85 protein-coding genes and 1 pseudogene (2 of these 86 only partly in view) are annotated in these 115343 nt (G+C 74.0%); 53 read left to right on the forward strand and 33 right to left on the reverse strand.

The features are described from left to right. Both H1226_RS10870 and H1226_RS10875 read left to right on the forward strand, forming a co-directional pair. A protein-coding gene (locus tag H1226_RS10870) for a DsbA family protein (protein ID WP_258348877.1) crosses the window boundary here: on the forward strand, window positions 1-158 show its final stretch. It extends 574 nt beyond the left edge of the window; only the last 158 of its 732 coding nucleotides appear in the window; its start codon lies beyond the left edge, outside the window; it ends in the stop codon at window positions 156-158. A gap of 5 nt (window positions 159-163) precedes the next feature. Beyond that, window positions 164-970 (forward strand): cytochrome c biogenesis CcdA family protein, encoded by an 807-nt coding sequence (locus H1226_RS10875; protein ID WP_258348878.1) that lies wholly within the window; start codon window positions 164-166, stop codon window positions 968-970. A gap of 123 nt (window positions 971-1093) precedes the next feature. Here the strand turns inward: H1226_RS10875 and H1226_RS10880 are convergent, their stop codons facing one another. Further along, window positions 1094-2515 (reverse strand): L-lactate permease, encoded by a 1422-nt coding sequence (locus H1226_RS10880; protein ID WP_258348879.1) that lies wholly within the window; start codon window positions 2513-2515, stop codon window positions 1094-1096. Window positions 2516-3125: 610 nt separating this feature from the next. Here H1226_RS10880 and H1226_RS10885 point away from each other — a divergent pair. From H1226_RS10885 to H1226_RS10965, 17 genes are all read left to right on the forward strand, one after another. Further along, window positions 3126-4463 (forward strand): salicylate synthase, encoded by a 1338-nt coding sequence (locus H1226_RS10885; protein WP_258348880.1) that lies wholly within the window; start codon window positions 3126-3128, stop codon window positions 4461-4463. Continuing rightward, entirely contained in the window at window positions 4460-5557 is a 1098-nt protein-coding gene (locus H1226_RS10890; protein WP_258348881.1) for a Gfo/Idh/MocA family oxidoreductase, read from the forward strand. Before H1226_RS10885 ends, H1226_RS10890 begins: the two co-directional genes overlap by 4 nt. After that, window positions 5554-6252, forward strand: a complete 699-nt coding sequence (locus tag H1226_RS10895) for a VOC family protein (protein WP_224965846.1) — start codon at window positions 5554-5556, stop codon at window positions 6250-6252. Before H1226_RS10890 ends, H1226_RS10895 begins: the two co-directional genes overlap by 4 nt. A gap of 118 nt (window positions 6253-6370) precedes the next feature. Then, window positions 6371-7918: an ABC transporter substrate-binding protein gene (locus tag H1226_RS10900; RefSeq protein WP_258348882.1), complete on the forward strand. Its 1548-nt coding sequence runs from the start codon at window positions 6371-6373 to the stop codon at window positions 7916-7918. Next, window positions 7918-8961: an ABC transporter permease gene (locus tag H1226_RS10905; RefSeq protein WP_258348883.1), complete on the forward strand. Its 1044-nt coding sequence runs from the start codon at window positions 7918-7920 to the stop codon at window positions 8959-8961. Before H1226_RS10900 ends, H1226_RS10905 begins: the two co-directional genes overlap by 1 nt. Then, entirely contained in the window at window positions 8961-9761 is an 801-nt protein-coding gene (locus tag H1226_RS10910) for an ABC transporter permease (RefSeq protein ID WP_258348884.1), read from the forward strand. The genes H1226_RS10905 and H1226_RS10910 overlap by 1 nt, the downstream gene beginning before the upstream one ends. After that, on the forward strand, window positions 9758-11413 hold the full coding sequence (locus H1226_RS10915; RefSeq protein WP_258348885.1) for an ABC transporter ATP-binding protein: 1656 nt from the start codon (window positions 9758-9760) through the stop codon (window positions 11411-11413). Before H1226_RS10910 ends, H1226_RS10915 begins: the two co-directional genes overlap by 4 nt. Further along, on the forward strand, window positions 11403-16877 hold the full coding sequence (locus H1226_RS10920) for a non-ribosomal peptide synthetase (RefSeq protein ID WP_258348886.1): 5475 nt from the start codon (window positions 11403-11405) through the stop codon (window positions 16875-16877). Before H1226_RS10915 ends, H1226_RS10920 begins: the two co-directional genes overlap by 11 nt. Further along, entirely contained in the window at window positions 16874-18658 is a 1785-nt protein-coding gene (locus H1226_RS10925) for an ABC transporter ATP-binding protein (RefSeq protein ID WP_258348887.1), read from the forward strand. The genes H1226_RS10920 and H1226_RS10925 overlap by 4 nt, the downstream gene beginning before the upstream one ends. Next, window positions 18655-20400 (forward strand): ABC transporter ATP-binding protein, encoded by a 1746-nt coding sequence (locus H1226_RS10930; protein WP_258348888.1) that lies wholly within the window; start codon window positions 18655-18657, stop codon window positions 20398-20400. Before H1226_RS10925 ends, H1226_RS10930 begins: the two co-directional genes overlap by 4 nt. 128 nt (window positions 20401-20528) lie before the next feature. After that, window positions 20529-21428 carry a saccharopine dehydrogenase family protein gene (locus H1226_RS10935; RefSeq protein WP_258348889.1) on the forward strand — a complete coding sequence of 300 codons (900 nt, stop codon included), beginning with the start codon at window positions 20529-20531 and terminating at the stop codon, window positions 21426-21428. Further along, complete coding sequence (locus H1226_RS10940) at window positions 21425-24151, forward strand: class I SAM-dependent methyltransferase (protein WP_258348890.1); 2727 nt, start codon at window positions 21425-21427, stop codon at window positions 24149-24151. Before H1226_RS10935 ends, H1226_RS10940 begins: the two co-directional genes overlap by 4 nt. A gap of 27 nt (window positions 24152-24178) precedes the next feature. After that, the gene (asnB, locus tag H1226_RS10945) at window positions 24179-26020 is read left to right on the forward strand and encodes an asparagine synthase (glutamine-hydrolyzing) (protein ID WP_258348891.1); all 1842 of its coding nucleotides are present in this window, start codon (window positions 24179-24181) and stop codon (window positions 26018-26020) included. Window positions 26021-26046: 26 nt separating this feature from the next. Next, window positions 26047-27264, forward strand: coding sequence for a cytochrome P450 family protein (locus tag H1226_RS10950; protein ID WP_258348892.1), 1218 nt, complete (start codon window positions 26047-26049; stop codon window positions 27262-27264). A 22-nt stretch (window positions 27265-27286) separates the two neighbouring features. Continuing rightward, on the forward strand, window positions 27287-28900 hold the full coding sequence (locus H1226_RS10955) for a (2,3-dihydroxybenzoyl)adenylate synthase (protein ID WP_258348893.1): 1614 nt from the start codon (window positions 27287-27289) through the stop codon (window positions 28898-28900). Then, complete coding sequence (locus tag H1226_RS10960; protein WP_258348894.1) at window positions 28897-30069, forward strand: cytochrome P450; 1173 nt, start codon at window positions 28897-28899, stop codon at window positions 30067-30069. The genes H1226_RS10955 and H1226_RS10960 overlap by 4 nt, the downstream gene beginning before the upstream one ends. 17 nt (window positions 30070-30086) lie before the next feature. After that, window positions 30087-36581 (forward strand): non-ribosomal peptide synthetase, encoded by a 6495-nt coding sequence (locus H1226_RS10965; protein WP_258348895.1) that lies wholly within the window; start codon window positions 30087-30089, stop codon window positions 36579-36581. Between the two features lie 161 nt (window positions 36582-36742). On the opposite strand, the gene H1226_RS10970 is transcribed toward H1226_RS10965, so the two are convergent. After that, window positions 36743-37888, reverse strand: a complete 1146-nt coding sequence (locus tag H1226_RS10970; protein WP_258348896.1) for a threonine synthase — start codon at window positions 37886-37888, stop codon at window positions 36743-36745. Between the two features lie 2 nt (window positions 37889-37890). Continuing rightward, window positions 37891-38508 carry a helix-turn-helix transcriptional regulator gene (locus H1226_RS10975; protein ID WP_258348897.1) on the reverse strand — a complete coding sequence of 206 codons (618 nt, stop codon included), beginning with the start codon at window positions 38506-38508 and terminating at the stop codon, window positions 37891-37893. Window positions 38509-38654: 146 nt separating this feature from the next. On the opposite strand from H1226_RS10975, the gene H1226_RS10980 reads away from it, so the two are divergent. From H1226_RS10980 to H1226_RS11000, 5 genes are all read left to right on the forward strand, one after another. Next, window positions 38655-39641, forward strand: coding sequence for an asparaginase (locus H1226_RS10980; protein WP_258348898.1), 987 nt, complete (start codon window positions 38655-38657; stop codon window positions 39639-39641). 166 nt (window positions 39642-39807) lie between these two features. After that, window positions 39808-40488 (forward strand): Crp/Fnr family transcriptional regulator, encoded by a 681-nt coding sequence (locus H1226_RS10985; protein WP_258348899.1) that lies wholly within the window; start codon window positions 39808-39810, stop codon window positions 40486-40488. Between the two features lie 100 nt (window positions 40489-40588). Then, the gene (locus tag H1226_RS10990) at window positions 40589-41491 is read left to right on the forward strand and encodes a hypothetical protein (RefSeq protein ID WP_258348900.1); all 903 of its coding nucleotides are present in this window, start codon (window positions 40589-40591) and stop codon (window positions 41489-41491) included. A gap of 218 nt (window positions 41492-41709) precedes the next feature. Further along, window positions 41710-43533, forward strand: coding sequence for a hypothetical protein (locus tag H1226_RS10995; RefSeq protein ID WP_258348901.1), 1824 nt, complete (start codon window positions 41710-41712; stop codon window positions 43531-43533). 8 nt (window positions 43534-43541) lie between these two features. Continuing rightward, window positions 43542-44849 (forward strand): hypothetical protein, encoded by a 1308-nt coding sequence (locus H1226_RS11000; protein ID WP_258348902.1) that lies wholly within the window; start codon window positions 43542-43544, stop codon window positions 44847-44849. 95 nt (window positions 44850-44944) lie between these two features. On the opposite strand, the gene H1226_RS11005 is transcribed toward H1226_RS11000, so the two are convergent. Together H1226_RS11005 and H1226_RS11010 are read right to left on the reverse strand one after the other, a co-directional pair. Beyond that, complete coding sequence (locus H1226_RS11005) at window positions 44945-45502, reverse strand: snapalysin family zinc-dependent metalloprotease (protein WP_258348903.1); 558 nt, start codon at window positions 45500-45502, stop codon at window positions 44945-44947. A gap of 181 nt (window positions 45503-45683) precedes the next feature. Beyond that, window positions 45684-46898 carry a molybdopterin molybdotransferase MoeA gene (locus H1226_RS11010; protein ID WP_258348904.1) on the reverse strand — a complete coding sequence of 405 codons (1215 nt, stop codon included), beginning with the start codon at window positions 46896-46898 and terminating at the stop codon, window positions 45684-45686. Window positions 46899-47204: 306 nt separating this feature from the next. On the opposite strand from H1226_RS11010, the gene H1226_RS11015 reads away from it, so the two are divergent. Further along, the gene (locus tag H1226_RS11015; RefSeq protein WP_258348905.1) at window positions 47205-48122 is read left to right on the forward strand and encodes a LysR family transcriptional regulator; all 918 of its coding nucleotides are present in this window, start codon (window positions 47205-47207) and stop codon (window positions 48120-48122) included. A 201-nt stretch (window positions 48123-48323) separates the two neighbouring features. On the opposite strand, the gene H1226_RS11020 is transcribed toward H1226_RS11015, so the two are convergent. The 4 genes from H1226_RS11020 to H1226_RS11035 form a co-directional block, all read right to left on the reverse strand. After that, window positions 48324-49358: a C40 family peptidase gene (locus H1226_RS11020; protein ID WP_258348906.1), complete on the reverse strand. Its 1035-nt coding sequence runs from the start codon at window positions 49356-49358 to the stop codon at window positions 48324-48326. Window positions 49359-49609: 251 nt separating this feature from the next. Continuing rightward, entirely contained in the window at window positions 49610-51310 is a 1701-nt protein-coding gene (locus H1226_RS11025) for a CotH kinase family protein (protein ID WP_258348907.1), read from the reverse strand. A 1-nt stretch (window position 51311) separates the two neighbouring features. Beyond that, entirely contained in the window at window positions 51312-51998 is a 687-nt protein-coding gene (locus H1226_RS11030) for a DUF4956 domain-containing protein (RefSeq protein WP_258348908.1), read from the reverse strand. Next, a complete protein-coding gene (locus tag H1226_RS11035; protein ID WP_258348909.1) occupies window positions 51995-52840 on the reverse strand; it encodes a polyphosphate polymerase domain-containing protein in 846 nt (281 codons plus the stop codon). Before H1226_RS11035 ends, H1226_RS11030 begins: the two co-directional genes overlap by 4 nt. 485 nt (window positions 52841-53325) lie before the next feature. Between H1226_RS11035 and H1226_RS11040 the strand changes: the two genes are divergently transcribed. From H1226_RS11040 to H1226_RS11055, 4 genes are all read left to right on the forward strand, one after another. Beyond that, on the forward strand, window positions 53326-53529 hold the full coding sequence (locus H1226_RS11040) for a cold-shock protein (protein ID WP_224956345.1): 204 nt from the start codon (window positions 53326-53328) through the stop codon (window positions 53527-53529). Window positions 53530-53859: 330 nt separating this feature from the next. Continuing rightward, window positions 53860-54219: an STAS domain-containing protein gene (locus H1226_RS11045; RefSeq protein WP_258348910.1), complete on the forward strand. Its 360-nt coding sequence runs from the start codon at window positions 53860-53862 to the stop codon at window positions 54217-54219. Continuing rightward, complete coding sequence (locus tag H1226_RS11050) at window positions 54219-54389, forward strand: hypothetical protein (protein ID WP_224956348.1); 171 nt, start codon at window positions 54219-54221, stop codon at window positions 54387-54389. Before H1226_RS11045 ends, H1226_RS11050 begins: the two co-directional genes overlap by 1 nt. A 49-nt stretch (window positions 54390-54438) precedes the next feature. Next, window positions 54439-54639 carry a hypothetical protein gene (locus H1226_RS11055; RefSeq protein WP_224965869.1) on the forward strand — a complete coding sequence of 67 codons (201 nt, stop codon included), beginning with the start codon at window positions 54439-54441 and terminating at the stop codon, window positions 54637-54639. A gap of 69 nt (window positions 54640-54708) precedes the next feature. Here H1226_RS11055 and H1226_RS11060 read toward each other — a convergent pair whose 3' ends face one another. Together H1226_RS11060 and gabT are read right to left on the reverse strand one after the other, a co-directional pair. Next, window positions 54709-56139, reverse strand: a complete 1431-nt coding sequence (locus tag H1226_RS11060; protein ID WP_258348911.1) for an NAD-dependent succinate-semialdehyde dehydrogenase — start codon at window positions 56137-56139, stop codon at window positions 54709-54711. A gap of 28 nt (window positions 56140-56167) precedes the next feature. Next, window positions 56168-57529, reverse strand: coding sequence for a 4-aminobutyrate--2-oxoglutarate transaminase (gene gabT / locus H1226_RS11065; protein WP_258348912.1), 1362 nt, complete (start codon window positions 57527-57529; stop codon window positions 56168-56170). 99 nt (window positions 57530-57628) lie between these two features. Here gabT and H1226_RS11070 point away from each other — a divergent pair, with 99 nt between their 5' ends. Further along, the gene (locus H1226_RS11070) at window positions 57629-59086 is read left to right on the forward strand and encodes a PucR family transcriptional regulator (RefSeq protein WP_258348913.1); all 1458 of its coding nucleotides are present in this window, start codon (window positions 57629-57631) and stop codon (window positions 59084-59086) included. A gap of 263 nt (window positions 59087-59349) precedes the next feature. On the opposite strand, the gene H1226_RS11075 is transcribed toward H1226_RS11070, so the two are convergent. The 4 genes from H1226_RS11075 to H1226_RS11090 are packed head-to-tail and all read right to left on the reverse strand — an operon-like array spanning window position 59350 to window position 62382. Continuing rightward, window positions 59350-60393, reverse strand: coding sequence for an NAD-dependent epimerase/dehydratase family protein (locus tag H1226_RS11075; RefSeq protein WP_258348914.1), 1044 nt, complete (start codon window positions 60391-60393; stop codon window positions 59350-59352). A 47-nt stretch (window positions 60394-60440) separates the two neighbouring features. Continuing rightward, window positions 60441-61046 carry a methyltransferase domain-containing protein gene (locus H1226_RS11080; RefSeq protein WP_224957303.1) on the reverse strand — a complete coding sequence of 202 codons (606 nt, stop codon included), beginning with the start codon at window positions 61044-61046 and terminating at the stop codon, window positions 60441-60443. Beyond that, the gene (locus tag H1226_RS11085; protein ID WP_258348915.1) at window positions 61043-61723 is read right to left on the reverse strand and encodes a TIGR04282 family arsenosugar biosynthesis glycosyltransferase; all 681 of its coding nucleotides are present in this window, start codon (window positions 61721-61723) and stop codon (window positions 61043-61045) included. Before H1226_RS11085 ends, H1226_RS11080 begins: the two co-directional genes overlap by 4 nt. After that, window positions 61720-62382: a glycosyltransferase family 2 protein gene (locus H1226_RS11090; RefSeq protein WP_258348916.1), complete on the reverse strand. Its 663-nt coding sequence runs from the start codon at window positions 62380-62382 to the stop codon at window positions 61720-61722. Before H1226_RS11090 ends, H1226_RS11085 begins: the two co-directional genes overlap by 4 nt. Window positions 62383-62591: 209 nt before the next feature. Between H1226_RS11090 and H1226_RS11095 the strand changes: the two genes are divergently transcribed. From H1226_RS11095 to H1226_RS11105, 3 genes are read left to right on the forward strand one after another with little or no spacing between them, the layout of a single operon-like run. Then, on the forward strand, window positions 62592-63839 hold the full coding sequence (locus H1226_RS11095) for a molybdopterin-dependent oxidoreductase (RefSeq protein ID WP_258348917.1): 1248 nt from the start codon (window positions 62592-62594) through the stop codon (window positions 63837-63839). 12 nt (window positions 63840-63851) lie between these two features. After that, window positions 63852-64343 carry a hypothetical protein gene (locus tag H1226_RS11100; protein ID WP_258348918.1) on the forward strand — a complete coding sequence of 164 codons (492 nt, stop codon included), beginning with the start codon at window positions 63852-63854 and terminating at the stop codon, window positions 64341-64343. Then, window positions 64340-67462, forward strand: coding sequence for an arabinosyltransferase domain-containing protein (locus H1226_RS11105; protein ID WP_258348919.1), 3123 nt, complete (start codon window positions 64340-64342; stop codon window positions 67460-67462). The genes H1226_RS11100 and H1226_RS11105 overlap by 4 nt, the downstream gene beginning before the upstream one ends. A gap of 171 nt (window positions 67463-67633) precedes the next feature. Here H1226_RS11105 and H1226_RS11110 read toward each other — a convergent pair whose 3' ends face one another. Beyond that, window positions 67634-69109, reverse strand: coding sequence for a DHA2 family efflux MFS transporter permease subunit (locus tag H1226_RS11110; protein ID WP_258348920.1), 1476 nt, complete (start codon window positions 69107-69109; stop codon window positions 67634-67636). A gap of 336 nt (window positions 69110-69445) precedes the next feature. On the opposite strand from H1226_RS11110, the gene H1226_RS11115 reads away from it, so the two are divergent. The 5 genes from H1226_RS11115 to H1226_RS11135 all read left to right on the forward strand — a co-directional run bounded on the left by H1226_RS11115 (window position 69446) and on the right by H1226_RS11135 (window position 73262). Continuing rightward, the gene (locus H1226_RS11115; RefSeq protein WP_258348921.1) at window positions 69446-69997 is read left to right on the forward strand and encodes a TetR/AcrR family transcriptional regulator; all 552 of its coding nucleotides are present in this window, start codon (window positions 69446-69448) and stop codon (window positions 69995-69997) included. A 28-nt stretch (window positions 69998-70025) separates the two neighbouring features. Continuing rightward, entirely contained in the window at window positions 70026-71129 is a 1104-nt protein-coding gene (locus tag H1226_RS11120; RefSeq protein WP_258348922.1) for a mandelate racemase/muconate lactonizing enzyme family protein, read from the forward strand. 206 nt (window positions 71130-71335) lie between these two features. Beyond that, window positions 71336-72070: an SDR family NAD(P)-dependent oxidoreductase gene (locus tag H1226_RS11125; protein WP_258348923.1), complete on the forward strand. Its 735-nt coding sequence runs from the start codon at window positions 71336-71338 to the stop codon at window positions 72068-72070. Continuing rightward, on the forward strand, window positions 72067-72801 hold the full coding sequence (locus H1226_RS11130) for an SDR family NAD(P)-dependent oxidoreductase (RefSeq protein ID WP_258348924.1): 735 nt from the start codon (window positions 72067-72069) through the stop codon (window positions 72799-72801). Before H1226_RS11125 ends, H1226_RS11130 begins: the two co-directional genes overlap by 4 nt. An 86-nt stretch (window positions 72802-72887) precedes the next feature. Continuing rightward, window positions 72888-73262: an MmcQ/YjbR family DNA-binding protein gene (locus H1226_RS11135; RefSeq protein WP_258348925.1), complete on the forward strand. Its 375-nt coding sequence runs from the start codon at window positions 72888-72890 to the stop codon at window positions 73260-73262. A 66-nt stretch (window positions 73263-73328) separates the two neighbouring features. On the opposite strand, the gene H1226_RS11140 is transcribed toward H1226_RS11135, so the two are convergent. Together H1226_RS11140 and H1226_RS11145 are read right to left on the reverse strand one after the other, a co-directional pair. Beyond that, on the reverse strand, window positions 73329-74558 hold the full coding sequence (locus H1226_RS11140) for a CynX/NimT family MFS transporter (protein WP_258348926.1): 1230 nt from the start codon (window positions 74556-74558) through the stop codon (window positions 73329-73331). Between the two features lie 230 nt (window positions 74559-74788). After that, a complete protein-coding gene (locus tag H1226_RS11145) occupies window positions 74789-75505 on the reverse strand; it encodes a FadR/GntR family transcriptional regulator (RefSeq protein WP_258348927.1) in 717 nt (238 codons plus the stop codon). A gap of 172 nt (window positions 75506-75677) precedes the next feature. Between H1226_RS11145 and H1226_RS11150 the strand changes: the two genes are divergently transcribed. After that, window positions 75678-76967 (forward strand): glycoside hydrolase family 5 protein, encoded by a 1290-nt coding sequence (locus H1226_RS11150; RefSeq protein ID WP_309148803.1) that lies wholly within the window; start codon window positions 75678-75680, stop codon window positions 76965-76967. A 379-nt stretch (window positions 76968-77346) separates the two neighbouring features. Here the strand turns inward: H1226_RS11150 and H1226_RS11155 are convergent, their stop codons facing one another. After that, complete coding sequence (locus H1226_RS11155; RefSeq protein ID WP_258348928.1) at window positions 77347-77916, reverse strand: DUF4232 domain-containing protein; 570 nt, start codon at window positions 77914-77916, stop codon at window positions 77347-77349. Between the two features lie 179 nt (window positions 77917-78095). On the opposite strand from H1226_RS11155, the gene H1226_RS11160 reads away from it, so the two are divergent. After that, window positions 78096-78650 (forward strand): P-loop NTPase family protein, encoded by a 555-nt coding sequence (locus H1226_RS11160; protein WP_258348929.1) that lies wholly within the window; start codon window positions 78096-78098, stop codon window positions 78648-78650. 4 nt (window positions 78651-78654) lie between these two features. Here the strand turns inward: H1226_RS11160 and H1226_RS11165 are convergent, their stop codons facing one another. Next, on the reverse strand, window positions 78655-79386 hold the full coding sequence (locus H1226_RS11165) for a lysophospholipid acyltransferase family protein (RefSeq protein ID WP_258348930.1): 732 nt from the start codon (window positions 79384-79386) through the stop codon (window positions 78655-78657). Between the two features lie 617 nt (window positions 79387-80003). Between H1226_RS11165 and H1226_RS11170 the strand changes: the two genes are divergently transcribed. The 5 genes from H1226_RS11170 to H1226_RS11190 are packed head-to-tail and all read left to right on the forward strand — an operon-like array spanning window position 80004 to window position 92783. Next, window positions 80004-89249, forward strand: a complete 9246-nt coding sequence (locus H1226_RS11170) for a non-ribosomal peptide synthetase/type I polyketide synthase (RefSeq protein WP_258348931.1) — start codon at window positions 80004-80006, stop codon at window positions 89247-89249. Continuing rightward, entirely contained in the window at window positions 89239-89679 is a 441-nt protein-coding gene (locus H1226_RS11175; RefSeq protein ID WP_258348932.1) for a hypothetical protein, read from the forward strand. Before H1226_RS11170 ends, H1226_RS11175 begins: the two co-directional genes overlap by 11 nt. Beyond that, on the forward strand, window positions 89676-91379 hold the full coding sequence (locus H1226_RS11180) for a phytoene desaturase family protein (RefSeq protein ID WP_258348933.1): 1704 nt from the start codon (window positions 89676-89678) through the stop codon (window positions 91377-91379). Before H1226_RS11175 ends, H1226_RS11180 begins: the two co-directional genes overlap by 4 nt. Window position 91380: 1 nt before the next feature. Next, complete coding sequence (locus tag H1226_RS11185) at window positions 91381-91542, forward strand: hypothetical protein (protein WP_258348934.1); 162 nt, start codon at window positions 91381-91383, stop codon at window positions 91540-91542. After that, window positions 91539-92783, forward strand: coding sequence for a cytochrome P450 (locus tag H1226_RS11190; RefSeq protein ID WP_258348935.1), 1245 nt, complete (start codon window positions 91539-91541; stop codon window positions 92781-92783). Before H1226_RS11185 ends, H1226_RS11190 begins: the two co-directional genes overlap by 4 nt. 34 nt (window positions 92784-92817) lie before the next feature. Here the strand turns inward: H1226_RS11190 and H1226_RS11195 are convergent, their stop codons facing one another. After that, window positions 92818-93996 (reverse strand): cytochrome P450, encoded by a 1179-nt coding sequence (locus tag H1226_RS11195; RefSeq protein WP_258348936.1) that lies wholly within the window; start codon window positions 93994-93996, stop codon window positions 92818-92820. Window positions 93997-94259: 263 nt separating this feature from the next. On the opposite strand from H1226_RS11195, the gene H1226_RS11200 reads away from it, so the two are divergent. Further along, window positions 94260-94403: a hypothetical protein gene (locus H1226_RS11200; RefSeq protein WP_373690038.1), complete on the forward strand. Its 144-nt coding sequence runs from the start codon at window positions 94260-94262 to the stop codon at window positions 94401-94403. Between the two features lie 65 nt (window positions 94404-94468). Here the strand turns inward: H1226_RS11200 and H1226_RS11205 are convergent, their stop codons facing one another. After that, window positions 94469-94882, reverse strand: a complete 414-nt coding sequence (locus tag H1226_RS11205; protein WP_258348937.1) for an STAS domain-containing protein — start codon at window positions 94880-94882, stop codon at window positions 94469-94471. Window positions 94883-95194: 312 nt separating this feature from the next. After that, entirely contained in the window at window positions 95195-96694 is a 1500-nt protein-coding gene (locus tag H1226_RS11210) for a long-chain-fatty-acid--CoA ligase (protein ID WP_258348938.1), read from the reverse strand. Window positions 96695-96831: 137 nt separating this feature from the next. On the opposite strand from H1226_RS11210, the gene H1226_RS11215 reads away from it, so the two are divergent. After that, window positions 96832-98115: a PucR family transcriptional regulator gene (locus tag H1226_RS11215; protein ID WP_258348939.1), complete on the forward strand. Its 1284-nt coding sequence runs from the start codon at window positions 96832-96834 to the stop codon at window positions 98113-98115. Here H1226_RS11215 and H1226_RS11220 read toward each other — a convergent pair. From H1226_RS11220 to H1226_RS11235, 4 genes are all read right to left on the reverse strand, one after another. Next, complete coding sequence (locus H1226_RS11220; protein ID WP_258348940.1) at window positions 98085-99593, reverse strand: aldehyde dehydrogenase family protein; 1509 nt, start codon at window positions 99591-99593, stop codon at window positions 98085-98087. The two genes, H1226_RS11215 and H1226_RS11220, sit on opposite strands and share 31 nt — an antisense overlap. A 28-nt stretch (window positions 99594-99621) precedes the next feature. Further along, on the reverse strand, window positions 99622-101175 hold the full coding sequence (locus H1226_RS11225) for a GMC family oxidoreductase (RefSeq protein ID WP_258348941.1): 1554 nt from the start codon (window positions 101173-101175) through the stop codon (window positions 99622-99624). 278 nt (window positions 101176-101453) lie between these two features. Next, window positions 101454-102476, reverse strand: a complete 1023-nt coding sequence (locus tag H1226_RS11230) for an aldo/keto reductase (RefSeq protein WP_258348942.1) — start codon at window positions 102474-102476, stop codon at window positions 101454-101456. Between the two features lie 81 nt (window positions 102477-102557). Beyond that, entirely contained in the window at window positions 102558-103025 is a 468-nt protein-coding gene (locus H1226_RS11235) for a VOC family protein (protein WP_258348943.1), read from the reverse strand. Between the two features lie 105 nt (window positions 103026-103130). Between H1226_RS11235 and H1226_RS11240 the strand changes: the two genes are divergently transcribed. After that, window positions 103131-104120 (forward strand): helix-turn-helix transcriptional regulator, encoded by a 990-nt coding sequence (locus H1226_RS11240; RefSeq protein ID WP_258348944.1) that lies wholly within the window; start codon window positions 103131-103133, stop codon window positions 104118-104120. A 93-nt stretch (window positions 104121-104213) separates the two neighbouring features. Here the strand turns inward: H1226_RS11240 and H1226_RS11245 are convergent, their stop codons facing one another. Further along, the gene (locus H1226_RS11245; RefSeq protein ID WP_258348945.1) at window positions 104214-105035 is read right to left on the reverse strand and encodes an SAM-dependent methyltransferase; all 822 of its coding nucleotides are present in this window, start codon (window positions 105033-105035) and stop codon (window positions 104214-104216) included. A 304-nt stretch (window positions 105036-105339) separates the two neighbouring features. After that, the gene (locus H1226_RS11250) at window positions 105340-106569 is read right to left on the reverse strand and encodes an FAD-dependent oxidoreductase (protein ID WP_373690039.1); all 1230 of its coding nucleotides are present in this window, start codon (window positions 106567-106569) and stop codon (window positions 105340-105342) included. Between the two features lie 158 nt (window positions 106570-106727). Here H1226_RS11250 and H1226_RS11255 point away from each other — a divergent pair, with 158 nt between their 5' ends. Then, a complete protein-coding gene (locus H1226_RS11255) occupies window positions 106728-107636 on the forward strand; it encodes a LysR family transcriptional regulator (RefSeq protein ID WP_258348947.1) in 909 nt (302 codons plus the stop codon). Between the two features lie 241 nt (window positions 107637-107877). Here the strand turns inward: H1226_RS11255 and H1226_RS11260 are convergent, their stop codons facing one another. Further along, the gene (locus H1226_RS11260; RefSeq protein ID WP_258348948.1) at window positions 107878-108441 is read right to left on the reverse strand and encodes a helix-turn-helix domain-containing protein; all 564 of its coding nucleotides are present in this window, start codon (window positions 108439-108441) and stop codon (window positions 107878-107880) included. A gap of 245 nt (window positions 108442-108686) precedes the next feature. Here H1226_RS11260 and H1226_RS11265 point away from each other — a divergent pair, with 245 nt between their 5' ends. Together H1226_RS11265 and H1226_RS11270 are read left to right on the forward strand one after the other, a co-directional pair. Next, a complete protein-coding gene (locus tag H1226_RS11265) occupies window positions 108687-109175 on the forward strand; it encodes a YbaK/EbsC family protein (RefSeq protein ID WP_258348949.1) in 489 nt (162 codons plus the stop codon). Between the two features lie 422 nt (window positions 109176-109597). Continuing rightward, a complete protein-coding gene (locus H1226_RS11270; protein ID WP_258348950.1) occupies window positions 109598-110572 on the forward strand; it encodes a bile acid:sodium symporter family protein in 975 nt (324 codons plus the stop codon). A 275-nt stretch (window positions 110573-110847) separates the two neighbouring features. On the opposite strand, the gene H1226_RS11275 is transcribed toward H1226_RS11270, so the two are convergent. Continuing rightward, a complete protein-coding gene (locus tag H1226_RS11275) occupies window positions 110848-111795 on the reverse strand; it encodes a nitroreductase family protein (protein WP_258348951.1) in 948 nt (315 codons plus the stop codon). A 282-nt stretch (window positions 111796-112077) separates the two neighbouring features. Here H1226_RS11275 and H1226_RS11280 point away from each other — a divergent pair, with 282 nt between their 5' ends. Next, window positions 112078-112953: a universal stress protein gene (locus H1226_RS11280; protein WP_258348952.1), complete on the forward strand. Its 876-nt coding sequence runs from the start codon at window positions 112078-112080 to the stop codon at window positions 112951-112953. A 29-nt stretch (window positions 112954-112982) separates the two neighbouring features. After that, the gene (locus H1226_RS11285) at window positions 112983-113420 is read left to right on the forward strand and encodes a universal stress protein (protein WP_258348953.1); all 438 of its coding nucleotides are present in this window, start codon (window positions 112983-112985) and stop codon (window positions 113418-113420) included. A gap of 122 nt (window positions 113421-113542) precedes the next feature. Here H1226_RS11285 and H1226_RS11290 read toward each other — a convergent pair whose 3' ends face one another. Both H1226_RS11290 and H1226_RS28305 read right to left on the reverse strand, forming a co-directional pair. Further along, complete coding sequence (locus H1226_RS11290) at window positions 113543-114358, reverse strand: universal stress protein (RefSeq protein WP_258348954.1); 816 nt, start codon at window positions 114356-114358, stop codon at window positions 113543-113545. Between the two features lie 172 nt (window positions 114359-114530). Then, window positions 114531-115343: pseudogene (locus H1226_RS28305) on the reverse strand (universal stress protein) (its annotated part continues 198 nt past the right edge of the window); the annotation flags it as partial.

Below are 115343 nucleotides of genomic sequence, written 5' to 3' on the forward strand. Positions count from 1 at the left end.
GGCTGCTGGAGGCGGTGCGGCAGAGCACCGGTGACGCGCAACGCCTCGGCGTGAACAGCGTCCCGTTCTTCGCCATCGGCAACTCGGCGCTCTCCGGTGCGCAGCCGATCGAGAACTTCCGCGAGTTCGTGGACGCCGCGCTCGCCGGCGGGGAGTAGGGCGCGTGGAACTCGGACTGCTCGGCGCGTTCGTCGGCGGGGTGCTGACCCTGCTGAGCCCGTGCTCGGTGATGCTGCTGCCCGCGTTCTTCTCCTACGCCTTCACCGCGCCCGGCGCGCTGCTCGCGCGCACCGGGGTCTTCTACCTCGGGCTGATCACCACGCTGGTGCCGCTGGGCGTGCTGGCCGGGACGCTCGGCGCGTTCGTGAACGAGTACCGGGACGCCTTCGTCGGCGTGGCGGCCGTCGTGGTGATCGTGCTCGGGGTGCTGATGCTGCTGGACGTGCCGCTGCCGATGCTGAGCAGGACGCAGCGCTCGGCGGGCACCTCGACGGCCTCGGTGTACGCGCTCGGCACGATCTACGGGCTGGCCGGGGTGTGCGCCGGGCCGTTGCTCGGGGCGGTGCTGACGTTCGCCGCGGTGTCCGGGAACGCGCTGCGCGGCGGGGTCGTGCTGCTGGTGTTCGCCGCCGGGATGGCGCTGCCGCTGCTGGTGCTGAGCCTGCTGTGGGACCGGTTGCCGTTCGTGCGCGGCCTGGTGCGCCCGCGGCAGGTGCGGATCGGGCGCTGGGAGAACACCTGGACCGGGGTGGTCGGCGGGGTGCTGACCGCGGCCGTCGGGGTGCTGATGCTGGTCACCCGGGGGACGACGAGCGTGGGTGGCGTGCTCGGCGCCTCCGACCAGGCGCGGCTCGAAGGCCGGGTGCTGGAGCTGTCCGGGGCCGTTCCCGACTGGGCGGTGGTGCTGGTCGTGCTGGCCGTGGCCGGCTCCGCCTGGTTCGTGCTGCACCGCAGGAACCGAGCCGGCTGACCTTCCACTTCTGCCGCGTCGCACTGGGGCGGCGGAACTCACCGCGTGCGCTCCCGGTCGGGTCCGACGGCGGGCGGTGGGGTTCCCGCACCGGGCCGCGGCAGGAGCGGATCGACGGCGTGGTCAGGCGAGGAGGAGGGTGAGGGCTCCGAGCAGCACCGCGGACGTGGCGGCGGCTCCGGCGAGGACGCGGTGCGCCGAACCGGGCAGCCGTTCCCCCGGCGGCAAGGCGACGGCGGCGGCCAGCGCGATCCGCGGCGGGGACGCGATGATCGCGAACGAACCCGCCACGTTCTGCCCCGCCAGCGCGATCAGCGGCGTCGCCCCCAGGCCGGCGGACGCGGTCGCGGTGGCGGCCGAGAACATCGCCGCCGCCCCGGTGTTGGACCCGGTGAGGTAGCCGCCGAACGCCCCGATCGCGGGGATCGCGGCGACGAACCCGTACCCGGCGCGCGCGGCCGAGGCCGCCAGGTGCTCGGCCATGCCGGTGGCGGCCATGACGATGCCGAGCACCATGAACAGCACGGCGCCGCCCGCGATCGGCACCCACCGGCGCACGGCGGAGCCGATCACCCGCCACCGGTCCGCTGCCGGGAGGTCGAGCGCGGCGACGGCGACGGCCGCGGCGATCAGCAGCCACACCGCCGGATTCGCCAGCACCGCGGCCGGACCGCTCGCGCCGAGCAGCGCCACCACCCCGGTGGCGGCGAAGATGCCGCCGACCAGCACGAAGTACGGCAGCAGCGCGAGCGCGAGCGCCCGGTCCACCGCGGGCAGCGGGCCGTTCGCGGCGCGGGTCAGCGCGAGCAGTCCCGCGACCACCACCGCCGAGGCCAGCGCGCCCGCGGGCGGGAACAGCACCAGGTTCACCGCGATCAGCGCCACCCACTCCACGAGCACCACCGCGGCCGCCAGCAGCAGCTGCCGCGGCGCCGGGCGGCCGACGTCGAGGGCGAGCACGGCGCTCGCGGCCACGACCAGGACCGGCAGCGTCAGCAGCGCCGACCACAGGCCGAGCTCCCCGGAGCCGACCCCGCCGAGCTGCGCGGCGACCAGCGTGCCGGGGCCGAGCGAGCCCCACGGCACCAGCACCAGCCCGAGCAGTCCGGAGACCACCGCCTTCACCGGGGGCAGTCCGAGCCGGACCAGCAGGGGAGCGGTGATCACCACGCCGAGGCCGAACCCGGTGACGGATTCCATGAACGGCGTCAGCCCGAACACCAGCAGCAGCAGGGTGACCGTCCGGTCCGCGCCGCGTTCGGCGCCGTCGAGCCAGTCGGCGATCCGGTCCTGCGCTCCGCCGCGCCGCATGGCCTCGGCGAGCCCGACGCCGCCGAGCAGGATCACGGCGACCTCGACGACGGTGGGCGCCATCTCCCGCGCCGAAGCCGCCATCCCGGCCGCGTCGAGGGGGAACGCGAGCGCCGCGGCGAGGACGGCGACGACCAGCCCGGTGGCTCCGGCCCACGGCGACGGGATCCGCACCGCCAGCAGGAGCAGCACGACGAGGATGGGCGCGGCGGCGGCGAGGAGCGGCATCGGCATGGCACGTCCGGGGCGGGTCGGCGGTGGGGCCGGCCGGGCGCGTTCCCGGCGGCCTTCCGGGGGCCGGGTTCCGCTGGGTGCGGAACGGCTCCTCGCGGGAAAACTACCGATGTTCCGCGGTGCGGTGGCATCCGGTGCCGCCGATCTCACCGCTGCGGCGGGGTTCCGCCCGCATCGTCCACAGCGGGCGATCGCGCCGCCGGGCCCGGCCGGTCGAGCCCCTGGTCACTTCGGGTGATCGCTCGGCGTCCGGTCGGGTGGTCGGCGGATCTTCGAGAGCTGCGTCACGCGATCGTTGCGCCCGATGCTCGATCTCCCGCTGCTCCGATCAGTCCATGAGCTCCTGTGCTGCAACACTCAGCGCTAACCGCATTGACAATCATTTTCAACAGCGTCTTAGATGGTGGTCGCGCACGGCGCGGCGATGAGGCGGAGCGCGCTTGCGGGCGCGATCAACTCTAGTTAGCCTAACCTAAGTTAACTGGGATGGTGTGACGGAACGTGATCCGTGCGCCGTGGATTCACTAAGCCGGGTGGCGCCGATCGGTGCCGCCCGCAACTGGGGCCGTGCGCGATCGCGATCAAGCACGGGAAAGTGGGAGACGATCAGATGACCTCCGTTGGCGGTGCGGTGGAACGCCGCATCCAGTTCGACGGCGACGCGCTCGCCGCGACCGCCGGGCTCTGCGCGGAGTCGGCCGACCAGCACGTGCTCTACGAGCACGGCGGTGCGATCCGGTGGGCCGAGGGGCGGCAGGCCGAAGTCCAGGTCCGCGCGACCGGCGCGACCCTCGTGCGCGGTGCGCGGCGCACCGAGTTCCCGCTGCGGACGCACCCGCTCGCCGCGGCGGGCGACGCGCTGCGCTCGCTCGGCGGAGCGGAGGCGCCGGGCGGGCCGCGGGCGTGCGGCTGGGTGAGCTTCGAGCTCTCGCAGGCCCACCGCGACGCGGTCGCCGCCGAGGACGTGCTCGCCTGGTTCCTGGTGCCGGAGCGGGAGGTCGTCGTCGACGGCGGGACCGCGCTGCTGCGCGCCGCCGACGCCGCCGAGCTCGACCGGCTCGAACGGAGGTTGCGGGCGGCGACCGCGGCCGAGCCCGTCTCGGCGGACGCCGACCTGCTGGAGCACGGCGCCGAGGAGTACCGCGCGGGCGTCCGCGACGCGGTCGCCGAGATCCGCGCCGGCCGGCTGGACAAGGTGATCCTGTCCCGCCCGGTCCCGGTGCCCGGCGAGATCGACCTCGCCGCCACCTACCTCGCCGGGCGCCGCGCGAACACCCCGGCGCGCTCGTTCCTGCTCCGCCTCGGCGGCTGGGAGGCGGCCGGGTACAGCCCGGAGATCGTCGCGAAGGTCGGTCCCGGCCGCGTCGTCACCACCCAACCGCTGGCCGGAACCCGCGCGCTGGCAGGAGATTCCGAAGTGGACGGTGCGTTGCGCGCCGAGCTCTACCGGGACGCCAAGGAGGTCTACGAGCACGCGATCTCGGTGCGGCTCGCGGCGCAGGAGCTCGACGGCGTGTGCGCGCCCGGCTCGGTGCGCGTCGCGGAGTTCATGCACGTGGCGGAGCGCGGCAGCGTGCAGCACCTGGCCTCCGAGCTCAGCGGCGTGCTGCGCGCCGACGCCGATGCGTGGGACGCGCTGGCCGCGCTGTTCCCCGCCGTCACGGCCTCCGGCATCCCCAAGGAACCGGCCGGGGCGCTGATCCGGCGGCTGGAGCGCGAGGAGCGCGGCCTCTACAGCGGCGCGGTCGTCGCCGTGGACGGCGACGAGCTGGACGCGGCCCTGGTGCTGCGCAGCGTCTACCGCAAGGACGGCCGCACCTGGCTGCGCGCGGGCGCGGGCGTGGTCGCGGACTCCGACCCGGACCGGGAGCTGGAGGAGACCCGCGAGAAGCTGCGCAGCGTCTGCCGCCACCTGGTGCCCGCCGCGGAACCGGCGGTGACCCCGTGACGGGGGCGCGGCCGCTGCGGATCGTGGTCGCGGGCACCGCGTTCGGGCGGATCTACCTGGACGCGGTGCGCTCGGACCCGGAATCCTTCGAACTGGCCGGAATCCTGTCCCAGGGCAGCGCGTTCTCCCGCGCGCTCGCCGCGGAGCGCGGCGTCCCGTCCTACGCGGACCCGCGCGAGGTCCCCGCGGACGTGGACGTGGTCTGCGTCGTGGTGCGCTCCGGCGCCACCGGCGGCACCGGATCGGAGCTGGCGCGGGAGTTCCTGCGCCGCGGCACCCACGTGCTGCAGGAACACCCGGTGCACGCCGAGGAGATCGCGCAGAACCTGCGGGCCGCCCGGGACGGCGGTGCCGCGTACGCGGTGAACACGCTCTACCACGACATCGAGCCGGTGCGGACCTTCCTGGACGCGGTGGCCCGGCTGCGCGCCGAGCACCCGCTGCGGTTCGTCGACGCCGCCTGCAACAGCCAGGTCCTGCTCCCGCTGCTCGACGTGCTCGGCCGGGTCGCGGGCGCGCTGCGGCCGTGGGCGTTCGGCGACTGCGATCCGGTGCCCGAGCGGCTCGCGGCGCTCGCGGCGGAACCGCAACCGTTCCGCGCGCTGCACGCCGTGGTCGGTGGCCTGCCGGTGACGCTGCGGGTGCAGAACCAGGTGCACCCGGACGACCCGGACAACCACTCGCACCTGCTGCACCGGATCTCGGTCGGCACCGACGCGGGAGTGCTGGAACTGGCCGACACGCACGGACCGGTGCTGTGGAACCCGCGGCTGCACTCGCCGCGCGACGAGACCGGCAGGCTCGTGCTCGCCGGGCCGGGCACCGAACGGCTCGCGGTGCCCAGCACCTCGGTGTTGCAGGAGGCGCCCGGCACCTTCCACGACGTGTTCGCGCGGCTGTGGCCCGGCGCGGTGCGGGCCTCGCTGCTGCGGTTGCGCGCGGACATCGATCGACCCGCCCGCCGCACCGCCGCCGGGCAGTGGGCGCTGTCGGTGGCGACGGCCTGGGCCGACCTCACCGCGAAGCTCGGCATGCCCGAGGTGGTCCGGCCCGGGGAACCGCCCGTCGTCGACCGGCGGGAGCTGGTCCGATGAGCGCCCGGTGCAGTCACGTGCTGCTGCGGGTCGACGACCTCGCGGCCGCGGTCGCGGACTTCCGCGCCGCCGGGTTCCAGGTCGACTTCGCGACCGCCGAGGAGCGGGCGCTGCACGCGCACGTGTGGTTCCCGGACGGCCCGATCGTCGAACTGCTCACCACGCCGCGCGGTGCGCGGTGGTTCCGGCTGCCGCTGGAGCTGTTCTTCGGCCGCGGCGCGGGGAAGCGCATGGTGCGCTGGGCGCGCCAGGCCGAGGGCTTCTGCGACGTCGCCGTGCTGACCCCCCGCGACGGGTTCGCCGGACGCCTCGCCGCGCTCGCCCGAGCCGGGGTGCCCAGCGGGCGCGCCGTGCGCTGGAAGCGGCGGCGCCCGGACGGGGCGCGCACCGAGTTCTCCTTCGCCTACCCGCGCAACGACCGGCTGCCGTTCCTGGTCACCCCGTACGACCCGCCGCAGCACCCGCCCGCCGTGGCGCACCCGAACGGGGCCACCGCGCTGCGCACCGTCGAGGTGGGCGTGCGGGCGCGGGACCTGCCCGCGTTCCGCGCCCTCGTCGGCGACGCCCCCGGTTTCCGGGTGCGGGAAGCACCGGTCACCGGAGTGCTGGCGATCGAGATCGCCGGGCTGGACCACGACGTGGATCCGGCGCTCACGCACGGCGCCGTGCTGCGCGCGGCACCCGCGGACGGCTAGCGCGCACCTCTCCCCGCCCCTTCCGGCGGGACCGCACGTCCGAACCAGTTGAAAACGATCATCGATGTCGATCCGGTGGCGCACCGCGCGCCGGACCGGGAAAAGCAGGAGGCACCCCATGATCCGCTCTCGCCGCGAGCTGTTCCGGCTCGCCGGGATCGCGCTCGGCGCCGCCGGAACCGGTGCGGTGCTCGGGGGCTGCGCGAGCGGTGCCGCCGGGAGCGGCCCGGTCCCGGAGGACGCAGGCCGGGTGCCGCGCCGCGGGGGAGTGCTGCGCGCCGCGTTCGGCGGAGCCGGGGCCGCGGAGAGCCTCGACCCGTTCGCGGGCGGAGCACCGGTCGACCTGGTCCGCAGCGGCGCCGTCTACGACACGCTGTTCGTGCTGCACGACGGCGCGGCCGAACCCGCGCTCGCCCTCGGGCTGGAGGTCGCCGCCGACGCGCGCTCGTTCACCCTCCGGCTGCGCGACGGGGTGCGCTGGCACGACGGGTCGCCGTTCAGCGCCGCCGACGTGGTGCACAGCCTGCGGTACATGACCTCGCCGGACCGGCCGTACCCGAGCGAGCTCGGCACCTACTTCGACGTCGCCGGGGCGGAAGTGCTGGACCGGCTCGCGGTGCGGGTGCCGACCTCGACGCCGATCGGCGACCCGGCGCTGCTGCTGGCCGCGTTCCCCGCGAAGATCGTGCGCGCCGGGGCGTCCTTCGACGAGGCCGTCGGCACCGGCCCGTTCCGCGTCGCCGAGTTCGAACCCGGCAGGCAGACCCGCCTCGTCCGCTTCGACGACCACTGGGACGGACCCGCGCCCGTCGACGAACTGGTGCTGCTGAGCCTGCCGGACCAGCAGGCGAAGGTGAACGCGGTCGCCGCCGGGCAGGCCGACTACGCGGGCGACATCCCGTTCGTGCAAGCCCGCGCCGGGGCGCCGAGCGCCGAACTGGAGATCCGCACCGCCGGGCCGGGGCAGCGCACCGGCTACGCGTTCGTGCTCAACGCGACGAAGGCGCCGTTCGACGACCCCCGGGTGCGCGAAGCGGTCCGCCTCGGCGTCGACCGGCAGGCGCTGGTGGACACCGCGCTGCTCGGCTTCGGCGTGCCCGGCAACGACCTGTTCGGCGCGGGCAGCGCGCACTTCGACGACCGGCCGCCGCTGCCGCGGGACGTGCGGCGGGCGCGCGAGCTGGTGCGGGAAGCGGGCGCGGCGGGCGCGCGGGTCGTGGCCCGCTCCGCCGAGTACGAGAACGGCTACAACGCCGCCACCCAGCTGTTCGTCGAGCAGCTGCGGGAGATCGGCCTCGACGCGCAGGCCCAGCTGGTCGGGCTCGCCGAGTTCTTCGAGAGCTCGGCCATCGCCGAAGCCGACTCGGTGACCTTCGCGCTCGGCACCTACCCGCTGGCCGTGGCCTACGGGCGCCTCGCCGGGATCCCGTCGCTGTCGCTGCCCGACCCGGAGCTCGCGGCGGCGCTGGAGCGCGCGATGGCGAGCACCGCCGAGCAGGACCGCGCCCGCGCCTGGCAGGACGTGCAGGACGTGATGTTCGACCGCGGCAACACCGTGGTGTGGGGGCTGGCCGACGTGCTCGGGATGGCCCGGCGGGAGGTCGCCGGCCTGGAGATCCGGGACCAGGCCAAGTACCCGTACTTCGGGAAGGCGGGGCTGGCCTGATGGGTGGAACCGACCTGGCGGGCAGGCCGGGGCCGATGGGCGGATCCGGCCTCCTCGGCAGGACCGGCCCGGTGGGCCGCGAACTCGGCGCGGGGTGGCGAGCGCTGCCGCGGCGCCTCGCGATCAGCGCGCTGCTGCTGGTGCTGCTGTCGTTCGCCGTGTTCGTCGGCGTGGACCTGCTGCCCGGTGATCCGGTCACCGCGCGGCTGGGCGCCACCTCCGGTCCGGAACGGATCGCGCAGGTGCGCGCGCACCTCGGGCTGGACCGGCCGGTGCAGGCGCGCTACGGCGACTGGCTCGCCGGGCTGGTCCGCGGCGACCTCGGGACGTCGGCGACCGGGCGGCCGGTCGGCGAACTCCTGGCCGACCGGGTGGGGAACTCGGTGCTGCTGGCCGGGCTGGCCTGGGTGCTGCTGGTGCCGTGCTCGCTGCTGCTGGGCGTGCTCGCCGCGTGGCGCCGCGGGCGCGTCGTGGACCGGGCGATCTCCACGGGGGCGCTGCTGCTGGTGTCGGTGCCGGAGTTCGCGGTGACCGGCGGGCTCGTCGTGCTGTTCGCGGTGACGCTGCGCTGGCTGCCCGCCGTATCGCTGGTGCCCGCGGGGACGAATCCGCTGCTGCGGCCGGAGATGCTGGTGCTGCCGGTGCTCGGCCTGCTGCTGGCCGGATTGGCGTACGCGACGCGGGTGATCCGCGGTGCCGCGGTGTCCGCTGTGGACTCACCGCAGGTGGAGTTCCTGCGGTTGAGCGGAGTTCGCGGCTCGGTCGTGCTGCGCCGCGCGGTGGTGCCCGCGGTGCTGCCGGTGGCGGTGCAGGTGTGGCTGATCACCGCCGTCGCGTCCGTCGGCGGTGCGGTGCTGGTGGAGAACATCGTCGGCTACCCGGGGATCGGGCAGCTGCTGGTCTCCTCGGTGCAGACCGGGGACCTGCCGGTGGTGCAGGCGCTGGTGCTGCTGCTGGGCGCGGCGATGCTGCTGGCCCTGGTGCTGGCCGACCTCGCCGTGGTGCTGCTGACACCGCGGCTGCGGACGGGGGCGGTGCGGTGATGCGCGCGCTCTCGATCCGGCTGGGCTGGGTGCTGTTCGCCGCGGTGCTGCTGCTGGTGCTGCTCGGCCCGGAACTCGCCCCGCACTCGCCGAGCAGGCCGGTCGGGCCGCCGTTCGCCGCGCCCGGCGCGGTCGGGCTGCTCGGCACCGACCACCTGGGGCGCGACGTGCTGTCCCGGATGTTGCACGGCGGCAGGCCGCTGCTGCTGACCAGCGCGCTCGCCGCGCTGGTCGGGTCCGCGGTGGGTGCGCTGGCCGGGCTGTTCGCCTCGCTCGTCGCCGGCTCGCGGCGCTGGGCGGCGGCGCTGGTGCTGCGACCGCTGGACGTGCTGGCCGCGGTGCCGCCGATCCTGGTGCTGCTGCTGGTGCTCACCGCGCTGCCCGATCGCACCGGGCTGGTGCTGGCGGTGGTGCTCACCGGCGCCCCGCTGACCGCGCGGGTGGCGCGCGCCGCCGCCGACCAGGTGCTCGGGCGCGGTCACCTGGAGGCCGCGATCGCGCGCGGCGAGGGCTGGGGCTGGCTGCTCGGCCGCGAAGTGCTGCCGCTGGTCGCCGGTCCGCTGCTGGCCGACGCGGTGCTGCGCTTCGTCTCCGCCGTGTACCTGGCCGCCGCGGCCGGGTTCCTCGGGCTGAGCGGGACCGATTCGGACTGGGGACTGCTGATCGTGGAGGCGCTGCCCGGGGTGTCGTTGCAGCCGTGGGCGCTGCTGGCGCCGGTGCTGGGCATCGCGCTGCTGGCGGTCGGCACCCACTTCATCGCCGACGGCGCGGGGCGCCGGGCCAGGAGCGTGATCGCGTGATCGCCGAACTGCGCGGGTTGTTCGTCTCCGCGGGCGGGGCCCCGGTGCTCCGCGGCGTCGATCTGTCCATCATGGACGGTGAGGCCGTCGGGCTGGTCGGGGCCTCCGGTTCCGGGAAGACCACGATGGCGCTGGCGCTGCTGGGCGCGCTGCGGCCCGGACTGCGCCACGACGGTGGCCGCAGCCTCGTCGCTGGGCGGGACGTGCTGCCCGAGCCGGGGCCGGGGGTGCGCGGCGGGCTCGTCGGCTACGTCGGGCAGGACCCGGGTGCCGCGCTGAACCCGTACGCGACGGTCCGCTCCACCCTGCTGACCATCACCGGCCCGGTGCCGCGGCGGCGCCGTGTCGAGCACGTCGCCGGGCTGCTGGACCGGGTCGGCCTGGACGCCGCGCTCGCCGAGCGCTACCCGCACCAGCTCTCCGGCGGCCAGCAGCAGCGGGTCGTGCTGGCGGCCGCCCTCGCGCGGCGGCCGCGCCTGCTGGTGCTGGACGAACCGACCACGGCGCTGGACGTGCTGGCGCGCCGCGAGGTGGCCGCCGAGATCGCGCGCTCCCGGGACGACGGGGTGGCGCTGCTGTGGATCAGCCACGACGTCGCGGCGCTGCGGTCCCAGGTGGACCGGGTCGTGGCGGTCGAGGACGGCGCGGTGGTCCCGGCCCGGGCGGACGCCCGGCCCGGCGGGGCCGGTGCGGTGCCGGCTCGGCCCCGGCGCACCCCGGACCGGGCCGGAGGTGAACCACCGCTCCACCCGCCGGCGTCCGCGGGCGCCGACCTGCTGCGGGTGCGCGGGCTCGCCGCGCACCACGGGTCGCGCGAGGTCTTCGCCGGCGTCGACCTGGACGTGCGCGAATCCGACTGCGTCGCGGTGCTGGGCGTCTCGGGCGCGGGCAAGAGCACCCTGGCCCGCCGGATCGTCGGCCTGCACCCCGCCGGGGCCGGTGCACTGCTCCTGCGCGGCGCACCGCTGCACCCGGACGTGCGGCGACGTGACCGGCGGGGCCGCGCCGGGATCGCCCTGGTGGCGCAGCACCCGGCCGACGCGCTGCACCCGCGCCAGGACGTGCGCACCGCGCTGGACCGGCCGCTGCGGCTGCTGCGCTCGATGCAGGACGCGGGCGAGCGCGCGGCGGAGGTCCGGCGGCTCCTGGACGCGGTCCGGTTGCCCGCCGACCTGGCCGACCGGCTCCCCGGCGAGCTCTCCGGCGGCCAGCGCCAGCGGGTCGCACTGGCCCGCGCCCTGGCGGGCCGCCCGGAGGTGCTGGTCTGCGACGAGGTGACCTCCGCGCTCGACGCGGACACCCGCGACGAGGTGCTCGACCTGCTGGACGAGCTGCGCGAGCGGCTGCGGCTCGGCGTCGTGCTCATCACCCACGACCCGGAGATCGCGGCGCGCCGGTCGGGCCGGGTGCTCGTGCTCGCCGCCGGGGGCACGGCCGCGGCCGGGCCCACCGCCGAACTGCTGGCCCCGGATCCGGAGGCCGCCGCGCTGCGGCTGCTGGACCGGCGGCCGGCACGCCGTCCGCGCGACGCCGATCCGAGCGAACCGGCCGAACCGCCCCTGACCGAACCGCCCCCGACCGAACCCGTCCAGACCGACCCAGCCCCGACCGCCCCCGTGCCCGGCGAGGAGTGCCGCACCCATGAACGCTGACGAGATCATCTCCGAGCTCCAGGACCTGGGCGTCCGGTTGTGGAGCGAGGACGGGCAGATCCGGTTCCGCGCCCCGAAGGGCGTGCTCACCCAGCAGCACCGCGACGCCCTGCGCGCGCGCAAGGACGAGGTGCTCGCGCTGCTGGACCGCGAGCAGGACGCCGGCCAGGTGCGCGCCGACCCGGGCGCCCGCGGCGAACCGTTCCCGCTCACCGACGTGCAGACCGCGTACCTGCTGGGCAGGCGCGATTCCTTCGGCTACGGCGGTGTCGCCTGCCACGGGTACCTGGAGGTCGGCTACCCGAGCCTGGAGCCGGACGCGGTCGTCGCCGCGTGGAACCTGCTGATCGGGCGGCACGACATGCTGCGCGCCACCGTGTCGGCCGACGGCTACCAGCAGGTGCTGCCGGAGGTGCCGCGCTGCGAGGTGGCCTGCACCGACCTGCGCGGTGCCGGGCCGGACGCGGTCGCCGCGCACCTGGCCGCGGTCCGGGAGGAACTGGGGCACCGGCGCTACGACACCGCGGTGTGGCCCCTGTTCGAGCTGCGGCTGACCCGCACCGACGACGGCGACCTGCTGCACTTCTCGCTGGACTCGCTCATCGCGGACTGGGGCAGCGCCGGGGTGCTGCTGGACGAGCTGGACCTGGTGCTGGCGGGCCGCGCGGCCGAGCTGCCCGAGCTGGAGATCACCTTCCGGGACTACCTGCTCGCCGAGCGCGGGCTGCGCGACACGGCCCGGTACCGCCGCGACCGCGAGTACTGGAAGTCCAAGGCGGACGATCTGCCGCCCGCGCCGGAACTGCCGATGCGCACCGGGAGCGGCGCCGGTGAGGTCCGCTTCGACCGGCACCGGTTCCGGCTGTCCGAACAGGACTGGAACGGGTTGCGCACCCAGGCGGGGGCGCGCGGGATCACCGCCGCCAACGCGGTGCTCGCGGCCTACGCCTCGGTGCTGGACCGCTGGAGCGCGCGCCGCCGCTTCACCCTCAACCTCACCCTGCTGAACCGGCTGCCGCTGCACCCGCAGGTGGATCGGCTTGTCGGCGACTTCACCTCGGTGAGCCTGCTGGACGTGGACGGGATGGCCGGGACCTCGCTGGGGGAGCGCGCCGAGCGGCTCGGCGCGCGGCTGTTCACCGACCTGGACCACCGGTTGCACTCCGGGGTGGAGGTGATCCGCGACCTGGCCCGCGCCCGCGGCCAGGAGGCGGCGCTGATGCCGGTGGTGTTCACCAGCGCGCTCGGTCTCGGGCCCAGCGGTGGGTCCGGTGCGGGTCGCGTGCTCGGCGAGGGCATCACCCAGACCCCCCAGGTCTTCCTGGACTGCCAGGTCAACGACGGGTCCGGGGAACTGGTGGTGGACTGGGACGTCCGCCGCGGCATCTTCCCCGACGGGCTCGTCGCGGACATGTTCGCCGCGTTCGAGGAACTGCTGCGCTCGCTGGCCGCGGATCCGGCCGCGTGGGAGCTGCCGGAACCGGTGGGCCTGCCGGAGTGGCAGCGGGCCGAGCGCGCTCGCGCCAACGACACCGCCGGGCCGGTCCCGGACGGTCTGCTGCAGGACGGGGTCCTGGCGCGCGCCGCCCGGGAACCGGACGCGATCGCGGTGCGCCACCCGGGCGGGGCGCTGCGCTACGGCGAGCTCGCCGGGCTCGCGGCCGAGGTGGCGCGGCGGCTCGACGGGATCGAACCGGGGGAGCGCGTCGCCGTGCTGGTCGACCGCGGTCCCGAGCAGGTCGTGGGCGTGCTGGGCGTGCTGCTGGCCGGCGGCTGCTACCTGCCGATCGACGCGAACCAGCCGCGGGTGCGCCGGGACCGGGTGCTCGCCGACGCCGGGGTGCGCCGGGTGCTCGTGCGGTCCCGCACCACCGACCTGCCGGACGAGCTGGTGGTGACCGAGCTGGACCGGCTCGAACCCGCCGCGACCGCGCCGCCGCGGCCCGCGACCGCGCCGGACGACCCGGCCTACGTGATCTACACGTCCGGTTCGACCGGGGCGCCGAAGGGCGTGGTGATCAGCCACCGCGCCGCGCGCAACACCGTGGACGACATCACCGAGCGGTTCGGCGTCACCGAGCGGGACCGGGTGCTGGGCCTGGCGCGGCTCGGCTTCGACCTGTCCGTCTACGACGTGTTCGGGGTGCTCGCCGCCGGCGGGGAGCTGGTGCTGCCCGACCCGGAGCGCGGCGCGGACCCCTCGCACTGGGCGGAACTGGTGGCCGAGCACGGCGTGACGCTGTGGAACTCGGTGCCCGCGCAGCTGCAGATGCTGGTGAACTACCTGGATTCCGAGCCCGCGGTGCTGCCGGGCCTGCGGCTGGGCCTGTTGTCCGGCGACTGGATCCCGGTGACGCTGCCCGATCAGCTGGCCCGGTTCGCCCCGGCCGCCGAGCTGGTCTCGCTGGGCGGTGCGACCGAGGCGTCGATCTGGTCGATCCACCACCCGATCGACCGGGTGGACCCGTCGTGGACGAGCATCCCGTACGGAACACCGCTGCGGAACCAGGGTTTCCGGGTGCTCGACGGGGACTGGCGCGACTGTCCGGTGTGGACTCCCGGCGAGCTGTGCATCACCGGCGCGGGTCTCGCGCTCGGGTACCTCGGGGACGCTGAGCTGACCGCGGACCGGTTCGTCGCGCATCCCGCCGACGGGCAGCGGCTCTACCGCACCGGCGACCTGGGCCGCTACCTGCCCGGCGGGGAGATCGAGTTCCTCGGCAGGCGCGACGACCAGGTGAAGATCCGCGGCCACCGCATCGAACTCGGCGAGGTGGAGGCCGCGCTGCTGGCCCACCCGGAGGTCGGTGCGGCCGCCGCCGTCGTCGTCGCCGATGAGGGCGGGGAGCGAGCGCTGCTCGGCTTCACCGAACCCGCCCGCGTCGCCGAGCCGGACCGCGACGAGCGGGGCCGGGAACGGCTGCGCACCGCCGCGGCGAAGTTCGCCGACCGCCAGGTCGCGGGAATCGCCGCCGAGGACGTCGAGCGGTACCTGCACGACCTGCACCGCGCGGCGCGGCTGTCCATGCTGCACGCGTTGCGCGCCCGCGGCGCCTTCGCCGCCCCGCGCGCCGAGGACGCGGTGGTCGACGCCGCCCAGCCGCACGAGCGGCACCGCTGGCTGGTGCGCCGCTGGCTGCGCTGCCTCCTCGACGGCGGTGAGGTCGCCGAGCAGGACGGGCTGCTGCGGATCGCCGCGGACGTCTCCGGCGAGGACGTGGAACGCGCCTGGCGGCAGGTGGAACGGCACTGCGAGCGCGGTCTGTGCACCCCGGACTTCGTGCGCTACCAGCGCGATCACGTCGGCCGCCTGCACGCGCTGCTCGACGACGAGCAGAACCCGTTCGAGCTGCTGTTCCCGCAGGGCCGCGACGAACCGGCGCGGGCGGTCTACCGCGACGACCCGGCGATGCGCTACGCCAACCACGGCGCCGCCGCCGTGCTGCACCGCATCGCCGCCGGGCACGACGGACCGGAACCGCTGCGCGTGCTGGAACTCGGCGCGGGCACCGGCGCGACCACCTCGGCGGTGCTGCCGCTGCTCGACGGGTTCGAGGTGGACTACCTGTTCACCGACGTCACCCCGTTCTTCCTGCCCGCCGCGCGGGAGGAGTTCGCCGGAGTGCCCGGGCTGCGGTTCGGCCTGCTCGACGTGGACGGCGACCTGCGGGCGCAGGGCGCGACGCCGAACTCCGCGGACGTGGTGCTGTGCGCCGGGATGCTCAACAGCGCCCGGGACGTGGCCGCCGCGCTGCGCACCGCCGTGGAACTGCTCGTCCCCGGCGGCTGGCTGGTGTTCACCGAACCGACCGGCGAGCACCCGCAGATCCTGCTCACCCAGGGCTTCATGATGGATCCGGCGGACGGCGACCGGGAGCGCGGCGCGAGCACCCTGCTGGACCGGGACCGCTGGCGCGCGCTGCTCGCCGAGGCCGGTGCCGAAGAAGTGCTGTGCCTGCCCGGTGACGAACACCCGATGGCCGCGCAGGGGATGCACCTGTTCGCCGCGCGGGTCGGGACCGACCGCGCGGCCCCGCACCCGGCGGCGCTGGAGCGGTTCCTGCGGGAGCGGCTGCCCGCGCACATGGTGCCCGCGCACCTGCAGCTGGTGGACGCGCTGCCGGTCACCCGCAACGGGAAGATCGACCGGGCGGCGCTGGCCGGATGGCGGCCCGCCGAACCCGTCGGCACCGCGGTCGAGTCCGATGTGGACGGCGGGGACGAGCTGGCGGCGCGGCTGTGCGCGCTGTGGTCCTCCGCGCTCGGCGTGCAGCGGATCGGGCCGGACGAGAACTTCTACCACCGCGGCGCGGATTCGCTGATCCTGGCGCGCGTCGCGGGCCGGCTGCGCGAGGAGGTCCCGGAGGCCGCGGACTTCGCCTACGACACGCTGCTGCGCCAGATGCTCAACGAGCCCACCGTGACCGCGCTGCTCGCCGCCTTGCGAGCCGGGCGGGAACCCGAGGTGGCGCCGGTGCGCGCGGCACGGGGCGGCTCGCTGCTGGTGCCGTTCGGGCCGCAGGACGTCGACGGGCCGGTGCGGGTGCTGTTCCACGCGGCGCTCGGCACGATGGACTACTTCCAGCACCTGGGCGCCGCGCTCGCCGAGCAGCGGCTCGGCCCCGTGGTGGGGCTCGCGGTCGCCGATTGGGACGCGTACTGCGCGATCCCCGCCGAGGACCTGATCCCCCGCGTCGCCGACGACTACGCCCGGCGGCTCGTCGACGAGGGCCACACCCGGTTCCAGCTCGTCGGCTACTGCCTCGGCGGGCTGCTGGCCACCGAGGTGGCGCGGCGGCTGGCCGAACGGGGCTTGGAGGTCGTGGACCTGACGCTGGTCGACAGCATCCCGATGTTCATCGAGACCGACGAGGAACTCGCCTTCGAATCGATCTTCGTGCCGAACCTGGGGCTGGACCCGGTCGCCTCCGTCTTCGGGCCCGAAGTGGACGCCGCGGACGTGCACCGCGCCGTGCGGACGCTGATGGAGCAGTGCTCCGGCAAGGTCCCGGCCGGGGCGATCGCCGCGCTGCGCGACGACCCGGGGCTCACCGCGGTCGCCGAGGCGGCCACCCGCCGGGCCCGGATCGACCAGCGGGACCGGCTCGCCGAGTACGCCCGCGCCGCCGCCGAGAACGCCGGCGTCCCGGTCGAACCGGAGATGGTGCCGACCCTGTTCCGGGTGTGCAGGCACAGCATGATCGCCGCTCGCTTCGACCCGGAGCCCTACGCCGGCGACATGCGGTTCCTGCGGGCCGACCAGCAGCAGACCTTCGGCCTCACCGCCGGGGTCGGGCACCTCGCCGCGCCGTTCTGGGAACGCACCTGCCTCGGCGGGTTCGCGGTCTCCGACGTGCCCGGCGACCACTTCAGCGTCATCGAACCCCCACAAGTGCAGATCGTCGCGGACCGGTTGGCCGAACCGCTGCGCGCGGACGTCGAGGAGCAGGGAGCGCACGCATGACCACAGCCGCCGGAGAGAAGGGGACCTCGGCGCTCGCCGAGCTGCGGCGCCCGATCGCGCCGATGACGCGGCTCGGCGTGCTGCTCGGCGGGATCGGGGCGTTGACCACGCTCGCCCCGTTCGTCGGGATCGCCGAGCTGGGGCGCACGTTGCTGGCGCCGGGGCCGCTGGACGCCACCCGGGTCGCCTGGACCGCGGTGGTCATCGCGGTCGGCACGGTGCTGGGCTGGAGCTGCACCGGCGCGGCGCTGTGGATCACGCACCTGGCCGACGGCCGGATGCAGGCCGAGCTGCGCCGCAGGCTGGTCCGCAAGCTCGGCGAGGTCGGGCTCGGCTGGTATTCGGAGACGAACTCGGGCCGGGTGCGCAAGGCCGCGCAGGACGACGTCGACGACCTGCACCACCTGATCGCGCACCACGACGTGGAGCTGGCCGGGGCGGTGGTGCTGCCGCTCGGCGGGCTGGCCTACCTGCTGTGGGTGGACTGGCGGCTGGCGCTGCTGGCGCTGGCGACGCTGCCGATCTACTTCGTGGCCTACGGGTTCATGATGCGCGGGTTCGCCGACAAGATGCGCGAGATGGACTCCGGGTTCGCCCGCGTCAGCGCCGCCATCGCGGAGTTCGTGCACGGCATCGCCGTGGTGAAGTCGTTCGGGCAGACCGGCCGGGCGCACGCCGGTTACCGGCGCGCCGTCGACGAGTTCGGTGAGCGCTACGCCGGGTGGGTCCGCCCGGTGCTGCGGCTGGAGGCGCTGACCTCGATGGCCCTGTCGGTGCCGGTGATCGCGCTGGTCGGCGTGGCGGGCGGCACCTGGTTCGTGCAGCGCGGCTGGGTGACGCCGATCGACGTGCTCGCCGAGGTGCTGGTGGCCGTGGTGCTGCCCTCGACGCTGCTCACCCTCAACCAGGGCTTCACCGCGCAGCGCAAGGCCGTCGCCGCCGCCGAACGGCTGTCCGGACTGCTGTCCGCCCCGGCGCTGCCGGTGGCCGCGGAACCGCGCAGCCCGCAGGGCAACCTCGTCGAGTTCGACGGCGTGGAGTTCGGCTACGCCGCGGACGAACCGGTGCTGCGCGGCGTGGACCTGACCTGCCGCCCCGGCACGGTCACCGCGCTCGTCGGCCCGTCGGGCGCGGGCAAGTCCACGCTGGCGAAGCTGCTGCCGCGGTTCTACGACGTCACCGGTGGGGCGATCCGGCTCGGCGGCGTCGACGTCCGCGAGATCGCTCCCGCCGAGCTGTACCGGCACGTCGGGTTCGTGCTGCAGGACGTGCAGCTGCTGCACGGCACCGTCGCCGACAACCTGCGGCTGGGAAGGCCCGCCGCGACCGAGCGGGAACTGGTCGCCGCCGCCGAAGCCGCCCGCATCCACGAACGCATCACCCGGCTGCCCCGCGGTTACGAGTCGGTGATCGGCGAGGACGCGGTGCTCTCCGGCGGGGAGGCGCAGCGCGTCTCCATCGCCCGCGCGCTGCTCGCCGACACCCCGGTGCTGGTGCTGGACGAGGCCACCGCCTACGCCGACCCGGAGTCCGAAGCCGAGATCCAGGAGGCGCTGTCCGCCGTCGCGCGCGGCCGCACCGTCCTGGTGATCGCGCACCGCCTGTCCACCATCACCGACGTCGACCGGATCGTCGTCGTCGAACGCGGCCGCGTCGCCGAGCAGGGCACGCACGCGGAACTGCTCGCCGCGGACGGCCGCTACGCGCGGATGTGGGCCGAGCACGAGTCGACCACCGACAGCACCGCCGGGGCGCCCGACGGGGGAGGAGCAGCACGATGATCAGGCACCTGGCGACGATCCTGGGTCCGCAGCACCGCGGTGCGCTGCGCTCCTACCTGGCCTGGCTGGTCGGGTACGCGGTGCTGGAAGGGCTGGCGATGGCCTTCCTGGTGCCGGTGCTGGGCGCCGTGCTCAGCGGTGACACCGGTGCCGCCTGGCGCTGGCTGGGCGCGCTGGCGGTCGCCGTGCTGGCGACCTGCGTCGCCCGCTACCAGCAGGCGATGCAGGGCTTCCGGCTGGCGCTGGTCACCCTCGGGACCCTGCACCGCCGCCTCGGCGACCACGTGGCCTCGCTGCCGCTGGGCTGGTTCAGCTCGGAGAAGGTCGGCAGGCTCTCCCGCAGCGCCACCGGCGGCACCTTCATGGTCACCAACGTGTTCGCGCACCTGCTCACCCCGGTGGTGAGCGGTGTCGTCACGCCCGCGACGGTGGCGGTGGCGATGCTGGTGCTCGACTGGCGCCTCGGCCTGGTGATGGTGCTGGCCGCGCCGCTGCTGTACCTGACGCACCGCTGGTCCGCGCACTGGATCGGGCGGTCCGAGCAGCAGCGCGACGCCGCCGACGCGCTCGCCGGGAACCGCGTGGTGGAGTTCGCCCGCAACCAGCAGACGCTGCGGGCGTTCGGCCGCGGCGCCGAGGGCTACGCGCCGCTGGAGGAGGCCATCGACGGCCGCGGGCGCGCCGCGGGCCGGATGCTCACCGAGACGATGCCGCGGCTGCTGGCCTCCGGGCTCGCCGTGCAGCTGTCCTTCGCCGCGCTGGTCGCGGTCGGGGTGGCGCTGGTGCTGGGGTCCGCGATCGAGCCGGTGACGCTGGTGGCGCTGCTGGCGCTGGCCGCGCGGTTCGTCGGCCCGCTCACCGAGGTCGCCGGGCTCAGCGGCATGGTGCGGATGGCCGGCAACGACCTGCGGCGGCTCGCGGAGATCTTCGACGAGGAACCGCTGGCGGAACCGGCCGCGGCCGCCGAGGTCACCCGCCCCGGCGAGATCGAGTTCGACGCGGTCCGCTTCGGCTACGACCCGGCGAACCCGGTGCTGCGGGACGTGACGCTGCGGGTGCCCCCGCGCACCATGACCGCGGTCGTCGGGGCCTCGGGCTCCGGCAAGACCACCATCACCCGGCTGATCATGCGGTTCTTCGACGTGGATTCCGGGGTGGTGCGCGTCGGCGGCGCGGACGTGCGCGAACTGGGCACGGCCGGGCTCGCCGAGCAGGTGTCGCTGGTGATGCAGGACGTGTACCTGTTCGACGACACGCTGGAGGCGAACATCCGCATCGGCAGGCCCGCCGCCACCGACGAGGAGCTGCGCGAGGCGGCGCGGCTGGCGGGCGTGCACGAGATCGTCGAACGGCTCCCGCAGGGCTGGGCCACCCCGGTCGGCGAGGGCGGCGCCTCGCTCTCCGGCGGGGAGCGGCAGCGGGTGTCGGTGGCGCGGGCCGTGCTCAAGGGCGCGCCGATCGTGCTGCTGGACGAGGCGACCGCCGCCCTGGACCCGGAGAACGAGCGCTACGTGCAGGACGCGCTGCGCAGCCTGATGCGCACCTCCACGCTGGTGGTGATCGCGCACAAGCTGCCGACCGTGGTCGCCGCGGACCAGATCCTGGTGCTCGACGACGGCAGCATCGCCGAACGCGGCACGCACGAGGAGCTGCTGGCCGCGGACGGCCGGTACGCGGAGTTCTGGAACCGGCGCACCCGCAGCCGCGGCTGGCGCCTGGTGGCCGCGGAGCAGGACCGGTGACCGCTGTCGTCGGAGTCGTCGGCGGGCGCGGGGACGTCGGTTCGCACGCGGTGCGGGCGTTGCGCGGACGCGGGTGCGCGGTGCGGATCGGCGGGCGCAGCGCGCCTTCCGGGCCGAATGAGCGTGTGGTGGACTTCCGTTCCGAGTCCACTGTGGACGAGTTCTGCGCCGGGCTGGACGTGCTGCTCAACTGCGCGGGGCCGTCGCGGGAGATCGGCGACGTGCTCGCGGTCGCGGCGCACCGCGCGGGCGCGGACTACGTGGACGTGGCGGGGGACGAGGCGCTGCACGCGCTGCTGGACCCCGCCGGCCCCCGCGTCGCGGTCCTCTCGGCCGGGTTGCGGCCGGGCCTGAGCGGGTTGTTCCCGCGCGCGGTCGCCGCCGAGTTCGACCGGGTGGACGCGCTCGAAGTCCACTTCGGACTGCTCGACCGGTTCACCGAGGTCGCCGCGGCGGACTACCTGCAGGGCGTCGCCGACGGGCTCACCCGCCCGTCGGCGGGCTGGCGCGGCGGCGCGCGCCGCACCGGGGAGGCGCGGCGCACTGACGTCGAGCTGCCGCACTTCCCGGGCCGGGCCACCGTGCTCACCCAGCTCAGCACCGAGGACGAGCGCCTCGCCGCCGAGCTGGGCCTGGAGCGCGGCGACTGGCGCACCGTGCTGTGCGGCGAGCACGTGCCCGCCGTGTTCGACCGGGTGCGCGGGACGGACCGGGCCACCGCGATCGCCGACCTGCGCCGGGCGAGCCTGCTCGACCTGGCCGGGCGCTCCCGGTTCGTGACGATGACCGTCCGCGCGGACGGGGAACGCGGTGGTGCGCCCGAGTCCCGCACCGCCGTGCTGCACGGGGCGGGCAACGCCGAGCTCAGCGGGGAAGTGGCGGCCGCCGCCGTCGCCGCGGTGCTCGCCGGGACCGTCCCGGCCGGGCGGCACTACGCCGCGGACGTGCTCGACGCGCGCGCGGTGGTCGCCGAGCTGTCCGCCCGGGTGACCTGGCCCGCGGACGACGACGAGGAAGGTGTGCTGTGAACGTGCCCCTGGACGCGCTGCGGCGCGTCGAGCGGACCAGCCTGGCCGCGATGCTGCGGGTGCTGCGGAACGCGGTGGGTGCCCAGCCCGCGACCGAAGCCCAGCCCGCGACCGAAGCCCAGCCCGCGAGCGAAACCCAGCCCGTCACCGAAACCCAGTCCGTCAGCGAAACCCAGTCCGTCAGCGAAACCCAGCTCCGCCGTGCGCTGCGCGTCGCACCCCGCCACGAGTGGCTGCTGCGGCGCTGGCTCGTCGCGCTCGGCGAGGAAGGTCTGCTCACCGCCGAGCAGGACCGCTACCGGCTCGCCGAACCGTCCGGGATGGACGTCGACGGGCTCGCCGCCGGCTACCGGGAACTCGGTTTCCCCGACGGCATGGCGCGGTTCCACCGCGCCGCGCTGGACCGGCTCCCGGAACTGCTGCGCGACGAGGTGCGCGCGCAGGACCTGCTGTTCGACGGGGACGACGTGCTCGACGCGCTCACCGCCTACCAGCGCAACGCGTTCACCGACCACCTCAACGAGACCTGCGCCGCGCTCGTGGTCGCCGCCGCGTCCCGGCGCGCCCCGCTGCGCGTGGTGGAGCTCGGCGCCGGAGGCGGCGGGACCACCGAGGCCGTGCTGCGCGCGGTGCGGGCCGCCGGGGTGCCGGTCGAGCACCGGTTCACCGACGTCTCCCGGCTGTTCGCGCCCGTCGCGCAGCGGCTCGGGCTGGCGGCGGAACTGCTCGACGTGGACGCCGACTTCGCCGCGCAGGGCTTCGCGGCGGGCAGCGCCGACCTGGTGCTGGCCGGCAACGTGCTGCACAACGCCCGCCACCTCGGCGAGACCCTGGCCCGCGTCCGCGCACTGCTGGCGCCCGGCGGGGAACTCGTCTGCACCGAGTCGGTGCGGGACAACCGCGCGATGCTCACCTCCATGCAGTTCCTGCTGTCCGCGGAGGACGGCCGGGATCGGCACACCGACCGGCGGGCCGCGAGCGGCGAGGTGTTCCTGGACGAGGCCGGATGGCGCGGCGAACTGCGCGCCGCCGGGTTCGAGCTGCGGGACGTGCATCCGGAACCCGGGTCGCCGTGGGCGGCCTCCGGGCAGCTGCTGTTCCACGCGGTGCGCCCCGGCGCGGCGGACGTCGCCGACGTGCTGGCCGAGCTCGGCGACCGCGTCGTGCTGGAGACCGGCACCGCGACCCGGACCGCCGCGCGGCTGCGGGCGGCGCTGGGCGGGGAACCGGAAGCGGACGAGCGGGTGCGCGGCCTCCTCGCCACGCTCGGCGCGGACACCGGACTCGCCGTCGCGCTCGGCCCGGAACCGGGACGCACCGGCGTGCTCACCGGCGACGGGGCGGCCGCGGTGTGGTCGGCGGGCGGAACCGCCGTGCTCGGCGACCCGGCGGCGACGCCCGCCCGGCTGCTGGCCTGGCTGGAGCGTTCCGAGGTGGAGACCGCCGTGCTGCCCGCCGAGCAGGCGCGGGCCCTCCCGGACCTGCCCGCCGCGCTGATGACGGACCTGTCCGCGCTGCGCCGGGTGGTGCTCACCGGCGCCGAGCTCACCGCGGCGGAGGCGGCCGCGTGGGCGGAGCTGGACGTGGAACCGCGCGGCGCCGTCGCGCCCCGACCGGCCGGAGACCTCGCCGCGGACGTGGCGGCCGCCGCCGACGCCGAGATCGCCGGGCTCGACCTGGACGCCGCCCTCGACGCGCTGCGGCTGGTGGACGCGGCGGCGCTGCGCTCCATGCTCGCCGCCCTGGTGCGCGCCGGATGGTCCGCCGCGGCAGGTGGAACCGACTCGGCGGAGCGGATCCTCGACGCCGCCGCGGTCGCCCCGGAGCACCGGGCGCTGGTGCGCCGCTGGCTGGTCGAACTGGCGCGGGAAGGGCTGCTGGCGCACCGCGACGGCGGCTACGCGCCCGTGCCGGAGCACGCGGAACTCCTGCGGATCGACGATCCGTGGCGGGAAGCGCGGGAACGCTGGCTGGCCGCGTTCGGCGCCGCCGAGACCGTGGACTACGCGCGCGGCAGCGCCGAAGCGCTGCCCGAGCTGATCACCGGCCGGGCGCAGGCGGTGCTGCTGCTGTTCCCCGAAGGCCGCACCGACCTGGCCCGCGCGCTGTACCGGGAGAGCATCACCGCCCGCTACCAGCAGCGCGCCGTGGCCGCTCTCGTCGCCGAGTCCGTCCGGCGCGCGGCCCGACCGCTGCGGGTGCTGGAGGTCGGCGCGGGCACCGGCGCCACCACCGAGGTCGTGCTCGACGCGCTCGGCGGCGCCCGGGTGGACTACCTGTTCACCGACGTGTCCCGGTTCTTCCTCGACCAGGCGCGGCAGCGCTTCGGCACCGCGGTGCGCTGCGGGCTGTTCGACCTCGACGCCGAGCCGGACGCGCAGGACTTCGACGGAGGCCCCTTCGACCTCGTCCTCGGCGCGGGGGCGTTGAACGCGGCCACCGACACCGACGCCTCCGTGCGCCGGCTGCGCGGGCTGCTCGCCCCCGGCGGGCTGCTGGTGCTCACCGAACCGACCACCGAGGAGCACTGGGTGATGGCCTCGCAGGGCCTGCTCATGGCCGACGCGCACGACGACCGCGCCGGGTCCGGAGCCACGTTCCTGTCGCTGCCGCAGTGGCGCGCGGTGCTCGACGGCGCCGGGCTGCACCGCGAACTGGAACTCCCGCCGCCCGGGCACGCGCTGGAACCCCTGGGGCACCGCGTGTTCGTCGCGCGCGCCTGAACCTCCCCGCTACGAAAGGAAGAACCCATGTGCGGCATCACCGGCTGGGTGGCGTTCGACGACGACCTGCGGGCCCACCGCGACGTCGTGGAGGCCATGACCCGCACCCTCGCCGACCGCGGACCCGATGACGGCGACGTGTGGCTGGACCGCCCGGTCGCCCTCGGCCACCGCAGGCTCGCCGTCATCGACCTGCCCGGCGGCCGCCAGCCGATGCGGGTGGAGACCGCGAGCGGGCCGGTGGTGCTGGTGTACTCCGGCGAGACCTACGACTTCACCGAGCTGCGCGAGGAGCTGGAAGGCCGCGGCCACCGCTTCGCCACCGCCTCCGACACCGAGGTGGTGCTGCGCGGCTACCTGGAGTGGGGCGAGTCCGTCGCCGAACGGCTCAACGGCATGTACGCCTTCGCCATCTGGGACGGCAGGCACGAGCGGCTGGTGCTGGTGCGCGACCGGATGGGCGTGAAACCGCTGTACTACCACCGCACCCGCGACGGAGTGCTGTTCGGCTCCGAACCGAAGGCGGTGCTGGCGAACCCGGCGTTCCCGCGCCGCGTCGACACCGGCTGCCTGCGCGAGCTCGTCGGGTTCACCAAGGCCCCCGGCTGGTCGCTGTGGAAGGACCTGCACGAGGTCGAACCGGGCACGGTGCTCACCGTCGACCGGGACGGGATGCGGGAACGCACCTACTGGCGGCTGGAGACCGCGCCGCACACCGACGACGCGGAGACCACGGTCGCCCGGGTCCGCGAGCTGCTCGGCGACGTGGTGCCCCGCCAGCTGGTGTCGGACGTGCCGCAGTGCGTGCTGCTGTCCGGCGGCCTCGACTCCAGCGCCATCACCGCGCTCGCCGCCCGGCACCTGGCCGGGCAGGGGCGGGCGGTGCGCTCCTACTCGGTGGACTTCGCCGGCTACGAGGAGAACTTCCGGCCCGACGAGTTCCGCGAGACCCCGGATTCGCCGTTCATCCGCGACGTCAGCGCGCACGTCGGCTCCCGGCACCGGGACGTGGTGCTGGACTCGAAGCTGCTCGGCACGCCCGAGCTGCGGCGGGCGGTGGTGGCGGCGCGGGACATGCCGATCGGGCTCGGCGACATCGACAGCTCGATGTACCTGCTGTTCCAGGCGATCCGCGAGGAATCGACGGTCGCGCTCTCCGGCGAGTTCGCCGACGAGCTGTTCGGCGGCTACGTCTGGTTCCACCACCCGGCCGCGCGCGACGCCGACACCTTCCCGTGGCTGGCGTTCCAGAACACCTACACCGCCGACCGCACCGGGCCGCTGCGGCCGGAACTGCGGCGGGCGCTGGACATCGGCGGCTACGTCGCCGACCAGTACGCGGACGCCGTCGCCCGCGTCGAGCACCTCGACCACGAGGACGCCGCCGAACGCCGGATGCGCACCAGCAGCCACCTGCACATCACCCGCCTGGTGCGGGCGATGCTGGACCGCAAGGACCGGATGTCGATGGCCGTGGGCCTGGAGGTCCGCGTCCCGTTCGCCGACCACCGCCTCGTCGAGTACGTCTACAACGCGCCGTGGGCGCTGAAGACCCACGACGGCCGGGAGAAGGGCCTGCTGCGCGGCGCCGTCGCCGACCTGCTGCCGGAATCCGTGGTGCGGCGAGTGAAGAGCCCCTACCCGTCCACTCAGGACACCCGGTACGCGGAGGAGTTGCAGCGCCAGACCCGCGACGTGCTCGCCGAACGCGACCACGCCGTGTTCGAGGTCTTCGACCGGGACTGGCTGCGCGGCACCGCCGAACGCGATCCGGCCACCGTCACCGGGGAGGTCCGCACCGGACTCGAACGCGCCCTCGACTTCTACCACTGGGCCGACCTGTACCGGCCCGGACTGGAACTCGCATGACCACCACCGAAAGCGGGGGAACCGCCATGACCGACCTCCTGGAACCGCTCGTGCTGGACGAGGACTTCGTGCAGCGCTCGCACGAGGTGACCGCGCGGCTGCGCGAGACGACGCCGGTGCGGTTCGTCGTGCTGCCCGGAGGTTTCCCGGTGTGGCTGGTCACCGGCCACGCCGAGGCCCGCGCCGCGATGACCGATCCGCGGCTGAGCAGCCACCACGTCTACGACCGGCTGGAGCGGATGCGGTTGGCCGCGGCCGGCGCCGGGGAGGACGCGGAGAGCCTGTTCGCCCCGGAGCTCGCGCAGAACCTGCTCAACCTGGACCCGCCGGACCACACCCGGCTGCGCAAGCTCGTCTCCGCGGTGTTCACCACCCGCTCGGTCGCCCCGCTGCGCCCCCGCATCGAGGAGATCACCGACGAGCTGCTGGACGCGATGGCCGCCGCGGGCGAGGCGGAACTGCTCGCCGACTACGCCTACCCGCTGCCGATCCGGGTGATCTGCGAGCTGCTCGGCATCCCGTTCGCCGACCGGGACCGGTTCACCGACTGGTCCCGCACCATGGTCGCCGCGACCACCCCGGAGGAGGTCGGGGCCGCGTCCAAGCTGATGGCCGGCTACCTCGGCGACCTCGTGGCGGCCAAGCGGGCCGACCCCGGCGAGGACCTGCTGTCGCGGCTGGTGCACGTGAGCGAGGACGGCGACCGGCTGTCCCGGGACGAGCTGATCTCCACCGCCGTCGTGCTGCTGACCGGCGGTTTCGAGACCACGGTGAACCTGATCAGCAGCGGGATGCTGGCGCTGCTGCGCCACCCGGACCAGCTGGCGCTGCTGCGCTCCCGGCCGGACCTGCTCGGCGGGGCGGTGGAGGAGTTCCTGCGGTACGAGACGCCGAACAACCTGTCCTCGCCGCGCTACGCCACCGAACCGGTCGAGCTGGGCGGGGTGGAGATCCCCGCCGGGCACTTCGTGATGGCCTCCTGGTTGTCGGCGAACCGCGAACCCCGCTTCGCCGACCCGGACCGGCTCGACATCACCCGCAAGCCGGGCGGTCACCTGGCCTTCGGCCACGGCATCCACTACTGCCTCGGGGCGCCGCTGGCCCGGCTGGAGGGCGAGATCGCCTTCGGCCGGTTGCTGGCGCGCTTCACCGACGTCGAGCTCGCCGTGCCGGAGGAGGAGCTGCGCTGGCGGTTCAGCACCGCCATGCACGGCCTGGAAACCCTGCCGCTGCGGCTGCGCTGACCCCCTGGAGGAACGAGACATCATGGCTCCGCTCGAAGGAACCACCGGCTGGCCCGCCGACTTGGCCGCCCGCTACCGCGAAGCCGGGTACTGGGCCGGGCGCACGCTCGGCGGCCTGCTGCGCGACTCGGCGCGGCGCGCACCGGAGCGCACCGCGCTCGTGGACGGCGACCGCCGATGGGACTACCGGGAGCTCGACGACGCCGCCGACCGGGTCGCCGCCGGGCTCCGCGCGCACGGCATCGCGCCGGGCGACCGCGTCCTGGTGCACCTGCCGAACGTCGCCGAGTTCGCGGCGCTGCTGTTCGGCTGCGCCCGCGCCGGTGCGGTGCCGGTGCTCGCGCTGCCGCCGCACCGGGAGACCGAACTGGTGCACCTGGCCGAGCTCGCCGGTGCCGTCGCCTACGCGATCCCCGCCGAGCACGGCGGGTTCGACCACCTCCCGCTCGCCGAGGCCGTCACCGCGGGCGCCCCGTCGGTGCGGCACGTGTTCGTCGTCGGCGGCGATCCGGGCCGGTTCACCCCGTTCGACGCGCTCACCGCCGCCGAACCCGGGGATCGCGCCGATGACGCCGCGCCGGAGGACGTCGCGGTGCTGCTGCTGTCCGGCGGCACCACGGGACTGCCGAAGCTGATCCCGCGCACCCACGACGACTACGCCTACAACGCCCTTGCCAGCGCCGAGGTCTCCGGGCTGGACGCGGCATCGGTGTACCTGGCGGCGCTGCCCGCGGCGCACAACTTCGCGCTCGCCTGCCCCGGTCTGCTGGGCGCGTTCGCGGTCGGTGCGACGGTCGTGCTCAGCCCCGGCGGTGACCCGGAGACCGCGTTCCCGCTGATCGAGCGGGAACGGGTCACGGTGGTCGCGCTGGTGCCGCCGCTGGTGCTGGTGTGGCTGGACGCCGCCGAGCTGTTCCGGCCGGACCTGTCCAGCCTGCGGTTGCTGCAGGCCGGTGGGTCGCGGCTCAAGGACGATCCCGCCCGCCGGGTGCGGTCGGTGCTGGGCTGCGCGTTGCAACAGGTGTACGGGATGGCCGAGGGCCTGCTCAACTTCACCCGCCTCGACGACCCGGACGAGCTGGTCATCGGCACCCAGGGCCGGCCGCTGTCCGCCGATGACGAGGTGCTGGTGTGCGACCAGGACGGCGACCCGGTTCCCGACGGCCAGGTCGGCGAGCTGCTGGTCCGCGGCCCGTACACGTTGCGCGGCTACTTCCGCGCCGAGGCGCACGACGAGCGCTCGTTCACCGCCGACGGCTTCTTCCGCACCGGCGACCTGGTGCGGCGGCTGCCGACCGGGCACCTCGTCGTGGAGGGCCGCAGCAAGGAGGTGATCAACCGCGGCGGCGACAAGATCCCCGTCGAAGAGGTGGAGAACCACCTGCTGTCCCACCCGGCGGTGCACGACGTGGCGCTCGTCGGCTTCCCCGACGAGGCGATGGGGGAGCGCAGCTGCGCGTTCGTGCTCGCCGCGGGCGAACCGCCGAACCGGCGCGACCTGGTGGAGCACCTGCGGCGGCTCGGCGTCGCCGCGTTCAAGCTGCCGGACCGGGTGCGGGTGCTGGAGTCCTTCCCGCGCACCGGCCTCGGCAAGGTCGACCGGCGGGCGCTGGCGGAAGGGCTGGTGCGGCCGTGACCGTGGAGACCTACCCGTTCAACGCGGCGGAAGGGCTCGACCTCGCCCCCGCCTACCGGCGTGCCCAGCGCACGCCGGGACCGGTCCGCGTGCAGCTGCCGTTCGGCGAACCCGCCTGGCTGGTGACCCGCCACGACGAGGCCCGGTTCGTGTTCGCCGACCCGCGCTTCAGCCGGGCGATGGCGCAGGAGCGGGATTCGCCGCGCACCACCCCGCACAACCCGGTCGGCATCGTGACGATGGATCCGCCGGAGCACACCCGGGTGCGCACCCTCGTCGCGAAGGCGTTCACCGCGCGCCGCGCCGAACGGCTGCGCCCGTGGATCCGGGAGCTGCTGCACGAGCGCATCGACGCGATGGCGGCGCCCGCCGACCTCGTGGCCGAGCTGGCGCTGCCGGTGCCGATCGCCGTCATCTGCGAACTGCTCGGCGTCCCGGCGCGGGACCGGGACCGCTTCCAGGGGTGGAGCGAGGCGGTGCTGTCCACCAACGGGCTGCCGCCGGAGCAGATCGTCGAACGCACCGGGGCGCTGCGGACCTACGTGGCCGAGCTGATCGCGGCCCGCCGCGACCGGCCCGCCGACGACCTGATGTCGGGGCTCGTCGAAGCGCGCGACGAGCAGGACCGGCTCTCCGACCTGGAGCTGGAGCAGCTGTGCATCGCGCTGCTCGTCGGCGGCTACGAGACCACCGCCTCGCAGCTGGCCAATTTCGCGCACCTGTTGCTCCAGCGGCCCGGCGGCCTCGTCGAGCTGGCCGACGGCCCGGACCGGGACCGCCGCGCCGCCGCCTGGGTGGAGGAGCTGCTGCGCTACGTGCCGATGGCCGCCGCCGCGGCGATGCCGCGCTACGCCCGCGAGGACGTGGCCGTCGGCGGGCAGGTGGTGCGCGCCGGCGAGCCGGTGCTGGTGGCGATCGGTGCCGCCGACCGCGATCCCGGGCGCTACCCGGACCCCGACGTGCTCGACCCGGACCGCGATTCCCGCGGGCACCTGGCGTTCGGGCACGGCGTGCACCACTGCGTCGGCGCCGCGCTGGCGCGGATCGAACTGCAGGAGAGCGTGCTGGCGCTGGCGGAGCGGCTGCCCCGGCTCCGCCCGGCGGGCGAGGTGCGCTGGAAGACCGGGCTGTTCTTCCGCGGCCCGCAGACGTTGCCGGTGACCTGGTGAGGAAAGGGGCCACGACCGTGCCCGCACACGACCCGACCGACCTCGCGGCGTTCCGCGCCGAAGTGGCGGAACTGCTGGACCTGCCCGCCGACGGGATCTCCGACGCGGAGAACCTGATCGCCCTCGGCCTGGACTCGATCGCGATGATGCAGCTGGCCGCGGGACTGCGCCGCCGCGGGCGCGCCGTCTCGTTCGGCGACCTGGCGGCCGAACCGACCTTGGCGGCCTGGGGAGCGCTGCTCGGCGGTGGCGCCGCAGCGTCCGAAGTGGACTCGACGGAGGCCGGGGCTGCACCCGTCGAGTCCGATGTCGACGAAGGGACGCCGTTCCCGCTCGCGCTGATGCAGCACGCCTACTGGGTCGGCAGGCGCCCCGGCCAGCGCCTCGGCGGCGTCGCGGCGCACTTCTACGACGAGTTCGACGGCCGCGGCGTCGACCCGCACCGGCTGGAGGACGCGGTGCGCGCTGTGCTGCGCAGACACGGCATGCTGCGGGTGCGGATCCTCGACGACGGCACCCAGCGGATCCTGCCGGCCAGCCCGTGGCCCGGGCTCACCACGCACGACCTGCGCGGTCTGTCCACGTCGGACGCCGAAGCCGAGCTGGAGCTGATCCGCGCCGAACTCTCGCACCGCAGGCTCGACATCACCGCGGGCGAGGTGTTCGACGTGCGGTTGTCGCTGCTGCCCGGCGGGCGCACCCGGGTGCACGTCAACCTCGACATGATCGCCGCCGACGCGCTGAGCCTCCGGGTGCTGCTCGCCGACCTCGCCCGCCACTACCTCGGCGAGGACGAGCCGGAACCGCTGGCGTACGGCTACCCGCGCTACCTCGCCGACCGCGCCGCCCGCCGCAGCGCCGCCGACGCGGCCGCCGACCGCGAGCACTGGCGGACCCGGCTGCCGGAACTGCCCGGCCAGCCCGAACTGCCCGCCGCGGGCGACTCCGCCGACGACGCCACCGTCGTCGTGCGACGGCACCGGCTGCTCGGCCCCGACGAGGTGGCCCGCTGGGAGACCGCGGCCCGCGGGCACGGGTTGACGCCCGCGATGGCGCTCGCCGCCGTGTTCGCCGAAACCCTCACCGCGTGGAGCGCGCAACCCCGCTTCCTGCTGAACCTGCCGCTGTTCGACCGGGAACCGCTGCACCCCGACGTGGCCGGGCTCGTCGGCGACTTCACCTCCTCGGTGCTGCTGGAGTGGGACGGCGCCGCGCCCGGCACGTTCGCCGAGCGGGCCGGGCGGGTGCAGGAGCGGTTCCACGCCGACGCCGCGCACGCCGGGCACTCCGGCGTCGAAGTGCTCCGCGACCTGTCCCGCGCCCGCGGCGAGCAGCAGCTCGCGCCCGTCGTCTACACCAGCGCGCTCGGGCTCGGGCCGCTGTTCCCCGACGCGGTGCGCCGCGCGTTCGGCGAGGCGTCCTGGATCATCTCGCAGGGGCCGCAGGTGTGGCTGGACGCGCAGGTCACCGAACTGGACGGCGGCCTGCTGGTGAACTGGGACGCCCGCGAGCACGCGTTCGCGCCCGGCGTGCTCGACGCGATGTTCACCGCCTACTCGGACCTGCTGGACCGGCTGCTCGCCGACGACGCGGCCTGGACCGCCCCGCCGCCGCGGCTCGCGCCGGACGCGCAGCTCACCGCCCGCGCGCCGGGCGGCGACGCGCCGGAACCCCGGTGCCTGCACACCGGTTTCTTCCGCCACGCCCACGAGGATCCGGGCGCGATCGCGCTGCGCTGGGGCCGCGGCGGGGAGCTGAGCTACGGCGACCTGGCCGGGCGGGCGCTCACCCTCGCGGGCGCGCTGCGCGCCCGCGGCGCCGGGCCGGGCGAACTGGTCGCGATCTCGTTGCCGAAGGGGCCGGAGCAGGTCGTCGCCGCGCTCGGCGTCCTGGCCACCGGCGCCGCCTACCTGCCGCTGCCGGTGGACCACCCGCCCGCGCGCCGGGAGCGGGTGCTCGCCTCCGCCGGAGCCCGGATCGTGGTCGACGCGGACTTCCCGGTGCACGGCGCGGCGCCGCTGCCCGCACCCGCCGCGACCACGCCGCGGGACCTGGCCTACGTGCTCTACACCTCCGGTTCCACAGGGGAACCGAAGGGCGTGGAGATCACCCACGCGGCCGCGATGAACACCATCGGCGACCTGGTGGAGCGCTTCGGCCTCGACGAGCGGGACCGCACCCTCGCGGTGAGCCGCTTCGAGTTCGACCTCTCCGTGTTCGACGTCTTCGCCCCGTTGAGCGTCGGTGGTGCCGTGGTGTGCGTCGAGCAGGACGCGCAGCGCGACGCGACGAGCTGGCTGGACTCGGTGCACCGCCACGGCGTCACGGTGCTCAACTGCGTGCCGACGCTGCTGGACATGCTGCTCACCGCCTGCGACGAGCGGCCGCTGCCGCTGCGCGCGGTGCTGCTCGGCGGGGATCGGGTCGGCACCGACCTGCCCGGCCGGCTCGCCGCCCGGGCACCCGGTTGCCGCTTCGCCGGTCTCGGCGGCACCACCGAGACCGCCATCCACTCCACCGTCCAGGAGGTCGTCGGCGACGCGGTCCCGGCGAGTTGGAGCTGCGTCCCGTACGGCGAGCCGCTGCGCGGCGTCAGCTGCCGGGTCGTCGACGCGCTCGGCCGGGACTGCCCCGACCAGGTGCCCGGGGAGCTGTGGATCGGCGGCGCGGGAGTCGCCCGCGGCTACCGGAACGACCCGGAGCGGACCGCCGACCGGTTCGTCGAGCACGCCGGGGTCCGCTGGTACCGCACCGGCGACCGCGCCCGCTACCTGCCGGACGGCGGCATCGAGTTCCTCGGCCGCGCCGACCACCAGGTCAAGATCCGCGGCCACCGCGTCGAACTCGGCGAGGTCGAGGCGGCGCTGGCCGCGGCGGAGGGCGTGACCGGTGCGGTCGCGGTGCTCACCGGCGGCAGGCTCGGCGCCGCGGTCACCGGCGCGGCCGACCCGGAGCGGGTGCGGGCCGCGCTCGCCGAACGGCTGCCCGCGCACCTGCGGCCCGACCTGCTCGTGGTGCTGCCCGCGTTCCCGCTCACCACCAACGGCAAGCTGGACCGCGCCGCGGTCGCCACCGCCGTCACCGAGCAGGACACCGCGGTACCGGAGCGGATCAGCCCGCCGCGCGGCGCCGTGGAGCCGGCCGTGGCCGCGGCCTGGCGCGACGTGCTCGACGTCGCGGAGGTCGGCCGCGAGCAGGACTTCTTCGCGCTGGGCGGGGATTCGCTGCTGGCGACCAGGGTGGTGGCGCGGCTGCGCGCCGACGGGTTCGCCGGTGCCGGGCTCGGGGCGCTGTTCGAGAGCCCGGTGCTGGCCGATTTCGCCGCGGTGGTGGGGGAATCCGCTGCTGATGTGCCGGGTTCCGCCGCCGCGTCGAGCGGATCCGTCGCGCCCGCCGTGCGCACCGACCCCGCGGCCCGCTTCGAACCGTTCCCGCCCACCGACGTGCAGCTGGCGTACTGGCTGGGCCGCGCGGACGGCTTCACCCTCGGCGGCGTCGGCTGCCACTTCTACCGCGAGTACGACGTCCCCGACCTGGACGTCGCGCGGCTGGAGGAGGCCGCGAACCGGCTCATCGCCCGGCACGAGATGCTGCGCGCCGTCTTCGACGAGCGCGGCGAGCAGCGGGTGCTGCCGTCGGTCGGCCGGTTCCGGATCGCGGTCACCGACGCCGGGGACGATCCGGAGCGGGCGTTCGCCGAACTCCGCGACACCTGGTCGCACCACGTCTTCGACTCCGCGCACTGGCCGCTGTTCGGCATCGCCGCCTGCCGCGCCGGGGACCGCACCCGGCTGGCGATCGGGATGGACAACCTGGTGCTGGACGCGTTGAGCATCCTGCACTTCTACGCGGAGCTCGCCGCGCTGTACGCGGACCTCGACGCGGCGCTGCCGCCGGTCGGCCTGTCGTTCCGGGACTACGTGCTCGGCGCCGAACCGGATGCGGCCGAGCTCACCGCGGCCCGCGAGCACTGGGCGCGCGCCGTCCCGGAGCTGCCGCCCGCACCGGAGCTCCCGCTGGCGGTGGACCCGGCGCGGGTCGTGCGGCCCCGGTTCACCCGGCGCGCGGCGACGATCGACGCCGCGGACTGGGCGGTGCTCGCCGCGCGCTCCGCCGAGCACGGGGTCACCCCGTCGGCGGTGCTGCTCACCGCGTTCGCCGAAGTGCTCGGGCAGTGGAGCGCCCGGCCCGACCTGACGCTGAACCTCACCCTGTTCGACCGCCGCGAAGTGCACCCCGACGTGCAGCGGGTGTTCGGCGACTTCACCTCGCTGCTGCTGGTCGCCTGCCGGCCGGAGGCCGCGGACAGCTGGCTGGACCGCACCCGGCGGGTGCAGGGCGAGCTGTGGCAGGCGCTGGACCACCGCAGCGTGTCGGCGGTGCAGGTGCTGCGCGAACTCGCGAAGCGCACCGGCGCCGCCGAGGTCACGATGCCGGTGGTGTTCACCAGCGCGCTCGGTGTGTCGGCGGGCACCGAACCCGGCGATCCGTTCGGCCGGCAGGTCTGGGGCATCACCCAGACCCCGCAGGTGTGGCTGGACCACCAGGTGGTCGAGCGCAGCACCCCCGGCGGCACCTGCGTGGACCTGAACTGGGACGCGGTGGAGGAGCTGTTCCCGGCGGACGTCCTGGACGAGATGTTCGCCGCTTACCTGCGGCTGCTCGCGCACCTGGTGCGGCGGCCGTGGCGGGAGCGGGTCCCGGAACTGCTGCCCGCGGCGCAGCGCGCCGCGCGGGAACGGGTCAACGACACCGCGGCGCCGGAGCGGGAGCCGCTGCTGCACGCGCCGTTCTTCCGCCGCGCCACCGAGGATCCGGCCGCGGTGGCCGTGCTCGGCGACGAGGGCGAGCTGGCCAGGGGCGCGTTGGCGGAGCGCGCGCTGCGGATCGCCGCGCTGCTGCGCGACCGCGGCGTCCAACCCGGTGCGGCGGTGGCGATCTCGCTGCCCAAGAGCGTCGATCAGATCGCCGCGGCGCTGGGCGTGCTCGCCGCGGGCGCGCACTACGTGCCGATCGGCGTGGACCAGCCCGCGGTGCGCCGCGACCGCATCCTCGGTTCCGCGGGCGTGGCGCTCGCGATCGTCGAGGACGGGGTGGACCTCCCGGTGCCCACCGCCACCGTCGCCGAAGCCGCGGCCCGCCCGGTCGCGGAACCGGTGGCGGTGGACCCGGAATCGCTCGCGTACGTCATCTTCACCTCCGGATCCACCGGGGAACCGAAGGGCGTGGAGATCACCCACCGGGCGGCGGCGAACACCGTCGAGGACGTGGTGCGGCGCTTCGGGATCGGTTCGCGGGACCGGGTGCTGGCGGTGTCGGCGCTGGAGTTCGACCTGTCGGTGTTCGACCTGTTCGGGCTGCTCGGCGCCGGGGGAGCGGTGGTGTCGATCGCCGAGGACGAGCGCCGCGCGCCCCGGCGGTGGGCGGAATCGGCGGCTCGGCACGGGGTGACGGTGTGGAACTCGGTGCCGATGCTGCTGGACGTGCTGCTCGACGCGGTCGACGGCGGTGCTCCGGCGCCCGCCGCGCTGCGGCTCGCGCTGCTGTCCGGGGACTGGGTGGGGCTCGACCTGCCGGACCGGCTGCGCGCCGCGGTGCCGGGCGCGGACCTGGTCGCGCTCGGCGGTGCCACCGAGGCCGCCATCTGGTCGAACGCCTTCGAAGTGTCCGGAGTGGACCCGGAGTGGCGGTCGATCCCGTACGGTTTCCCGTTGCGCAACCAGCGGTTCCGCGTCGTCGACGAGCTCGGCCGGGACCGGCCGGAGTGGGTGCCGGGCGAGCTGTGGATCGGCGGCACCGGGGTCGCGCGCGGCTACCGGGGCTCCCCGGAGCTCACCGCCGCGAAGTTCCTCGACGACGGCGAGCACCGCTGGTACCGCACCGGCGACCTCGGCCGCTACCGGCCCGGCGGGCTGCTGGAGTTCCTGGGGCGCCGCGACGACCAGGTGAAGGTGCGCGGCCACCGGGTGGAGCTCGGCGAGGTCGAATCCGTGGTGGCCGAGCACCCGGCCGCCTCTCGAGCGCTGGCGGCGACGGCGGGCGGCGGCTCCTCGCGGCGCGTCGTCGTGGGGGTGCTGCCCGGCGAGGTGGTACCGGACCCGGCCGAGATCCGGGCCTGGTGCGCGGACCGGCTGCCGGTGCACATGCTGCCGGACCAGGTGCTGCTGCTCGACGAGGTCCCGACGACCGCGAACGGCAAGCTCGACCGGGCCCGGATCGCCGAGCTGGCGGCGGCCGACGACGGCGTCGCCGAGCCCCCGGCGGGCCCGGTGGAGCAGGCGGTGGCCGCGGCGTGGAGCGAACTGCTGCGCACCCCGGTGACCAGCAGGGACGCCAACTTCTTCGGTCTCGGCGGGGACAGCGTGCAGGCGATCCGGTTCATCGAGCTGGCCCGCCGCGAGCTGGACGTGGAGCTGGAGCTGGCGCAGCTGTTCATCACCCCCACCGTCCGATCGCTCGCCGAGCACGTGGCGGAACTCGGCACCGAGGAGGTCGTGGAAGGAGCCATCTGACCGCCGCTGAGTTGCGCAGCACCGGGGTGGCGGAAGCTCGGCGGTTTGCTCGCTGCCGGCTTTCCCGGTGCGGCCGCGATTCCGACTTAGCACGGCGACATCGCCGTCCTCGCGGGGGAACCGCTGAGGACCCGCGGGTGGTCCGGTTGCGCCGGTGGCCGTCAGCCGCTGCGGGGCTCGTCGTCCAGCAGCCGGGACATCGCGGCGCTCGCCTTGAGGCCGGAACCCGTCAGCACCGCGACGACGGTGTCGTCCGGGCCGAGCAGCCCGTCCCGGGCGAAGCGCGCGATGGCCGGTACCACCTGGGCGCTGGTCGGCTCGGCGTACAGGCCGGTCCCGGCGAGTTCGAGGGTCGCCGGGCGCAGTTCCCGCTCCGGCACGGCGGTGGCCGCTCCGCCGCTGTCCCGGAGCGCGCGCAGCACCTCCCGGTCGCGGACCGGGCGGGCGATGGCGGTGCCCTCGGCGATCGTGCCCGGCCAGTCGGCGTCCTCGACGTGATCCGCCCCGGCGGCGAAGGCGCGCACCAGCGGGCTGCACCGCTCGGGCTGCGCGACCAGCAAGCGCGGCACCCGGTCGATCTGCCCCGCGCGCCGCAGTTCGGCGAACCCCGCGGCGCAACCCAGCACCAGGCTGCCCGAGCCGGCGGGGACGACGACCGCGGTGGGCGCGCGGAACCCGAGATCTTCCCAGATCTCGTAGGCGATCAGCTTGATGCCGTCCAAAAACGCGGGATGCCAGTTGTGGCCGGCGTAGCACCGCCGCGCAGAACGGCGCACCGCCTCGTCCGCGGTGCGCTGCCTGCCGCCGGGGACCAGGTCGACGGTGGCACCGTGGACGCGGCTCTGCAGCACCTTGTCCGGTGACGTGGAGTCCGGGGCGAGGATCCGCGCGTCGATGCCCGCCGCCGCGCAGTAGGCGGCGACCGAGGAACCGCCGTTCCCGCTGGAGTCCGCCAGCACCGCGCGCACGCCCTGCGCCCGCACCGTGCTGATCAGGACCGAGACGCCGCGGTCCTTGAAGCTGGCCGTCGGGTTGCTCGCCTCGACCTTCACCGCGACGTCCAGCCCCGCGAAGCGCCGCGGCAGCAGCGGAGTCCGCCCCTCGCCGAGGCTGACCGGTGCGAGGTGCGGTTGCGCGAGCGCGGCCGCGTAGCGCCACTGCGAGCCGACGCCGGTGTCGACCTGCTCCCGCCCGATGCCCGGCAGCGGCGCCACCAGCAGCGGGGACCCGTCGGCACCGCGCCAGCGCGGTTCGTCGATCCGGTAGCGGCGCCCGGAGCGGTCGACCAGGTGCGGTTCGTCGCCCACCGTCACCTCGCGTAGTTGTAGACGGTCGCCCGGGACACCCCGAGCAGGTCGGCGATGGTCCGCGCGGCGTCGTGCGAGGCGAAGTGGCCGTCCGCGCGCAGCCGCCGCACCAGCTCCCGCTTCGCCTCCCTGGGCAGCGCCCGCGGCGTGGCCGCGCGCTCCGCCGCGGCGCGTTCGACGGTCCGGCGCAGGGCGTCGCGATCCCGCGCGTGCGCCTGCGGTTCCGGGGATTCCCCGGCGTCCGTGGCGACCAGGTTGGACAGCGCCAGCGCCACCGGCGAGAGCACCGAGACGTCCAGGTCCACCCGCAGCGCGGCGATCCGGCGGCCCGCGGCGTTCTCGATGCCGATCGAGGTGCTCTTCGCCGGACGCCCGTCGGGGAACCGGCTCGGCCGGTTCTGCAGCACGCCCGGCTGACCGGGGTCGCTGAGCCGCGCGAGTTCCGCGGCGGGGCCGCCGACCTCGCGCCCGGGCGACCCGTTCTCGACCACCCGGGCCGGGTGCGACGGATCGCGCAGGTCGTGCAGCACGACCTCGCACAGCCCGGGGAACATCCTGCCCAGCGCGGTGGCGATCCGCCCCGCCTCGCGGAGCAGGTGTTCGTCGGAGTCGTCGCCCACGGTCCCCTCCGGTGTCGCCGTGCCGGAACCCTGGCACGGTTGGACGGCGTTGTCCAGAATTGGACCGCACGTCCACGGCTGGATTACCGTCCGGGACGGCCGCGGCACGAGGACGCGGTCCCACCGCGGCGAGGAGGACGTCCCGAATGAACGTGCTGTTCCTGTACACCGGCGGCACGATCGGCATGGTCGGCACCCCGCGCGGCCTCGAACCGGGCGGCGACGTCGAAGCGGAGATCGCGTCGCTGCTGCGGGACCGGCCGGACCTCACCACCGGGTTCGCCCGCTTCGAGCACCTGATCGACTCGTCCGACGCCACCCCGGAAGACTGGCAGCGGATCGTCGACCGGCTCCGCGCGCACCGCGACGAGCACGACGCGTTCGTGGTGCTGCACGGCACCGACACCCTCGCGCACTCCGCGGCCGCCGCCTCCTACGCGCTGGCCGGGTTCGGGAAACCCGTCGTGTTCACCGGGGCCCAGGTGCCCTTCGGCATGCCGGGTTCGGACGCGCCGGACAACGTGCGCGGCGCGGTGGAAGCGGTGGCCGACGCCGCGATCGGGCGCGCGGTGTTCTTCGACGGCGAGCTCATCGCGGGCACCCGCGCGACGAAGAGCTCCGCGCTGGACCGGCACGGCTTCACCAGCCCGCACCCGGCGCCCGCGGCCGAACGCCCGGCGCCCGACCTCGGCGTCCCGCTCGCCCCCTACCGGCGCCACGACATCGCCGTGGTCACCGCGGTGCCCGGCATGACCGCCGAGCGGTTCCGGCACCTGACCAGCCCCGCGCCGGACGCGGTGCTCCTCCGCGGGTACGGGCTGGGAGTGGGCCCGAGCGGCGAGCCGGGCTTCACGCGGGTGATCGAGGACCTGAACTCCGGTGGCACGCCCGTGGTCGTGCTCAGCCAGTCGCAGCGGTCCCGGATCGACCTGGAGCGGTACGCGGCCGGGCGCGCCCTGCTCGACGCCGGGGCGATCGGCGCGGCCGACATGACCTTCGAAGCCGCCTACACCAAGCTCTGCTTCCTGCTCAGCCAGGACCTCCCCGCGGCCGACCTCCCCACCTGGCTCCACACCGACCTGGCCGGAGAACTCACGCTCCGGGCGGAGCCGGTGGCCACCGCGCTCGGGTGAGGAAACTCTTCGGGGACGCGGCGGAGGAGCGAGGTCGAGCCGGGCCGGCGCGCGGGTTCCGCGCTTCGCGCCGGGCTCACCTGTCGGGGCCAGCGCCTTGCTCCGTTCGGGCGTTGATCAACGAAACCGATCGCGTTCTCCCCGCACGGCCGGTACGGACTCTGCTGTGCACCACGATGCGAATCATCTTCCGGCGGGTTTCCGCGCGTTGCTGGGCGATCGGCGCTGGGCGGCCCTGGTCGGTTCCGGGGTACGGCGCAACCACCGCGCCGGGGAGTACCTGCTGCGCCAGAACGATCGGGGCGGGCACCTCTTCGCCTTGATCAGCGGGCGGGTCAAGGTCCTGGCGGGACTGGACGGCTCCCAGGTGTTGCTGTCGCTCCGCGGTGCCGGAGATCTGGTCGGGGAGATGGCGGCACGGGGGAATTCCCGCCGGATGGCTTCGGTGCAGGCCCTGGACGCGTGCACCTCGTGCGTGCTGAAGCGCGCCGAGTTCGACCGGTTCCTCCACGACCACGGGGCGCACGGCCTGCTCAGCGACTACCTGGTGGGAAAGCTGTCGGAAACGGTGCCCTACCAGGTCCAGCAGTTCCACTTCGGACCGTTGCAGCGAGTGGCCCGGTTGTGCTTCGAAGTCCATTCCCTGGCCGACGCGCGACAGCCGGACCGCGCGCGGATCCCCTTCTCGCAAGAAGCTCTCGCCCAGGCGTTGGGCATGGCGCGCAGCACCGTCGCCGAGCAGATCGCGGTGCTGCGTTCGTCCGGGGCGCTGGGGCCGGGACCGCGCCTCGTGGTCGACGACGAGCGCGCGCTGGCCGCGCAGGCGGGCGCAGTGCCGCCGTCCTAGTGGCGCACCTCACCGGTGGACTGTCCGCTGGCGGACAGTCCACCGCCACCGCGCGTCCGATCCTTGCGGTGATCGCACGAACGCAGTGAAGGGGCAACACGTGGAACCGCACCAGCAGCAACGGATCGCAGAACTGCCGCCGTACCGAGCACTCCTCGTGGTCGACATGAAGGACTTCAGCGGCGAGAAGGGAAGTGACCACGCCCGCATCACGGAGCAGATCCCGCTGATCCTCGAACAGACCTTCCGCCGGCGCGGGCTCGACGAGGTGTGGCGCTCCGCGCGTTTCCACGGGACCACCGGGGACGGCTACTTCGCGGGTTTCGACCCGCACCACCTCCCGACCCTGCTCGACCCGTTCCTGGCCGATCTCCAGGCGGAGCTCGAGTACCAGAACCGGGTGCGCCCGGGAGACCGGCCGATGCGGATGCGCGTGAGCTTGACCGTCGGGCCGATGACGGATTCCGGGCGGAACGCGATCAGCGACGGCAGCGGGAACACCCGGATCGAAGCACACCGCATCCTCGACGACCGGTCCGTCCGGGACCTCCTGACCAGGTCCAACGCGACGACGTGCGTAGCCGCGATCGTCTCGGGCCGAGTGCACGACGACGTGGTCGAGCCCGGCTACACCGGGGAGGACCCCGGTCTGTACGTGCCGGTGGAGGTCGAGGTGAAGACCTACCGCGGGCAGGCCTACCTGCGGGTGCCCAAGCCTTCCGGTGACCTGCTGCGCAACGGGTTCTCGGCGCCGCGGCCCCCGGAGGCGGACGGCGCGGACGAGAAGCCCCGTGGCAGCGTTGAAGGAGGGGCCGGCCCGACCTACACCGGGATCGCACAGGCGCACGGGGCGGTCGGCCACGTCGTCGTCGGACCTGACGCCCGGGTGAACACCGGCTCGGGCCACCAGATCAACGATGCGCGCAACGAAGGCGACGGTGTCGCCGTGTTCGGCACCAGCAACGATGGGGTGCAGCACCGGGTCGACAAGGGAGACCGGTGAGCGTCGACGAGCAGCGCGGGGCGCCGGGCTACGTCGGGGTGGACCAGCTCGACGGGAACGTCGAGACGGTCGTCGCGGGCTCCCGTCCGCAGGTGAACTCGGGCTCCGGCTTCCAGATCGGCGGCGACGTCGGCGTCGTGCTCATCTCGGAGTCGCAGGGCCGGGAGCGCCGGAAGCGCGCACGACCGCTGAGCCACTCGGCGTGGCGGCGGGAGTACTTGAGCAAGCGCTTCGTCCCACCGCGGAAGTTCGAAGCGGCCCAGGACGCGCTCGCGCGGAACGGCACCGTCTTCATCAGCGGCGCGGACGGCAGCGGCAGGCAGAGCACCGCCGAGATGCTGCTGTGGCTCCGCTTTCCGGACAACGAAGTCGGATTCCGGCGTCTCACCTTCGACAACGAGGAGGACGTCGACGAGCGTCCGCTGGACGCGGAGTCGGTCCAGCGGGGAGAACGGCTGCTGCTCGACCTGTCCGCCGAAACGGGGGAGAACGTCGAGCCGTTGCGGCGCGATCTGGACACCTTCCGCGCGGCGGTCGAACGCGAGGGCGCCGCACTGGTCGTCGTCCTCCCGGTGGATTTCGAGCAGCTGCTCGGGGACGAGGCCACCAACCCCAGGGTCGTGATCGAGCGACCGGACGGATCAGCGGTGATCCGGAGTCATCTCCTCGCGGAGAACATCCCGGAGAGCGTGCACGAGCTCGACGCGCTCGGCGAAAGCCGGGCGAGTGAACCGATGCGCGGGCTGGAACGGCTCGTGGCTCGAATCGTGCAGGCCGAGGAGCGGAATCCGGAAGCGGGTTTCGCGCAGTGGGCGAAGTCGGCGACGGAGACGGTCGCCGAATACGTGTCCAAGGTCGCCGGACAGGTCAAGAACTACTCGCTCGGACAGCGGACCACGCTGCTGGCCGCGTCGATGGTGGAGGGCGCACATCCCGACTCCGCGCACGTCGCCCGACACGCCTTGCAGACGGGATTGGGTTACCCGCAGGACGACGGTTTCGTGCTCGAACGTACCGGTCTCGCTGACGCGCTGAAGAACATCGCGGCCGGAGTCGAGAACGGACGAGCGATCAAATTCGAATCACCCCGTTACGCCGAGGCGGTGCGCGAGTACTTCTGGAGCAATTTCCCGGAGTTGCGCGAACATTTCCGGGACTGGGTCGGTATCTGCCTGGCGATGGATGAGCTCACGGACGCCGACCAGGACCGGATGGTGGCGCGGTTCGCCGTGCAGGCGTGCCGGACCGGTCGGACGCTCGATCTATGGGTGTTGGCAGAACGGTGGACGGCGGGCGGGGGAAGGGGAACTCACCATCGGTCCGCCGTGAGGTGGGCGGCGAGCGCGTTGGGGTACGGCCTCCAAGACGACAGCTCGCTCGGGGGCGCGAGCGAACTCCGCCGCAAGATCTACGAAGCCGCGAGCAGAGGCGAGCCCTCCGAGGACCTCGCTCGGGTGCTCGTCCTGGTCTGCGCGAACGTCATGGCCGAGGAACACCCGGAGCAAGCGCTGGTCAGGCTGCGGTTGCTCGCCGGGCACCCGACGCCTGACGTGGCGGAGACGGCTCGCAGCGCGGTGCGCGACCTGACGAGCAGCGACCGCCTGTACCGCAGGTTCCTGTGGCGGATGGTGGCCTGGCTCGAGAATCCGCGACCCGCCGACCCGGGGCTGTTCCTCCTGCTGGCGCGTGCGGGCCGGGTGAGCGGGCGCGGGCCGGGTTCGCGGGTCCTGCTGCACAGCAAGGTCATTCGGCAACAGCTCGCCGCCTGCTGGTACCGCGTCCTGCCGCTGGACGAGTCGGTCTGGCGATCGAGCGTCCGCGACTGGCTCGATGCCGCGGGCACGGCTCCCCACGGTGACCTCTTCCTCGACGTCCTGGTCGACGCGGCGCGAGGCCGGCTCTCGGTACTGGCGCGGCTGCACGTGGTCGCCCGGGATTGGGCCCACCAGCACGGGAACGAACAAGGAGCTCGCGATCGGGAGGTGGCGCGACGGCTCGCCGTCCGTCTCGACCGAGCTCAGGAACATCGGCTCTACAGCTAGGGAAGAACATGTTGAACGACAACCAGAAGCTCGGGCTCCGCGTGGTCTCGGTGCTCGTCGCGGCGTTGTGGGTGGTGCTGGGCCTGGTCGGTGGCTGGCCGCTGTGGGTGTGGTTGCTGCTCGCGGCCGCGTCCCTCGCGGCACCAGCGCTGTTCGGGATGGTGCTCACCGAGTCGGTGCTGCGCCGCGGTACGCGCACTCGGGTGCCACCGGAGGACTTCCGGACCGAACCGCCGCCCGCGCCCCGGCCACCCGAACCGCCGCAACCGCAATCCTTCCCGGTGACGGACGTGGTGCTGAGCAGTGCGCGGCCCGACTACCGGTTCCTGTTCTCGTGCACGGTCCGGTGGCTGCCGTGCGGCAGCGCATCCGGCCTGCCGCACACCAAGCCCGGAGCTCTCGCCGCCGGTGCCATCCTCGACGAGGTGACGAGGATGGCCGCCGAGGTCCGCCCGGAGGACGCGAGTCGCGCGCAGTACCAGCTCATGGGCTCGCTCGGCGCACCGCGCGTTGATCGCACCGGTCGGGTGCAGGCGTGGGCGGACCAGGTCGTGCTGCGGTTGGCGGATGCGGACGCGGATCGCCTCAAGCGGTTGGCCGAGGTGCGCAAGGACGAAGAGGTCTGGGAGTACGAGCGCAGCTACGAGCGCAACGTCCGCTCCTACTTGGGTGGCGAAATCCTGACCAGCACGGGAAACGCGCTCGTGTGGTGGTTGGCGGGTCCGCGGACCGACGAGAAGAAGCGGGTGGACGAGGCCGTCGGACGGATCGCCGATCTGAGGCAGCTGACCCGGACCGCGAACGGGGAGGACGATGGTCCGGAGTCGGCGGATTTCGCCGGTTTCGACCACGAAGGGTTCGCCTTCGCCGCCGCCGAGATGGCCGGGCCGCCGTCGTCGATGCCCGCGATGATCTCCGCACCGGTCGCGCAGAACGGGAACGGCGCCACGGCGCAGGAAGACTGCGACCGCCCGCTGGGCGAGCGGGCGCTGGACTTCCTGAGCGAGCTGCCGGACTCGCCGGAAAGGGCGCTGCTCGCGCGCCAGGTCGCCGACCACCTGCGGGAGCAGGGCTTCGCCGACGAGGCAACGACGATCAGCAGGCGTTTCGACTCACCGGCGGGGGAGGGCGACTCCGGAGAACCGCACGAACCCGGCGGAACCGGCGAACCCGGAGGAGCGCCCCCGCTTTCGGACGAGGTGGTCGCGGAAGCCGAAGAGGATGTGGTGGTGGACGACGAACACGACGAGACGTCCCGCGGAGCAGCGACCGGGCCGGACGGCTCGGACCGGGCGGTGGCCGAGTCCGGTCGCTGAGAGCCGACGGAGCAGCGGCGCGAGCGTCGCCGGTGGGGCCCGGGCGGGTCACCGGCGACGGGCTCGCGCCGCTCACCTCGTGGCGGGGTCCGCCGTCACCGGCCGGCGAGGGCGGGGGCCTCGGTGTAGGTGCGGGGTTCGATCGACGCCCCCTGCTCGAAGTTGGCCTCGACCTCGGCCTTCTCCTCGGCGTTGGGCAGGGTGCTCTTGCAGTCGGTGCCCGCGCTGTGCCCGGACATCAGGTCCTCGCAGATACCGGTGCGGTCGTCCGGCAGCCCGAGGATGTGGCCGAGCTCGTGGGTGGCGATGCGCGGGACGAAGTGGCCTTCGTCCACGGCCTGGCGCCCCATCCACACGGTGCCGACGCCGAGCGACTCGACCTGGGCGCGCGGCCAGTCGTCGTCGGCGAGGACGGTGAGGTCGGCCTGCCCGTCGGTGGCCTTCTCGAACTTGACGTTGCTGACCTGGTCGTTCCACGTCGCGGTGGCCTCGTCGATGGCCTCCTGGAACTCCGCGGCTCGGCTGGCGTCGTAGGTGACGACGTGCGGCTCGGCGGCCGCACCGGTGTCCGCTCCGGCAACCGGTGCGCCCGCCACCAGCAACAACGCGGTGGCCGCACCGGAGAGTGCGGCGGTCAACGAGTACCTCGCCATGTCGGCTCCTCCTGATCGGCAGGTGTCACGCACGACGGAGGCTAAGCGCGCGCCGCGCCCCGATTCGGACAGTGGCGCCTAACCGCCAGCCCGGGGCCGCGTTCGGGTGCCGGGCCGGCCCGCACGGCCGATCCGCCACGAATTTCCCATTTCCGAAGCGGTTTCGGTGCGCACAGCGGTGTCACGCCCGGGAATGCGGGAGGGCGATGACCCGCACCGCGTCCCCGGTGCGGAGGCCGCCCGGGGGGACGGCGGCGAAACCGTCGGCCAGCGCCAGGCCGCGCAGCATCGCGGGACCGCCGAAGGGCAGCGGTGCCGCGGCACCGGACCGCAGCTCCACCGGCACCAGGCTGGTGTTGCGCGGATGCCCGCGCAGATCGGCGGCGGCCGTGGCCTGCTGGAACTCGGCCTCGGCCCGCCCGCCGAGGGCGTCGAGCAGCGGCGCGGCCAGCGTGACGGTCCCGGCGACGGCGGCCAGCGGGTTCCCGGGCAGGCCGACGAGGTGCCGGACCCGGCCGTCGGCGGCGCGGGGGAGTTCGGCCAGCAGCATGGGGTGCCCGGGACGCACGGCCACGGAATCCACCAGCAGCCGGGCGCCGAGCTCGGCGAGCGTGGCGTGGAGGAAGTCGACGGGACCGGCGGCGGTGCTGCCTGTGGTGATCACGACGTCGGCGGCCGAGTCGCGCAGCGCCTCGTGCAGCGGCTCGGCGGCGTCCGGGATGCGGCGCCGCCCGATCACCTCGGCGCCGCCGCGCAGCCAGGGCGCGAGCATGGGGCTCAGCGCGTCCCGCACCCGGCCGCCGCGGGGCGATCCGGAGTCGAGCAGTTCATCGCCGAGGACCAGCAGTTCCACCGTCGGCGCGCGGTGCACGACGAGCCGGTCGTACCCGGCGGCCGCGGCCAGCCCCAGCACCGCGGGCGTCACGGTGGTGCCCGCGGGCAGCAGCGGTTCGCCGACCTGGCATTCCTGCCCGCGCTTGCGGACGTCGCGCCCCGGCTCGGGCAGCGTCGCGGTCCGGTCGACGAGCAGGCCGGTGGCGCTCTCGACGCGGCCGTGCTCGCGGCGCAGCACCGCGGCCCGCCCGGGCGGCAGCTGCGCGCCGGTGGCGATGCCGACCGCGACCCCGTCGGCCAGCGGCTCGGGCTCGGTACCGGCGAGCGCCTGCCCGGCGCGCAGCCGCCACGGCCCGGGACCGGCTACGGCCCACCCGTCCATCGCGGAGCTGTCGAACGGCGGCAGGTCGGTCAACGCGGTCAGCGGTTCGGCGAGGGCGTGGCCCAGCGCGTCGTGGAGTTCGCGGTGCAGGCGCGGCAGCGGACGACCGGCGTCGCGGGCGCGGGCGCGGGCGCGGGCGCGGGCCCAGGGGACGTCGGTCGCGTCGTCGTGCTCCGGCATCGTCCTCGGCTGCTCCTGGTCGGTGGCGCGGGCGGCGCCGCGTGTCCGGGACCAGGGTTCGCCGGAACGCCCCGCCGGTCCAAGCGGAGTTGCCGAACGGTCGATAGGCGGTCGTTATCGACGCAGGTGGCGCCGATCGGGGCCGGTCGCGGTGATCGTCTTCACCTGCCGGCGTGCCACCGGACGCGACCTGGCGCCGTCCCGGACCGGCGCGGCGCCGAGCCGCGCCGCGGGAGGCGTCCGCGCGGTGCGGCCGATCGCTGGAGAGGCCGCTCCGACCGGGCGCCGGGCGTGGTCGAATGGGGCATGTTGTTCCGACAGCTCGAGTACTTCGTGGTGCTCGCCCGGGAGGGGCACTTCGCCCGCGCCGCCAACGCCTGCTACGTGTCCCAACCGGCGCTGTCCGAGGCGATCCGCAAGCTGGAGCACGAGCTGAAGGTGCCGCTGGTGCGGCGCGGGCACCAGTACGAGGGACTCACCCCGGAAGGGGAGCGGCTGGTGCTGTGGGCGCGGCGCGTCCTGGCCGAGCACGACGCGTTGAAGCACGAGGCCGCGGCGTTGCAGACCGGCCTCACCGGCACGCTCCGGCTCGGCGTGATCCCGGCCGCGGCGAGCACCGTCGCGCTGATCACCGACCCGTTCTGCGCCGAGCACCCGCTGGCGCGGGTCCGGTTGGCGACGGACCTGCGCTCGGCGGACATCCTGGAGCGGATCCGCCGGTTCGAGCTGGACGCCGGGATCATCCACCCGAAGGAGCAGGAACTGGCGGACCTGGCGGTCACCCCGCTCTACGAGGAGCGGCACGTGCTGCTGGCCAGCGGCGAGCTGATCACCGGCCAGTCCGACTCGATCAGCTGGCCGGAGGCGCTGGAACTGCCGATGTGCCTGCTGGACGAGGGGATGCGCGGGCGCCAGCTCATCGACGAGGCGATCTCCGCGCGCGAGCTGGCGGTGGCGCCGCGCCTGGAGTCCGATTCGCTGGTGACCTTGATCGCGCACGTCGGCACCGGCCGCTGGGCGACGATCGTCCCCGAGTCCTGGCTGCGCACCCTGCACCCGCCCGCCGGGTCCCGGGTGCTGCGGCTGTCCGACCCCGCGCCCACCGCGTCGATCGCGCTGGTCACCAGCGCGGTCGAACCGGGCTCGGTGCTCACCCGAGCGGTCCGCCGAACAGCCGAACGAGCAGCCACCGACAAGGCCTTCGGCCACCTCGGCACGACCTGACCCCCAGCCCCGCTGTCGTCCTGTCAGCGGCGAAGCCGCTGAGCGGCGACCCGGCACGCAGCCGGACCACCCGCGGGTTCTCAGCGGTTTCCTCGCGAGGACAGCTTTGTCGCATGTGGCGGAGCCACCTGCGAAAAAGATCCCGCAGCGAGGGAACCGCTGAGGTTCCGCCACCCGACCCCCTAAGCAAGAAGAGTCAGGTCATCCGGCGAAGCGGCGGACCGAGTTGATCTGTCCCATGTACTTGACCTCTTCGACGGTCACGGTCTGCCCCTCGGTCGGGGCGTGCACCATCTTGCCGTTGCCGAGGTAGATGCCGTCGTGGCTGCCGGAGCTGTAGAAGAAGATCACGTCCCCGGGCTTCATCTCGCTCTGCGAGACCTTCTCGCCCTCGGAGATCTGCGACTGGGTGGAGCTGGGCAGCGACACCCCGGCCTGCTTGAACGACCACTGCACGAGGCCGGAGCAGTCGAACTGGCTCGGGCCCTTCGCGCCGAAGACGTACGGGGAGCCCTGCTTGCTCAGCGCGGCGTTGACCGCCTTGATCGCGGCGCCGGAGCCGATCAGCGAGCCCACCTTGCTGCCGCCGCCGGACAGCGAGTCCTGCTCCTGCTCGGTGAGGCTCTCGTACTGCTGCTTCACCTTGGCGATCTGGGCGTCCATCTCGTCCTTCTTGCCCGCGATCTCGCCCTCCAGCCGCGCCGCGTCGGCTTCGGCCCGAGCGGCCCGCTCGTGCGCGGACCTGGCTTCCCGCTCGCCCCGCTCGGCCTGGGCGGTCGCCCCGGCGAGCTTGGTGACGGCGTCGTCGTTGTCCCGCGCGAGCACGTCCAGCGCGGAGGAGCGGTCCAGGAACTCGTTCGGCGATTCGCTGACCAGCAGCGCGGACAGCTTGCTCATCCGGGCGCCCTGGTAGGAGGCGTGCACGAACTGGTCGACCTGGCCGCGGAAGCGCTCTTCCTCGGCGCGCGCGTCGGCGGTCGTGCGCCCGGCCTGCTCCGCTTCGGCGTTCGCCCGGCCCAGCTCGTCCTGCCGCGCAGCGTGGTCGTCCTGCGCCTTCTTGTAGGCCTCGGTGAGCTCCTCGGCCTGGCGTCCCAGCTCCTTGAGCTGCTTCTGCGCGTCGGTCGCGCTGCCCGCCGGTTCCGCGGTCGCCGGGACCGAGGACAGGCCGACGGCGGTGGCGACGACCGTGGCCGCCAGCGCGGCGTTCCGCGAACGCTTCAACCGGGATGAACCCACGACACTCCTCCTGCTGCCACCGCCCGGTGGCCCCCGACCGTTCGAGGACGCACCTGCGCGAGCCGTCCGAACCGGTCCGCGGAACGGCGAACGGCCGATCACCGCGAAACCGCGGCACAGGCTACGCACCGGGGGACGGGGTGATCTCGAACCGGGTGCGCCACGCAGCGCGAGCACCCGGTTCCACCCCGTGCACACCGCAGGTGAGCCCCGGACCGGGACGGGTGCGGCCCTCCCGGCCCGGGGTGCGGTCACCTGCCCGGCGGGCCGATGCCGACGTCCTCGCGCGGGGTGGGGCTGGTGGTGGTGATCTGCTGGGCGAGGGTGTCGCGGGCGGTGCGGGCCGCTTCGTCCCCGGCGCCTTCGGCCCGGGTGGTGACGCGGTCGAGCAGCGCGATCGCGGTGCCGTCGGCGATCAGGTCGCGGTGCAGGTCCGCGTAGGCCTGCTCGTAGGCGGCGCGGAAGTGCTCGTCGGCGAGGAAGCGCTCCTTGAGGGCGCCGCTGCCGCGAGGTCCGCCGCCGGAACCGCCCGGGCGTCCGCCGGGCTGCTCGCCGTCCGGACCACCGGGCATCCCGCCACCGGGTTGACCGGGCACACCGCCCAGATCTCCTGCTCCGCCGCCGGGTTCCTCGCCCGGACCGCCTCCGCCCGGGCCCATCCCCATGCCGCTGAACGACAGGTTCAGGTCCCAGGACAGCACGGTGAAGCGGTCCTGCCCGGTGTCGTACCAGAGGTAGTAGTTGTTCCCGGGCCCGTCCATGGCGTCACCGTTGGACATCAGGTTCTGCAGCGCGAGGTACCGCGCGAACGAGGCGGTGTCCACGTGCTCGTCCAGTTCCGCGGCGAACTCCTCGTCGTCGGCCTCGTCGACGAACGACAGCAGGTCCAGCACCGGCTGCAGGTCGTAGTTGCCCTCGCTGTTGATCTGCTTGAACGCCTCCTCGTAGTCGGTGGGGTCGTCGCCCAGGTACTCGAAGGACCCGCCGGCCCGCGCCTTGTAGAGCACGCCGTCGCCGTGCTGCTCGGCCCACGCCGCGTCGGGCGGGTCGAGCAGCAGCCGCGGCACGGCCGCGCCGCCGTTGACGCTGACCGAGGTGAGCGAGTACGCCTGCGTCGTCTCCCCGGCGGCCGCGGTCAGCTCCAGGGCGAGGGCCTCGTTGAGGGCGGTCGCGGTGCCGCCCGCCTCCGGGCGCAGCGTGATCTCGCTGTGGCCCTGGTAGGCGCGTCCTTCGGCGAACTCCTCGAAGCTGATGAGCCACGGGAGTTTCTCGGGCTCGTCTTCGGACAGCGATGCCATGGACGGGCCGCCGCGGCGGTTCTGCTGCCGGTCCCCGGTGCCGTCGGCGGGAGGCTCCGCGCCGTCGGCCGGAGCGTCGGCCTCGTCGGCGGGAGTCTCCGCACCATCGGCGGGAGGTTCCGCCCCGTCCACGGCCGTGCCGGTGTCGTCCGCGGGCGCATCGGCCCCGTCGGCGGGGTCTTGCCCGCCACCTCTCGGGGCCTCCGCGTCCGGGCCGCCGCCGGGCATGCCGCCGGGGCCCCTCCCGTCCTGCCCGCGCAGGCTCATCAGGGTCGAGTTGCCCTTGAGCCGCAGCCCCACGTCCTCCACCGGGGTTCCGTCGATGGTGATGTCGGCGCGGATGAACTGCTTCTCGCCCTCCTCGCGGAAGGTGCGCATCATGTCGGCGTACTCGGCCTGGTCGAACCGGACCTCGATGCGGTGGTCCCCGCCGTCGAACAGGTCGCCGGTCCCGGCGATGTTCCGGGTGATGCTCTCCTGCACGACCGGTTCCGCGACGAACAGGGGCCGGACCCTCGCGTCCCCGAAGACGAGCAGCAGCGCGGCGACGACGGCGAGCAGGCCCGCCGGGACCTTCCAGTGGTGGCGCAGCCGCACCGGGACGCGGTGCCGCCACCGGCGCTTCGGCGCCTCGGGATCCTGTGAGCTGGTCATCTCACATGTCCGTCTGGTCGTACCCGGTCAGGACGGTCGCCTTCTGCCCGGAGGTGACCTCGCGCAGGGCCTCGATCACGGCGCCCGGCTTGACGTTCTTCTTCAACCGCGCGGTGTAGGCCATCTCCAGCAGCGCGCCGCCGCGCACCGTCTCGGTGCTGATCAGCTCGTACTCGTCGGTGAACCGGATGAGCACGTCGTCGATCGCCGGGCCGCGGTCGTCGTCGTCGGCCGGGACCTGCACCTTGACGACCTGGCGCTGCACGTCCAGCGCGAACCAGTTGAGCCGGTGCATGAGCAGGACCACCGCGCAGACCAGCACCGTGGCGATGATCGCGAGCGTGTAGAAGCGCGTCCCGCAGGCCATGCCGATGCCCATGACGAGGAAGATGAACCCGACGTCGCGGGTCTCCTTGATGGCGTTGCGGAACCGCACCACCGACAGGGCGCCGACCAGCGCGAACGCCCGGGCGATGTTGGACCCGACCACCAGCATGATCAACGAGATGATCATGCCGAGCACGATCAGCGTGTGCACGTAGCTCTGGCTGTAGGAGATGTTGCGGTGGGTGGACCGGTAGGTCCAGGCGACCACGAGGCTGCACGCGAACGACAGCAGCAGCGCGATGGCCACGTCCAGGACGCTGAACGTGCCGGACAGGTCGGTGAATCCGAAGTCGAGGTTCATGGGAGGAGCTCGCGTTCTCTGTGCGGGACGTCCGGCCGCGATTCGGCGACGACGTCCTCTTCGGGAAGGTGGAAGATCGAGCGCGGGGCCAGGCCGTGCGCCTCCACGGACTGGCAGTACTTGGAGATCCGCTGGATCTGCAGGCCGTGGCGGGCGGCGAGGTCGGTGATCCAGTACGGCGCGCGCTCGTTGGCCTTGACCTCCAGCACCGCGTAGTGCGGGCTGAGGATGTAGCGGTTCTCGGTCTCCGCGTTCAGGTCGAAGTCGCGGTCGCGGCCGCGGATCCGGTGGTCCATCGTCACGCGCAGCCCGAGGTCGGCGTCGACGCCCACGTAGGCCTCGCGCCGGTACCCCGTCATCGCGACCGGGCGCAGGTCCAGCCGGACGATCAGGTCGAGGACCTCGTCGACGAAGACCTGGTCGGCGCCCGGGTGCTCGATGCGTTCCCGCTGGTCGCACAGCCGGCGGGCCACGTCGTACGGCAGCAGCACCCGGCGCTTCTGCGTCACCCGGTTCACCCGTTGCTTGATCTCCACCGAGACGGGCGCGTGCTCGGCGGGCTCGCCGTAGCGGCGGATCCGGAGCTTCCGGCGGAACTTCAGGCCCTCGATCTTCTCGTAGTAGAAGCGCAGCCGCCGGGTGTCGTAGTACAGGCTCCACACGTCGTAGCCGCCCGGCCCGGAGTGGTGGTCCACCTCCATGCGGGCGGCGAGCTCGGCCCGGACTTCGGCGATCTGCGTCGCCGGGACCAGGTACTTGAGCTCGTAGCGGTTGAACGCGTGCAGCTTGCCCGGAGCGCGGAACCGGCTCCCCACCTCGCGGGTGTCGGGAACGGGTGCCACGTGGGCTTCATCGGGGTCGGTGCGAGAGCGGCGCCTCGGCGGAGGCGCCCCACCTCGCCTGCGGAAGAACATGATCGGGAACGTAGCCGAACATCCCGTGAACTCCTGGGAAACTTCCTGTGAGAACGCTGGGAACGCGCTCGTGGCCCGCACGGCGGGGATCGGATCCGGCCGCCGGTCCTACGTCCGTCCACATCGGACTTGAACGCTCCTCCGGTGCCCGGTCCGCGCGGGTGTCCGGGATGGGCGCGGAGCGGGTTCGGCGCGCCGGAGGTCGGCTCGGTGGCCAAGGTCGTCCGCGACGTGTAACCTCTGTGGTGGTCGTTGTTTCTGGGTTCGTGTTCGCGCACGCTCGCAGGATTGTGGATGCGGGCGAGCTGCTGTCTTTGGTTAGCTGGAGTGAAGCCGCCGTCTGAGATCACCCGGCCCGGGCCTCCACGCACGTGTGGCCCGTGATACTTCCCAGCTTTCGAATGGAGATGCGCATGGCTCAGGGAACCGTGAAGTGGTTCAACGCGGAAAAGGGCTTCGGCTTCATCGCCCCCGACGCGGGCGGTCCGGACGTGTTCGTGCACTACTCGGCCATCGACGGCGCGGGCTTCCGCAGCCTCGAGGAGAACCAGGCCGTCTCGTACGACGTCACCCAGGGCCCGAAGGGCCCGCAGGCCGAGCTCGTCCGCGCGGTCTGATTTCGCGCTGAGCCGCTCTCCGGCTCGTGCGATCCGCGCGAGCCGGAGACCGCGGTACCTTCCCGTCCCGCACCTGCCGGCCGCCCCGCGGCCGAGGCGTGCCGGACGGACCGGGAGCAGCGACGACCCCACCACGGCGAGGACGCCGCCCACTCAGGGCGCGACCCTCCTCCCGTCGCTCGTCGCGCACCGGTGTTCCACCTGCCGGTCGAGTCGAATCCCGCTCAGCGCGGTGCGTTCCCGGCCCACGTTCCTCCCTGCGGCCCGCAGCTGCGACGCCTCGCGTCCGCGCCGTGTCGCGCCCATCCGACTACTCGTGCTGGAGATCCCATGCGGGCCATCACACCCCACTTGATCACGAACAAACCCGTCCCGTTCACCGTGCGCGGTGACCTCGCCGGAGCCGAGGTGGCGACGCTGGCCGAGCGGCTCTGGCCCCACCTGCTGACCGCGCCACCGCAGACCGTCGTGGACCTCGCGGCGGCCGGTGAGATCGACCCGGCCGGGGTGGACCTCCTCGCCGCCGCCGACGCCTACGCGGTCCACAGAGGACTGCGGCTGCGCATCACCGGTGCGGCACCTGCCGTGCGGACCGCGTTGCGCGCCGCCGGGGTGGAGGCTTTCCCGGCCGGTGGCGAGGTGGTGCCGAGGCGAGCGTCCGGGCGCCGTCCCGCCGAGGTCCCGGCCTGATGCGCCGGATCCGGTACGTCGCGCTGACCTTGGCCGAGGACGCCTGGCAGATCACCGATGCCGAGGGCCAGCACACCGCACGGGTCATCGGCACCGAAGCCGAGGCCGTGGCCAGCGCCCACCGCCAGCTCGCCGTCGTCGGCGGCGGCCGGGTGCTCGTCACGGGCTGACCCGGAACTCCGCCGCACGGCGGACATCCCACTTCGAAAGGATCGACCGATGAACCTCTCCGCACCCGATCACCCGACCCGCACGGCCCCGGCCCCTCGCGTGGTCGCCCCGCGCGCGCCGGTCGCCCCGGTCGCGTTCCTCGCGCCGGGCCCGGAAGCCGAGGTCCCGGAAACCCAGCGCCGGAGCGCGGAGCGGGACGGCGAGCTCCTGCGCGCCCCGTTCACGCCCGGCGCGGCGGACGACCGCTGAGCGGTCCCGCCGGCCCGCGACGGCCTTGGCCTGCACCGAACCAACAGAAGTTGGGGACGGAGCAGGTGGTCAGCCGAGGCTGAGGAACTGGGTCTCCTGGAAGGCCCGGATCCCCTCCTGCGCGCCCTCGCGGCCGAGTCCGCTCTGCTTCATCCCGCCGAACGGTGCCGACGGGTCCGAGACGACACCGCGGTTGACCCCGACCATGCCGCACTGCACGCGGCGGCCGATCTCCAGCGCCCGGCCGGTGTCCCCGGCGTAGACGTACCCGGCGAGGCCGTACTCGGTCGCGTTGGCCACCGCCACCAGCTCGTCGGTGCCGCTCCAGGTCCGGATCGGCGCGACCGGGCCGAAGATCTCCTCGTGCAGCACGGCGGCGTCGTCCGGCACCCCGGCCAGCACCACCGGTGCGGCGAACGAACCGGTGGCAGGCACCTCGACCGGCTCCCGCACGATCCGCGCCCCGCGCTCCACCGCGTCGGCGACGAGCCCGGCGACGCGGCGCACCGCGCGGTCGTCGATCAGCGGGCCGATGTCGGTGCCCGGCTCGGCGGCCGGTCCGACCCGCAGCCGCGCGACGGCGTCGGCGAAGGACTCGGCGAACTCGTCGGCGACGTCCTCGTGCACCAGGAACCGGTTGGCGGCCGTGCAGGCCTGCCCCGCGTTGCGCAGCTTCGCGATCAGCGCGCCCTGCACGGCGGCGTCGATGTCGGCGTCCGCGCACACCACGAACGGGGCGTTGCCGCCGAGCTCCATCGAGCTGTTCACCACCCGCCCGGCGGCGAGGCCGAGCAGGTGCCGCCCGACCCCGGTGGAGCCGGTGAAGGAGAGCTTGCGGACCGCGTCGTGCGCCAGCAGCACCCGGCTGATCGCGTCGGCCCGGGTGCTCGGCAGCACGGTCAGCACGTCCTGCGGGGCACCCGCCTCGACCAGCAGGTCGCGGATCGCCAGCGCGGTCAGCGGGGTCTCCGCGGCGGGCTTGAGCACCGCGGTGCAGCCCGCCGCCAGCGCCGGTGCGACCTTGCGGGTGATCATGGCCGCCGGGAAGTTCCACGGCGTGATCAGCAGCGCCACCCCGACCGGCTGCGCGGTGACCACCGTGGTGGAGCGGCCGTCGGGGGAGGTCTCGAACCGGCCGTCCGGGCGGACCGCTTCCTCGGCGAACCAGCGGAAGAACTCCGCCGCGTACGAGACCTCCGCGCGGGCGTCCGCGGCGGCCTTCCCGGACTCGCGGCTGATCAGCTCGGCGAGCTCGCCGGCGCGGGCGATCATCAGCTCGCGGGTCGCCGCGAGGATCTCGGCGCGGCGGCGGGGCGGCGTCGCGGCCCAGTCGGGCAGCGCCTCGGCGGCGGTGTCCGCGGCGGCCGCGGCGTGCGACTCGTCGGCGTCGGAGACGCGGGCGATCTCGACGCCGGTCGCCGGGTCGTGCACCGCGAACTCGTCCGCGGTGGGGGTGGGCTTGCCGCCGATGAACAGCGGGGACGGCTGGAAGAGCGTCATGGGGACTCCTCGTCGGGGGAAGGGGATATCAGGACTGCGCGAGGGCGTCGGCGAGCACGTCCAGCCCGTCGTGCAGCAGCTCGTCCGGGATGGTCAGCGGCGGCAGCAGCCGGATCACGTTGCCGAACGAGCCGCAGGTCAGCACGAGCACGCCGGTGCGGTGGCAGTGGTCGGCGACGGCCTTCGCCAGCGCCGCGTCCGGTTCGGTGCCGCCCGGGCGCACGAACTCGACGGCGATCATGGCGCCGCGGCCGCGGACGTCGCCGATCCGCGGGTCGGCGGCGGCGAGCGCGCGCAGCCGGGCGGTCGCCTGCTCGCCGATCGCGGCGGCGCGGGCGATGAGCCCGTCCTCGCGGATCGTCTCCAGCGCGGCCAGCGCGGCGGCGCAGGCCACCGGGTTGCCGCCGTAGGTTCCGCCGAGTCCGCCCGCGGGCACCGCGTCCATCAGCTCCGCCCGCCCGGTGACCGCGGCGATCGGCAGCCCGCCGCCGAGGCCCTTCGCGGTGGTGATCAGGTCCGGGACGACGTCCTCGTGGTCGGTGGCGAACCAGGAGCCGGTGCGCGCGACCCCGGTCTGCACCTCGTCGGCGACGAACACGATCCCGTTCGCGCGGCACCAGCGGGCCAGTTCGGCGAGGAATCCCGGCGCGGGCACGACGAAACCGCCCTCGCCCTGGATCGGCTCGATCACCAGCGCCGCCAGCCGGTCGGCTCCGGCGGTGCGCTCCAGGTAGTCGGTGGTGCGCTTCGCGGCCGCGGCGCCGGACAGCCCGGCGTCGTCCCGGAACGGGTAGGAGGTGGGGGCGCGGTGCACGTCGGCCGCGAACGGGCCGAACCCGTCCTTGTACGGCTTGTTCTTCGCGGTCAGCGCCATCGTCAGGTTCGTGCGCCCGTGGTAGGCGTGGTCCACGACGGCGATCCCGGTCCGGCCGGTCGCGCAACGGGCGATCTTCACCGCGTTCTCGACGGCCTCGGAGCCGGTGTTGAACAGCGCGGTGCGCTTCTCGTGGTCGCCCGGGGTGATCGCGGCGAGTTCCTCGGCGAGCCGCACGTAGCTCTCGTACGGGGTGATCATCGCGCAGGTGTGGGTGAACCGGGCCAGCTGGTCCGACGCGGCCGCGACCACCTTCGGCGCCGAGTTGCCGACCGTGGTGACCGCGATGCCGGAGCCGAGGTCGACGAACGAGTTGCCGTCCACGTCGACCAGCACGCCGCCGCCGGCCGCCGCCGCGTACACCGGCAGCGTCGAGGACACCCCGGCGGAGACCGCGGCCGAGCGGCGCGCGGCGAGGTCGCGGGACAGCGGGCCGGGGACCTCGGTGCGGAGCTCGCGCCGCTGGGGGAGACCGGGACCACCGATCAGCTCGGGGGACGGGGCGGCTGCGGTCATGCGAGGCTCCTTCGCGGCGGAGGGGGCGGGACGTCTCCGACGCTAGGCCGCTCGGCGCGCCGTGGTGAGTGTGCGAACCCGACAGAAAGGCGTGCCCGGGTGTGCAACACTGCCATCGTGCTGAGCCTGGACGACGTCGTCGCGATCCCCGAACTGGCGCTGCGCGTGATCGTCGAGCCGGCTGCCGAACGCCCGCTGCGGTGGGTGACGACCAGCGAGCTCACCGACCCGGACCGGTACCTGGAAGGCGGCGAGCTGCTGCTGACCACCGGGCTGGTGCGCCAGGACTGGGCGGCCTACGTGCGGCGGGTCGACCGCGCCGGGGTGGCGGCGCTCGGGTTCGGCACCGGCCTCTCGCACGCCGAGGTCCCGCGGGCCCTGGTCGAGGCGGCGCGCGCGGCGGGGCTCGGCCTGGTCGTGGTGCCGGAGGCGACGCCCTTCATCGCGGTGAGCAAAGCCGTCGCCGGGCTGCTCGCGGACCAGGAGCGCGAGTCCACCGTGTCGGCGCTGCGCGTGCAGCAGGAGCTGACCCGGGTGATCTCCCGCAAGGACGGCCCGGCGCGGGTGCTCGGCGTGCTCGGCCGGGCCGCGCGGGGCAGCGCCGGACTGGTCGACGCCGCCGGGACGCCGCTGGTCCCGGCCCGGTTCCGGCTGCCGGACGCGGCGCGGCGCGCGCTGGGGACGCTGCGCTCCGGCGGCGGGACCGGAGCCGTCACCGAGACCGGCGCCGAGGGCACGACCGTGGTGCAGCCGCTCGGCGCCGGCGTCGACGGACCGTTCCTGGTGCTGCTGGCCCCGGGACCGCTGGACGCGGTGCTGCGCGCGGTGCTGGTGTCCACGGTAGCCCTGTTGACCCTCGACGCCGAGCGCTCGCGGGCCGCCACCGACGCCGAGCTGCGGTTGCGGGACCAGGCGGCGGCGCTGGTGCTGGACGGGGCGGTCGACGCGGGCGCCGGGGTCGCGGCCCTGCTCGACGGAAGCCCGGTGCCGCCGCGGACCGTGCGGGTGCTGCGCGCCTCCGGGGTCCCCGCCGGGGCCCGCGAGCGCCTGGCCCGCGAGCACCCGGAGGTGCTGACCACGGCTCCGGCCGACGGGAACATCGCGCTGGTGGTGGCCGACGGTGCGGCCCGCGAGGTCGCCGACCTGCTCGCCGGTCTGCGCGCCGGGGTGGGCGTCGGCCCCGCCGTCCCCGTCGCCGACGCGCGCACCAGCGACGCCGCCGCCCGCACCGCGCTGGCCGCCGCGGACCGGGAGGTCGTCGACTGGGACGAGCGGTTCCGCGGCAGCGTCCGCGCCGGGCTGCCCGACCACGCGGCCCGCGCGCTGGCGGCCTCGATCCTGCGCGACCTCGCCGCGGAACCCGAGCTGCTGCGGACGCTGCACACCTACCTGGCGCACCTCGGCCACTGGCAGCCCGCCGCCGACGAGCTGGGGATCCACCGCAACACGCTGCGCAAGCGGATCGCCCGCATCGAGGAGCTCACCGGCCGCGACGTGGACACCGCGGCCGGCCGCGCCGACCTGTGGATCGCGGTCGTGATCGCCCGGGAACCGTGACTTTTCGGTTTTCTCACTCGGTTCGCGTCGTGGTCGGGTGGCGGAACCTCAGCTTTTCCCTCGCTGCGGGATCGGCTTCGCAAGTGGCTCCGCCACAGGCGACAACGCTGTCCTCGCGAGGAAGAAGCTGAGAACCCGCGGGTGGTCCGGTTGCGTGCGTGGTCGCTGCTCATCGGCTTCGCCGCTGGCAGGAAACGACCGAGACCCGCCGGGCGAGTTCGAAGGCAGGCGGCGCGCACCGGCCCGTCCGCTCGACGTTCCGGTCAGGCGCGCAGCGGGGCGGTGGCGAACTCCTTCATGCCCGTGCCGAACGGGACCTCCGCGGTGAAACCGAGCTCGCTCGCCGCGCGGGCCGGGTCGGCGACGACGTGCCGCACGTCGCCGAGCCGGTAGCGCCCGCTGATGCGCGGTTCCGGCCCGCCGTCGGCCGCGGCCAGCGCGTCCGCCATCTCGCCGATGGTGCGCGGATCACCGGAGCACACGTTGTAGGCGCGGAACCCGGTCCGCTCCTGCGCGACGGCCAGCGCGTTCGCCGCCGCCACGTCGCCGACGTGCACGAAGTCCCGGGTCTGCGCGCCGTCCTCGAACACCACCGGCGCCTCGCCGCGGGCGAGGCTGGAGCGGAACAGCGAAGCCACACCGGCGTAGGGCGTGTTCCGCGGCATCCGCGGCCCGTAGACGTTGTGGTAGCGCAACGCGATCGCGGACGCCCCGGTGTCCCGCGCCCACAACGCGGCCAGGTTCTCCTGCGCGAGCTTGGTGGCCGCGTAGGTGCTGCGCGGGTCCAGCGGGGCGTCCTCCGGCACGGTCCCGCGCACGAGCGGCTCGTCGCACCGCGGACATCGCGGCTCGAACATGCCCGCGTCCAGGTCCTCCCGCCGCCGCGGTCCGGGCTGCACGACGTCGTGCCGCGCGCAGCGGTAGCGGCCCTCGCCGTAGACCACCATCGAGCCGGCCAGCACCAACCTGCGCACCCGGTGCTCGGCCATCGCCGCCAGCAGGTGCGCGGTGGCGAGCTCGTTGTGCGCCACGTAGTCCGGCATGTCGGCCACCCCCGTCTCCAGCCCCACCACGGCGGCGTGGTGGCACACCACGTCCACCCCGCGCACCACGTGGTCGGCGATGTCGGGGTCGCGCAGGTCCGCGACGGTCAGGCCGTGGCCGCCGAGGTGCTCGGGGATGGCGCGCGTCCGGTGCGCCTGCGGGAGCAGCGCGTCGACCAGCAGCACTTCGTGCCCGTCGGCGCGCAGCCGGTCCGCGACGTGCGATCCGATGAAGCCCGCGCCACCCGTGACCAGTACCCGCATGTTCGGTTCTCCTCTCCACGTTCCGGTCCTCCGGGCGTCCCCGGAGATCACTGCCGCACCAGCTCGGCGAGCCTGCGCCGCCCGAGGCGGGCGTGCCACCGCACCCGCAGCCGCGCCGCGGCCGCGAGCCCGTGCAGCGCGTCGACGCCGACCCGCGCCCACGGGAACCAGCTGCCGCCGGGCACCCGGGCCCGTCCCGCGCACAGCCCCACGCCGGGCGGGTGCGCTTCGACGAGCACGCTGCCGGTGCCGGTGATCAGTTCGGTGGCGCGGCGCAGCAGGGCGCGCGGATCGCCGCCGATGCCGAGGTTGCCGTCGAGCAGCAGCACGTGCTCCCAGCGGCCTTCGCCGGGCAGCGGGCCGAACACGTCGCCGTGGAACGCGTGCGCGCCGCGCAGCATGGTCCGGCACACGGCGTCGGCGGAGACGTCGACGCCCAGCGCGGTGCGCCCGCGCCGCACCAGCCCGCCGGTCATCCGGCCGGGTCCGCAGCCGACGTCCAGCGTCGCGCCGCGACATCGGCGCAGGACCAGTTCGTCGGCCGCTCCCGGTTCGTCCGACCACCGCCGCGGGTGCAGCAGTTCGGGCGGGCCCGGGTCCATCTCCAGCCAGCAGGTGTCGGCGCCGTACACCGGGTCGAACGCGGCCGTCACCGCTCGCGCTCCACCGGCACGGCGGCGACGGCCGCGGCGAACCGGGAGGCGGGAACGGCCGCGGCGACCGAGGTGGCATCGGACATGGTGTCCACATCGGACATCGCGGGCAGCGGTTCGACGCGCAGCCCGCGGTCCCGCAACGCCGCCAGCGTGCGCGAGCCGGTCTCCCCGGTGGACATCGGCACGTCCCGCAGCGCCGCCGCGTGCTCCGCGCGGCGCACGCCCAGCGCCCACCAGCCGCCGTCCGCCGCCGCACCGAGCACGGCGTCCGGCGGTGCGGAGCCGCCGAGCCGGTCCAGGGCCCGGGTGAGCAGCCGCGGGGTGAGCTGCGGGGTGTCCATCCCGATCTGCAGGATCGGCTCGCCCGGGTGCAGCGCCCCGGTGTCCGCGTGCGCGGCGACGAGCCGCTCGGCGAACCCGTCGCCGCGCTGCTCGACGACCCGCACCCGCGCCAGCGCGGCCCGGACCTCGTCGCGCCGGGCCGCCGCCGCGGTCTCCCCGGTCCAGGCGACCACCGTCGGCAGACCGGTTCCGGCCGCCGCGTCGAGGGTGTCCAGCAGCCCGGCCGCCGCGATCGCCGCCGCCTGCTCCGCCGAGGCCGGTGGGCTGAGCCGGGTCTTAGCCCGCCGCGGCACCGGTGCTTTCGCGACGACGAGCAGCACGCCGCGGCTCATCGCAGCACCCGGGCCATGTCGCGCACCGCCCGCGCGGTGCCGCGCACCGAACCGGTCACCTTGGAGCGGGTTCCGGCGGCGCGCGGGTAGTAGTCGACCGGGACCTCCTCGACCCGCCAGCCGGCCCGGGCGGCGCGGACCAGCAGCTCCAGCGGGTAGCCGAAACCGCGGTCGGTGACGCCCAGGTCCAGCAGCCGATCGCGCCAGGTCACCCGCAGCGGCGCGAGATCGCGCACCGGCAGCCCCTGCCTGCGCAGCATCCCGGCGAGCGCCGCGTTGCCCAGCCGCGCGTGCCACGGGAACGCGCCGCGCTCGGCAGCGACCCGGCGGCCCACCACCAGGTCCGCGTCCCCGCGCAGCAGCAGCTCCACCAGCCGCGGCAGCTCGTCCAGGCGCATCGAACCGTCGGCGTCCACGAAGACGACGACCTCGGCCCCGGAGTGCTCCAGCCCGGCGTGCACGGCGGCGCCGTACCCGGGTCGCGCCTCGGAGATCACGGTGGCGCCGTGCTCGGCGGCGACCGCCGCGGTGGCGTCGGCGGAGCCGTTGTCCACCACGAGCGCTCGGTAGCCGTGCGCGGCGGGCAGGCCGGCGAGCACTCCGGGGAGCGCGGCCTCCTCGTCCCGGCACGGCAGGATCACATCGACGCTGACCGTCATTCCACCGTCCTCGGCTGCGGTCCCCGGCGTGGGGGACGTGTTACGTTGGCGAAGCTCCGGCACCGGAATTCCCACTGCTCATTGCCTTTTCCCACGGGTATTCGGTGCCACCCGGCGGGCGGATTGGTCCCGGTTCCACTTTTTTCCGGTGGAGCTCGCGAGACCGCCGTCCTCGGGGCACCGCGGGAGACGTGGTGAGGAGTTCCGCAGTGCGCTTCGGACGGCGGCTCGACGACGGGTCGAGCAGGTGGGAGCGGTTCCGGCCGCCCGGGTTCGGGCGGTCCCGGACGTGGCGCAGCCCGCTGCGCGGCATCCGGCTGACCTCGGTGCTCGGGATGGTGCTGCTGGTCGCGCTGCCGATCGTCGTCCTCACCGGCTTGTTGTCCTACGTCGCCTACGGTCCTCGGTTCGGGCAGGCGATGCCTGCGGAGACCGGGTGGTTGCGGCTGCCGCTGTTCGACTGGCCGACCCGCCCGGCCTGGCTGTACCGGTTGAACCAGGGCGTGCACGTGCTGCTCGGACTGGTGCTGGTGCCGGTGGTGCTGGCGAAGCTGTGGTCGGTGATCCCGAAGCTGTTCGCCTGGCCGCCGGTGACCTCGCCGGCGCGGGCGCTGGAGCGGCTGTCGTTGCTGCTGCTGGTGGGCAGCGTGCTGTTCGAGCTGGGCACCGGCGTGCTGAACGTGCAGTACTACTACGCGTTCCCGTTCAGCTTCTACACCGCGCACTACTGGGGCGCCTGGGTGTTCATCGGGTCCTTCGCCGCGCACGTCGCGCTGAAGCTGCCCGCCGCGGTGCGGGCGCTGCGCCACCGAGGCGGGCACGACGACCTGGCGCCGGTGCGGCCCGCGGCGGCCACGATGAGCAGGCGCGGTTTCCTGGCCGTCGTCGCGGGCGGTTCCGCGCTGATCGGGCTGCTCACCGCCGGGCAGACCTTCGACGGCGCGCGGCGCACCGCGCTGCTGTCCCCGCGCTACCGGGACGGGCCGGGCCCGAACGGGTTCCAGGTGAACCGCACGGCCGCCGCCGCGGGCATCGCCGCCGCGAGCACCGGGCCGCGGTGGCGGCTGCGGCTGCTCGGCGGTGCCGAACCGGTCGAGCTGGACCGCGCCCGGCTGCTCGCGCTGCCGCAGCGCACCGCCGAACTGCCGATCGCCTGCGTCGAGGGCTGGTCGACCACCCAGCGCTGGACGGGGGTGCCGCTGGCCGAGCTCGCCCGGCTCGCCGGGGTGTCCGAACCCGCCTCGGCGCACGTGCGCTCCCTGGAGACCGGGGGTGCGTTCGCCGCCGCGACCCTGCACGCCGGGCAGGTGCTCGACCCGGACGCGCTGCTCGCGCTGCGCGTCAACGGGGTGGACCTGAGCCCGGACCACGGGTTCCCGGCGCGGGTGATCGTGCCCGCGCTGCCCGGGGTGCTCAACACCAAGTGGGTCGCGTCGATCTCGTTCCGGAGGAGGTGAACCGTGCGCCGCGTGACCCGCTTGCTCGGCACCGACCCGTTCCGGTTCCTGGTGCTGCTGGGGAGCTTCGCGCTCACCTGGTACGCGTTCCGGCTGCTGCGCGACGAGCCGGAGGTGCCGTCGGTGCTGCTGTGGTTCGTCGCCGCCGCCGTCGCGCACGACGCGGTGCTGCTGCCGCTGTACGCGCTCGGCGACCGGGCGCTGACCGGGGCGTTCCGGGGAACGCACCCGGCCGGGGTGAACCACGTCCGGCTGCCCGCGCTGGGCAGCGGCCTGCTGTTCCTGGTGTTCTGCCCGGGGATCCTCGGGCTCGGCGCCGCCGACCGCGCGGCGGCGACGGGCCAGGACCTGGAGCCCTACCTGGGCAACTGGCTGCTGGTGACGGCGGTCCTGTTCGGCCTCAGCCTCGGCTGGTGGGTCGTGCGGCTGCTGTCCAGGGCCGTCCGGGGCCGCGGTGGCTCCGAACGGGAAAACGCAACCGATCCCGCAGGAAGGACGTCGTGACCGCCACCGGGGAAGAGCGCCGGGTTCCCGCGCTCACCAAGATCGCCCTGCTCGTCGGGGGGCTCGGCGTGCTCGCCGCGCTCGCGCTCCCGTTCGCGCCGGTCGCCACCGAGCACACCACCGTGGACTGGCCGCAGGCCGGGCGGCCCGTGGAGTCGACCACCGCGTTCTTCGTGCCGTACCGGCCGGAGCACGTGCGGGTCGAGGTCCCGTGCTCGGCGGTGCGGGCCGGGCTCGCGCGCGGGACCGCCACCACGGTGGTGAGCAGCGCGCTGCCCGGCAGGCCCACCGAGGGATTCGCGGTGTCCGCCGCGGACGGATCGGTGCTGGTGCTCGTCGGTGGCGAGCAGGTGCACCGCGGCCCGGTCCCCGCGGGCGAGTGCGGGCTGACCCTCGACGCCGGTGCGGACGGCAGCGTGCTGCGCCTCGGCGCGGAGACGATCGACCTGCCAGGCGCGCAGGTCCGCGAGGTGTTCGCCTTCGCCACCGACCTGGACCCGGCGGCGGCGGAAGGGACGCGGGTGACCGCGCGCACCGCGGACTGGTTCCAGAGCACGCCGAGCGCGGCGAAGATCGTGCTGATCGGGGTGGCGGTCGCGGCGATGATCACGTCTTTGGTACTGCTCGTGGTGGCGGATCGGCGGCGCGGCGGATCCGGTTCGTCCGGCGGCGGATCGGACAATGGTTCCACAACGGATAAGTCCACTATGGACAGACGGGTGGCGGGTGACGCCGGACGCCCGGCGCGCCGGTCGCTCCTGCTCATCGACCTCGCCCTGCTCGTGGTCTTCGCGGCCTGGCTGGTGCTCGGCCCGCTCAGCCCCGACGACTCGTTCACCGAAGGCATCGTGCGCAACGCGCTGATCATCGGCGACTTCACCAACTACTACCGGTGGGAGAACTCCTCCGAAGCGCCGTTCACCCTGGTGCTGAACCTGATCAGCCCGTTGGTGGCGCTGCACGCCCCGCCGCTGCTGCTGCGGGTGCCGAGCGTGGTCGCCGGGCTGCTCACCTGGCTGCTGCTCAGCCGCGGCGTGCTCCCGGTGGTGCTGCCCGCGCACGCGCGGCACCTCGGCACCCGGGTGCTGCTGGCGGTGGCGCTGCCGGTGTGGTGGCTGCCGTTCGACCTCGGGGTGCGGCCGGAACCGTTCGTCGCGCTGGGCACCACCGCGGTGCTGACCTGCGTGCTGCGCGCCACCGCCGGGCCGGGCGGGGCGAGCGTGCTGCTGCTCGGGCTCGGCGCGCTGGCCGGCGGGCTCACCGTCGCCGTCAACCCGGTGGGGGTGACCGCGGTGGCACCGGTGCTGCTGCTGGCGCCGCGGATCCTGCGCGGGCTGCGGGCGCGCGGCGAGCCGCCGTGGGGCTGGTGCGCGGTGGGTGGCTGCCTCGCCGCGGTGGCGCTGGTGGCGATGTTCGCCGACCAGTCGTGGTTCGGGGTGCGGCAGGCGACCGCGCTGCACCGGTTCTACGGGCCGGACGTCGGCTGGTTCCAGGAGATCCGCCGGTACCAGTACCTGCTGGGCTTCGGCGACTACCAGGGCGGGCTGGCGCGGCGGCTGCCGGTGCTGCTCACGATCGCCGTGGCGGGCTGCGCCACGCTGCTGGTGGTGCGCGGGGCCCGCCGGTTGCCGGGGATGCGGCTGGTGCCGCTGCCGCTGGGCTGCCTCGGCATCGGGTCGGCGCTGCTGTGGCTGACGCCGTCGAAGTGGACGCACTACTTCGGCGCCCTCGCCGGTTTCGGCGCGATCGCGCTCACCGCGGGAGTCGTGCTGCTCGGCGCGGGCGCGCGGGAGTGGTCGGCGCGGCGGGAGGTCCTGCTGGTCGGCGGGGTCGGCACCGTCGCCGCGATCGCGGCCGCGTGCCTGGCGTTCGCAGGCACCAACACCTACTTCCTGCACTCGCACTTCGGGGTGCCGCGCGACGAGCTGCCGATGCGGCCGTTGAACGGTCCGCTGCCGTGGGTGCTGCTGGTCGCCGTGCTGCTGGGGTGCGCGCTGCTGCCGCGCTTCGGCGGCCGGGACGCGGCGCGCCGGATGCTCGCCCGGATGCCCGCGGTGGTGGCGACCGCGGCGGCCGGGGCCGGCGTGCTGGTGCTGCTCGTGTCGTTCGCGGTGGCGCCGGTCGCGCGCGCGGGCGGCCACTCGGTCGGCGGGCAGCTGCTGGGCGAGCTGTCCGGGGGCGGCTGCGGCATCGTCGACGACGTCGTGATCAACGCGGATGCGCCGGGTGGCGTGCTGGCGCGCGCGGGCGGAGCCGACGAGCTCACCGGCTTCACCGGCGGTGGCGGCCCCGCGCCCGCGGGTGCGGGACGGCAGCGGTGGACCAGCCTGACCGGCGGGGCGATCAGCACCGGGACGCTGCGCAGCGGGTGGTTCGCCGCCCCGCGGCTCGGCCCGGACCAGCGGATCGCGGTGTCCGCGGCCGGGCGCACCGGGGACGGCGACCGGCTCGCCCTGGAGTTCGCCCGCTCCACCCCCGACGGCGAGCGGCCGCTCGGCACCCGCGTCCTCGACGACTCCGGCGACGAGCGGGACGCGCGCCCGATCTACCCGGCGGACCGGCAGATCGAGCAGCGTCCGCAGGTGCACCCCGGCTGGCGGACGCTCATCGCCGAGGACGTGCCGCCCGGCGCCGACCGGGTCCGCGTCGTCGCCGCGGACGGCACCACCGACCGGGACGGCTGGCTCGCCGTGACCGGGCCGCGCGTGCTGGACGTGGTCCCGCTGCGCGCCCTGCTCGCCGGCCGCCCGGACGTGTACGTGGACTGGTCGATGACCTGGGTGGCGCCGTGCCTGCGGGACGTGCCGCGCGTCGGCGGCGGGCTCGCGCAGGCGCCGACCGCGTTGCTGAACCCCCCGGCGTCGCTCGGTTTCGACGGGACCGCCGCGTACGACCGGGACATCGGCGGCAGCTTCGCCGGGGTGGACGAGGTCGGCCGCCGCACCCCGATCCCCACCGAACCGCTCGGGCCGCGCGATCCGCGCTACCGGGACTGGGGGCAGGTCGCCACGGTCACCTACCCGATCGCCCGGGACGCCTACGACACCCGCACCACCTCGGAGATCCGTTGGGGTTGGCAGGGCGCGGGGTTCACCACCGGACCGCTCAGCGCGCGGTGAGCCCCGGCGCGCGGGCCCCCGCCGCGGAGCGGCCCGGCCGCCACCAGGTGCGGGGTGGGCAGAACGACGATCGACTCCACCGCGAGCCCCGCGCGGTGATCGAGGAGACCAGCAGCAGCACCGCCCACCAGCGGCCGGAGGTGCCGCCGCGGTGCGGCGATCGGCGCCGGGCTAGCCGGTGCGGTCCCGCGTGCCGCGCTCGTCGGCGGCGCGTTCGGGGGTCTCGGCGGGCCGCTGGGAGCGGAGCAGCGCGGTGCCCGCGAGGACCAGCGTGGACAGCGCGGCGGCGACGACGAAGGCCGCCCGGACGCCCGCCTCGTCCGGCTGGCCGGGGCGCGCCGACCACAGCGTCATCACCGTCACGAACAGCGCGGTCCCCGCGGCCGCGGCGAGCTGCTGGCAGGTGGTCAGGATGGCGCTGCCGTGCGAGTGCAGGGAGCGGGGCAGTGCGCTGAGCGCATCGGTCACCAGCGGCGTGAAGTTCAGCGCCAGCCCGACCGACATCAGCACGTGCAGCAGCACCACCAGCCAGACCGGGCTGTCGCCGCCGAGCGCCGCGAACGCCCACAGGCTCAGGCACAGCAGCACCGACGCGGGCACCACCAGCGCCCGCACCCCGAACCGGTCGTAGGCGCGCCCCACCGGTGGCCCGAGCAGCCCCATCACCACCCCGCCGGGCAGCACGACCAGTCCCGCGACGAGCGAATCGCGGCCGAGGACCACCTGCACGTAGAACGGCAGCAGGATCACCGCGCTGAACAGCGCCATGTACCCGGCGACGCTGAGCACCAGCGGGACCGAGTAGTCCCGCACCCCGCACGCCCGCAGGTCCAGCAGCGCCCGCCCGGTGCGCTGCAACCGGATCTGGCGCACCACGAACACCGCGACCAGCACCGCGCCGAGCACGATCCACGGCCACGCCGGGCCCGAACCCGCGGAGTCCGATGTGGACGGATCGGTGGCGGCGGAGGCGGTCAGCCCGTACACGAGCGTGGAGAACGCGACGGCGGCCAGCAGCACCGAGACCACGTCCAGCCGCACCCGCGACGTGGTGTTCGCGATGTGCAGCGAGCGCAGCCCCGCGCCGAGCGCCAGCAGCCCGATCGGCAGCACGAGCCAGAACATCCACCGCCAGCCCAGCGCGGACAGCACGATCCCGGCCGCGGCGGGTCCGGCGGCGGGCGCCACGGCGAGCACGATCGACGTCGTGCCCATCACCTGGCCGCGGCGCGAGGTGGGGACGATCGCGAGGATGCTCGTCATCAGCAGCGGCACCATGATCGCCGTCCCGGACGCCTGCACGACCCGGCCCGCGAGCAGCGGCGCGAACCCGGGCGCCCCGCCGCACAGCGCCGTCCCGGCGCTGAACAGGCCCATCGCCGCCGCGAAGGCCTGGCGGACGGTGCAGCGCTGCAGCAGGTACCCGGTGGTCGGCACGACCACCGCCATGGTGAGCAGGAAGCCGCTGGAGAGCCACTGCGCCGTGGCGATGCCGATGCGCAGGTCCGCGACCAGCGACGGCAGCGCCACGGCCATCACGGTCTCGTTCAGCACCATCACGAACGCCGAGCCGACCAGCAGCGCCAGTCCGAGCGCCGCCCCGTCCGGCAACCGCTCCACCGCCGCGGGATTCCTCCGGGTGACCAACCGAGCCTCCTGCCGCTGGACGACCGGGACGGCCATCGCGGGCCGCCAGGTTCTGGGGATGCGCGAACTCGGTGGTGTCAGGGGATTCCGGCGCGGACGCGGGCGGACGCGTCGGCGGCCGGGCAGGGCGGCGGGCGCAGGCCCGGGCCGGCGGGGGATCGCGCACCGGGCATCGCACTCCGCCTCCCTCGCGCCGCGGGGCGTCACCGGCAGCGCCCCCGGAACCGGAACGATACGCAACTCGCCGCGGCCTGTGCAGAGGTTTCACCGAGCAGGGCGCGGCCGTGGTAGAACGATCGCTTTACAAGGGTAGAGCGATCCTCCTACCATCGCCGCGTGACCGATACCAAGCAGCGGATCGCGGGCGAGCTGGAGCGCAGCTTCGCGGAGAACGGCTTCGCCGAGCAGGGCGTGGAAGCCCTGCGCGCCGAGGCCGACGTCTCGCTCCGCACCCTGTACAAGTACTTCCCGAGCCGCGAGGCGATGATCGTCGGCGCGCTGGAGCACCGGGACCGGGTGTACTTCGACTGGCTCGACGGCGGGCCGGAGTCCGGCGTCGACCACGTGCTGCACCTGCTGGTCCGGCTCGGCGACTGGCTCGCCGAGGTCGCGAACACCGGTTGCCTGTTCATGAACGCCCTCGCCGAGCACCCGGACAGCGCGCCGATCGCCGCGGCCGTCCGGGAGCACAAGGACAAGCTCGCCGACGAGTTCCGCATCCGCCTGGAGCACGTCGCGCCGGACCAGGACACCGCCCACCTGGCCGAAACCCTGTTCCTGCTGCACGAGGGCATGACGCAGTCGGCCCGGTTGCAGGGACGGGAACGGGCCTGCGCGGCCGCGCTGCGCGCCGCCCGGGCCGCCCTGTCGGCCGAGAACGTCCGCTAGCACCGCGACATCGGATCGGAGTTTCCGCGTGGAGATCCGCGAAGTGCACGTCTACACCCACGACCTGCCGGTGCGGAACCCGCCGCGGGTCATGTCCAGCGGCACGGTGTGGTCGTTGGAGACCACGCTGGTGCGCCTCGTCGCCGAGGACGGCACCGAGGGGTGGGGCGAGACCTGCCCCGTCGGGCCCACCTACGCGGAGGCGCACGCCGCCGGGGCCCGCGCCGCGCTGGCGCAGCTCGCTCCCGGGCTGATCGGGGCGGAGCCGTGGCCGGTGGCGCTGCACCGCACGATGGACGGCCTGCTCACCGGGCACCACTACGCGAAGGCGGCCGTGGACATCGCCGCGCACGACCTGATCGGGAAGCGGCTCGGCGTGCGGGTGGCCGAACTCCTGGGCGGGGGAGCGGTGGCTCGGGTGCCCACCTACTACTCGGCGGGCGTCGGCGATCCGGACGAGGTCGCCCGGATCGCGGCCGAGCGGGTCGCCGAGGGCTATCCGCGGCTGCAGGTGAAGCTCGGCGGCCGTCCCGTCGAGGTCGACATCGAAGCGGTGCGCAAGGTCTGGGAGGTGGTCCGCGGTTCGGGCGTGCGCCTGGCGGCCGACGGCAACCGGGGCTGGAACACGCGCGACGTGCTGCGGCTCAGCCGCGAGTGCGCCGACGTCCCGCTCGTGCTGGAGCAGCCCTGCGACACCGTCGAAGAGCTGGCCCGCATCCGCCCGCAGGTGCAGCACCCGATCTACTTGGACGAGTCCGGTGTCAGCCTGAACGCCGCGATCTCCGCGGCCGGGACCGGGCTGGTGGACGGCTTCGGGATGAAGGTGACCCGCATCGGCGGCCTCGCGCCGATGCGCGCGTTCCGCGACCTGTGCGCGGCGCGGCACCTGCCGCACAGCAGCGACGACGCGTGGGGCGGTGACGTGATCGCCGCCGCCTGCGTGCAGCTGGGCGCGACCGTCCGGCCGGACCTGAACGAGGGCGCGTGGATCGCGGCGCCCCACATCGACGGCCACTACGACCCGGCGGGCGGCATCCGCATCGACGACGGGCACATCGCGCTGCCCGAAGGGCCCGGGCTCGGCGTCACGCCGGACCGCGACCTCTTCGGCGATCCGGTCGCCAGCTTCTGAACCGCTGATCCCGCTCCTGCCGCATCGGGTCGGGGTGGCCTCCAGCTGCTTGCTCGCCGCGGAATCCTCCGCCGCGGGAGGGAACGCCGTCCGCACCAGGAACCAGCCGTGCGTGGTTCCCGTCAGCCGCGTCGCCGCTGGCGGGTGGAGGGATCGAGTCCGCTGCCCCGGGTCTCGGGCAGGTGGCGAATCACTAGGAGTGGAACATGCGGTTCTCCGGACGGAACGCGCTCGTGACCGGTGCGGCCGGTGGCATCGGCGCGGTGCTGGTGGAGCGGCTGCGCGCGGAAGGCGCGCGGGTCGCGGTGGCGGACCGGGACGTGCGCGGGATCGAGGCGGACGCGCACCTGCCGGGTGATCTGCTGGACCCGGCCTACGCCGACGGCCTGGCACCGGCGGCGCGGGAGGCGCTGGGCGGGCTGGACGTGCTCGTCAACAACGCGGGCGTCATCACTCGCGGGCCGGTCCCGGACACCTCCGACGCGGACTGGTCGCTGTCGGTCGGGGTGAACGTCGAGGCGCCGTTCCGCCTCTGCCGGGCCGCGATCCCGCTGATGGCGGCCGGTGGCGGCGGCGCGATCGTCAACGTGTCCTCCTGCTGGGGCGGCAAGGCGCCGGGGCCGAACCACGCCCTGTACTGCATGACGAAGGCGGCGATCGCCTCGCTCACCCAGTGCATGGGCATGGACCACGCGGAACAGGGCGTCCGCGTGAACGCGGTGTGCCCCAACGAGGTCAACACCCCGATGCTGCGCAGCGGTTTCGCCCGGCGCGGATTCGACCCGGACACCGCGGTGGCCGAGCTGGGCCGGACGGTGCCGCTCGGGCGGATCGCGGAACCGGCCGACGTCGTGGACGTGGCGCTGTTCCTCGCTTCGGACGACGCCCGCTACGTGTGCGGGGCACTGGTCGAGATCAACGGCGGGAAGGCGGTCGCATGAAGCGCTTCGACGGCAAGGTCGCGCTGGTCACGGGAGGGCGCGCGGGGATCGGCCGCGCCATCGCGCGGCGGCTGCGCGACGAGGGGGCCACCGTGTTCACCGCGCAGCGCGGCGCCGACGAGGAGTTCCGCTCGATCCCCGCGGACCTCGCCGATCCCGCCGCTCCGGCGCGGATCGTCGGCGAGGTCGTGGACCGCGCCGGGCGGCTGGACGTCCTGGTGAACAACGCCGGGATGATGCAGGAATCGGCGGTGGCGGCGATGTCGCTCGACGACTGGCAGCGCAACCTCGCCGTGAACCTGACCGCCCCGTTCCTGCTGATCAAGGAGGCGTTGCCGCACCTGCGCGCGACGCGGGGGAACATCGTCAACGTCGGGTCCGTCGAAGGACTCGGCGCGAACCCCGGGCACGCGGCCTACTGCGCGACGAAGGCCGGGCTGCACGGGCTGACCCGCGCGGTCGCGGTCGACCACGGGCCGGAGGGCATCCGGTGCAACGCGGTCGCGCCGGGCTGGATCGACACCGACCTCAACCTCGAATTCATCGACGCCACACCGGATCCGGCGGCCTTCCGCCGCGAGATCGGGCGCATCCACCCGGTCGGCCGCACCGGCGCGCCGGAGGAGGTGGCCGCGCTGGTCGCCTTCCTCGCCGCGGAGGAGGCCGGGTTCATCACCGGCAACACGTACGCGGTGGACGGGGGCCGGATGGCGAAGCTGAGCCTGCCGTGAGGTGGCGCCGCTCCGGTGCTCCCCGTGGCCGGGGTGCGCCGGAGCGGAGGCTCGCGCCGTCGGGGATGCGGCCTACGGTGGGAGCCGTGACGCCCCACGAGTTGAAGGCCGCGTGCCTGGCCATGCCCGGCGCGCGGGAGGAGTTCCCGTTCGACGAGCGCAACAGCGCGTTCAAGGTCGCCGGGAAGCTCTTCGCGATCAGCCGCCTGGACGCCGAACCGCTGCGGGTCAGCCTCAAGTGCGAGCCGGACCTGGCGGTGCACCTGCGCACCAGCCACCCGGACGCGGTGCTGCCCGGCTACCACCTGAACAAGCGCCACTGGAACACGGTCGTCGTCAACGCCACCGTCCCGGAGCAGCACGTCCGCGACATGATCGAGGACTCTTACGACCTGGTCGTCGCGGGCCTGCCGCGGCGGGAGCGGGAGAAGCTGCGCTGGTCGGCGCTGCGCCACGGCTGACGCCGGCCACCGGTCGCACCGGGTCCCGTGCCGTCCTCGTCGCGGGGCGACGGCCGGCCTCGGCGCTCAGAGGTGGCGGGGGCTCGCGGCGGCCCACGCGGTGACCAGCTGCACGGCTTGCAAGCCGAGGAGCACGAGCAGCGGTGCGGTCCAGCCGCCGCTGAGGTCGTGCACGGTGCCGAGCGCGGTGGGGCCGAAGGCCGCCAGCAGGTAGCCGAAGGACTGGGCCATGCCGGACAGCGCCGCGGCCTGCCCGTGGTGGCGGGTGCGGAGCCCGAACACCGACAGCGAGAACACGATCATCCCGCCGCCGGCGAGGCCGAGCAGCACGCTCCACAGCAGCGCCAGCGCCGGGACGAGCACCATGCCGCCGAGGCCGACGACGTTGATCAGCACGAGCCCGGCGATCAGGCCCCGCTGGTCGCGCGCCCACCGGTGGATGATGGCGGCGGTGGCGAGGTTCCCGGCGATGCCGAAGAACTGCAGCACGCTCAGGTGCAGGCCCGCGGTCGCCGGCGCGGTGCCGTGCGCGGCTTCGACCTCCGGCCACCAGGTGATGATGCAGTAGTACAGCGCGCTCTGGGTGCCCATCGACACGGTGATCATCCAGGCGAGGCCGGACTTCCACGGCGAGCGGTACTGCTCGGGATGCGCGTCGAGGGCCGCGGCGACCTCGTGCCGGGGGCGGGTGGAGCGGCGCAGCTGCGGGCTGAACACGGCGAAGCCGATCAGCGCGAGGCCCGCCCAGATCCCGAACGAGACGCGCCAGCCGGAGTCCGAGACCCCGGCGAGCGGCACGGCGACCCCGGACGCGAGCGCCGCGAACGCGGACTGCGTCGCCGAGTAGGCCCCGGTGACCCGTCCGCCGTCCTGCGGGAAGTCCCGCTTGATCAGCGCGGGCAGCAGCACGTTGATGAGCGCGATGGCGAAGCCGAGGGCCAGCGTGCCGATCCACAGCGCGGGCTGCCACGGCGCGGAGCGGACGACGATGCCGACGGCGAGGATCGCCAGCGCCCCGCCGAGGGTGCGTTCGAGACCGAACCGGGCCGCCAGCGGCGGAGCGACGGGGGAGAACAGCGCGAAGCACAGCAGCGGCAGGCTCACCAGCGCGGACGCGACCGCGGAGGACAGGCCCAGGTCGGCGCGCACGTCCCCGACCAGCGGGCCGACGACGGTGAGACCGGCGCGCAGGTTCGCGCCGGTCAGCAGGATCCCGACCAGCACCAGGCCGGTCCGAAGTGGACGGTTCGTGGTGTCGCCGGTCGGTGCCGGGTGGGTCGTGCTGGTGGAGTTCACTTCGGCAGCCTTCGTCGAGCGTGGTTCTCGGTGAGCGCGCGAGCGGTGCGCGGCGATCGTCGCGGGTGCGGCTGGATCGGTGGTCCTCGCGCGGTGGCACGGGCCTCGACGTCCGGCCGGTCGGCACGGGCGGAAGCGCCCGGCGTCAGCGGTGTTCCCCGCTCGGCGGGCCGAGCGACGGTCTCCGGCAAATGTATGACAGCTGCACGGGCGTGCCAAGTTGACGTGCGTCACCCGTCGTCGGTGCCGCCGTCCTCCGCGCGCACGAAGGCCTCCCGCGCGTGCTGCAGCAGGCGGGTCGCCGCGTCGGCCGCCGCGTCCGGGTCCCGCTGCCGCAGCGCGCTCAGCAACGCGTGGTGCTCGTCCTCGTTCTCCCACTCGCCGACGAGGAACCGCCGCCGCGCGCGCTCGGACAGCTCGCCAGGGGAGTACGTCGAAGCCCGGTCCACCCCGCGGTACATGTCGAGCAGCAGCGGGTTGCCGGAGGCGGCCACCAGGGCGTCGTGGAACCGGATGTCCCGCTCCAGGCGACCTTTCAAGTCGGTCGCCGCGTCCCGGTCGGCCAGCAGGACCGCCAGCTCGCCGAGCTCGTCGTCGGTGGCGCGGGCCGCGGCGAGCCGGGCGGCGTAGATCTCCAGCGCTTCGCGGACCTCGAAGACGGAGTCGACCGCGCGCGGCGAGATCTGCCGCCGCAGCACCGCGTCGAGCTCGCTGGCGGACCGCACGTAGGTGCCGTCGCCGGGCCGGGCTTCGAGCAGTCCGGCGTGGATCAGGCCGCGCAGCGCCTCGCGCACCGTGGCGCGGCTCGCCCCGAACGCCGCCACCAGGTCGTGCTCGCCCGGCAGCTTCGTGCCGACCGCCCACTCGCCCGAGGTGATCCGCTTCCGCACCTGGTCACCGATCTGCACCGACATCGGGACGTGACGCGTGGCGGGGCGGAACGACATCCCGCAACTGTAGGGCACCTGCTGCGACGGGCCCGGCCGAGAGGCCGCCGCGAACGGGAAAACCGTGGATTTCCCGATCATCCGGGTGCGGTGATCGCTGCGAGGATGGATCGGCCACCGTCGATCTCCGGATCGACCGACTTCCGGGGAGCCGACCAGTGGAGATGTCCGCGTGATCGCCAGAGTTCTCGTCGCCGTGCTGGCAGCCTCGCTGCTGGCGCCCGCCACCGCGGCCGCGTCCGAGCGGGCCGACGCCTCCTGGACGGGGCCGCTGCACACCGAGGGCAGCCGCATCGTCGACGCCGACGGCAACGACTTCCAGCTGAAGTCCGGGAACTGGCACGGCGCCAGCGGTACCTGGAACGGCAGCGGGGACGTCGACGACCCCGCCAACCACCACGACGGCGAGCACTCCCACGGCATCCCGCTCGGCCTGGACCGGGCCTCGATGGACGACATCGTCGGCAGCTTCCACGAGCTCGGGATCAACAGCATCCGGCTGCCGTTCTCCAACGACATGATCGACGACGAGGCCACCGTGCCCGACGAGGCGGTCGCCGCGAACCCGGAGCTGCGCGGCAAGACGCGGCTGGAGATCTACGACGCGGCCGTGCGGGCGCTGACCGGCAGCGGGCTCGCCGTGATCCTCAACAACCACACCGGCACCTCCCGCTGGTGCTGCGGCGTCGACGGCAACGAGCGGTGGAACAGCAGCCAGAGCGACCAGGAGTGGGAGGACGACTGGGCGTTCATGGCCGCGCGCTACGCCGACAACGAGCGGGTGGTCGGCGCCGACCTCTACAACGAGGTGCGCCGGGACGTCTTCGACGACCCGAACTGGGGTCTCGGCGACGAGCACGACTGGTTCGCCGCCTCGCAGCGCGCCGGGGACCGGATCCTCAACGAGGCCAACCCGAACCTGCTCATCATCATCGAGGGCATCAACTGGACCGGGCTCCCGGTGGACGGCCTGCCGCACGAACGGCCCACCCTGGAACCGGTGCGCGAACTGCCGCAGCAGCTGGTGAAGCCGGACAAGCTCGTCTACTCGGCGCACTTCTACGGCTACACCGGGCCGAACCACAGCGGCGCCACCGGCACCGGCGAGACGCACGACCCGCGCTACCAGGACATGTCGCGCGAGGAGCTCTACGACGTGCTGCGCAGGCAGGCGTTCTTCGTCACCGAGGACGGCGAGCCCTACACCGCGCCGCTGTGGATCAGCGAGTTCGGGGTCGGTCGCGGTGAGCAGGACGCGAAGGCCCGCGAGTGGTTCGAGAACTTCACCGACTTCCTGGTGGCCGAGCACGCGAACTTCGCCTACTGGCCGCTGGTCGGCTGGCAGGAGGGCGGCGAGTCCGACGGGTGGGGCCTGGTGCAGTGGGATTCGGCCGGTGACCGGATCTCCGTCGACGACGGCGACTGGCGGGCCGACGCCTGGCACCGCCTGACAGCCGACTGAGTTCTTCCTTGGTCGTCGGGGTTCGGTTGATCGGTGGTGGGGTGGCGGAACCTCAGCCGCTTTCTCGCTGCGGGATCTTTTTCCCGAGTGGCTCCGCCACGAGGGAAAAAGCTGTCCTCGCGAGAAAGCGGCTGAGAACCCGCGGGTGGTCCGGTTGCGTGCTGGGTCGGTAGCTCAGCGGCGTCGCCGCTGATAGGAGACGGGCAGACTGTCGGGTGGGGTCGTGGGGGCGTCGACAGTCCGGGTGGGTCCCGCGCCTTCCCGGCGCGGGACCGGCCGGATCAGCGTTCCTCGGTGGGGTGCGCGGTCACCTCTCGTCCTTCGTGGACCGCGCGAATCCCGTTGCCGGAGCAGAGCATCCAGTGCTCCGCTCGTCCGGTCAGAACGGCTTGAACTCGTGCACGTAGGTGCCGGGGTGGGTGGCGCCGTCCTGGCGCAGCACGCCGAAGTCGTGCGACCACGGGATGTGCAGCGGGTCCTCCTGGCCCGGCGGGATGGTGACCAGCTCGGTCGGCCGCCACGCCTCGGGGCTGCGGTCCGGGAGCACCGTCAGCTCCGCGATGCCACGCTCGCCGGCCGTCAGCAGGTACCCGGGATCACCGTCGTCCACCCGCGGCACCGAATAGGTGGGCCCGTGCACCGGGTCGTCCGGGCCGACGAGGTCGACGCCCGGCGCGCCGCGCAGGATGCACTCGTGGTCGGAGGCGTTCGTGTACTCCAGCTGGATGCGCAGCTGCCCGGAGCCGTCGTCGAGGACCCCGCCGAACCTGGCGTCCAGATCACCGGTACCGCAGCGCGGGGTGTCGGCCGATGCGGTGCGCGCCGCATCGGCCCCGGCGGCCGACTGCGCGCCGAGCGCCGACTGGCCCGCCTGGGCACCTGCGCCGCACGCCGTCACCGTCAGCGCCGTGCCCGCCAGCGCCAGCGCCCCCAGGGTGGTCCGCAGCATGTCGTGCTCCTCTCCTCGCGGGAACCCGGTGCTCCCGCCCGCTACTAGTGGGACGTCCGGGAGCGCAGCGGGTTGCCCCGCGTGATCGACGAGTCGCGCGCCGCCCTCGCGGTGCGGGCCGAACGGCCGATCGCGGCCCGGCTACCGTGGTGCGCCGACCATGAGCGGAGGGGGAGCGGATGCCGGGGCGACGAGTGCTGGTGACCGGGGCGACCGGCGTCGGCAGCACGACCTTGGGACGCGCGCTGGCCGTCGCCTGGGCGGTGCCGCACGCCGACGTCGACGACTACCTGTGGCTGCCCACCTCGCCGCCGTACACCGACGAGCGCCCGGTGGCGGAACGGGTTCCGCTGATGCGGTCGCTGTTCGTGCCCCGGCCCGCGTGGGTCCTGTCGGGCACGCTGCGGGGATGGGGCGACGAGGTGATCACCGACCTGGACGCCGTCGTGTTCCTCACCGCCGAGACCGACGTCCGGCTCGAACGGCTGCGGCGGCGCGACGTCGTCCGCTACGGCACGGCCGTCGCCGCGGGCGGCAGCCTGGCGGCCGCGCACCACGACTTCCTCTCCTGGGCGGGCGACTACGACGACACCGACGTGCCCGGCCGCCGCAGCGCGGACGAGACCTGGCTGGCCGGGCTGCACCGCCCCGTCCTGCGGCTGTCCGGCGAACGCCCGCTGGACGACCTGCGCGCCGACGTCCTCGCCTGGCTCGGCGACGTCGACCCGCGCTGACACCTCACCGCTCGTCGTCGAGCGCGGCGGCCTCCTCCGGGGTCGGGGCGGTGCCGCCCAGGTGGGCCGGGAGCCACCAGCGGTCGTCCTCACCGGCGGGACCGTCGGGGTAGCCGGTCTGCAGGTCGTCGAGGATCGCGGACATGCGGGCGCGCAGCTGCTCGCTCAGCACCTCGGGATCGTCGTCCGGGCCGGGGTGGAACGGTTCGCCCGCGTGGATGTGGATCGGGACGTGCCGCTTGGTGAGGGTGCGCGGCCTGCCCTTCGTCCACAGCCGCTGCGTGCCCCACAGCGACATGGGCAGCACCGGGACGCCCGCGTCGGCTGCCATCCGCACCGCGCCGGACTTGATCGGCTTGACGGTGAACGAGCGGCTGATGGTCGCCTCGGGGAACACCCCGACGACCTCGCCCGCGCGCAGCCGCGCGACCGCCTCGTCGTAGGAGGCCCGGCCGGCGGACCGGTCCACCGGGATGTGGTGCATGCCGCGCATGAGCGGACCGGCGATCCCGTGGTCGAAGATCTGCTTCTTCGCCATGAACCGCACCAGCCGCCGGGACGGCTGCGCGCCGAGCCCGCAGAAGATGAAGTCCAGGTAGCTGACGTGGTTGCAGGCGATCACCGCTCCACCGGTGCGCGGGATGTGCTCGGTTCCCGTCACGCGCAGCCGGTTGTCCAGCACGCGGAACATGGTCTTCGCCGCCAGCACTACGGGCGGGTACACGATCTCGGCCATCGCGCCAGGTTACGCAGGCGTAGGTTCGGCCCGCGCCCGGCTGCGGCCGCCGTCACACCCGGGCCGGCCGGGCCGGTTCCCGATCGCGCGGGGATGCGGGCCGGGAGAACGCGTCCTCGGATTCGGTGGCCGAGTTCTCGCGGGCCTCGTGGTTCTTCCGCGGTCGCCACGAGTTGCCGCACCACGAGAACTTCGCGCGGATCGAGGAATGCTCGGTTTTGCTCCGATTCCTTCGGATAATTGCCGGGAGCAACGTTCTTCTTCGGCATGTCGGTATTTCCCGGCGTGCCCGCGAGCGCCGGGGAGAAGTGAAGTAAATCACTTGTCGGAGTCGGATTCCCTGCTGCACCAACGGAATCGGGCGCCGGAGCACGATGCCGATCGCGGCGGTTCCGTCCACGGAATTTCGCGAATTCGCCCGGATGCCGATGAAGATCATTCGATCGAGAACCCCGGTCGGAGCAAAAGGAATACCCGGTCGGGTGGGGGCGCGGGGAACGGGTAGCTCGCACCATTGTCGGTTCCTAGCCTCGATTCGGCGGCGCCGGTTGCGGATATCACCGGCGGGTGCCACTTCCCCGAACTGACGTCGATGGTCGCGAGGACACGAGGATCCGATGGGCACCGAATCCAGCACCCCGCCGCACGAGGACAAGATCGCGATCATCGGGATCGGCTGCCGGTTACCCGGCGGGGCGAGCACCCCCGCGGCGTTCTGGCGGAACCTGGCCGCGGGCAGGGACTGCCTCACGCCCACACCACCCGATCGCTACGACATCGGCACGCTGCGCAGCGGCGATCCCGCCAAGGCCGGCCGCCTGGTCGGCGGCCGCGGCGGCTACGTCGACGGCTTCGACGAGTTCGACCCCGCCTTCTTCGGCATCAGCCCGCGCGAGGCCGCGCACATGGACCCGCAGCAGCGCAAGCTGCTGGAGGTCACCTGGGAGGCGCTGGAGGACGGCGGCCAGCGCCCGGCCGACCTCGCGGGCACCGACGTCGGCGTCTTCATCGGCGCCTTCACCCTCGACTACAAGATCCTGCAGTTCGGCGACCTGGACTTCGGCACCCTCGCCGCGCACACCGCCACCGGCACGATGATGACGATGGTGTCGAACCGCATCTCGCACTGCTTCGACTTCCGCGGCCCCAGCGTCTCGATCGACACCGCGTGCAGCTCCTCGCTGGTGTCCGCGCACCTGGCCTGCCGCAGCCTGCGCAGCGGGGAGAGCGAGCTCGCGGTGGTCGGCGGCACCTCCCTGCAGCTGGCCCCGCAGTACACGATCAGCGAGACCCGCGGCGGCTTCCTGTCCCCCGAAGGGCTGTCCCGCACCTTCGACGCCGCCGCCGACGGGTACGTGCGCTCCGAAGGCGTCGCCGCGGTGGTGCTCAAGCGGCTCGCCGACGCCGAGCGGGACGGCGACCCGATCTACGCGCTCATCACCGGATCCGGCGTGAACCAGGACGGCCGCACCGGCGGCATCACCGTGCCCGACGGGGACCGGCAGGCGGAACTCGTCGAACGGGTCTGCGCCGAAGCGGGCCTGCTGCCGGGCGACCTGCAGTACGTGGAGGCGCACGGCACCTCCACCGCCGTCGGCGACCCCATCGAGGCGAACGCGCTCGGGCGCGCCCTCGCGCACGGGCACCGGGACGGGGACGAGCGCTACGTGGGCTCGGTGAAGACGAACATCGGGCACACCGAGGCCGCCGCCGGCGTCGTCGGCCTGATCAAGGTGGCGCTGGCGGTGCGCGCGGGCCGGATCCCGCCGCACATCAACCTGAACGAGCTCAACCCGGCGATCGACCTGGCGGCGCTGCCGTACCGGATCCCGCAGCGGCTGACCGACTGGCCCGCGCACGACGGGCCCGCCCGCGCCGGGGTCAACTCGTTCGGCTTCGGCGGCACCAACGCGCACGTCCTCGTCGAGGAGGCCCCCGCGCAGGCACCGGTCGCGGACGGGCCCACGACCCCGAGCGTGCTGCCGATCAGCGCCCGCGACGAGGACGCGCTGCGGCGGCGCGTCGAGGCGGTCCGCGCCGAGCTGGACGGCGTCGACGAGACCGGGCTGCGCGACCTCGGCTACACCCTCGCCCGGCGCCGCCAGCACCACGCGGCCCGGCTCGACGTCGTGTACTCGTCCGCGGACTCGCTGCGCGAACGGCTGGACGCGCACCTGCGCGGCGAAGCGGACCCCCGGGTGGTCGCCGACCGCTGCCGGGACGGCGGCGCAACGGTGTGGGCGTTCAGCGGCATGGGCCCGCAGTGGTGGGCGATGGGGCGGGAGCTGTTCGAGGCCGAACCGGTGTACCGGGAGGCCGTGGAACGCTGCCACGCCGAGATCCGCGACCTCGCCGGGTGGTCGCTCGTCGACGAACTCCGCACGCCGCAAGCGGAAACGCGGATGGGGGAGACCTGGCTGGCCCAGCCCGCGAACTTCGCCGTGCAGGTCGGGCTGGCCGCGCTGTGGCGGCATCGCGGGGTGCACCCGGACGCGATCGTCGGGCACAGCACCGGTGAGATCGCCGCCTTCCACGAAGCCGGGGTGTACTCGCTGCGGGACGCCACCACCATCGCGATCCACCGCAGCAGGCTGCAGCAGCGGCTCACCGGCACCGGGACGATGCTCGCGGTCGCGCTCGACGAGGACGCGGCGCTGGAGCGGCTGCGGGGCCGCGGCGACCGCGTCTCGGTGGCCGCCGTCAACGGCCCGGCCGCGATCACGCTGGCCGGGGACGAGGAGGAGTTGCGCGCGCTCGCCGCCGAGCTGGAGGCCGAGCACGTCTTCGCCCGGCAGCTGGACGTCCGGGTGCCGTACCACAGCGCGCGGATGGATCCGATCAAGGACGAGCTGCTGGCCGCGCTGGCCGGGATCCGCCCGCAGGAGGCGCGCGTCCCGCTGCACCTGACCGCGACGGAGGACCGGGCGCGCGGGCCCGAGCTGGACGCCGAGTACTGGTGGCGCAACGTCCGCGAACCCGTCCGCTTCCGCGCCGCCGTCGACCGGCTGATCACCGCCGGGCACCGCACCTTCCTGGAGATCGGCCCGCATCCGGTGCTCGCCCACCCGATCCGGGAATGCCTGGCGGACGCCGGGGTCGAGGGCATCGTGCTGCCGTCGCTCCGGCGCCGCGAGGACGAGGTCGAAGGCATGCTCACCTCGCTCGCCGCGCTGCACGCCAGGGGCGCCGAGGTCGACTGGGCCCCGCTGCACCCGGCCGGGCGGGTCGTCGCGCTGCCGCCGTACCCGTGGGCGCGGGACCGCTACTGGACCGAACCCGACGCGGTCGCGCAGATCCGGCTCGGGCGGGTCGACCACCCGCTGCTCGGCAGGCGCCTGGCCACCGCCGAACCGGGGTGGGAGCTCGCGCTCGACCTCGAACGGTCGCCGTACCTGGCCGACCACCGCATCCAGGGGACCGTCGTGTTCCCCGCCGCCGGGTACGTCGAGATGGCCGCGCAAGCCGTCCGCGCCCTCACCGGCGACGACAGGGTGCTGCTGCGCGACCTGGAGTTCCGCCGGGCGCTGTTCGTCGCCGACGGCGAGGTGGGCAAGGTCCAGCTCGCGCTGTCCGGGGAGGACGCCCGGTTCACCATCGCGACCCCGGGTGGCGACGAGCGGCGCGCGGTGCACGCGAGCGGCTCCGCCGGTATCGGCGGTGACGGGCTCGGCGACGCCCCGGACTGGTCCGCGCTGCGCGGCGCCGACCGGCGCCGCCTGGACCGGGAGTCCTGCTACGCGGCGCTGGACGCGGCCGGCTACCAGTACGGCCCCGCGTTCCGGGCGATCGAGCAGGTGTGGCTCGGCGACGACGAAGCGCTGGCCCGGATCGTGCCCACCGCGCAGGCCCGCGACGCGGCCGAGCACCACGCGCACCCCGTGCTGCTGGACGCCTGCTTCCAGACCCTGCTGGTGCCCGAAGTGCTGCGCGACGGCAGCGGCGGCATCGGGATCCGGCTGCCGCTGTCGCTGGCGGAGCTACGGCTCGACCCGGTCGGGGACCGGCCGATCTGGGTGCACGCGCGGATCACCGCGCGCGACGCCGGCGAACTCGTCGGGCGGCTCGCGCTGTTCGCCGAGGACGGGACCCCGCTGGGCCGCATCGACGGCTTCCGCGCGGGCGAGGTGGAGCGGGCGGGCTCGCTGGCCCGCCGCACCATCGACAACTGGCTGGTCGAACCGGTGTGGCAGCCGCTGCCCGCGGTGGAGGCGGACGGTGCGAGCGGCCGCTGGCTGGTGCTCGCCGACCGGGGCGGCGTCGGCGCCGCGCTCGCCGCCCGCATCACCGCGGGCGGCGGCAGCTGCCACCTGGTGCGTCCCGGGCCGCGGTACCGGCGCGGGGACGCGGAATCCGAGTTGCGGCCAGGGGACCGCGCCGACCTGGGGCGGTTGCTCGACGAACTCGGCGCGGACGGCCCCGACCACGTGCTGCACCTGTGGAACCTGGACCCGGCGTCGATCGACGCGCTGGGCCGCGCCGAGATCGACGCGCAGGCCGAGCTCGGCGGCTACTCGCTCATCGCGCTCGCCGACGTGCTGCAGCAGCGGCGCCGCGCGGCGGAGCTGCACGTGGTGACCAGGGGAGCGCAGGCCGTCGTCCCCGGGGACGTGGTCGCCCCGCTGGGCGCCCCGGCGTGGGGCGTCGGGCGCGTGCTGCGCCAGCAGGAGGCGGTGCGCAACCGCGGCAAGCTGATCGACCTCGACCCGGGCCGCGCCGACTCCGCCGCGGACGCCGCGGATGTCCTGCGCGCCGTCGCCGCACCCGACGAGGACGAGATCGCGGTGCGCGGCAACACGTTCCGCACCGCCCGGCTGCGCCCCGCGCAGGACCTGTCGACGCCGCTGCCACCCGTGCTGCGGCCGGACGGCACCTACCTGGTCACCGGCGCGTTCGGCGCCCTCGGCCGGTTGCTGTGCCGCACCCTAATCAAGCGGGGCGCGCGGCGGCTGGTGCTGATCAGCCGCTCCGGGGTGCCGGAGCGCGTCGAGTGGGGGAACCAGCACCCGGACTCCCCGGTGGGCGGCCGCGTCCGCTTCGTCCGCGAACTGGAAGCGCTCGGCGCGCACCCCGAGGTCGTCGGCCTCGACATCACCGACGAGACCGCGCTGACCACCTGGCTCGCCGAGCACCGGCGCGGTGCACCGCAGCCGATCCGCGGGGTGTTCCACCTCGCCGGGAACCTGCGCGACGCGCTGGTGGCCGACCTGGACCGCGAGGCCTACCGCGCGGTGCACGACCCCAAGGTCGTCGGCTCGCTGCTGCTGCACCGGCACCTGCGGGACGAGCCGCTGGAGCACTTCGTGCTGTTCGCCTCGATCGCGTCGCTGCTGACCACCGCGGGGCAGACGAACTACGCGGCGGGCAACGCCTTCCTCGACGCGCTCGCCCACCACCGGCGCGCGCTCGGGCTGCCCGCGCTCAGCATCGACTGGGGTCCGTGGGCCACCGGCATGATCGAGGAGCAGGGCCTCGTCGAGCACTACCGGACCGCGCGCGGCATGAGCTCGCTGACGCCCGAGGGCGGCATGGCGGTGCTGGAGCGGATCCTCGGGCAGCGCCACGCCCAGCTGGTGGTCGCCACCGTCGTCGACTGGCCCACCTTCCTGTCCTGGTACCCGGTCGCGCCGCCGCTGGTCGCCGAGCTCGCGTCCGCCGCCGACGCCGGGGACGCGGGCGAGACCGCGGGGTTCCTCGACGTCTTCCGCGCCGCCGACCCCGCGCTGCGCCGCGACCTGCTCACCGAGCGCTTCACAGCGCTGGTCGCCGGCGTGCTGCAGGTGCCGCCGGACTCGGTGGACGGGCAGGACGGGCTCAACGCGCTCGGCCTGGACTCGATGCTCGCGATGGAGCTGCGCGCGCAGATCCAGGCGGAGCTCGGCGTGGCGCTGCCGGTCGTCGCGCTGCTCGGCAACACCCCGGTGCGCGAACTGGTCCAGCAGGTCCACGACGAGCTCGCGGAGTCCGCGGGCGCGGACGCGGGCGCGGTGGCGGCCGTGGAGGTCTTCCGCGACGAGCACCGCTTCCCGCTCACCCAGAACCAGAAGGCGCTGTGGTTCCTCAAGCAGCTGCACCCCGACGGCTTCGCCTACAACATCGGCGGCGCCGTCGAGGTCCGCACCGAACTGGACCCGCGGCTGCTGGCCGAGGCGTTCGGCACCCTGGTGGCCCGGCACCCGAGCCTGCGCGCCAACTTCCTGCTGCACCGCGGCGAACCGGTGCAGGTGATCGCGCCGGAGGCGGTGCCGGACTTCGCGGTCGTCGACGTGCGCGGCCTGCCCTGGGAGGAGGTGCACCGGCGGATCGTCGCGGCCTACCGCGCGCCCTACGACCTCGAACGCGATCCGCTGATCCGGTTCCGCCTGTTCCAGCGCGCGCCGGACCGCTGGGTGCTGGTGAAGGCCGTGCACCACATCATCTCGGACGCGATCTCGACGTTCACCTTCATCGAGGAACTGCTGGCCCTGTACGAAGGACTGCGGCGCGGTGCACCCGTCGAGCTGCCGCCGGTGGCCGCGAGCTACCTGGACTTCCTCAACCGGCAGAACGAGTTCCTGGCCGGGCCCGACGCGCGGCGGATGCTGGAGCACTGGCGCTCCCACCTGCCGGAGCGGATCGAGGTGCTGAACCTGCCGACGGACAAGCCGCGCCCGCTGGTGCAGACGCACAACGGGGCCTCGGAGTTCTTCGCGCTGGACACCGAGCTCAGCGCCCGGGTGCACGAACTGGCGCGGGAGCACAACGTCACCCCGTTCGTGGTGCTGCTCAGCGCCTACTACCTGCTGCTGCACCGGTACTCCGGCCAGGACGACCTCATCGTCGGCAGCCCGGTCACCGGCCGCACCGCGCCCGAGTTCGGCTCGGTGTACGGCTACTTCGTCAACCCGCTGCCGCTGCACGCGCACCTCGGCGGCGACCCGGCGGTGGCCGAACTGCTGGACCGGGTCCGCACCGCAGTGCTGGGCGGGCTGGACAACCAGGAGTACCCGTTCGTGCTGCTGGTCGAGCAGCTCGGGTTGCAGCACGACCCGAGCCGCTCGGCGGTGTTCCAGGTGATGTTCATCCTGCTGCACCACAAGGTCTCCGCCGAGCAGTACGGCTACCGGCTCGACTACGTGGAGCTGCCCGAGGAGGAGGGCCAGTTCGACCTGACGCTGTCGGTGTACGAGGACGAAGCCGACCAGCGCTTCCACTGCGTGTTCAAGTACAACACCGACCTGTTCCTGCCCGCGACGATGCGGCGGCTGGCCGGGCACTACACGGCGCTGCTCGACGCGCTCACCGCGGCACCGCCCGCGCGGCGCATCGCGGAGCTGCCGATGCTCGACGCGGCCGAGCAGGACCGGATCCTCGGCGAGTGGAGCGGCGCGGGCCGCGAACCGGCCGTCGGCGCACCCGTGCACGAGCTGGTCGTCGCCGCCGCCCGCGAGCACCCGGACGCGATCGCGGTCTCGCACCCGGGGACCGACCGGCGGATGAGCTACGCCAAACTGGACGAGCTGTCCGCCCGGCTGGCGCGCGGGCTGCGGGCGCGCGGCGTCGGCGAGGGCTCGATCGTGGGGCTGTGCCAGGGGAAGAACCCGGAGCTGATCGCCTCGGTGCTGGCGGTGCTGCGCGCCGGCGCCGCCTACCTGCCGCTGGACCCGGGGCACCCGCCGGATCGGCTCGCGGCGATGGTGCGGCGGGCCGGGGCGGGCGTGGTGCTCGCCGACGAGCCGGTGCGGGCGGTGCTCGGGACGGCGGCGGAGCTGCTGACCCCGGCGGAACTCGCGGCGGAGGGCGCCGGCGCGCCCGCGGGCGCGGAGGTCCGGGTCGCGCTCGACTCGCCCGCCTACGTCTGCTGCACCTCCGGTTCCACCGGCCTGCCGAAGGCGGTGCAGGTCAGCCACCGCAACCTCGCCTCCGCGCAGGCGTCCTGGCAGCGCGAGTACGGCCTCGGCGGGGACGTGCGGGTGCACCTGCAGCTCGCCAGCCCGGCCTTCGACGTGTTCACCGGCGACCTGGTGCGGGCGTTGAGCACCGGCGGGACCCTGGTGCTCGTCGACCGGGACCTGCTGTTCAACACCGCGCTGCTGCACCGGACGATGGTCCGGGAACGGGTGGACTGCGCCGAGTTCGTGCCCGCGGTGGTGCGCGGACTGGTGGAGCACTGCGAATCCCGCGGCGCGCGGCTGGACTTCCTGCGGGTGCTGGTCGTCGGCTCCGACGTGTGGAAGGTCGAGGAGCACCGGCGGCTGCGCGAGCTGTGCGGCCCGGACACCCGGCTGATCAGCTCCTACGGGGTCACCGAGGCCACGGTGGACAGCACCTGCTTCGAAGGGTCCACCGACGGGATGGAACCCGGGCAGCCGGTGCCGATCGGCACGCCGCTGCCGAACACCACCTGCTACGTGCTCGACGAGCACGAGCGGCCGGTGCCCGCGGGCGTCACCGGGGAGCTGTGGCTCGGCGGGGCCGCGGTCGCCACCGGCTACCGGGGCGACCCCGAGCAGACCGCCGAGCGGTTCCGCACCCTGTCCCCGGGCGGGGAGCCGGTGCGCTGCTACCGCACCGGTGACCTGGCGCGCTGGGACGAGCGGGGCGTGCTGCACCTGCTGGGGCGGGCCGATTCGCAGATCAAGGTGCGCGGGCACCGGATCGAGCTCGGCGAGGTCGAAGCGCACCTGGCCGCCTGGCCGCAGCTCAAGCGGGTCGTGGTGGTGGCGCGCCCGGACTCCGGCGGGGAGACCGCGCTGTGCGCCTACTGCGTGCCGGTCGACGGCGCGGAGCTGGACCGGCGCGGCCTGCGCCGCCACCTGGCCGAGCACCTGCCCACGTTCATGATCCCGGCGCACCTGGTGGAACTGCCGGAACTGCCGCTGACGACGAGCGGCAAGGTCGACCTCGACGAGCTGCCCGCCCCGTCGGCCGCGCGGACCCACGACCACGAACCGACCACGACGCTGTTCGAGGAGCGGATGGCCGCGCACTGGCAGGCCCTGCTCGGTCTGGACCGGGTCGGGCTGCACGACGACTTCTTCGAGCTGGGCGGCAGTTCCATCAAGCTGATCGAGCTGATCCACCACGTGCAGGCCGAGTTCGACATCACCGTCGCGGTCGGCGAGCTGTTCAAGACCACGACGTTGCACGGGATGGCCAAGACCGTCGAGCACGTGATCACCGGGCGGTTGCCGGGATCCCAGCCGTACGTGCGGTTCGGGGAGGGGCGCGGCGATCCGCTGTGCTGCTTCCCGCCGGTCGGCGGGCACGGGCTGGTGTACCGCCAGCTCGCCGGGCGGCTTCCCGAGCACGAGCTGATCGGGTTCAACTACCTCAGCGGGGACGACAAGATCGCCCGCTACGCGGACCTGGTCGAGGCGTTCCAGCCGGAGGGCGCCTGCCGGCTGCTGGGCTACTCGCTGGGCGGGAACCTGGCCTTCGAGGTCGCGGGCGAGCTGGAGCGGCGGGGCAGGCGAGTCGCCCGCGTGATCATCGTCGACTCCTACCGGATCTCGGCCCCGTTCGAGGTGGGCGACGAACAGCTCGCCGAGTTCGAGCGGGAGCTCGCCGAACACCTGCGCAGGCACACCGGCACCGACGTGGTCGCCGAGGAGACCCGCGACCAGGCCCGGGAGTACCTGGAGTTCTGCGGCCGCACCCCGAACACCGCGGTGCTGGACGCGCCGATCACGGTGCTCAGCGACCCGCACAACCTCCCGATCCACCTCACCGGTGAGGAGGGCGGCTGGCAGGACCGCTCGCGGCGCGGAGCCGAGGTGCTGCGCGGATCCGGGGCGCACGCGGACATGCTCGACCGCGAGCACGTCGGCGCGAACGCGGACCTGGTGCGCGAGGTCCTCGCCGGGGGTGCGGCCGATGTCGCCTGAGACCGCCGACTTCGTCCGCTCCTCCCTGGAGCGCCGGTACCCGGGCATCGGCGACCGGGCGGAGGCCGGCGCCGTGGCCACCCCGGTGACCCGGCACCGCTGCACCGGCACCCTCGACGGCAGCATCCTCGCCTGGAAGTCCTTCGGCGAAGCTGGCGACCTGGTGGCGAGGCTGGTCGACCGGGGCCGGATGCGGTCGCCGGGATGGCGCGGGTTCTCGATGGCGGGTCAGCGGGTCGGCGGTGGCGGACTGATCCGCGCCGCCTCCTCCGGCCGGTTCGCCGCGCAGTTCCGGTGCGCGGAGCTCGGGGTGCCGTTCCGGGCGTGGGAGAGCGATCAGCGGCAGCGGCCCTGGGAGCCCGGGATGCTCGGGGAACTGCCGCTGCTGGACCGGAATCGGGTTCGGCACGACGGGAGGGGCCAGGGGTGAACCGCGAAACGATGATCATCATCGGTGGTGGGCTGGGCGGGTTGTCCACCGGCTGCTACGCCCAGATGAACGGCTACCGCTCGCGGATCTTCGAGATGCACGAGATCCCCGGCGGCTGTTGCACCGCGTGGGACAAGGGCGACTTCACCTTCGACATCTGCGTGAGCTGGCTGCTCGGCAACGGGCCCGGCAACGAGATGCACCAGATCTGGCTGGAGCTCGGCGCCTTGCAGGGCAAGGAGATGCGGCACTTCGACGTGTTCAACGTGGTGCGTGCGCGGGACGGGCGGGCGGTGTACTTCTACTCCGACCCGGACCGGCTGCAGGCGCACCTCACCGAGCTGTCGCCCGCGGACGCGCGGCTGATCCGGCACTTCTGCAACGGCCTGCGCAAGTTCCGGAAGGCGATCACGGTCTACCCGTTCCTCAAGCCGGTCGGGCTGATGGGCCGGTTCGAGCGCTGGCGGATGCTGGCCTCGTTCCTGCCGTACCTCAACGTCATCCGCACCTCCATCACCACCCTGATGACGGACTACTCGGCGAAGTTCCGGGACCCGCTGCTGCGGGAGGCGTTCAACTTCATCCTCTACGAGAAGCACCCGGCGTTCCCGGTGCTGCCGTTCTACTTCCAGCTCGCCTCGCACGCGAACCGCTCGGCCGGGGTGCCTGAAGGCGGCTCGCAGGGGCTGTCGGACTCCATCGAGCAGCGCTACCACCGGCTCGGTGGCCGGATCACCTACAACGCCAAGGTCGTCGAGGTGCTGGTGGAGGACGACCGCGCGGTCGGGGTGCGGCTCAGCGACGGCAGCGAACACCGCGCCGACATCGTCGTGTCCGCCTGCGACGGGCGCACCACCACGATGGAACTGCTCGGCGGCCGGTACCTCTCCGACGACCACCGGCGGCTCTACGAGAAGACCATCGACGAGCCCGGCATGATCTTCCCGGGGTACTTCGCGCTGTTCCTCGGCCTGGACCGGCCGTTCCCCGAAGTCGATCCCTGCACCACGCACCTGCTCGACGAGGACGTGGCGTCGAAGCTGATCGGGCTGCGCCACCCGAGCATCAACGTGCAGTTCCGCAGCGAGCACTACCCGGAGCTGGCCCCGCCGGGCGGCGCGGTCGTGTACGCCACCTACTTCTGCGACATCGAACCGTGGCGGGCGCTGAGCACCGGGCCGGAACAACGGACCCGGGTCCGGCACGGCACCGAGGTGCACACCCTCCCGGTGCGCCGCGGCACCGCGTACTACGCGGCGAAGCGCCAGGTGAAGGACGCGCTGGTCGACCACCTCGACACCTGCCACCCCGGGCTGCGGGACGCCGTGGTCACCCGCGACATCTCCACCCCGCTCACCCAGGTCCGCTACACCGGCAACTACGACGGCACCGTCCTCGGCTGGCAGCCGTTCGTGGACGGGGGCGAGGACATGGAGGAGGCGATCAAGAAGCACGGGCCGCGGCTGCCCGGGCTGGCGAACTTCTACCTGTCCGGGGTGTGGGCCACGACCGGCGGCCTCATCCGGGCCGTCGGCGCGGGCAGGCAGGTCATGCACTTCGTGTGCCGCGACGACGCCAAGGAGTTCACCGCGCACATCGACGAATCCGCACCACCGCCCACCCACCGGGTCATCCCGGTAGGACCGGACGTCCCCCGGCAGGCCGCGGCGGCCGAGCCGGCCCCGAAGCGAGGAGCCTGAGGTGAAGATCGAGAACTGGGTCGTCCGCGAGCACGCGGAGGGCGTGCCCGCGGTCGACCACGACCAGACCGCGTACCACGGGATCGACGCGATCCCGGACGCCTGCGACAGCCCGTACCGCGGAAGCGCGGCCAACCGGGGAAAGGTGCTGGTGGAACTGTGAACAGCGTGGAGGACGTCCCGCGACCGGGCTCGGCCGGGAACCCGCGGAGCTACCCGTTCGACCAACCGGACCGGCTGGGGGTCCACCCGTCCTACGCGGAGCTGCGGCGCGACGACCCGGTGTCGCGGGTGCAGCTCGCCTACGGCGAACCGGCCTGGCTGGCCACCCGCTACGCGGACGTGAAGTTCGTGCTCAGCGACCCGCGGTTCAGCCGGGCGCTCGCGTTCGACCGGGACGAGCCCAGCACCCGGCCGAAGGGCGCCATCGGCCGCCACATCCGCAGCCTGCAGTACCTGGATCCACCGGAGCACACCCGCATCCGCAAGATCCTCAGCCACGCCTTCACGGTGCGCGGCATCGAGAAGCTGCGCCCCGGGGTGCAGCGGCTCGCCGACGAGCTCGTCGACGGCATGCTGGAACGCGGTCGCACCGCCGACCTCGCGGAGGACTTCGCGCGGCCGTTCCCGGCGGGCGTGATCTGCGAGCTGCTGGGCGTGCCGTACGCGGACCGGCACGACTTCCAGACCTGGTCGGACGCCTTCATGTCCGTCGGCAGGCTGTCCCCGGAACAGATCCGGTCCTACGCCACGCAGCTGCGCGAGTACATGGGCAGGCTCATCGTGCAGCGCCGCGAGGCGCCGAAGGACGACCTGATGAGCATCCTCGTCACCGCCCGCGACGTGGACGGCAGGCTCGACGACGACGAGCTGCTGTCGCTGGCGGTGGCGATCCTCGTCGGCGGGCACGAGACGACGGCCTCGCAGATCTCCAGCTTCACGTACGCCCTGCTCGCCCGGCCCGAGCTGCTGGCCCGGCTGGTCGCGGACCCGGAACTGGTGGCGCCGACCGTGGAGGAGCTGCTGCGCTACGTCCCGCTGTTCTCGATGGCGGCGTTCCCGCGCTACGCCACCGAGGACGTCGAGGTGGGCGGGGTGCTGGTGCGCGCGGGCGAACCGGTGCTGGTGAGCCTGGTCTCGGCGAACCGGGACGAGTCGGTGTACCACGACCCCGACGTGCTGGACGTGACGCGGAAGGAGTCCGCGCACGTCGGTTTCGGCTACGGCGCGCACTTCTGCGTCGGGGCGCAGCTGGCCCGGGTGGAGCTGCAGATCGCGTTGCGCACCTTGCTGCGGCGCCTGCCGGGATTGCGGTTCGCCACCTCCGAGCAGGACGTGGAGTGGAAGCGGGGGCTGTTCACCCGCGGCCCGCTGCGGCTGCCGATCGCCTGGGACGGGGCCTGACCGCCCACCGGACGGGCGGGCGGCCCGCCCCTGATCACCACGTCACCGGGAGGCGGTGCACGCCGTAGTTGACCGAGGCCTCGCGCAGCGGGACCTCGGCGGCGGGCACCGCCAACCGCAGTCCGGGGAACCGCCGCAGCAGCCCGGAGAACCCGAGCCGCAGCTCCACCCGGGCGAGCTGCGCACCCAGGCAGTGGTGGATGCCGTGCCCGAACGCCAGGTGCCCGGTGGCCGGCCGGCCGAGGTCCAGCCGGTCGGGTTCCGGGAACCGCTCCGGGTCCCGGTTGGCCGCCGACAGCGAGACCGTGATCGGTTCGCCTTCGCGGATGGTGCTGCCGCGCAGGTCGACGTCCTCCAGCGCGGTGCGGGTGGCGCCGAACTGGTTGATCGTCAGGTACCGCAGCAGTTCCTCCACCGCGGTGTCGATCATCGCCGGGTCCGCGCGCAGCGCCGCGAGCTGCTCGGGGTGCGCGAGCAGGGCGTAGGTGCCGAGGCCGAGCATGTTCGCCGTCGTGTCGTCGCCGCCGGTGATGAGCATCGAGCACATCGTGGCGATCTCCTCGTCGGAGAGGTCTTCGTCGGCGAGCAGCGCGCTCACCAGGTCGTCACCGGGGGCGGCGCGCTTGGCGCGCACCTGCTCGTGCAGCTCGGTCCACAGCCGTCCCCACGCTCGCCCGGTGCTCTCCGCGTCGTTCTCCAGCGCCAGCATCGATTCGGTGGCGGCGCGCACCGAGGCCCGGTCCAGCCGCGCGCCGAGCAGCGTGCCGATCACCTCGAACGCGACGGGGCTCGCGAATACCCCGACCAGGTCGACGGGCCCGCCCGCGGCCTCCACCGCGTCGAGCCGCCGCTCGACGACGTCGGCGACCAGCGGTTCCAGCCGCTGCACCCGGCGCGGGGCGAACGCGGCGGCCAGCTTGCGCCGGTACCACGCGTGCTCGGCGGCAGGCAGCACGCTGAACAGGCCCGGCGGCACCTCGTCGAAGGTGTCCTCGCCGTCGGCGGGGCCGCGCATCACGTCGAGGCTGGAGCTGAAGCGGTGGTCGACGAGCACCTCGCGGGCCAGTTCGTGGCTGGTCACCAGCCAGCCGAGCCTGCCGTCGGAGTGGTGCAGCCGCACTAGCGGTTGCGCCGCGCGCAGTTCCCGCAGCCCGTCGTGCGGATCGAAGGGGCGGCTGCGGGTCGTGGGGTGGCGCACCGGCGTGCCGGTCATGGCGGGCTCCTCGTCGGGGTCGGAGAGGGCAGACGATCTCCATGCTTCCGGGACGGCGGTGCGAAGTCAGGGATCTCCACCCGTCCGTGCGGCGGACGAAACCCGTTCAGCGCAACGCTTTCCGCTCCCGAGTTCCGCGTGCCGGACCACCGCCGGGGCGCGCCAGGAGGGCGGGACGCGGTCGCCGAGCGGCGGGCGCGCCGACGCCACCCCGGGCGGGCGACCGGACCCGGCCACGACGGGCTCCGCCCCGGAACTTCGTGGTGGCCGCCGGGATCCCGGTCCTCGACGGTCTCGGCGCCGTCGGCGGCGGCGCGCACGCCCGCACCGAGCACGCCACGATCAGCGGCATGCTCGAACGCTCCGCCCTCACCGCCGCGCTGCTGGCCGAACTCGCCGTCCGCTGACCAGGACCGCCCGGGTGGCCCGCGCCGCCGGTCGTGCGGCCGGTGACGCGGGCCCGCGCCGCGGCTCAGCTCTCGTCGAAGCGGGCCAGGGCTTGCGCGGTGGTGGGGAAGCACCGCATCGCGGTGTCGAGCCCGGCCACCTCCAGCGCGTGGGTGACCTCGCGGTGCGCGGTCACCAGCCGGAGCTCGACCCCGCGGGACCGCGCGTCCAGGTGGGCCTGCTTCAGCAGCTGCATCCCCGCCACGCTCAGGAAACCGACGCCGCTCAGGTCGACGACGATGGTCCGGACCTGGGCCGACAGGCGCGGCCACAGGACTTCTTCGAGGTGGTCGATGGTCTCGGCGTCGATCTCCCCGCCGGGTTCGACGACGATCGACTCGCGGTCGGGGTACGAGACCTGCACGCGGAACCGCGGTGGTGCCGATTCCGCTCGGTGGCCGGTCTCGGTCGGGTTCTCGGTCGGGTCCGGGGTGGTCATGTGCTGCGCGCTCCACTGTGGTCTCGCCCCGGTCAGCGCGCAGCTTCCGCCCCGCGACGGGACGGCCCGGGAACGGGCTCCGCATCGCGCACGGATCAGCGACGCCGGACCGGCACCGGTTCTGATCCTGGGTGGCTGACTGCTCAACCACGGGCATCTTAACCACTGCATTCGCCCGCGTTCCGGCAGCACCCGGTGCGGCGGGCGCGGTCGGCTCCCGGGTGTCCTCGGCCCGGCCGTCGGCGTGCGTCCGGCGGGAGACGCGTTCCCCGCTCTCGCGCCGCCGCCCCCCGCGGCGGGTGCGCGGCCGCGTCAGGCCGGGCTGGGGGAGGGTTCCGCGGGCCGCGCCGTGCGGACCTCGCGGCGCAGGAGCTTGCCGGTCGGCCCCTTCGGCAGCTCCGCCGTGACCCAGACCTGGCGCGGGTACTTGTACGCGGCGACGCGGGCCTTCACGAATTCGCGGATCTCGTCCGCGGTCGCCATCGCGCCCGGCTTCAGCGCGATCGCGGCGACCACCTCCTCGCCGAGCTCCGGGTGCGCCACGCCGACCACCGCGGCCTCGGCCACGGCCGGGTGCTCGTAGATGACCTCCTCGATCTCCCGCGGGTAGACGTTGTAGCCACCACGGATAATCATGTCCTTCTTCCGGTCGACGATGGTGAAGTAGCCGTCCTCGTCGCAGACCGCGAGGTCCCCGGTGCGCAGCCAGCCGTCGACGATCGTGTCCGCGGTGACCTCGGGCAGCCCCCAGTAGCCCTTCATCACGTTCGGGCCCTTGATCACGATCTCGCCGACCTCGCCGGTCGGGACGCCGCGCCCGCCGTCGTCGATCACGCGCAGGGAGACGTCCCGCACGGGCACGCCGATCGAACCGGGTTTGCGTTCGAGGTGGGGGTGGTTGAAGCACGCCACCGGCGAGCTCTCGGACAGGCCGTAGCCTTCGAGGATCACGCAGCCGAAGGTCTCCTCGAAGGCCCGCAGCAGCTCGACGGGCAGCGGTGCGCCACCGCAGATGCAGCACCGCACGGTGGTGAGGTCGGCGTCGCCCGCGGCGTGCAGCATCGCGGAGTACATCGTGGGCACGCCCTCGAACACCGTGACGCGATCGCGCTCGATCACCTCCAGCGCCTTGGCGCCCTCGAAGCGCGCGATCAGCGTCAGGCAGGCCCCCGCCTGCACCGAGGCGATCAGCCCGCAGGTGAGCCCGAAGACGTGGAACAGCGGCAGGCATCCCATCACCACGTCGCCGGGCCCGATCTCGACGAGGGTCTCGCGGGTCACCGCGGCGTTGCCGTCGATGTTCGCGTGGGTCAGTTCGGCGCCCTTCGGGCGTCCCGTCGTCCCGGAGGTGTAGAGGATCACCGCGGTGTCGTCGTCGGCCCGGTCGACGATCTCCGGGACGTCGGCGGTGGCCGCGTCCGTCCCGCGCGGGTCGACGACGATCACGGTGGCGCCGGTGGCCGCGGCCCCGGCTCGTGCCTCGTCGGCCGCTTCGGGCGAGGCGAACAGGAACCGGGCCCCCGAGTCGGCCAGGTAGTGCTCGATCTCCCCGGACTTGAGCAGCGGGTTCATCGGTACGACGACGCCGCCGGCGAGGAGGCTGCCGAACAGGTGCACCGGGTAGGCGGGCACGTTCGGCAGGATCAGCCCCACCCGGTCCCCGGGTTCGAGCCCGTTCGCGGTCAACCAGCGCGCCACCCCGGCGGCCACGGCCAGCAGCCGGTCGTAGGTCAGCACGGTGTCGTCGAGGCGGACGGCCGCGCGGTCGCCGTGCGCTTGCGCCGCGTCGAGCAGGCGGTTGGCGAGGTTCATGATGGCCCGCTTCCTGTGGTGGTGTCCGAGGTAGGCATCACTATCTCGCCGCCCACCTGCGAAATCACCGGGACGGCCTACAGTCGCAGCAGCACGAGTTTGTGGTCGGACGACAGAGGGGCGGTACCGTGCCGGGAATGGAAGCTGCCCCGCTGGTCGGTCGCATCGTCGATCGCGTGCTGGTGGACCTGGAGGCCACGGTCGAACGCTCGGTGGCGCGCACCTGGGAAGAAGTGCCCGCCTACTCGGCGAGCCGGGACGAGAGCCTGGGGCCGGACCTGCGCACCCACACCAGGTCGGTCTTCGACGCCGTCCTCGCCACCATGCGGGCCGGCCGCCGAGCCGATCGCGACGACTTCCGGAGCTCCGTCGAACAGGCCCGCCACCGGGTCCGGCAGGGCGTCGCGCTGGCCGACTTCATGCAGGGCTTCCGCATCGGGCAGGAGGCGCTGTGGGAGGCCATCGTCGCGGCGGCGAAGGAGGACCCCGACACCCGGATGGCGGCGCTCGACCTGGCGATCCACGTGATGAACGTGATCGAGGTGGGCAGCTCGGTGACGGCGGAGACCTACCTGGTCGCCCAGCAGATGGAGCTCGCCGACGACGACCTGCTCCGCCGCGACCTGGTGGAGGACCTGCTCGCCGCGCGCGACCTCGTCCCCGGCCCGAAGGCCGACCTGGCGGCGGAGTCCGGGCTGGCGGCCGCGTCGTCGATCGTGGTGGTCGTCGCGAAACCTGCCACCGAGCTCCGCACCGACCAGAGCCTGCGCGAAGTGGTCACCACGGTGCGCACGTCGCTCGGCACCGGGCAGCAGGGGGTCGCGGTGCTGCGGCAGGACCACGTGGTCGGGATCGCGCCGGTGCACGCCGACGGCGCCGAACTCGTCCAGGGCCTCGAACGCGCGTACCGCAGCTTGCGCGGCCGGGGGATCCACCTCGGCGTCGGGGTGAGCACCGTCCACGACGGGCTGCGCGAGGTCCCCGCCGCGCGCCACGAGGCGGTCCTGGCGCGCAAGAGCCTGGCGGGGGAGCCGGGCGTGCGGCGGCTGGCCGAACTGTCCCCGCTGGACTACCTGGTGCTGCTCGACGACGCCACCGCGCGGCGGCTGATCACCGCACCCGTGCGGTCGTTCATCGAGGAGGACCTGGGCCAGGCGGGCACGATGATCGAGACGATCCGGCTGTACGCCGACTGCGACCTCAACGCGAAGGCCGCCGCCGAACGGCTGCACGTGCACGTGAACACGGTGTACTACCGCTTGGAGCGGATCTCCGAGCGCACCGGCTGCGACCTGCGCAGCTTCGCCGACTTCCAGAACCTGCTGGTGGCAGCGCGGCTGCTGGCCCCGGCCGAGCGGGCCGGGGCCGGCGACCGCGCTGGCGGAGGCGATCAGGCGGGCGGCGGCAGGACCAGCGCGTAACCGCGCTTGGACCAGTCGCTGTCCTTGGCCTGCTGGATCGTCTTCACCTGCGTGTACTCGGCGAGGGCGTCCGGCCCGAGCTCGCGGCCGATGCCGCTCTGCTTGTAGCCGCCGAACGGGTTCATCGGGAACCCGGCGTGCCAGTCGTTGACCCACACCGTGCCCGCTTCGAGCTGGTCGGCGACCCGCAGGGCGCGCTCCGGTGAACCCCACACGCCCGCGGACAGGCCGTACTCGCTGTCGTTGGCGATGCGCACCGCGTCCGCATCGTCGGCGTAGCCGATCACCACCAGCACCGGCCCGAAGACCTCCTCGCGGGCGATCCGCATGTCGTTGGTGACGTCGGTGTAGATGATCGGCGGCACCCACGCCCCGCGGTCGAACGGCGCCGCGTCGGGCAGCTCGCCGCGGTAGGCGACGGTGGCGCCCTCCTCGGCGGCGATCGCCACGTAGCGCTCGACGCGCTTCTTCTGGTCGTGCGAGGCGACCGGCCCCATGTCCGTGCTCGGGTCGAGCGGGTCACCGATCCGCACGTCCTGCACCCGGCGGACCAGCCGCTCGACGATCTCCGTCTTGCGGGACTCGGGCACCAGCAGCCGGGTGCCCGATTCGCAGACCTGCCCGGAGTACATCAGGAACGCGAACAGCGATCCGTCGATGGCGAGGTCCAGGTCGGCGTCGTCGAGCAGGATGTTCGGCCCCTTGCCGCCGAGCTCCAGCGTGACCTTCTTCAGGTTGTCCGCGGACTTCCGCTGCACGATCTTGCCGACCTCGGTGGAGCCGGTGAAGCCGATCTTGCGGACGTCCGGGTGCGCCGCGAGCCGGTCGCCGACGGTCTCGCCGGGCCCGGTGATCACGTTGAGCACGCCCCGCGGCAGCCCGGCCTCCTCGGCCGACTTCGCCAGCTCCAGCAGGGTCAGCGGGGTGTTTTCGTCGCACTTGAGCACGAAGGTGTTGCCCGCCGCCAGCGCCGGGCCGAGCTTCCACCCGGCGAGCACCAGCGGGAAGTTGAACGGCACGATCCCGGCGCACACCCCGATCGGCTCGCGGCGGATCACCGAGCGGGAGTCCTCGGTCTCCGGGGACAGCGGGTTGGGCTGCTCCGGCTCGAACCCCCGCGCCATCGCGGCGAAGACCCGCAGGTTCGCGATGCCGAGTCCGATGTGGAACGCGCCCGCGGTGCGCGCGGTGACGCCGTTCTCGCCGGTGGCCAGCCTGCTGAGCAGATCGACCTTGGCCTCCATGCTGTCGGCGATGCGGTCGAGGACGTCGGCGCGCTGCTCCGGGGTCATCCGGCGCCAGGTGCCCTCGTCGTGGGCGGCCTTGGCGGCGGCGACGGCGGCGTCCGCGTGCTCCACCCCGCCGAAGGCGACGCGGGCGGTGATCTCGTCGGTGGCGGGCGAGGTGATCTCGTACGTCTCCGGCGCATCCACCCAGGCGCCGTCGATGAACATCCGGTAGGTCGGTGCTCCGGTCATGCTGGTCTCCTGAGCTCGGTGCCGCGGATCAGTCGCCTGCGGACTGCTTGACCAGGTCCGCGGCCTTCTCGGCGATCATGATCGTGGGGGCGTTGGTGTTGCCGCGGACGACGGTCGGCATCACCGAGGCGTCGGCGACCCGCAGCCCGTCGACGCCGAGGACCTTCAGCTCGTGGTCGACGACGTGGCCGATGCCGCAGGTCGAGGTGGGGTGGTAGAGCGTCTGGCCCACGCGGCGGGCGAAGTCGAGCAGTTCCTCGTCGGACGAACCCTCCGGGACCACGTGGTCGCCTGTGATGACCTCCTTCATCGGCGCCTGCTCCGCGATGCGCAGGGCGGTGCGCAGCCCGGCGACGATGGCGGCCCGGTCCTCCTCGGTGGACAGGTAGTTGTGCTGGATGCGCGGCGCCACCTCGGGGTCCGGCGAGCGGAGGGTGAGGCTGCCGGTGCTGGTCGGCTTCAGCACGCACGGGCCCGCCGCGAGGCCCTGCGCGGTCTGCGCGCCGAGCCCTTCCTCCGCGAAGAAGCACGGCGTGGAGTGGAACTGCACGTCCGGCCCCGGCAAGCCCTCGCGGGTCTCGAAGAAGCCACCGGCCTCGCCGATGTTGGAGGTGAGCGGGCCGCGGCCCTCGGACTGCAGCAGCGCGGCGTTCTCCGGGCTCGCCGCCGTCATCAGCGTCTCGCGGTCGGTGAGGTAGTTGAGCATCACCATGTAGTGGTCCTGCAACCGCTCCCCGACGGGGAGGTCCGCGAGCAGCGGGATGCCGAACGCCGCGAGCTGCGCGGCCGGGCCGACGCCGGAGAGCAGCAGCAGCTGCGCGGAACCGTAGGCGCCCGCGCTGAGGATCACCTCGCGCTCGGCGCGCAGCTCCTCGACCTGCCCGTCGCGGCTGATCTCCACGCCGACCGCCCGGTCGCCCTCGAAGAGCACCTTGCGGGTCAGCGCCCCGGTGATCACGGTCAGGTTGGGCCGCTTCAGCGCCGGGCGCAGGTAGGCGACCGCGGTGCTGCACCGCATGCCCTCGCGCTGGGTGACCTGGAAGCGGCCGACGCCGAGCTGGTCAGCGCCGTTGAAGTCCTCGTTGTGCGGGAAGCCGGCTTCGACGGCCGCGTCCACCCAGGCGTCGCAGAGCGGGTTCATCGACCGGCTCTCGGACACGGTGAGCGGTCCGTCGGCGCCGTGGAAGTCGTCGGCGCCGCGCGCGTTGCCTTCGGCCTTCTTGAAGTAGGGGAGGACCTCGTCGTAGCTCCAGCCGGTGGCCCCGTCGGCCGCCCACTGGTCGTAGTCGGCGCGGTTGCCGCGGATGTAGATCATCGCGTTCATCGAGCTGGAGCCGCCGAGCATCTTGCCGCGCGGCAGGTACGCCCGGCGCCCGCCGAGCTCCGGTTCCGGCTCGGTGTCCAGGTCCCAGTCCCACCGGCTCTTGAACAGCGAGCTGAACGCCGCGGGAATGTGGATCTCGTCGGCGGTGTCCGCCGCTCCGGCTTCGACCAGTGCCACGGTCACGTCGGGGTCTTCGGTCAGCCGGGCGGCCAACGCGCACCCCGCCGAACCCGCGCCGACAACGATGTGGTCGTACATGGCTTCCTCGCTCCCCGTTGAGTCGATCTGCTCGGATGAGTGTGACTACGGGCACAGCGCAGGACTTTGGGTGCGCCTCCAGAGTTGCGCCGATCGACCTGTGGCCAGGCCACAAGCGGGGGTGGAGCGTCCGCGTCGCCACGACCGGTGCCCCCGGATCCGCCGCGTTCCCGGCACCCCCGCCACCACCGGGCGGCGCTACCCGGCTCCTCGACCGGCGGGCCGCCCCGGAACGCGGTCCGATGTGGACGGTCCGCGCCCGCTCTCCCGGAGCGGGGTCACCGCGCCCCGCGGTCCCGGGGCGGGCGGCGGCGGAGCGCGGCGTCGTCGAGGGGCGCGGGCCGGTACCCGACGCCGGTGTCGGTCCCCGGCGTGGCGATCCCGTCGATGCGGTCCAGGACCTCGTCGTCGAGCACGACGTCGCGCCCGGCGAGCAGGTCGTCGAGCTGCGGCAGCGTGCGGGGCCCGATGATCACCGAGGTGACGTGCGGGTGGGTGGTGGCGAACGACATCGCCAGGTGCGTCAACGAGATCCCGGCTTCCTCGGCGAGGACGGCGAGCCGTTCGACCGCGGCGTGCTTGGCCTCGTCGGTCATGTGCCGCGGGCCCCACCGCGCGCGGCCGGGCGAGACGGGAGTGCCCGGCCGCCGGTACTTCCCGGTGAGCAGGCCCCAGGACAGCGGGCTCCAGGTGAGCACGCCCATCCCGTACCGGGCGCAGACGGGCAGCACCTCCCGCTCGATGCCGCGCGCCAGGATCGAGTACGGGGGCTGCTCGGTGCGCAGGCGGGCCAGGCCCCGCAGCTCGGCGACCAGGTGGGCTTCGACGAGGTCCGCGGCGAGGAAGCCGGACGAGCCGATGGCGCGGACCTTGCCGCTGGTGATCAGGCCGGTCAGCGCGGAGAGGGTCTCCTCCAGGTCCGTCGCCGGGTCGAAGTGGTGGATCTGGTACAGGTCGATGTGGTCGACGTCGAGCCTGCGCAGCGATTCCTCCACGGCGGTGACGATCCACCGGCGGGAGGCACCGCGCCGGTTCGGGTCGTCGCCCATCGGCCCGCCGAACTTCGTCGCCAGCACGACCTCGTCGCGCCGCCCCTTGATGGCCGCTCCGACGATCGGCTCGGTGGCGCCGTACCCGTAGACGTCGGCGGTGTCGATGAAGTTGATCCCGGCGTCCAGCGCGCGGTGGACGATGCGGTGGCAGTCGGCGGGATCGGGGTTGCCCGCCGGGCCGAACATCATGGTGCCCAAGCAGTAGGGGCTCACGGCGATTCCGGTGCGACCGAGGGGGCGCGTCTTCATGGGTGCTGTCCGTTCGACGGGGCTGCGGAGGGTTCCGGGCGACGGGCGCCGGGGTTCCGCGGAACCCCGGCGCCCGCGCGATCACGCGGCGTCGCGGGCGGCGGCCACGTCGATGCTCCAGGTCACCCCGAACCGGTCGGTGAGCATGCCGAAGCCCGGGCTCCACGCCGAAGCGGCGAGCGGCTCCACGATCGAGGCTCCCTCGGCGAGCTTCTCCCAGCAGGCGCGGACCTCGTCGAGCCCGTTGCCGCGCACGGAGACGAAGAACGGCTGGTCGGTGATCGTCGCGCCGTTCTCGCGGCGGGTGGAACCGGTGGTGGCCGCGGAACCGTTCCGGACGCCGGGGACGTCGTAGGCCATCACCCGGAAGCCGTTGTCGGCCTCGACCTGTCCGAAGACGACGTCGTCGGCACCGGGGGCGTCGCCGGGGGCGCCGACGTCGCGGTAGGTCGTGATCGTGAGCCGGCCGCCGAAGGCGGACCGGTAGAACTCCAGCGCAGCGCGGGCGTTGCCGCGGAAGTTGAGGTGGGTGGTCGTGGTCAGGGTCATGTGCGTTCCCGAGTGTGGATCTCGCCGGGGCTCTCCCGGTCGAGACCCACCCTCGCCGCCGTGTAGGTCGGTTCTGGTCCTACACGGAGAACTAGGGTCGATCCCATGACCACGACCACCTCGCGCCTGCTGCGCCTGCTGTCGCTGCTGCAGACCAGGCGCGACTGGCCGGGCTCCCTGCTGGCGGACCGGCTCGGCATCAGCCCGCGCACCGTGCGCCGCGACGTCGACCGGCTGCGGGAGAGGGGCTACCGCATCCGGGCCACGATGGGCCCGGAGGGCGGTTACCGCCTCGACGCCGGGGACGAGCTGCCGCCGCTGCTGTTCGACGACGAGCAGGTCATCGCGCTCGCCGTCGCCCTGCGGGCCGCCACCGCCACCGGGGCGGGCATCGAGGAGCCCGCCGTCCGCGCGCTGACCACGGTGCGGCAGGTGATGCCCTCCCGCCTGCGCCACCGCTTCGACGCGCTCACCTTCACCGCCCTCCCCGGCGGCGGGGGAGCGGGGGACGCGCCGCCCGAGGTGCTGCTCGCGGTCTCGACCGCGATCCGGGCCCGCGAGGTGCTGCGCTTCGACTACGCGAGCCGCCCGGAAGCCGCCGCGGAACCGGGCCCGCGGCGGCGGGTGGAACCCCACCACCTCGTGACCTCGCACGGGCGCTGGTACCTGGTCGCCTGGGACCTCGACCACGAGGACTGGCGGCTGTTCCGGGCCGACCGGGTCACGCCGAGCACCCCCACCGGGCCGCGGTTCACCCCGCGCCCGATCCCGGGCGGGGACGTCGCCGAGTACGTCTCCGCCCGCTTCAAGGGTTCCGCCGAGCACAACCGCTGGCCCTGCACGGGCAAGGTCGTGCTCCACCGGCCGGCCCGGGAGGTCCTGCCGTTCGCGGGCGACGGGATCGTCGAAGACCTCGGGCCGGACCGGTGCGGCATCGAGGTCGGTTCCTGGTCCTGGGTAGCGCTGGCGGCCTCGCTGAACCGCTTCGACACCGAGGTCGACGTGCTCCACCCGCCCGAGCTCACCCGGGCGTTCGCGCTGCTCGCCGCGCGCAACACCGCCACCGCCCGCACCCCCGGGCACCGGCCCGGCTGACCCGCACCGCTCGGTCGCGAGCGCAAGCACCACCTCGCCGGGTGGAGTGCCGCGGGCAGGACGACCGCGGCGAGGGGCCCGCCGCGGTGGTGATCACGGTTTGCGGGCGACCCCGGCGAGCACGATCTCGTCGACCGGTTCCGCCGGGGCGAGGTTCGGGCCGTCCGGCCACCAGTCCCGCAGCAGGGTCAGGCCGGGCTCGACGAATTCGAGCCCGTCGAACAGCCGCTCGATCTCGTCGCGGGAGCGGAAGTTGGCCGACCCCATCGAGCTGTTCCGGAACGTCTCGGAGATGTAGCGGGCGATGCCGCTGCCCGCACCGCCGTCCGCGGGATCGTGCCAGTGGGTCAGCGCGAGGTAGGAGCCCGAGGGCAGGGCGTCGACGTAACGCCGCACGATCTCGTGCGGGCGCTGCTCGTCGGTGACGTGGTGGATCGTCGAGCACTGGATCAGCGCCACGGGGCGGCTCAGGTCCAGCCGGTCGGTGATCCGCGGGTCGGCCAGCAACCGGTCCGGTTCGGTCAGGTCGCCGTCGACGAAGTGGGTGCGGGAGTTCTCCTCCAGCAGCGCGCGGCCGTGCGCGGCGACGATCGGGTCGTTGTCGACGTAGACGACGGTGGATTCGGGGTTGAACCGCTGCGCGGCCTGGTGCGTGTTCTCCTGCGTCGGCAGGCCCGAACCGCAGTCCAGGAACTGGTCGATCCCCGCCTTCGCCAGGAAGCGCACCACCCGGATGAGCCACGCCCGGTGCTCCTGGGCGAACGACAGCGTCTGCGGGATCTGGTCGATCACCGCACCGGCGACCTCCCGGTCCACCGCGTAGTTGTCCTTGCCGCCGAGGAAGACGTCGTAGACCCGGGCGATGCTGGCCCTCGACTGGTCGATGCCCCGCTCCGGTGGCCCGTCTGCTCTCACTGTCGCGCTCCACGTCCCGTTCGATGCCACGGGTGAAGATACCGGTTCCGGTACCTCGTGGCGATCATCCGGTCCCCGCCCGGGCGCGAGGTGAGCCAGGTCTCAGCCCGGTCCGCCGCGGCCCGGATCCGGCCGGGGAGCCGGTGCCCGAGCGCCGGGCGGTGGTCGCCGATGCCGAGGCACGCGCGCGGGCGCCGTGCCCGGCTCGCCGACGTCGGGCTTGGCTCGCGGACTCCGGGCCCGGCTCGCGGACTCCGGTGCCGCGTTCGGTGCTGCGCAGGCGATCAGGGCATCGACCTGGTCGCTAGCGTGCAGCGGGATGTGCGACCGGCAGCTCGTCGGGCAGGAAGTCGCTGCTCGTGGCACGCGGGTCGGCGGAGGCGCGGAGGACGGGGAAGACCTCGGCGCGCAGGTTCGCCTCGTACTCGGCGATCGCCGCCGGCAGCGCGGATTCGCCCTCGGCGGCCCGCTGCAGCGCGTTCGCCAGCGCCGCGGCGTCGCGCAGGGCGCTGTTGGCGCCGGCGCCGAAGGTCGGCGGCATGGCGTGGATGGCGTCGCCGAGCAGCGTCACCCTGCTGGTCTCCCACGGTTCGGCCGGTTCCAGGTGGCGGATGGACTGCCGGAACAGCGTGTCCGGGTCGACGTGCTCGACGAGCTCGACGAGCGCCGGGTGCCAGCCGGTGACCGCGGCGCGCATCGCGGCGTGGAGCTGGTCCGGGGTCGCGCTCCACAGCTCCGGGATCCGCGCCGCCGAGGGGCCGCCGCGGGGCAGGCCGAAGTTGACCATCATGTACGGCTCGACCGGATCGATGTCGGCGCCGGGGGCGAGCTCGGCCACCGCTTCGGCGACCGGTCGGCGCGGCTGGTAGGCGCCGTAGGCGAACACCACCCCGTCCGGCCCGCTCGCGGTGACGAAGCCGTCGAACAGCTCCGCGGGCAGGGCGGCGGCCAGTTCGTCCGTGAGCGGGGCCCGCGACGCCACCCCGCGCAGGCCGGTGTCGACGGTCGCCACGTGCGGCAGCAGCTGCCCGCGGACCGCCGAGCGGATGCCGTCCGCGGCGACGAGGACGTCACCGGACGCGGCGGAGCCGTCGGTGAACAGCAGCCGCACGCGCTGCCCGTCGTCCTCGAAACCGCAGGCGGTGCGTCCGAAGTGGAGGACGTCTTCCAGCCCGACGCTCATGATCTGGCGCAAGGTGCGCCGGTTGACCGCCGTGTGCGGACGCTCCGGGTCGTTGGCCGGGCCGATGTGCGGGCGGGTCCCCAGCTCGCGCGCCCGGTGGTCCAGCAGGACCAGGCACTCCCGGCGGGGCTTCTCGCGGGAGGTCTGCACGTAGAGCTCGTACAGGTCGTCCGGCAGGCACTGCCGCAGCGCGCCGCCACCCGCGGCGTTCATGTGCAGCCGGTACCCGGCCTGCACGATGCCCGGAGCGCTCTCGTACACCGCGCAGCTGATCCCGCGCCGACGCAGCCCCTGTGCCAGGCAGAGACCTCCTATTCCGCCTCCGGCGATCAGGACGTGGAACGACGACACCGACTTCCTCCCCGAGGTTGGGCGCGATCCGGCCGCGGGCCGGTTCTGCCCGCCGGACGACGACATCCGCAGCCGATCCGGTCTGCTGCCCTCCACCCTGCGACCGCCGGACCCATCGGGGAAGCCGTGATCGCCTATGTTGGTCATCGGGAATGCCGATGACCGGGCGAGGTGCGATGGGGCTGGATCTGAACCTGCTCGTGTCGCTGGACGCGCTGCTGCACGAGCGCAGCGTCACCAGAGCGGCGCAACGGCTCGGGCTGAGCCAGCCGACGTTGAGCACCGCGCTGGCCCGGTTGCGCAGGCACTTCGACGACGAACTGCTGGCCAGGACGGGCAACGCCTACGAGTTGACCGCGTTGGGAGAACGGCTCGCCGAGAACACGACGCAGGCGCTGATGTGGACCGACCGGGTCTTCCAGACCCGGTCGGAGTTCGACCCGGAGCGCTCCGACCACGAGTTCACCCTGGTAGTCGCGGACTGCCACCTGCCGACGTTCGGCCGCGCCCTGACCGACCTCGTCCGCGGGCACGCGCCGCACGTGCGGCTGAAGTTCCAGCACAGCACCGCCCACGTCGTCGCGCGGGCGTCCGAGCACCTGCGCACGGTCGACGGCATCGTCCTGCCGCAGGGCGTGCTGGTGGACTTCCCGTCCCTGCACCTCTACCGGGACCGCTGGGTGTGCGTGGCATCGGCGGGCACCACCGCGGAAGCCGTCGAAGCCGATTTCGCCGAGCGGGCCTGGGTGGTGGCCTACCAGCCGCCGTTCTCCGCGCTCTCGCCGATGCCCAGCCCGCTCGCCGGTGGTGCGCGGCTCGACGTCGCGGTCATCACCGAGAACTTCCTGTCGGTCCCGCACCTGGTCGCGGGCACCGACCGCCTCGGCCTGATGCCGGAGCGCATCGCCCGCACGCACTCGGGCGCGGGCATCAGCATCGTCGAGCTGCCCGTCGAGCTCGGGTACCTGGTCGAGTCCTTGTGGTGGCATCCGATGCACGAACGCGACCCCGCCCACGCCTGGTTGCGGCGCCTGGCGGCCGAGGCGGGACGGGCCGTCGACCGGTGAGCCCGCAGCGGCGGGCCGCGCCGCGGTGACGACCGGCGAGGCTCCTCGCCAGGAAGCCGCAGACCGGTGCCGCTGCCGCGAATCACCGCACCGCGCGGCAGCGGCGTCCGGCCACGGTGGACACCGTGCGCACCACGTCGAGCGTCCGGAGCGACGGCTCGGGGCCGGTCCCGTCGTCACGTTCGACCGATCGCGACCGTCCGGTCGGTCGTCACGGGGAACGCTCGTCGGGTCGGCGGATTCAGGGCTGGGCACGGGTGATGACCAGCAGTCCGCGCACCGGTTGGTCCCCGACGCGTTGGTAGAGGTGCTCCCGGCCGGCGTCGAAGGTCGCGAAGTCGCCGGCACCGATCTCGACGGTGGCGCCGACGGGGCCGATGCGGATGCGGCCGGAGTGCAGGTGCAGGTGTTCGTGCGTCCCGCGCGGGTGCCCGGGGGAGTGCTGCGCTGCCGCGCCGTGCAGGCGGAAGTCGTAGATCTCCGTCGAAGCCGCCCGGTGGGCGGTGGTGTGCAGCAGCCAGGCTTCGACCGCCTCGCCGACCACGCGCGTCCCTTCGCCGCGGGGGACGACGCGTGGTGGCGCGACCGCGTCCGGCTCGGTGATCAGCTCGGCGAGACCTGCGTCGAGGGCCGTGGCCAACGCGTAGAGCGTGTCCAGAGTGGGGTTGCCGCCACCGGCCTCGATCTGGGTCAGCGTTGCCCTCGACGTCCCCGCGCGGCGCGCCAGCTCCACGACGGACAGGCCGTTCTGGCGGCGCAACCTGCGCAGGTTCCCCGCCAGCGGCACCTTCTGCACCTCGCTCATGCTGGCCAGTATGGCAGTCACGGTGACCACTGTGATAGACACCTGGTGGCAGCGGGAGGACGGTGTCAGCAGGGTTCGGCACGTCCCCGGATCGATCGTGCGGGCACGGCGGCGGATCCGTCGGGGCCGTGCGGCCACCCGAGGCGCGTTCATCCGCACCCGCGACGCGATCGGACGACGGTGGCCTGCGGGCACCACGGACCGCTGGGCACACCACCGCACCTGCGAACGAGGGAAGGCCCACCATGACCGATGTCGAGCAACTGCCGGAGCGCAGCCGGATCGTGCAGCAGCACCTGGCCGACGCGGGCCTGACCGCTCGCGTGCGGGAGCTGCCCGATTCGACCCGCACCGCCGCCGAGGCCGCCGCGGCGCTCGGCTGCGAGGTCGGCGCGATCGCCGGCAGCCTGCTGTTCCTGGCCGACGAGGAGCCGTTGCTGGTGATGACCAGCGGACGTCACCGCGTGGACACCGGCGTCCTCGCCGAGCAGCTCGGCGCGACGACCATCGAGATGGCCACCGCGAAGCAGGTCCGAGCCGTCACCGGCCAGGCCATCGGCGGAGTGGCGCCGGTAGGACATCCGGCACCGGTGCGCACGGTGATCGACGAGGCCCTGGCCGACCACGACACCATCTGGGCCGCCGCGGGAACCCCGCACGCGGTCGTGCCGCTGACCGTCGACCAGCTCACCGCGCTCACCGGCGGCCGGACCGTGCGGGTCGCGACGAACTGACCCTGCCGTCGGGGCGGCAGGCCACCGACCGCACCGCACCGGGTCGTGCGCGGGCGACGTTCGGGCCCGCTCCTCGGCCGTCCGCTGCGGCAGCACCTCGTCCGGCTTGCCGACGTCGGCGAGCGGCAGGGCGTCGACGAAGTCGATGCGGGCGGCGGCACCGGAGCGCTCGTCCGTCGCCTCCGGACTCCCGCGGCCGCCGTCCTGGGCGCACGGACAGCACCGACCCGAGGACCGAGCGTTGGCGGACCGGCCCGCTCGTGGGCGAGATCCGTCCCGGGCGGAAGGGGGAGTGCGAGATGGTCCGCTATCGCGCTCCGCGGCCTGGAGGCCGTCGGCCCGCGTGAGGTAGCTTCGCCTCGCCACGCGGTATCGACCGTGGTATCGGCAGCGTGACCGGGGCTGCCCGGTGTGGAGGAACGATGATCTCGCGCATAGGCGCATTCAGCCAGCTGGTCGGCCGCTGGTTCCCGCTGATCGTGTTGATCGCCGGGGCGATCGCGCTGTCCTTCCCGAGCACGTTCGCCGGGTTGACCTCGGTGGTTCCCTGGCTCCTCGCGGTGATCATGCTCGGGATGGGCATGACTCTCGAACCGCGGGATTTCGCCTACGTGGCGCGCCGTCCGGTGGCGTTCGCGATCGGGGTCGTCGCGCACTTCGTGATCATGCCGCTGCTCGCCTGGCTGCTGACCCTGGTCCTCCCGCTGAGCCCCGAGCTGGCCGTCGGCGTGATCCTGGTCGGCTGCGCACCCAGCGGCACCTCGTCGAACGTGATGGTGTTCCTGGCCAAGGGGGACACCGCGCTGTCGGTGGCGATGAGCAGCGTGTCCACCCTCGTCGCCCCGGTCGTGACGCCGTTCCTGGTGCTCTGGCTGGCCGGGAGCTACCTGCCGGTGAACCCGGCCGACCTGATCGTCGAAATCCTGCAGATCGTGCTGGTCCCGGTGATCCTCGGCTTCACCTTGCGGCGGATCGCCGGAACCGTGGTGGCGAAGGCGCTGCCGGTGCTGCCGCTGATCTCGGTGATCGGGATCACCGGCGTCGTGGTCGCCGTGGTGTCGGGCAGCGCGGACAAGCTGCTCAGCGTGGGGCCGATCGTGGTGCTCGCGGTCGTGCTGCACAACCTGCTCGGCGTCGTGCTGGGCTACGTGGCCGCCCGGGTGGTCGGCATCGACGAGGCGGCCCGGCGCGCGATCGCGCTGGAGGTCGGCATGCAGAACTCCGGCCTCGCGGCCAGCCTGGCCTCGACCTACTTCTCCCCGGTCGCGGCGCTGCCCGGCGCGATCTTCTCGGTGTGGCACAACATCTCCGGCTCGCTGGTCGCCACCTTCTGGGCCCGGCGCCCCGCCGCGGTCACCGGGACCGAACCGAGCCGGCAGGCGAGCAACGAGATATGACCTCGGCGGCTCAGCGCACCGGCCGGGCACCGCACCGCAGACCCTGAGCCGCGGGCCAGCACCTCGGGACGCTCCCCGGCGTCATCCGGTCCGCCACCGCCCGTTCCCTCGGGCTCGGTGAACGTCGATCCGGATTCGACGCAGCCGGGTCGTGGATGGTGCGGCGCCGGGACATGCAGTCGTTGCGCCCGCGGCGTGTCCTCCGAGCAGGGCCGGAGCCGGAGGGGAACGGCGGAGGGACAGTCGCGCATCCAGGTGCAGCGTTCGAGCACCCGTCAGGCCTCGTGGCCGAAGCGCATCAGGATGTGCGGGAATCCGTCGAGCTCCAGTTCTTCGGCGAGCGCCGTGCGCACTTCGCGCAACCGGAGCGGTTGGGTCATCACCGACGCGGCGATCCCGCGCGAGGTCGCCTCCAGCCACACGAGCTCCAGCGCTCGACCGATCCGCTCGTGATCGTCCGCGGTGTCACCGGTGCTGCAGAGGACGAGTACGGAGTCGTGCTCGAAGCGTGCCGCCAGCAGCGTCTCGTCGGGAAGTCTGGTGCGGTCGGTCACCAGGCCGACGGCGGGAAGACCGCGCCGGCCCAAGGAGCTCTCCGCGATGCCGGATTCCGGCTCCTGGCCGCCGGGTTCGTCCTCGTGCACGATCCAGTGGGCGAGTTCGCGCTGGTACGCGTCGTCGTCCTGCATCACGCGCGCCGCGTAGCCGAGCGAGCGCGCCACCGCGTGCGCCTCGGCCGTGTCCGTGATCCAGTGCGTCTCGCCGCGAGCGAGCCCGGCGGCGGCCCCCAGCGAGGTGCGTTCGGCCGGAGACAGCTGCCGTCCCGGGAAGGTGCCCCGGTAGCTGCGCCGGTGCTCGATGGCGGCGAAGCGACGTTCGGTCTCCTGCCCCGGGTGCGTCCGGTGGACCGCGGTGACCGTCCTGATGGTTCGGTCGCACCCGGGTTCCGCCACCTCGTGCACGTCCGGGACCAGGCCGAGGTGTTCCACCGCCAGCAGGAGGTTGGTCAGTGCGGTGCCCATCGAGAGCTCGCGGTCGCGTCCCAGCGGATCGTGCTCGTCGAGCAGGTCGACCGGGTGCCTGCGCAGTTCGGCCACGTCCTCGCGGACCGCGAACGTCCAAGGCCGTGCGTTGTGCACGGACGGGGCCGCCTCGACCGCGGCGTTCAGCACCGCGCGCTCCGCGGCGCTCCACACGTGCGCGCGGGGATTCCGCTCCGCCATCACCTGGACCGTTCCTCGTTCCGGGCGCTGGGGCTCGCCATCGCCCACCGCTGCTGGCCGACCTCGGGCTCGTGTTCTCGCATACCGCACCACCTGCGTTCCGTCCTTCCGGGCGCAGCGACCAGGATGTGCCAGGTCCCGGGGGCACGGCAGGGTCGTTGGGCCCCGGACCGACCTCTCCGGGACTCTCGACCCTGTCCCCCCGGGCATGCGGTGGGTGCACTCTGATGCCGTGCCGGAGGGTGTTCGCCGGGGCCGGCGATCGACGCGGGGGAGTGCACCGTGGTGGAACGGACGGTGGTGACCGGGATCGACGGGTCGTCCTCGGCCCTCCGCGCCGCTCGCTGGGCGGCCGGGGAAGCGCGCCGGAGGTCGGCGCGACTGCACCTGCTGCACTGCGACGTGAAGTCGCTCGTCGTCGTGCCCGACGCGCCGGTCGTGCCACCGCGGCAGATGTTCCTGGACAGCGTTCGGGAGGAAGCCGAGGAGTCCCTGCGCCTGGCGGGGGAGCAGGTGCGCGAGGTCGCGCCCGACGTCGTCGTGGAGACCGAGTTCCGCATGGAGGCTCCTTCGAGCGGTCTCGTCGAGCAATCCCGGCGAGCGGAGCTGGTGGTGCTGGGCAGCCGCGGGCTGGGCGGATTCACCGGGCTGCTGATCGGTTCCGTGGCCATCGCGGTGGCGGCGCACGCGCAGTGCCCCGTCGCGGTCGTCCGCGGCGAGCACGAACCGGACGGGACCGAACCGGTCGTGGTCGGAGTGAGCGGGTCCCGGCACGACGTCGCCGCCCTCGGTTGCGCTTTCGGGTTCGCGGCAGCGCGGGAGGTGCCCCTGCGCGCGGTCCACGCCTGGCACTCCCTGGCCGGCGACGAGGCGCGACTGCGACACCGGGTCGACGACGGATGGGCGGTGACCCGATCCGACGAGGAGCGCTTGCTGACCGAGGCGCTGGCGGGCTGGTCCGAGGAGCATCCCGATGTCGTGGTGCAGCGCTTCGCGCCGCTGGACAAACCGGTGCGGGCCTTGCTCTCGCACGCGGCGCAGGCGCAGCTCGTCGTGGTCGGAGCTCGTGGACGGGGAGGTTTCACCGGGTTGGTGCTGGGGTCCACGAGCCAACAGCTGGTGCAGCACTCGCCGTGCCCCGTGGTGATCGCGCGGTGAGGAACGTGCCGGGCGGGGAGGAGGCGACGATGACCGAGGCCGACCGGATTCTGGTGGGTGTCGATGGTTCCCGCGGCTCGCGGGCCGCGCTCCGGTGGGCGTTGCGCTACGCGGACCGCGCCGGAGGCGAGATCACGGCGCTGATCGCGTCCGGGATACCCGCGATGATCGACATCGCGATGCCGATGCCCGGTGAGGGAGCGGCCGAGCACGCGGCCGCGGTGTTGCGGCAGGCCGTGGCCGAGACGCGCGCCTCGGCCGATGACGGCCGCCACGTGCGTCGCCTCGTCGTCGAGGACCACGGCGCCCCCGCGCTGCTCGCCGAGGCGGCGAGCGCCGACCTGCTGGTGGTCGGGCACCGCGGTCGCGGAGGATTCGCCGGCGCGCTGCTGGGTTCCGTCGCGCAGCACTGCGTCCGCCACGCGCCGTGCCCGGTGGTCGTGGTCCGCGACGCGCTGAGCTCGTGAGGCCCTCTGCCCGTGACGCGTCACCGAGGTGCGGCGGGATCGGGCGACCGCTCCCCGGACGCGAGGTCGCGGGCGCACACCGCGCAAGTTCGCCGCCGCGCGCGGGAGTTCGTCGGCCGGAGTCACCGAACGACGGCCACCGGGCATCGCGCGTGGTGCAGCACCCCTGAGGCGACCGATCCCAGGAACAGGCCGCTGAAGCCACCGCTGCCGCGATGCCCGACGACCAGCAGCGGGGAGGTCGCGGCCGCGTCGACGAGAGCGGGTACGGGATGCGCGAGCACGGCGACGGCGCGTGCGCGGAGTCCCGGGTACCGGTTCGTCCACTCGGCGAGCTGCTGGTGCGCGTGCTGCTCGATCCGCAGCTGCGTCTCGTCGCGCTCGGCCGGAGGAAGCGAGGGCGCGAGCAACCCGGCCTCGTGCCAGGCCTGCACCGCCAGCAGTTCGCATCCCCGAGCCGCCGCGGCGTCGAGGGCGAAGCGCAGCGCGTTGTCGATGCCGGGGGAGTCGTCCAGACCCACCACGACCGGTCCGCCGGAGTGCACGACATCGCCGCGCACCACTACCACGGCGCCGGAAGCCCGGGTGGCCACCTCGGAACTCACCGAACCCAGCAAGGCATCGGCGAATCCGCCGAGCCCGCGGGAGCCCAGCACCAGCAGCCGGGCGGCTTCCTCGGCGCGCAGCAGCCCCTCGACGGGATGACCGGCACGGACCTCTGCACTGACCGGCACGTCCGGCGCCGCCTCCCGGCAAGCGGCCGCGGCCTCGCGCACGGCTTCGCCCGCGGAACCATCTCGGGCGGAATCGTCGTTGATCAGCAACACGTGCAGTCGCGTGCTGTGGCGCCGTGCTTCCCCAGCCGCCCACTGCGCTGCCTCGATGGAGCGGACCGAACCGTCGACGCCTGCCACGATCGCGTTCTCGGGCTGCGACATGGCGATGCCTCCTCGCCTCGACGTGCCTTCGCGGGTGGTCGGCCCAGCCGGGCCCCTCGCACGACGTCGCCAGGATGGCGCAACGGCCACCACCCGCGCAGGGACCGAAAGTCCTCGCGGGACGCGTCCATTCCTCGGCGAAGTCGCGCAGGAGGTCGGCGCGGGCGAGCAGCTCGGCCGCGGCCGAGCCTCGTTCGACGAAGCGGTCCACCACGACGTCCGGGTACCGCTCGCACCAGCCCGCGAGCAGCTCCGCCAGCAGCAGCTGCTCGCGGTGGCGCACCTCGTCCTCGGCCAGGCCCACCCGCAGCCACGTGGCGTCGACACCGACGACGTCCCAGGTGTGCACGACGTGCAGCGGGGCTTCCCAGGCCTCGGCCGCCTCGAACGCGTGCGCCAGCAGGAGTTCCGCCTCCCGCGAACCGTCCAGGCCCACGACCACGGGGCCGTCGACCAGCCCCTGCCCGCGGTCGCTCCTGCCCCGCACCACCGCCGTCGTGCTGTGGCCGTGCGCGGCGACGGCCAGCGCGACCGAACCGGCCAGCAGGCCGGTGAAACCTCCCAGACCTCGATCACCGACCACCACGAGCTCGGCGCCGCGCGATTCGTCGATCATCACCGATGGCGGGGTGCCGGGGCACGACTCGGTTTCCACCGGCACGCCGGGGCTTTCCGAACGCGCGGAGTCGGCGGCCGGGGCCAGCCACTTCTCCACCTCGACGCGCACCGGCGCGTGGTGCTCGCGAGGCCACGGCAGCCCGGGGATCTCCGGGAGCACGGGCAACGCGAACACGTCGGCGTAGACGATCCGCAAGGTGGTGCCCCGCCGAGCGGCCGCTCGGGCCGCCCACCGCACGGCACCGCGCGCGGTCCCCGAACCGTCGATGCCCACGACGACCGGATCTCGGGCGTCTCCGCTCATGTCGTCCCCCTGTTCCGGCTCGACACCCCGCAGCGAAGGGACGAGCGCTCCCGGCGCCTGCGG

The sequence above is a fragment of the Saccharopolyspora gregorii genome (assembly GCF_024734405.1).
In the GTDB taxonomy this organism is placed as follows: domain Bacteria; phylum Actinomycetota; class Actinomycetes; order Mycobacteriales; family Pseudonocardiaceae; genus Saccharopolyspora_C; species Saccharopolyspora_C gregorii.

What these genes read in the sequence shown, in the direction of transcription:
- H1226_RS11215 (WP_258348939.1), top strand. Translation starts at nt 96,832, where the DNA reads ATGGAAGCTGCCCCGCTGGTCGGTCGCATCGTCGATCGCGTGCTGGTG.
- H1226_RS11270 (WP_258348950.1), top strand. Translation starts at nt 109,598, where the DNA reads ATGATCTCGCGCATAGGCGCATTCAGCCAGCTGGTCGGCCGCTGGTTC.
- asnB (WP_258348891.1), top strand. Translation starts at nt 24,179, where the DNA reads ATGTGCGGCATCACCGGCTGGGTGGCGTTCGACGACGACCTGCGGGCC.
- H1226_RS11075 (WP_258348914.1), bottom strand. Translation starts at nt 60,393, where the DNA reads ATGCGGGTACTGGTCACGGGTGGCGCGGGCTTCATCGGATCGCACGTC.
- H1226_RS11010 (WP_258348904.1), bottom strand. Translation starts at nt 46,898, where the DNA reads ATGCCGGAGCACGACGACGCGACCGACGTCCCCTGGGCCCGCGCCCGC.
- H1226_RS11040 (WP_224956345.1), top strand. Translation starts at nt 53,326, where the DNA reads ATGGCTCAGGGAACCGTGAAGTGGTTCAACGCGGAAAAGGGCTTCGGC.
- H1226_RS11265 (WP_258348949.1), top strand. Translation starts at nt 108,687, where the DNA reads ATGACCGATGTCGAGCAACTGCCGGAGCGCAGCCGGATCGTGCAGCAG.
- H1226_RS11165 (WP_258348930.1), bottom strand. Translation starts at nt 79,386, where the DNA reads ATGGCCGAGATCGTGTACCCGCCCGTAGTGCTGGCGGCGAAGACCATG.
- H1226_RS10950 (WP_258348892.1), top strand. Translation starts at nt 26,047, where the DNA reads ATGACCGACCTCCTGGAACCGCTCGTGCTGGACGAGGACTTCGTGCAG.
- H1226_RS10895 (WP_224965846.1), top strand. Translation starts at nt 5,554, where the DNA reads ATGAGCGCCCGGTGCAGTCACGTGCTGCTGCGGGTCGACGACCTCGCG.
- H1226_RS11205 (WP_258348937.1), bottom strand. Translation starts at nt 94,882, where the DNA reads ATGACCACCCCGGACCCGACCGAGAACCCGACCGAGACCGGCCACCGA.
- H1226_RS10910 (WP_258348884.1), top strand. Translation starts at nt 8,961, where the DNA reads ATGCGCGCGCTCTCGATCCGGCTGGGCTGGGTGCTGTTCGCCGCGGTG.
- H1226_RS11130 (WP_258348924.1), top strand. Translation starts at nt 72,067, where the DNA reads ATGAAGCGCTTCGACGGCAAGGTCGCGCTGGTCACGGGAGGGCGCGCG.
- H1226_RS10885 (WP_258348880.1), top strand. Translation starts at nt 3,126, where the DNA reads ATGACCTCCGTTGGCGGTGCGGTGGAACGCCGCATCCAGTTCGACGGC.
- H1226_RS10920 (WP_258348886.1), top strand. Translation starts at nt 11,403, where the DNA reads ATGAACGCTGACGAGATCATCTCCGAGCTCCAGGACCTGGGCGTCCGG.
- H1226_RS10925 (WP_258348887.1), top strand. Translation starts at nt 16,874, where the DNA reads ATGACCACAGCCGCCGGAGAGAAGGGGACCTCGGCGCTCGCCGAGCTG.
- H1226_RS11255 (WP_258348947.1), top strand. Translation starts at nt 106,728, where the DNA reads ATGACCGGGCGAGGTGCGATGGGGCTGGATCTGAACCTGCTCGTGTCG.
- H1226_RS10930 (WP_258348888.1), top strand. Translation starts at nt 18,655, where the DNA reads ATGATCAGGCACCTGGCGACGATCCTGGGTCCGCAGCACCGCGGTGCG.
- H1226_RS11125 (WP_258348923.1), top strand. Translation starts at nt 71,336, where the DNA reads ATGCGGTTCTCCGGACGGAACGCGCTCGTGACCGGTGCGGCCGGTGGC.
- H1226_RS11210 (WP_258348938.1), bottom strand. Translation starts at nt 96,694, where the DNA reads ATGAACCTCGCCAACCGCCTGCTCGACGCGGCGCAAGCGCACGGCGAC.
- H1226_RS11260 (WP_258348948.1), bottom strand. Translation starts at nt 108,441, where the DNA reads ATGAGCGAGGTGCAGAAGGTGCCGCTGGCGGGGAACCTGCGCAGGTTG.
- H1226_RS11085 (WP_258348915.1), bottom strand. Translation starts at nt 61,723, where the DNA reads ATGAGCCGCGGCGTGCTGCTCGTCGTCGCGAAAGCACCGGTGCCGCGG.
- H1226_RS11275 (WP_258348951.1), bottom strand. Translation starts at nt 111,795, where the DNA reads ATGGCGGAGCGGAATCCCCGCGCGCACGTGTGGAGCGCCGCGGAGCGC.
- H1226_RS10900 (WP_258348882.1), top strand. Translation starts at nt 6,371, where the DNA reads ATGATCCGCTCTCGCCGCGAGCTGTTCCGGCTCGCCGGGATCGCGCTC.
- H1226_RS11060 (WP_258348911.1), bottom strand. Translation starts at nt 56,139, where the DNA reads ATGACGCTCTTCCAGCCGTCCCCGCTGTTCATCGGCGGCAAGCCCACC.
- H1226_RS11230 (WP_258348942.1), bottom strand. Translation starts at nt 102,476, where the DNA reads ATGAAGACGCGCCCCCTCGGTCGCACCGGAATCGCCGTGAGCCCCTAC.
- H1226_RS11160 (WP_258348929.1), top strand. Translation starts at nt 78,096, where the DNA reads ATGCCGGGGCGACGAGTGCTGGTGACCGGGGCGACCGGCGTCGGCAGC.
- H1226_RS11025 (WP_258348907.1), bottom strand. Translation starts at nt 51,310, where the DNA reads ATGACCAGCTCACAGGATCCCGAGGCGCCGAAGCGCCGGTGGCGGCAC.
- H1226_RS11175 (WP_258348932.1), top strand. Translation starts at nt 89,239, where the DNA reads ATGTCGCCTGAGACCGCCGACTTCGTCCGCTCCTCCCTGGAGCGCCGG.
- H1226_RS11145 (WP_258348927.1), bottom strand. Translation starts at nt 75,505, where the DNA reads ATGTCGTTCCGCCCCGCCACGCGTCACGTCCCGATGTCGGTGCAGATC.
- H1226_RS11195 (WP_258348936.1), bottom strand. Translation starts at nt 93,996, where the DNA reads ATGACCGGCACGCCGGTGCGCCACCCCACGACCCGCAGCCGCCCCTTC.
- H1226_RS11030 (WP_258348908.1), bottom strand. Translation starts at nt 51,998, where the DNA reads ATGAACCTCGACTTCGGATTCACCGACCTGTCCGGCACGTTCAGCGTC.
- H1226_RS11055 (WP_224965869.1), top strand. Translation starts at nt 54,439, where the DNA reads ATGAACCTCTCCGCACCCGATCACCCGACCCGCACGGCCCCGGCCCCT.
- H1226_RS11285 (WP_258348953.1), top strand. Translation starts at nt 112,983, where the DNA reads ATGACCGAGGCCGACCGGATTCTGGTGGGTGTCGATGGTTCCCGCGGC.
- H1226_RS11235 (WP_258348943.1), bottom strand. Translation starts at nt 103,025, where the DNA reads ATGACCCTGACCACGACCACCCACCTCAACTTCCGCGGCAACGCCCGC.
- H1226_RS11015 (WP_258348905.1), top strand. Translation starts at nt 47,205, where the DNA reads ATGTTGTTCCGACAGCTCGAGTACTTCGTGGTGCTCGCCCGGGAGGGG.
- H1226_RS11290 (WP_258348954.1), bottom strand. Translation starts at nt 114,358, where the DNA reads ATGTCGCAGCCCGAGAACGCGATCGTGGCAGGCGTCGACGGTTCGGTC.
- H1226_RS11225 (WP_258348941.1), bottom strand. Translation starts at nt 101,175, where the DNA reads ATGTACGACCACATCGTTGTCGGCGCGGGTTCGGCGGGGTGCGCGTTG.
- H1226_RS11050 (WP_224956348.1), top strand. Translation starts at nt 54,219, where the DNA reads ATGCGCCGGATCCGGTACGTCGCGCTGACCTTGGCCGAGGACGCCTGG.
- H1226_RS10905 (WP_258348883.1), top strand. Translation starts at nt 7,918, where the DNA reads ATGGGTGGAACCGACCTGGCGGGCAGGCCGGGGCCGATGGGCGGATCC.
- H1226_RS11220 (WP_258348940.1), bottom strand. Translation starts at nt 99,593, where the DNA reads ATGACCGGAGCACCGACCTACCGGATGTTCATCGACGGCGCCTGGGTG.
- H1226_RS11090 (WP_258348916.1), bottom strand. Translation starts at nt 62,382, where the DNA reads ATGACGGTCAGCGTCGATGTGATCCTGCCGTGCCGGGACGAGGAGGCC.
- H1226_RS11000 (WP_258348902.1), top strand. Translation starts at nt 43,542, where the DNA reads ATGTTGAACGACAACCAGAAGCTCGGGCTCCGCGTGGTCTCGGTGCTC.
- H1226_RS11045 (WP_258348910.1), top strand. Translation starts at nt 53,860, where the DNA reads ATGCGGGCCATCACACCCCACTTGATCACGAACAAACCCGTCCCGTTC.
- H1226_RS11155 (WP_258348928.1), bottom strand. Translation starts at nt 77,916, where the DNA reads ATGCTGCGGACCACCCTGGGGGCGCTGGCGCTGGCGGGCACGGCGCTG.
- H1226_RS11005 (WP_258348903.1), bottom strand. Translation starts at nt 45,502, where the DNA reads ATGGCGAGGTACTCGTTGACCGCCGCACTCTCCGGTGCGGCCACCGCG.
- H1226_RS10880 (WP_258348879.1), bottom strand. Translation starts at nt 2,515, where the DNA reads ATGCCGATGCCGCTCCTCGCCGCCGCCGCGCCCATCCTCGTCGTGCTG.
- H1226_RS10980 (WP_258348898.1), top strand. Translation starts at nt 38,655, where the DNA reads ATGAACGTGCTGTTCCTGTACACCGGCGGCACGATCGGCATGGTCGGC.
- H1226_RS11240 (WP_258348944.1), top strand. Translation starts at nt 103,131, where the DNA reads ATGACCACGACCACCTCGCGCCTGCTGCGCCTGCTGTCGCTGCTGCAG.
- gabT (WP_258348912.1), bottom strand. Translation starts at nt 57,529, where the DNA reads ATGACCGCAGCCGCCCCGTCCCCCGAGCTGATCGGTGGTCCCGGTCTC.
- H1226_RS11170 (WP_258348931.1), top strand. Translation starts at nt 80,004, where the DNA reads ATGGGCACCGAATCCAGCACCCCGCCGCACGAGGACAAGATCGCGATC.
- H1226_RS10955 (WP_258348893.1), top strand. Translation starts at nt 27,287, where the DNA reads ATGGCTCCGCTCGAAGGAACCACCGGCTGGCCCGCCGACTTGGCCGCC.